Source organism: Microcoleus sp. S13_B4 (assembly GCF_036700885.1).
Lineage (GTDB): Bacteria > Cyanobacteriota > Cyanobacteriia > Cyanobacteriales > Microcoleaceae > Microcoleus.
The window spans coordinates 1-115,343 of sequence record NZ_JAUBPU010000003.1 but is presented as its reverse complement, the minus strand read 5'-3'; the positions used below and the strand labels follow the sequence as shown (position 1 = coordinate 115,343).

The window sequence follows — 115,343 nt, the reverse complement described above, 5'->3', positions numbered from 1 at the left end:
CCATCCTCTCCTCTAAAGACTTTAAACTGGCAGAGGAAGGACTTGTATTTCAACAGAGGGCTAACGTCCAGATCGGTGAACAAGAAATAGCTATTTATAACATTCATACAACATATCCTTGGTTTCTTCCTCAGAAAATTTTCCTTTCCCTTACTCTACCTATTTATAACTATTCTATTCGTTCCAGAGAAATTCAGACTTTAGTTAAGTTACTACAGGATGAAAATCTTCCAGTTATTGCTGCTGGAGATTTTAATATGACAGACCAAGCTCAAGATTACAGTTATTTAACCCAAATACTCATAGACTCTTTCCAGGAATCTGGATGGGGGTTTGGTTTTACTTGGCCTGCTCACAAAAACCCAAGTGGAGAAATAAATTTAGACCAGCCAATAGTTAGAGTTGATTACATTATGCACTCTGATGATTGGACATCGCAAGCTACGCAGGTTTTGTCTAAAACCGGATCGGATCACTTCCCCATTACTACAAAATTATTTTTTAGTAGAACTGTGACGCAAGCTGCGTTGATTAAAAACAGTTCCTGAAATAATTACCGCCGATCGACTCTTGCGGATTTCTGTACCGACTGAGGGGGCGAAATTCACGAGCCAGATGCTTCCCAGTCGGTAATCGCTGCTTGCTGCCATGCTTCCTCCTCATCGGCTAATTCATCGCTCAGTTCATCGAGCAATAAACAGGCTTCTACCATTGCCTGCTGTTCTTGTTGTTTACGCCATGCTTGCAATAAAAGCTCAATTAGCCGACTGGGATTTTCTACACGATCGTCAATGTAACGCACTAGCTCATCTGGCAAAGAGATAGATACTTTCCTATTATTTATGCCACTTTTAATACTACCATTGGTCGCACATCCATCCAGCAGATAGCAAGCTGATGAAGTAGAGCAGCAGCAGCGCCGATTTTGTCTGATTCCGATAGGCCCAGAATCCTACACAAAATTAGCCGGATCTTGATCTCGCCGATGCTTCAGCAGAATCGGAGAACCTTGGCCATCACCCACCAAAGCCGCCGTTTCCTCCAACGCTTCCCTCAATCGCTTGGCGGCGTAGATGGACATATCGCGGGGCACATTCACCCGATCGCGCAAATACCGCAAAGCCGCATCAGAACCAGCCGGCGGCGTACACACTTCGCCAGTCATCATCGAAGTTAAAGCACAACGCAAAGCCTCATCGAATAACTTGTCATCAGCAGGATTGACTCGAACGATGTTGCCCTGGTGCTTAATGACGCGGTGAAGTGCTTCAGCGCGGGAGGTTTCCGGTTCTGGATACATTACATCCGGCAGTCCAGCCCAAGGCCCATTATCCACGCGGGCTTTATTGAGTAGCATCTGAGGTTCGCCGTTTTCATAACACCCGCCCATCTGAGGCGGTAAATCGTGGACGTGGGTGTGAAAGTCGCTCTGAGTGCCGCGATAGGTAGGCCGGCTTTCCATCGCTGCAAACCAGTCAGCAAAGCGCGGGTTTTCTTCCCGCATCGAGTAGCCTTTGTAGTAGTAAAGACTGGCATTCATGCGTTCGACGTAGGGCGTAAAGATGACATCCGCCGTGCCAAATTCATCGAGGAAATAAGGCCCCGGAGTGCTAGCCAAGGCTGCTTCTACCTGGGTGACGACGCTGATAAATTGGTTGCGGTTGTGTTGTTCTACTTTGGCTGAACTTGCTGGGTAGCACAGCCAAGAGCACCAGGCTCTAAATAGCAGCCGCTCTAGCCGCCGCAGGGGAAGCACTGCGGGGTTTTCCATGCCCAAACCCAAGGGGCCATAGACTCGTTCGAGGGCGATTAAGATGTCATCGCTTTCGGTGATGATGCGGCCGTCTAGTTCGATCGCCGGTAGCATTCCCGATGGCACTTTGCGCTTGTACCAACTTTCCTTTTCCCCATAGCAGAACATAGTAACTTTGTCAATACGGTAGGGGATTTCTTTTTCTTCCAGCCACAGCCAGATTTTTTGACAGTAGGGACACCAAGCATGGTTATCGCGGTACAGGGTGACTCGCACATCCGATTCGGTTTTACCGAAGAGGCGCAAGCGGGATTGAGCGTTGGTGGGGCCGTTGACGCGATCGACTTCAAAGTCTGTGAGGGCTTCTAATTCTGTCCAGCTTAGGGGGGTCATGCGATTTTAGATTTTAGATTTTAGATTGGAGAATTGAAGACAGCAACTGCTTTCTGGCAATAATAGAACTTACGCACCAACTCTATCTGTAGGGTGCGCTGTGCGCGCACCTTACCCCTACCCATAACGTATTCAACTATTTTTTGGTCTTAAGCTGTTGCGGCATTTAAATTGTATGTCAAAAAACAATCAAAGTCTTGTGGGGAGTAGGGTTGGGCGTCCCGCCCGCCTCGAATATGCAATTTAAATGCGCGACAGCTTAGTCCTGAATAAGATAGTTGGTTATCAGTTAAAAAAGGCTTTGAGGACTGAAGTCCTCACTACAAACTTAACTACAATTAAGGCGACATTTGGGGAGGGGATGGCGCGTCTTGAATTTTAGCCAGTGCTGCTTTCATTTCGGGAGTGGCTAGCAACTTTTGGGTATCTGCAATTAAACGATCGCCCCAGAGATTTTCTTTGAGATATTCTACGGTAGCATAGCGTTTGTCAAGTTTCAGAGCTGCTTCTCCCATCGCGAAGCCTTTTTGTTTGTCACCTTTGGTGTAAAATGCTACTGCTAGAGCTAGCATTGATTCTGCTGCTTTGTTGTCGATCACGATCGCTTCTTGCCAGCGTTTGATGGCGCTATCAACATCTCCCATTTCGTACTTGGCTAATCCGATATTGTTAATAGCCGGCCACAGGTTTTTTTCTAAAGCAAAGGCTTTTTCGTATTGGGCGATCGCCTGATCAAACCGCTTCAGCTTATAAAAAGCATTGCCTAAATCAAATAATGCACCTGGAGTGTCTGGTTTTAACTTTAACCCTGCTTGCAAATATTCGATTGCTTTCTCGTAGTTCGCTTTCCGGAAGTGAGCTTCTCCCAAGACAAATTTAATTGAGGGATTTTCTGGCGACAGAGATTGAGCTTGCCCCAAAGCTTCAATGCCTTTGTCAAACTGCTCGACTTGCAGGTACAAGCTACCTAACAAAGTCCAAGTTTGAGCATTCTTGGGGGCTAACTGTGTGGCGAGTTCGGCTCTAGGTACGGCGAGTTGGTACTGCTGCAGTCTGGCTAGCTGGACGGCTTCTTCTGCAAGGCTCAAGGCCGTTTGTTCGAGTTGGGCAGAGTTGATTTGCAGGGTGTAAGGCAGGAGTGCCTGACAGGCAGCAGGCTTGGGCATTGCCCCCAAACCGAGTGCGAGTAGCAGAGATATTAAAGGAATGCGATTAGGCACTGTACAGCCCCAGAAAAAAATATAAGGGTTTCTCGATCGCCTATAATAACTCATATTTTTGAGTTTTGATATTGCTTCTTGACTCGGCACACTTCGGGGTTTTCATTTAAATACTTCTCAAATTATGTTTACACTCAGGATAACCGTTTTTCTTCACTGTTTTATAGACAACTGATCACCTCATTACAAATAGGCAAAATTATGAGTTATTATAAACTGGAATGAGTTAATAAATAACCCTTGGCGGTTGACAGTTAAAGAGTTGCCAAATTCTGTTTTACCTCATAAACAATTGTTTTTTTACGGCTTGAGAAACGAGTTAATTCCTCACTAAAAACCGGGTAAATTATTTATTTCAGGAACTTGAGTGAGTTAATAAAGTCTGTTGAATTTTGTCTAATAATTGTGCTGCCGATAAGGAAGAAGGCAAAATTTTGGCAGATACTTCGTGCAGTAGAAAGTCGATCGCCTCGGATTCCGAATTTACAGCCGACCGATAATCCCAGACTAAAATTGGCAGTTTTACTGCCATTTGCCGCAAGTTCGATAGCGCCTGCAACATAGCAGGGGATTCTGAGGGGGCATCTCGCAAGCACAGCAAAACTAAGTCAACGCTTTGATATTGCAACTGCTGCAAAACTTCTGTCCAGGAAGGAGCGATCGACCCTCGAAATCCTGCTGTGTGGATGTACTGAATCAAAGCTTGAAAGTTGGGAGTAGAAAACTTGGAATTGGGAATCTCGGCATTTGTCGATCGATCGCGATTTTCCAATTCTCCCGTCGGGTTCCCCCCAGCAGCGCGGTGCAAATCGGGTAAAGTCGAAATGTCGGCAAATAAAATGCTGGGCTTCCAACTCATGCCTGCAGCGACTTGAATCACTTGCCACAACGCACTGCCCACCAACCCGGTACCTGAAGTTTCACTGTCGTCGGGACTGCGGGTAGCCAAACAGGGAAATACCGACAATCCTTTGACTTGATTTGCCAGTTGGGTAGTTGCGGGGTCTAAAGTCACCAAGGGGAGAGAACCCAAATTTCGAGATCGACTTAACTGTTCGATAAAAGCTAAGGGGTTTTGCAGTTGACTTGTACCGTCCAAGACGATCGCGTCGGGCCGCCAAATTCTGGCCACGAGTTCTGCTTGGCCGAGGTCGTCTGCTTCTAAAACCCGGCAGTAGTTGGGGTTGAGCAGTAAAGCGGAACCTTGAGACGAACTGTTTTGCGGGCTGAGCCACAACACGGTTAAAGAACTCCTTACTTTGGCGCTACTAGCATTACTTTTGCCAATCAAGTCTGTCAGCAGCCGCCGCAAAGCGGGTTCTTCCACCGGCAAGCTCAAAAAGCCTTCGGCTCGGTTGACACTGGCCCGTTCTTTTTCCCCTCTGGTGGCCGTGACGATCGCCGGAATCGATCGGGTATCCGGGTCACTCTTGAGCAGCGTCAGCACGTCCCAACCGGACAGCAGCGGCAGCAGCGGGTTGAGGAAAATCGCTTCGGGACTGAACCTGCGAGCTTTTTCCAGCGCTTCGGTGCCGGAACGGGCGACTATTACTTGGTAGCCCAAACCTGAGATGACGTTGGTTAAATCTTCGATATATTTGGGAACTGCTTCGACTATTAATACTAAACGAGAGCGAGAATTGGCGGTCAGAGTCGGATATTGGGGTTTTAATAATTCTTCCTCAGTCACTCCCGGTGTCGGGACTTCTTCACTGTTGTTTCCCGGAGGAGTTGGTGGCAGCAGCAGGGTAAATTGAGAGCCTTGGTTTTCTGAGGAAATAAACGAAACGTCCCCGCCGTGGAGCCGAGCTAGGCGTTGAGTCAGTACCAGTCCCAGTCCGGTTCCTTGAAAACGCCTGGTGAGAGGACTTTCTAGCTGTTGGAATTTCTGAAAGATTAGGTGCTGTTTGTCGGCGGGGATGCCGATGCCAGTGTCCCACACTGTGAATGCGATCCAGCCTTCCCAAACATTTACTTTCAATCCGATTTTGCCGCCAATTTCGGTGAATTTTAGGGCGTTGGAAAGGAGGTTAACCAGCATTTGCCGCAGCCGCAGTTCGTCGGCAATTAATTGGCTCAGTCCCGGTTCTATTTCGAGTGTAAATTCTATTTTGGCGGAGGGTTCAGCGTTTGCTGTGCCGTCAGTTTTGCTCGGGGTGGGAGGGTTTTTTTCTTCTTGCTGTTGCAGTTGTTTTGCTTGTTCAAAGGCTCTTTGGCAGGTTGATGCTATTTCGACTGCTTCGGGAATTAGTTCTAGCTGCCCGGTTTCCATCCGAGTCAAGTCTAATATATCGTTAACAATTGTCATCAAATGCCGCCCGCTTTTATGGATTAGTTTGGCGTAGCGTGTTTGGCGGTCGTTGAGTTCTCCGATCAATTTATCTTTGAGGAGGCTGGACAAACCGAGCACGGCGGTGAGCGGGGTTTTTAGTTCGTGGCTGATGCAGGATAAAAATTCGTCTTTTAGTCGGTTGAGGTGGATTAAATCTGCGTTTTTCGCTGCTAGTTCTTTGGCGACTAAATGTTCTTCGGTGACATCTTGTCCCATTACTAAAATTAGCTGGTCTGAGAGCGGTTGTTTGACAAATTGCCAGATCCGTTCTTGGCCTTTTTGTACGGGGCAGTCGCAAATATAGGTATCTGGTTTGCCGGCGGTGGGGCACCAAGCTGGAGCGGTTAATGTTGAGGGGGACGCGGCGGCGTACAAGGGCAGGGGGCAACTGGTGGCTGCTGTTGAATCACGCGCGGCGAAGCTATCCCGCAGGGAATCGCCCGATCTACTTGCTCCTACTAAGCTCCTGCATTCTTTGGTGATGGCCTCTAACTGCACGCTCTGGTATTCGCTTGTTAAATGGCTTGGTTTGCGGGGCGAGTGTTTACCCAAATTTGCTGCTGGTTCTGGAACTGGTTCTGGGCCTGCTCCCAGCAAAATCCGCCACGCTGCGTTTTGGCTGACTATTTGTGCGGTAGGGGTTTGCAATCTCAGGGGCAGGGGCAGTTTTTCCAGTAGTTGGACTAGGGAGTTCAGGTTTTCTGAGGGTTTCAATCCTGCTTCTAGAAAGCGTAGTTGAGCGTCTAGGGCCGTAGCGATGGCTTCGGAAACCGGCCTTAATTCGATTTCTTTGACGGCTGTTGCCTGCTCTGTGAGGCTGCAGAGCGAGCTGCTGTTGAGTGCGGCGAATTGCAGCAGGCTCAGACTGTCTAGCATTCCTAAAAATTGACCGCTGGCATCTGTCAGGGCGATCGGGTTGTTTGATGAAATGCCCGCAGTTTGGCGGTGTGGCACGGCTGGGATGTTCTGTTCCTCTGTTTGCAGGTATTGCCAGAATTCATTGACGCTCATAGCGGCGGGTAATACCCTGACTGGTTCGATCGCGATCGGGCTTTCTGACAAAGGTTGCTGCCCGTCGTTTGTGCGATCGGCTCCATAAGCCCACAGGCTGCGGAGATACACTAATCCCAGCGGCTGTAGTTGTTCGTTGACTACTGCGACTCGATCGCAGTTGCAGGAGCTGAAAATTGACTGCAGCGATTCTAGCGCTGCCGTTTGGGGGCACAGCGGCACTGGCTCGATAAAATTTTTGATACTGGGGCTGGTGAGTGGCATAACAAACCTGAGAGTCTGCTCGCGAGAGCAGTAATATTTTTGATGCTCAATGTAGCTGCGAATTTCTGTATCTTATTTGTTTTATATCAGTTCGCTATCAGGCTCGGTATCTGCACCGAGACCGGGGAGTTCGATGCCTACGCCTGATTTGAGGCGACTAGCAATTATTTTAAGGCTTAAGCTTAATTGCAGAAATCACGCTCAGGGTGCTTGACACAAAAACAAAAAAGTACATTTTCATTCTTCAGGTGCTAGAAGCTCATCACTTATTTTGCGGTTAAGATTGTTTAAAATAAATATTGAGATGATTGTTAAAATGTTAAGTTTTTTATAAAGGAGATATCAACTCTGAGCGATCCAGCACTTTCGGGCAACTTAGGTGGTGCACCTACAGCTTTGCTTTCCCAACTGTCTATCGGTATTTTTGTCCGCTCCGAGGAAATCGTAGCCTCTGCGATCGAGCTTTTGAGGGGCGAACGCTATGCTTTAACGCACATTAAGTCGGCAGTGGAGTTTTTGGGGTTCCTTAAGCACAATTATCACCTTGATTGTTTAGTTTTGGAGGTGGATGGGGATCTGCGATCGCTTCTGGCCAAGCTGCAAGAACGATCGCTCTTTTTGCCTGCTGTGATTTTTTCGCCCCAGCCCGGGGTAGATGGAAAGCCCGAAGCACCATATTCAGATGGTTTTGAGGCTGCCACCAGTACCGCCAACACGAGTTTAGACGAAAGTTGTGCTTTTTTTTATCACCCTGCTGAGGTGCAACTGGCAATCGCTCGATCGAGCGAAATAGTTGCCGGTATCGATCAGGCGATCGCACAATTTCTGAAACTTTCAACTCCGGTTCCTGTCAATTACCAATCCGCAAGGAGCGATGCGACAGCTCAATTGACTGCTCAAAGTTTGCTCAGCCGACAGCAGCGGCGGCTGGCGGAAAAATTACGGGAGCGATTAGGATACTTAGGTGTGTATTATAAAAGAAATTCCCAGATTTTTTTGAAAAATCTGTCGGGACCTGAGAAGCAAAAGTTTTTGGAGCAACTCAAGTCGAGTTATCGCGACATCGTTTTGAATTATTTTTCTCAAGATACTGCGGTCAACAATCAAATAGATGAATTTGTAAACTTAGCTTTTTTTGCGGATGTTCCCGTGACTCAAATTGTAGAAATTCACATGGAATTGATGGACGAGTTTGCTAAACAGCTAAAAATAGAAGGGCGCAGCGAGGAAATATTGCTTGATTACCGTTTGACCCTGATTGACGCAATAGCTCATATGTGCGAGATGTACCGGCGCTCAATTCCGAAAGAGGCATCTCAGGTTATAAGGTAGAAGGCAAGGGGCAAAATTCAAGTAAGAAGAACGTAGAAGATAGAATTTAACAAAGAAGAAAGGACAAGACAAACGGCCGCGCGATCATCGAAAGGCTGAAATTATTATAAAATAACAAAGAACAGGGGATTTAAGACAAATAAGAACTACAACTAACATCTGACAACTAATACTCACCATTTTAAAAAGTTCATGAGTCCTCTGAAGAAAACCTATGTTCTCAAGCTGTACGTTGCGGGGAATACTCCCAACTCAGTGCGAGCTTTGAAAACCCTAAAGGACATCCTCGAACAAGAATTTCAAGGAGTCTACGCACTGAAAGTCATAGATGTTCTCAAAAACCCTCAGCTAGCAGAAGAGGACAAAATATTGGCAACCCCGACGCTGGCCAAAATCCTGCCGCCGCCGGTGCGAAAAATTATTGGCGATTTGTCCGATCGTGAGAAAGTTCTGATAGGATTAGATTTGCTCTATGAAGAACTTCGCGAAGAAGACCTGAATTCATAAGATAATCAGGTGAGAGTCAGTCAATTTTAGATTTGAGACTTGGGTTTGGCGTGAAACGTTCGGCGATCGCTCAGTCGAACGATTTTAGATTTGAGATTTACTCCACAGATGAATCTGGGAGGTTGAACAAAAGTCTAAAATTTTTATCTTTCCACGACAGGAGTACGTGGCACGGTATCGGTTTTTGGGCGGGGTCATTAGTCAGCAGTCATTAGTTATTGAACAAGAGCCAATACTAAAAGCTGGGTACAAAGACTCATGACCGGCGGTTAATGAGTGACAACTAAAGAATACTGAGAGTTGACAAAAATCGACATGAATGAAATTAGTCAAACGGTTAAACGAGAAGGATTGGTAACGGCAGGAGTTGAAAAAATTCGCACGATGATTGAGGGTTTCGATGACATCAGTCACGGCGGAATGCCACTCGGCCGAACCACCCTAGTCAGCGGCACGTCAGGAACTGGAAAAACTTTATTTGCCGTACAATTTCTATATAATGGAATTACCCATTTTGACGAACCTGGAGTTTTCGTAACTTTTGAAGAATCTCCGACAGATATTATTAAAAATGCTTGCAGTTTCGGTTGGAATCTGGCACAGTTAATCGAGGAAGGCAAGCTATTTATTTTGGACGCTTCCCCCGACCCGGAAGGTCAAGATATCGTAGGAAATTTTGATTTATCAGCCTTAATCGAGCGAATTCAGTACGCCATTCGCAAATACAAAGCCAAGCGGGTTTCTATAGATTCAGTGACTGCCGTATTTCAGCAGTACGACGCTGCATCGGTGGTGCGCCGAGAAATTTTTCGCTTAGTTGCCCGCCTCAAACAAGTAGGAGCAACTACAGTTATGACTACGGAACGAGTGGAAGAATACGGCCCGGTGGCGCGGTTTGGGGTAGAAGAGTTTGTGTCGGATAATGTAGTGATTGTTCGCAACGTTTTGGAAGGGGAACGGCGCCGCCGCACAATGGAAATTTTGAAGTTGCGCGGTACAACTCACATGAAGGGCGAATATCCTTTTACTATGACTAATGACGGAATTAATATTTTCCCATTGGGGGCGATGCGATTAACTCAAAAGTCTTCAAACGTGCGGGTTTCTTCGGGCGATAAAACTCTCGACGAAATGTGCGGTGGCGGCTTCTTTAAAGACTCAATTATTTTGGCTACGGGTGCAACGGGAACCGGTAAAACCCTGTTGGTGAGCAAGTTCTTGCAGAATGCTTGTATGAACGGCAATCGGGCGCTGCTTTTTGCCTATGAAGAGTCGCGGGCTCAGTTGTTCCGCAATGCTTATTCTTGGGGCATTGATTTTGAGGAAATGGAACAGAAAGGAATGCTGAAGCTGCTGTGCACTTACCCGGAATCTGCCGGTTTGGAAGACCACTTGCAGACTATTAAATCAGAAATTGCGGAGTTCAAACCTTCTCGAATTGCTATAGACTCGCTGTCGGCCTTAGCTAGGGGTGTCAGCAATAATGCTTTCAGGCAATTTGTGATCGGAGTGACAGGTTTTGCGAAGCAGGAAGAAATAACCGGCTTTTTTACGAATACAAGCGACCAGTTCATGGGTTCTAATTCGATTACGGACTCCCATATTTCTACGATTACTGACACGATTATTATGCTGCAGTATGTAGAGATTCGAGGAGAAATGTCGCGGGCAATTAATGTGTTTAAGATGCGCGGTTCCTGGCACGACAAAGGAATTCGGGAATACACAATTACTGAAAGAGGCCCACAAATTAAAGATTCGTTCCGTGGTTACGAACGGATTATCAGCGGTTCTCCGACTCGGATTACGATTAATGAGAAGAGTGAGCTATCGCGGATTCTCCAGGGTGTGCAAGGTCAAGACGATGAGGATATTTGAGACTTAGCAGTGATTTGTCGTTAAAAGTAGGTTGGGTTGAGCTAGGAAACCCAACTTTTTTAATTTGAGGAATTTGTGAATATTTATAGCAACCGCGACAAGGTTTGGGATGTTCTTAATTGCGGAAATATGAGTTTTTATTGCCTTCTGCATCAGCGCATTCTGCTATAGCAATCCCACAAAATAGGTTTTGGTAAAAATCTCTGGGTAAGCTGTTGTCCCTCTAAACTATATATTTCAATGACATCTCAAAAACTAGAAAATCCTCTCTATATCCGATTCTCGAACATAACAGAAAATCTTTCTAGCCTAGCAGCTTATTCCCGCGTCGTGCCTATCTCTACTACCCTAGATTAGCGGAACCATGGGGAACTTATCTACAAAAATATTAAAACTAATTTTATTATCAAAAATCATCATTTACCCCTCATCACCAGTATGGGAATCTCCCTAGATCCACAAGATGAAATGAATTTCGATAGCTGGCTCAAGAATGCAGATATTTCCCTATATTACGTTAAGGAATCGGGCCCAATACCTATAGTTTTGACACAGCCACAATACCTTGGGCCAAATCCAATACCCTGGCACCGCCAATCTCTTTAATTGTGCTTGGAAAGCCAATACTTGCTGTATGATAAACCTCAGCTCGATTCGCAAAAAGGTAGCCTTGCTGGTGTTAAAGTTATAGTAGGAGGGTATTCTCCTGAGCTAGGTTGGATTCATCGCCATCGATGTATTCCCATTGCCGAAAAAACTGGATTGATTTGGCCATGGGGCAAATTGATTTTAGAGCAAGCTTGTGGGCAATATCAGCAGTGGCTAGCAGCAGGACTAATTCTCCCTAATATCGCGGTGAATCCGTCGGTTTGTCAACTTAGCCAATTGACTTTAATCGCTAAGAGCGATCGCATTGTTGAGCGCACCGATATGAAGCCAAAATATCTAGGGCTAAAGATTACGGGAACGGCAATGAGGCTTAATGTTGACATTACATACAATCTTTTGAGCCAATGATCCGAGCATGGTATGGAGATTTATGTCGATGATTTTGCGACTGGCTATGCTGCTTTTAACAATCTGAAAAATTTTCTGGTAAAGTCGCTCAAAATTGATCCCTCACTTGTCCGCGATTTAGCCAGCGTTTCGAGCGAGCGATCGCGGAATAATTGCCCAACCCATAGTTGTAATCACACATGGCTTAAATCTCAGTACAATTGCCGAAGGAATTGAAACCCCACCGAAATAGGAATAGTTACAAGCAAGCAAGCGCCTAGGAAATTGGGCTGCATTATATGTTGAGGAAGCCGGCTATTGCTGAGTTTGCCACTCAATTAATCTGAGATCCTGAATTGTTGTCTACCACTATGTGGAATCAGCAATCCTCCCTCTTGAAAGCGCGCAAAAGTCTTATAATTAATTTAATGCTCATGTCGCTCAAATGACCAAAAAAATTTTCTTACGGAATAATATAAAATTGTTTGGACAAGGCACCCAGACGATGATGTTTGCTCATGGATTTGGTTGCGATCAAAATATGTGGCGTTTCGTAACACCGGCTTTTGAGAAGGACTACAAAATCATCCTATTTGATTATGTAGGTTCGGGACAGTCTGATATTAGTGCCTACAGTTATGAACGGTACAGCGACCTCAATGGCTATGTTCAGGATATCCTCGATATCTGTGAAGAATTAGGGTTGACGGATGTGATTTTTGTCGGTCATTCTGTCAGCAGTATGATCGGCCTTCTGTCCTCAATTCAAGCTTCTAATTACTTTAATCGCCTGATTCTCCTAGGGCCTTCACCTTGCTACATCAATGATTTACCAAATTATTACGGAGGGTTTGAGCGAAAAGATATTGAGGATCTGCTCGATATCATGGAGAAAAATTACATTGGTTGGGCAAGCTTTCTGGCGCCAATGGTGATGCAGAATCAGGAGCGTCCTGAGTTAAGTGAGGAACTTGAGACAAGTTTTTGCTCCACTGATCCGGTGATTGCAAGTCGCTTTGCCGAGGTAACTTTTTACTCTGACAATCGCAGTGATTTACCCAAGGTACCAGTACCTTCACTGATATTGCAATGCGCTGATGACGTGATTGCTCCCACCGAAGTAGGGCATTACCTTCAGCGCCACCTACCTAAAAGTGCGCTACGGCTGATGAAAGCTACGGGACATTGCCCGCACCTGAGTCATCCACAAGAAACGATCGAGATGATTAAGGAGTATTTGAGTGCACCTCATACTACCTGATTTGTATGGCAAACATGACCTACCAGATAGACGAGCTACTCAACACGTCACCCTGTGGATTCCTCTCGTTTGCTGACGATGGTACGATCCTAATGGTCAACGCCACATTACTGGAATTACTCGGATACGAAACCGATGAACTCCGGGAACGGAAAATGGACTTCCTTCTGCCAATGGCCAGCCGGATTTTTTTTCAAACCCATTTCTTCCCCCTGTTGAAGCTCGACGGTAAAGTAGAGGAAATTTACTTCTCATTAAGGTCAAAGCAGGGTAATGATATACCTATGCTGATCAACGCTGTGCGTCGGAATCAGGGAGGAAGCTTCGTTAACGATTGCATCTTGCTCTGTATCCGCCAGCGTATCCTGTACGAAGGTGAAATTATTAAAGCAAAAAAAGCAGCAGAGGCAGCTATTTTCGCCCAAAAGCAAGCGGAAATCGCTCTGCGGAAACAGTACGACAAGGCGATATTACTTCAAGAAATTACTCAACACATCCGTCAATCTCTTGAGTTGTCTACAATTTTTGAGATTGCTTCGCAGGAGATCCGCCTGTTTCTTGATGCCGAGCGCGTCGGCATATTTAAGTTCTATCCTGACAGTAATTTTGGATATGGCGAGTTTGTTTCAGAATCGGTAGGCGAAGGATGTAAATTGGTAAGCAGAAATCAATTTAACGACCAGTGTGGTGGTGAACAAGATGCTGATTCATATCAAGAAGGGAGAATTCAGGTAGTAGAAGAGATCAATAAGATTGACCTTCAACACTGTTACCGCGCTCTTTGGAAACAATTTCCGGTTCGGGCTAATTTAGTTGCCCCGTTGCTCAATGGACAAGATTTGTGGGGGTTGTTATGTATTCATCAATGTTCGGCTCCTCGGCAATGGGAAGAATTTGAAGTTGACCTTGTTAAACAGATTGCTAATCAGTTAGCGATCGCCATTAAACAAGCCGATATTTTTCAGAAGTTGCAGAAGGAATTGGCAGAAAGGCAGCAAGCCCAAACGCGCATGAGAGAAATTAATCAACAACTGGCACTCTCTAATGAAGAGCTAGCCCGCGCAACTCACCTATTAGAACAAGTGGTAAATATTGATGGCTTGACTCAAATTGCTAATCGCCGCTGTTTTAATGACCGCTTAGAGCATGAATGGCAGCGGCTATACCGGGAACAAAAACCTATTTCTCTTTTGTTGTTTGATGTGGATTATTTCAAACGTTATAATGATTGCTACGGTCATCAAATGGGGGATGATTGTCTGTTCAAACTTGCTCAGACTGTTCAAGAGGTGGTGTACCGTCCGGCGGATTTGGTGGCGCGTTACGGCGGAGAAGAATTTGCTATCATTTTGCCTAATACTGATCTTGAAGGAGCGAGTTCGGTGGCCCAACGGATTCACGCTGCTATTAAAGCTTTACATATTCCTCACAAAACCTCTGATGTGAGCGATGTAGTTACTATTAGTATGGGTATCGGTAACTTGATTCCGATTTCGGAACTATCATCGGCTGACTTGATTGCGATCGCCGATCGTTCACTCTACCGTGCCAAGGAACAGGGGCGCAATAAATCCGCGATCTGCGACTACAGTGGCGATTCGATGTGTGACACTGGTGCTTAAATCGCAATAATTGAGACCGAGGATAAAAATTTGTCCCCGGTCTCTCAAAACCAGTCATTTTATAAATTTAAATGAGCACGGAGGGATTTGAACCCCCGACCCTCAGGACCGGAACCTGATGCTCTATCCACTGAGCTACGTGCCCTCGACTTTTTTGAGTATAACACGTCTTGCGGAAAATGGCGAGTGCCGATCGCAAATTTCCTGACCAGTCTCCAAACCGTATGGGTCAAGCGGGTTAAACTCGCCCGCGCGATCAAATATCAGGCTGTTCTCGAAGCCAGAGACTGCAACTTTTACCTAAATGGTAACAATAATACGACAATGGGTAAAATAATAGACTTTAATCGAACAAAGATTAGGTTCATTTTCGATCGGGTCGAGAATCTACCACACCTAAAATAGCCCGCATCAATTCTCCCTACCTAAGCGGCAGTAAATAAATGGTGCTGCTATTAAGACCGATGGTACAAATACGGTTCTAGACTAAGTTCACCAAACCTCTCAATCTTATGGTTTATAAAATTTTAGACAAATTACCGCTGCGAACTGTTCTCATAGTTCCATTTGTAGTGCAAATCGTGGGAACCGTGGGACTCGTAGGATATCTGTCTTTTAGAAACGGACAAAAAGCAGTTAATAACCTTGCCAGTCAGTTAATGAGCGAGGTTAGTTTGCGTGTCGAGCAAAACTTGCAAGTTTACCTGACAACTCCCCACCAAATCAATCAAACCAAGCTAGATGCTGTCAACCTCGGGTTGTTAAAGATGAAAAACTTATCAGCTTGGGACAAATATCTTTGGCGCCAAGTACAATTATATCCATATATCAATTTTACCTCGGTTGGCAACGATAAGGGAGATTATAGAGCCGGTGAACAACTGTCTAACGGCTCCCGAATGATTAATGTGATAGAAACCTCTACTGGGTTAAATTTTTATTCTTACAATACAAACGAGCGAGGCGATCGCACTAAAGTTACCACCATTGCCAAAAACTATGATAATCGGCAACATCCTGCGTACAAAAAAGCCGTAAAAGTCGGCAAACCTACTTGGAGTTCGGTTTTTGTTTCCTTACTAGAACCGACATTACTTATCAGCGCTATCCAACCCGTATACAGCGACAAAAATCAGCTAGAAGGAGTATTATTTGCTGCTTTGCGTCTCGACCATCTTGGGAGATTTCTCAACAGTCTCAAAGTTGGCAAATCCGGTCAAACATTTATTATCGATCGCCAGGGTACTTTGTTAGCAACTTCTACCACCGAAAAACCTTTCCGCACCAAAGATAATAAAAAACAATTGTTTAAAGTGGAAGAAAGCAGCAACCATTTCACCCGCTCTACAGCTAAATATTTAACTGCACAGTATCACAAATTCGACCTAATTAAAAAATCGGAGTTATTGAGCTTTGAAATAAATCACAAGCGACAATTTTTAAAAGTCTTGCCGTTCCAAGACGGCAAAGGTTTAGACTGGCTGATTGTCGTAGTTGTTCCCGAAGCAGATTTCACCGCCGAAATCGATGCCAATACCCGCACAGCGGTTTTGCTTTGTTTGGCAGCTTTAGGAGTAGCTGTGGCGATCGGCATTCTGACTTCTCAGTGGGTGACAAATCCTATTTTACGCTTGAATACAGCAGCCAAAAATATTGCTAAAGGTGAATGGGATAAAACAGTAGAAAGCGAACGCTCCGACGAATTGGGGGAATTAGCCAAGTCATTTAACAGCATGGCTCAACAACTGCAACAATCTTTTGAAACTTTAGAAAACAGAGTACAAGAGCGGACGGCAGAATTGGCTATAGCTAAAGACAAAGCGGAAGTAGCAAATCAAGCTAAAAGCACCTTTCTGGCTAACATGAGCCACGAATTGCGATCGCCTCTCAATGCAATTCTGGGCTTTTCCCAACTGATGACTCGCAGCCAAACTCTATCCCCAGAACATCAAGAAAACATTAGCATAATTAGCAGCAGCGGAGAGCACCTGCTCACCCTGATTAATAACGTCCTCGATTTATCTAAAATTGAATCCGGGCGCACCACCCTCAATCCCAAAAAATTTGACCTCTATCGCCTGCTAAACGACTTGGAAGATATGTTTCAACTCAAAGCAGATGACAAGCACTTGCAGTTAGTTTTTTACCGCAGTCACGACGTGCCACAATATGTAGAAGCCGACGAGTTAAAGTTGCGACAAATTTTAATTAATCTGCTCAATAACTCTCTTAAATTTACCCAGGAGGGGGGTGTAACCGTCAGAGTTAGCCAGCAGTCATTAGTTAGAAATCAGCAGGGAGGAGAAGGAACAAGCGAGCGCTCGGAAATATCAATAAATACCCAAAAATCAGCAAGTAATGGTGTTAAAATATCTCTAATCAGTCAGTCTAAAAAACCGTTTTTTGCAACTCCAAATGACGATTTAGCTTATACCTCTTCCTTTTTACTCCATTTTGAAGTCGAGGATACTGGACCAGGTATTGCTACCAATGAATTAGAGGATCTTTTTGAACCTTTCGTGCAAACCAAGACAGGCAAAGATTCGCAAGAAGGTACGGGCTTGGGATTGCCAATCAGTCGCAAATTTGTGGAATTAATGGGCGGCGAAATGAGCGTCTGTTCGGCTCTTGGTAAGGGAACTAATTTTAAGTTTTACATTCAAGTTATTGCGGTGGATGCGGCTGATATTGAAAGCCCAGAACCGAGCCGGAATGTTATTGCCCTGGTTCCCAACCAACACACCTATCGAATTTTGATAGTAGACGATAAACCGCTCAATCGCCAACTGTTAATTAAAATCCTGTCTCCTCTGGGTTTTGAACTAAAAGAAGCTACTAACGGTCAAGAAGCTATTGAGATTTGGGAGAGTTGGGAACCGCATCTAATTTGGATGGATATGAGAATGCCTGTGATGGACGGTTACGAAGCTACACAATACATTAAAGGTACTATTAAAGGTCAAGCTACTGCCATTATTGCGCTGACTGCCAGCGTTTTGGAGGAAGAACGGGCAGTTATTTTGTCGGCGGGTTGCGATGCTTTTATGCGGAAACCTTTCCGAGAAGCCGATATTTTTGATGCTATGCACAAACATATCGGAGTGCGCTATATTTATGAAGATCCGGGTCAAACTAATTTATCGGCAATCAAAGAGGGCGATCGGGCAATGACTGCGACTGATTTCGTAAAATTGCCTGATTCACTGGTAGCTGATTTAAAGCTGGCGATAATGAATGCAGATATGGATTTAATTGATACCTTGATAGAGCAAATTCGATTAAAGGATGCAATAACGGCAGGTGCGATCGCAACTTGTATAGAAAATTTTGAGTACGACAAAGTTTTAAAGTTAATATCTCAAGCAATATCACATGAATAACGACATTCTTAGCACCCATCGCGGTAATATTTTAGTAGTGGACGACACCCCAGCTAATTTGCGGCTGCTAGCCGGAATTTTGAACAGCAAGGGCTATAAAGTGCGCCCGGTACCTAGCGGCGTGTTAGCGCTTTCGGCGGCAAAAGGTATGCCTCCCGATTTGATTTTGCTGGATATTATGATGCCCGAAATGAATGGATATGAAGTGTGCGAAAAAATCAAAGCTGATGAACGAACTTGCGACATCCCGGTGATTTTTATTAGCGCGATTAATGACGTACTTGATAAGGTCAAAGCCTTTGCTGTGGGCGGGGTAGATTATATTACCAAGCCCTTTCAGGTGGAAGAGGTTCTAGTGAGGGTAGAAACCCATTTAGCAATATGCCAGTTGCGAAAAAAACTCCAACAGAAAAACAATGAACTTACAGTTACTTTAGACCAACTGCAATCTACTCAGAATCAATTAGTGCAATCGGAAAAAATGGCGGCATTAGGGCAACTGATTGCGGGCATTGCTCACGAAATTAATACGCCGTTGGGGGCGATTCGGTCGTCTATTGGAAATATTACCAGCTTTTTGGATAACAATCTCGAAAGTTTGCCAGTTTTTTTTAAAGAACTGTCAGCCGAACGCCAGCACGATTTCTTGCGTTTGATGTACAGTTCTAGTCAACAAAATTACTCTTTATCTACTCGAGAAAAAAGGGTATTGAAAAAAGGCGTGAAGCAGGAACTAGAGTCGGAAGGCATTGAGAATTCTGACAGCCTTGCTAGCATTTTAGTCAATATCGGATTGCAAGGAAATCTGCAAGAATTCTTGTCGTTGCTCAAAGATCCTGACAGCGAAAATATTATAAAAACAGCCTACGACTTTGCTAGCATTCACAGAAGCGCCCGAACCATCGCTACCGCTACTGAACGCGCTGCAAAAGTCGTCTTTGCTTTGAAAAATTATGCGCGTTACGATGTAAATGGGGTAAAAATACAGGTAAATATTACGGATGGAATTGAAACGGTATTAACCCTTTATCAAAACCAAATCAAGCAGGGTGTGGAAATTGTCAGAAACTATCAATATCAATTGCCGGCGGTACTGTGTTATCCCGACGAACTCAATCAAGTTTGGACAAATTTAATTCACAATTCCTTACAAGCGATGGACAATCAAGGAACTTTAACAATTGACGCGATCCAACAAGATACCAACGTTTTGGTAAAAATTATTGACAGCGGTAAGGGGATTCAATCAGAGATTATTGGGAAAATTTTTGAGCCTTTTTTTACTACCAAGCCTGCGGGAGAAGGCAGCGGGTTGGGACTGGATATTGTCAAAAAAATAATTGAAAAACATCAGGGTAAAATTGATGTGGAGTCGATGCCCGGTAAAACAGCATTTACCGTGTCTTTGCCGATTAATTTAACTGAGTAGGTAAAGCGCCGGAGACTAAAGTCTGGGGCTAAAATTTGCAGTCTACCCGCGCGGAATGTAGAATTTGGAAAACGGTGTGCTTACCCATCCGGCTTCACCCTGCCAAACTAAAGAAGGAAACTAGCGATGTCTAAATCAGCAATTTTGTGTGTGGACGATGAAGTAGGGGTGTTGGAAAGTCTGGAAATTGAACTGCAACAGGCTTTTAACGGTAAATATCTTTGGGAATTTGCTGAAAGTGCTGCCGAAGCCCTAGAGATTATTGAAGAGCTATGTGAAGCTGAGGTTAAGATTCTAGTGATTGTCTCGGATTGGTTGATGCCCGGAATGAAAGGAGATGAATTGTTGATTAAAATTCATCAAAAATATCCGCAAATTGTGACCGTGATGCTGACGGGACAAGCAGACAAAGAAGCCATAGAACGAACAAAAGTTAAAGCAAATCTTCATGCTTTCATAGAAAAACCTTGGCAAAATCAAGAACTAATTGAAGCGATTAAGTCTGGTCTAGCAAGTTTATGAAAAAACCAGTCATTATTTGTGTCGATGATGAGCAGACTATACTCGATAGTCTGGAAATAGACCTGCTAAAAGCCTGTGAAGATAAATATTTAATTGAAACGGCCCAAAGTGGCGAAGAAGCTTTAGAGTTGCTGTCAGAACTTTTAGCAGAACAGTATGAAGTTCCTGTGGTTATTTCCGATCATATCATGCCTAATATGAAAGGAGATGAGCTATTAAGGAACGTTCATGCTATCTCGCCGAACACTCTCAAGATTATGCTGACGGGGCAGGCCGATTTGGAGGCGGTAGCCAATGCTATTAACTATGCTAAATTGTACCGATATATACCTAAACCTTGGCAATGTGATGACTTAAAATTAACGGTCACTGAGGCAATTTATAGATATTTTCAAGATAAAGAGTTAGCGAAAAAACAAATAGAACTTCAGGAAATGAATCAGGAGTTGGTCAAATTAAACCGCAAGCAGGCTATGCTGATTGCCAAACTCCATGAAAACGAAAGTCGCTTGACGCAATATCTAGAAGCTATGCCATTGGGCGTGTGTGTAATTGATGCAAACGGGCAATCTTTCTACGCCAACCAGAAAGCGCGGGATGTATTTGGCAAAGGCACTGTGCCGCATATTAATTCAGAGCAAAAACCAGCAATTTATCAATTCTATAAAGCCGGGACTAATCAGAGATGCCCCGTGGAAGAATTGCCAATTATGCGAGCGCTTCGGGGCGAAAATGTGCGGACTGAGGGTGTAGAAATTCGTACAGCTAATAAGATTATTCCTGTAGAAAGTTGGGCCACTCCAATTTATGATTCTACAGGCGACATTTCCTATGCAATTATTGCTTTTAGTGACATAACTGAACGCAAGGAAGCTGAAGCGGCGCTAATTCAAGCTGAAGAGAAGTATCGCGGGATATTTGAAAATGCTCTAGAAGGTATTTTTCAGACGACGCCGGACGGACATTTTATCAGTGCGAATCCTGCTCTGGCGGAAATTTACGGCTACGATTCCGCGTCAGAATTGATAGAAAGTATTAATAATATTCAGCAGCAATTGTACGTGGAACCGAACCGCCGTCAAGAGTTTCTGGCGCTGATGAAACAGCACGGTACTCTGTGTGAGTTTGAGTCTCAGGTTTACTGTCGAGATGGCAGCTTTATCTGGATTTCTGAGTATGCGCGCACAGTTTATGATGCTAACGGTGAAGTGCTTTACTATCAGGGCTTTGCTAAGGATATTAGTTTGCAAAGACAGGTAGAAGTGGAACGAATCAGGTTTACTAATGATTTAGAAAAAGCTTTAGCAGCCGAAGAAAAGTTAAATGAGGCACTGTCAGAAAACGAAAGCCGATTGACTCAATTCCTAGAAGCGATGCCAGTGGGAATATTTGTTGTCGATGGTAAGGGTAAACCTTTTTACATGAATTCTTGGGGCGAAAGGATACTAGCCCAAGGTTTAATTTTTGATGGGGGTACTGACCAATTTCCTGAAGCTTATCATTTTTACGACGCTGGAACTAATCAATTGTATCCGAGGGATAGCCAACCGATTGTGCGGGCGTTGCGCGGAGAATTTGTGCGTATGGACGATCTAGAAGTTCATGGGTCGGATCGGATTGTGCCGCTCGAGGTTTGGGCGACTCCCATCTACGACGAACGGAAAAACATAGTTTACGCGATCGCCGCTTTCCAAGACATCACAGAACGTCAAGAGGTAGAAACCGAGCGCCGCCAATTCACAGACGAGTTACAAAAAGCTTTAGCAGCGGAAGAAAAATTAACAGATGCTTACGGGCGATTTGTGCCGCACGAATTTCTCCACTTTCTGGGATATGAAAGTATTCTGGAAGTTAAATTAGGCGATCAGGTACAGAAAGAAATGTCGGTGCTGTTTTCAGATATCCGTGATTTCACTTCTCTTTCGGAAAAGATGAATCCCGAAGAGAATTTTCAATTTCTTAATGGTTATTTGTCGCGGATGGAACCGGCAATTACTGACAATTTGGGTTTTATTGATAAATACATTGGCGATGCGATTATGGCGCTGTTTGATGGCAGTGCGGACGATGCTGTGAAAGCTGGAATTGCAATGCTAGAAGAGCTTAACGAGTATAATATTAGTCGTAATCCGGTCGATTGCCCGCCGCTGCAAATTGGCATTGGCATCAATACGGGTTCTTTGATGTTAGGCACGGTGGGTGGTCAAAGTCGGATGGACAGCACGGTGATTAGCGATGCGGTAAACTTAGCCTCTCGTGTGGAAAATTTGACAAAAGAGTATGGAGTCTCGATGTTAATTACTCACCATACTTTTATACAGTTGAACGATATTTATGATTTTAGGTTGATCGATCGCGTAGCAGTTAAAGGCAAATCGCGAATGGTAACAGTTTATGAAGTATTTGCGGCCGATCCGCCAGAGTTACGACAGAAAAAGTTAGAGACAAAGACAATGTTTGAGCAAGCTTTGGTACTCTACAATAGTGACAAGTGTGGCGAAGCTATAAGATTGTTTTCGGCTTGCTTGGAAATCAACCCTAATGATAAGGTAGCTCAAATTTATATGCAGCGGTGTCTGAAAGGAGTGATCGCTCCTGCATAATACCATTTGAGAGTTTAGATTTGACAAGTGGGAATGACTTATGCCATAAGGGTTGGGAGTTTGCTTACAGTGGTATTCTTTTTTGAAACTGGTATAATCATTGTTTAGACAGGCAGGGAAACGCAAACTATGGTTTCTTTCTGCGGGAAACTTTCTATTTTAAATTCTCCTCCGTGCAATTCTACAAGGCGTTGAACGATGGCTAGGCCCAATCCCAAACCTGCTTGTTGGTAAAGTTTGCGATCGAACTGCCTGTAAGCTTCTAGCTGTGCAATCTGATCGGTAGTCATGCCGCGACCTTGGTCTTTGATAGACAGAATAAAAGTCTGATTTTCGACGAAAGTGCTTAATAAAACTGGGGTTCCTTCTAAAGAAAATTTGAAGGCATTGTCCAATAGTTCTTCAACAATTTTTGCGAGTCTGACAGAATCAATAGCTACCGAAGAATCTTGCAAGTTTAATTGTAAATCGTCGGTTCTATTCGCGTGTTTTGCTTGCTGCCGCGCTTTTTGACTCAGCAAAGATTTTACACAGCTAAATTCGCTGTTACGCATCTCCTTTAGCAGTTCGGGATTTGTGGCTGCTATCTCCAGTTCTGCATAGAGCAAAAAGTTCTGAATCAGTCGATACAAGCGATGACCGGAAGTTTGAATTTGACCGATCATCTCTAAGATATCTGATTCCTCTAAGACCTGATATTCTGACAAAATCAGTTCAGAAAAACCCATAATTGCATTCAAAGGAGTCCGCAATTCGTGAGGCAGCGACATACTAATATTAGTGCGTAAGTCGTCTAGCGTCTTTTGAGAGTGCCGACTAATTGTTTTTTGTTTTTCAAGTCTAATAGCAATGGCTTTTAGCAGTTCTTGGGGCGTACACGGCTTAGTAATGTAATCGTCCGCTCCCAGTTCCATGCCCGTGCGAACGTCAACTTTATCGGCTTTAGCAGTGAGGAAAATAAACGGAATTGTGGCAGTCAAGGGTTCGGATCGCAAAGCTTTGAGGACGCCGTGACCGTCTACTTCCGGCATCATCATGTCGCACAAAATTAAATCAGGGATTTGTTCGATAGCCAATTTGATGCCGACTTGGCCATTAATCGCTCCTATCCCTTCAAAATTCTCGGCTTCCAGCAACTCTAAAATATTCTCTCTAATCGCTTCTTCGTCTTCTATTACCAAAATCTTAGCCACGGTGATAGCTCCTTTTAGTTAGTAGTTTGTTGGAAAATTCTGGGCGCAGACCCTTGATAAGTTTGTTTGTTAGGCGCTTAATTAATCGTTAAGTAGCGGATATGTATAGTTGATAATTCAGTTGTTATTGACTGGGAGGGGAAATGAGAGGCAAGGTAATAGTGAAAGTTGTGCCTTTTCCTTCTTGACTGTCGATCGCGAGTTGCCCGCCGTGAAGTTCCACAGCCCTTTTCACAATTGCTAAACCAAGACCGGTTCCCGAAATAGTGCCGACATTTGTAGCTCGGTAAAAAGTTTCTAATATCCGCTCTCGATCGGCTTGGGGAATGCCGATGCCCCGGTCTTGAACTTGGAAAACAGCGTCTTTGTTTTGACAGTTGAGCCGCAAGGAAACTGTAGTGCCGGCGGGGGAATATTTGATGGCATTTGAGAGGACGTTTCCTAAGATTTGCCGCAGCAGTTTTTCATCCATTTGAGCGTCGCAGTTACCGCCTTCATATTGAAAGGCGATCGGGTGTTGGTTGCTGTCGTTGACCTGCTGCTCTTCTACTAGGTGACGGCAAAATTTTTCGAGGTTTAAGGAAACCGGTTGAAACTGCAAGGTATTTGCTTCGATTTTGCCAATTACCAGGATATCTTCTAATAACTCTGTCATGCGTTTAATGGCTAATTGAATCCGCATAAAATGAGTAGATTTTTTATCTTGGGGCCACTGAGAACTATAATCTTGCAGCAATCCAGCCGAAAATTGGATGGTTGTCAAAGGTGTGCGGAACTCGTGGGAAACCATTGTGACAAATTTAGCTCGGAGTTCTGAAAGTTCCTTTTCTCGTGCGAGGGCTTTGAGAATTTCCGCTTCTGCTCGTTTACGATCGCTAATGTCACGGGCTTCGGCAATCAGCAGCAAAACTTGTCCTGTTTCATTTTTAACAGGTTTCAGTGAGAAATCAACTGTCACAATTTGGCCGCTTTTGCCTAACAAATCGATTTCGCTGCGGAAAAACTCGCCACGACTTGCTTTCCCGATCGCGGATTGTAATTGTTCGGAAACCTGTAGCGACTGGGCCCAAATCGCCATTTCCCAAATCGGGCGGCCCACAATATCCTCCGATCGCAATCCGGCAAAATCGAGGGCTGTCTCGTTGACTTCCAGCACAATTCCTTGGGGAGTCAGCAGCTTGGTTAGCTGAAACGATGAGTCAAAAATCGCCCGAAAGCGGCGCTCGCTTTCCCGCAGCATTTGAAATGTTTGAGATCGTTCGATCGCGTAGCGGATCGTCCGCACTAATAATTGAGTAGTAATTTGACCTTTAACAATGTAATCTTGAGCTCCCAAGCGAACTGATTCAAGTGCGATCCCCTCATCATCCAAGCCCGTCATTACCACCATTGCCGTATCCGGGGCAACTTCTCGCAGGCGAGTTAGGGTTTCCAAACCGCGGCTGTCGGGCAAAGAAAGGTCGAGCAAAACTACATCAAAGGGTTGTTTACACAATTGTGCGATCGCCTCATGCAAGAACTCAACAGACACCAGTTCCCACTGGACTCCCACAGATACTTCTAACAGTTCTGCAAGCAAATCAGCATCAGCCGGATTGTCTTCTACTAACAGAATTTTAATCCACATAGCTTAGACGTTTTTGACTGTAAAAATTTTACTCTACCAATCTTAGGTTAAACTTTTTTGCTTTCCCTTGCCATTTTCAACTTGAAAATTATTATTTGGGAACTGTTACCACCACCAGCCACCAATCCTCAATCCATTTCACCAGCTTAGCGACTTGACTAAAATCGATAAGCCTAGTGATGTAGCACCCGGCTGACAGGGCATAAAACTTGATCATCTCTTCATTGGCTGCTGAGGTTCTCATAATTACCACCCGAATCATTTTTAACTAGAGTGCGGATTTAATTTATATCAAAATTTTTCAACCCTTGTTTTAGACCAAATTAAGCACAGTTAAATCGAAACAAAAAAAACAGAAACAAGCCTTTTTTCTCGAATCAATTTGCTGATACCCTCTCTTCTACTTTTGTACAAATTGTTTAAAATTGACTTGTCGCCAGCTTTTCTAAATCCCAGTTCGCATCCCTGAGCAAATCATCCACAGCAGAATTTCCATAGGTTAAAAAATTTTAGAGCACTCATAAGCAAAGCATCTGTTCGTTTAATTTAGAGGAAGTTTGACGACTGCCAGCCAGAATTCCTCAATTAACCTGACTACCTTAGTAAATTCTACGAAGTCTACTGGTTTTGTTATGTAACAGTTGGCGTGGAGCGAGTATGACTTAAAAATATCTTCGGGAGCTGCTGAAGTGCTGAGAATCACTACAGGAATTAATTTTAACTTTGGGTCATTTTTAATTTCTTCTAGCACTTCAATACCGCTTTTTTTCGGCAGATGCAAATCGAGCAAAATCAAATCGGGACGAGGTACCCTCAAATAGGGTTCTTTTCGGCGCAAAAACTTGATTGCTTCGACTCCATCCTCCACAAAATGCAAGTTATTCAATATTTTACCCTGATTGAGGACTTCTATTGCCAAATCGGCATCGCTGGGAGAATCCTCAATCAGCAGAATCTCTATAGGTCTAACAGTGCTTCGATCGCTCATAATCGGCGTATCCTTTAAAGTATAAAAACAAAATTGAACTTTGAGGCTTCAGATACTAATTATAGGAATATACCAATCATAAGGGATTTTCTAGCTCGGTAAAATCTGAAAGTCTTTCTATACAAGAAGTCTAGGAAGACAAGAGGGCGTTGTGTTGTGAGATTCAGATCGGATTGCTATAGTGAAGTAAAAAGTCGCTCCTTTTTCCTCTTGAGATTCCACCCAAATGCGCCCGCCGTGGCGTTCCACAATGCGCTTGCACATCGCTAAACCTATACCAGTACCGGAATATTGGCGGCGGGAGTGCAGGCGCGAAAAAATGATAAAAATGCGATCGGCATACTGCGGATCGATGCCAATGCCGTTATCGCGGACACTGAACACCCATTCGCTCTCTTGCCTGCGGGCAGCGATATGAATCACCGGGATATCTTGGCGACAAAATTTGATGCTGTTGGCGAGCAAATTTTGGAATAATTGCACCAGTTGAAATTCATCCGCCATCACGGTTGGCATCGCGTCGCAGGTGATTACAGCTTTTGTTTCGGCGATCGCAATTTGCAAATTGCACAAACTTTGTTGTACAGCAGCGTTGCAGTCCGCCGGCTCAAACTCGTGACCCCTCGTTCCCAGGCGCGAATACGCCAACAAATCGTTAATTAACTGTTGCATTCTGGTGGCGCCATCGACAATATAATTAATATACTTATCTGCGCGATCGTCCAAATTTCCTTGATAGCGCTGAGCGAGCAATTGAGTGTAACTGGTAACGGCTCGAAGCGGTTCTTGCAAATCGTGGGAAGCCACATAAGCAAATTGTTCTAATTCCTCGTTGGAACGCTTCAAATCTTCTGTAAGTTGCAGCATTTGCTGCTCTGCTTCTTTGCGACTTGTAATGTTGTAAACCAAGGCGCAACAAGACAGCAGATTACCCTGCGAGTCCATGACTGGACTGGTAGACATATCCGTCCAAATCTCTTTGCCATCCTTGCTTTTAAATTTAAATTCGTGTTGTTCAGGAATACCTTGCTTGCGCCGCTCGACATTATCAAGAGCTTGTTGTTTTTCCCGTTCGTCCATGAAATCAAAAAGCGATCGCCCGAACATTTCTAATTCATTATAGCCCAGCATTCGCGCCATTGCGTGGTTCACGTAAGTGGTGAGACCATTACTATCAATTACCCAAATACCTTCTTCTGCTAATTCAACTATTTGTCTGTACTTAAATTCACTTTCCTGCAAAGCTGTTTCAGTTAGTTTGCGCTCGGTGATATCTTTCATAAAACAGTGGTTGCCGTTAAATATTCCTTGTTCATCACAAGCTTTTACCATTGTTACTTGCTTGTAAAAAAACGAGCCATTTTTGCGAACTCCTCTAGCTTCTACTTCTACTTTGCCAGAAATGACCATTTCCTGATAAGCTGAGATCATCATATCAATATCGCCCGGATGTACGGTGCTCTGCCATTCCATGCCAAGCATTTGTTCCGGTTCGTAACCGCATTTATGAGCGTAAGCTCGGTTAACATTCACGTAGCGCCCCTCAATATCCAGCCGCGAAATGCCTTCCACCGCATTTTGCATGGCACTGGTGAGGTCGCGCAGCTCTTTTTCAGCTTGTTTGCGATCGCTAATATCCTGGCCGATACCCAGAAAACCGTTAATATTTCCGTTACAATCAAATAAGGCAGTCACCGACAGCAGTACCGGAAACCGCGAACCATCTTTGCGAATGTAAGTCCATTCATTTTCGTCAGCGATTTCCCGGCACGGCAAGGCAAAAAATACTTCAATTCCAGCCTCTATTTTCACTCCCAATTCATGAGAAAGAACTTCAGCTCTTTTAGCTATCTCCAGACGATCGTGAATTATTGCTAGGGTGACTTGCCCCACCACTTCTTCTCGCGAATAACCTAAAAGTTTCTCTGCCGCACGATTAAATGTTTTAATTGTACCGTCGGGTTGTGTAGAAATAATTGTGTAGTTAGCGCTATTAAGAATGGCATTTTGCAATTGCGTCAATTCCAATAAAGTGATCGCAATTTTTTCGCGGTAGGCTATTTCTTTTTGCAATTTGTGGTTAGAAATTTCTATTTGAGCAGTGCGCTCAGCAACTCGATGCTCCAGAGTTTCATTGAGCCGCCGATTCTCATTTTCTACCTGCTTGCGTTCTGTAATATCAGTAATAGTACACACATAACTTTCAACCTCCCCATTTTTTCCGATTTGACCGACAGATTGACCGAATACCCAACTGATTTGAGTGGGATTAATGCCTTGAAAGCGGTACTCAGATTTAAACGGTAATTTCTGCTGCACGGCGCTATACCATTCACTAAAAACACGCTCGCGGTCGTCTGGATGAATGCCTTGCAACCACCCTTTGCCCATAGCTTCATGGCAGGTAATTCCCGAAATTTGACACCAGCGCTCGTTGACATACAAGCAGTGTCCTACAGCATCTGCATAAAATATTCCCACCGGTGAAGCTTCAGTTAAAGTTTGATAGCGAGCTTCCGTTTCTCGGCGTTCAAGGATTTCTTTTTGCAGTATTAGATCTATCATCCCTAATTGAGTTGGGCTGAGGAGAGTTAATGCTTGAGGAAGTAAAGGAATTAATGCAAAAGCGGTGTAAGCAGAAATCGCAGCGGTCATAATTTTCAGACTGCCAGAAACCCAATAAACAGGATGCCAAAGCGTCCAAACTTCCATTATATGAGTAGTTCCGCAGGAGATAATAAAGGCTGCAAATAGCCAAAAGATATTGCGAAATGGCAAGTCTTTCCGCTGACAGATAAAATAAATTAGCGAGAGGGGTATTGAATAGTAAGCCAGGGCAATGATAGAGTCTGACACTATGTGGAGTGCTACTAGCTCTCGCTGCCAAAGGTAACAGTAGCCCTGAGGAAGATAATGCCCGGTGAATAACAGCTTATTTAAAAAGTTCCAAATCATAAACGGAATGGGAAATGGGGAAGGAGTAATTTAACGCCATAACTTATAACTTATCTTAACTCTCTGAAATATACTGTTCTGGAGGCACGGGGGGCTAAAAACCCGGTTTCATCATAAATTCCTCATTGCCAAACCGAATATTGTTGTAGAAACTGGTTTTTCTTCCGTAAGTCTTAATATAGCAATTCTCAATGATTCGAGCTATAGCGAACTCTAGGTTGGGTAGAACTCACATCTTGCACCATTGTCAGCAACAGGCTTTCAGGCCTGTTCCACAAAAGATAAATTTTCTTGTGGAACAGGTCGGAAAGCCTGTTCATAAAAGGCTAATTGAGAATGGTGCAAGATCTCACGTAGAACGAAGTGAAACCCAATATTCCGATTTTAGATTTTAGATTTTAGATTTTAGCTTTTCCTTCCTTCTTCCTTCTTCCTTCTTCCTTCTTCCTTCTTCCTTCTTCCTTCTTCCTTCTGCTATAAAAAATGGGGCGAGCCAAAAGCCCGCCCCACCAAAAATTATGCTGCTGCTATTAGCCCAACAGCGCCTGAGCCTTAGCTACCACATTATCAACAGTGTAGCCAAACTTTTCTAAAGCAACGGGGCCCGGTGCAGAAGCGCCGAATCTGTCAATACTGAGGCTATCGCCTTCAGAACCCAAATAACGTCCCCAGCCGAAGCTAGAACCTGCTTCAACGGCCAACCGTTTAGTAACAGCTTTCGGCAGTACAGATTCGCGGTAAGCGGCATCTTGTAAGTCGAACAATTCCCAGCAAGGCATCGAAACTACGCGCACTTTATTGCCTGCGGCGCGCAATTTTTCAGCGGCATCAACGCAGAGGTATGTTTCGCCACCGGTGCCGATTAAAATGATGTCGGGAGTGCCGCCGTCGTCGGACAAAATGTAAGCGCCTTTGGCGGTTCCTTCGATCGAACTTCCAGCCAAGTTAGGCAAGTTTTGGCGCGACAAAGCCATTAAAGTGGGGCGGGTGCGGCTTTCAACTGCCACTTTGTAAGCGCCGGATGTTTCGTTGCCGTCTGCTGGGCGCATTACCAACAAATCGGGAATTACCCGCAGAGAAGCGATGGTTTCTACCGGTTGGTGAGTCGGGCCATCTTCGCCCAAAGCTACGGAGTCGTGAGTCATTACATAAATCACGCCAGCTTCCGAGAGTGCAGAGAGGCGAATTGCTCCCCGCATATAGTCAGCAAATACCAAGAAAGTAGCGCAGTAAGGAATCAAACCGCCGTGCAGAAGCATACCGTTGGCGATCGCACCCATGCCGTGTTCCCGCACACCAAACCGCAGGTTACGACCTTCGTATTGACCTTTTTGGAAGTCTTTTTCACCCTTGAGCAAAGTCATGTTAGAAGATGCTAAGTCAGCGGAACCGCCGATCAGTTCAGGTAACACACTTGCCAAAGCATTCAAACATTTTCCAGAATGATTCCGAGTCGAATCTGCCTTATCTTCTGCCTTGTATGTCGGCAAAACTTTATCCCAACCTTCGGGAAGTTTGCCGGCCACCGTGCGCTCGTATTCTGCAGCTTCTGCAGGATATGCTGCTTTATAAGCATCAAAAGCTTTCTGCCATTCTTGCTCAGATTGAGCGCCTCGTTCGACTGCTTTGCGGAAGTGTGACAAAGCATCATCAGGAATCTCAAACGGTGCGTGTTCCCACTTCAAGAAATCACGAGTTGCTTGCACTTCATCGCTACCCAAAGCAGCGCCGTGAGCACTGTAGGAATTGCGCTTGTTTGGAGAACCGTAACCAATGATGGTACGGACTTTAATCATGGACGGTTTGTCCGTGACTTTTTTGGCTTCTTCAATAGCTTTGTGAACTGCTTCTAGGTTCGTATCGTCGTCTAGAGCGGTATTGTCTACTGTAATAACGTGCCAATTGTAAGCTTCAAAACGCTTGCCGACATCTTCAGTAAAGGCCAAGCTTGTGTCGCCTTCAATAGAAATGTGATTGTCATCGTACAAGGCAATTAATTTGCCGAGTCCCAGGTGTCCGGCCAAAGAACAAGCTTCGCCAGAAACGCCTTCCATGTGGCAGCCGTCACCCATGATGACATAGGTGTAGTGGTCAACAATTTTGTGGTCGGGCTTGTTAAACTTAGCAGCGAGGTGAGCTTCTGCCATTGCCAAACCGACGGCATTAGCAATTCCTTGTCCGAGGGGGCCGGTGGTAACTTCTACGCCTTCGGTGACGAAGTTTTCAGGGTGTCCGGGGGTTTTGGATTCCCACTGACGAAATTGCTTGATGTCGTCGAGGGTGACGCTATCGTAGCCAGTCAAATACATGAGGGCGTACTGTAGCATACAGCCGTGTCCGGCGGAGAGGACGAAGCGATCGCGATTAAACCACTTGGGGTTTTTGGGGTTGAACCGCATGAACCGATCCCACAGCACGAAGGCCATAGGGGCAGCGCCCATCGGCAGTCCTGGATGGCCTGATTTTGCTTTTTCTACCGCATCGATGGCCAAAAAGCGGATAGAGTTGATGCAGAGTTCTTCGAGTGATTGGGTTGCAACAGCCATAATTCTGGTTTTTATATGTACTAAGAGAGAGTGTGTGTGGTCGATTCTGACAGAGGTGCGATGAGCCGAGTTCGATCGACGACTATCGTCTCTACTGTTCAGTTTCGATGGAACTGCCGTGAGGCTGCACTATATATCATCTCACCAATTTGCGATCGACAGACAACTTAATTTTTTAATGTTTCGACCGCTTTGTGCAGTCGATAACAATTGTTGTATGCTGACTGTTGACTGTTGACTGTTGGGGAGAGGGAGTAGGAGGGATGGAGAGGATAGAAGACTTCCGTCAGGATTAAAACCTTACTGACCTTCCGCATCTGTCGATCGCCAGTGTGTCTGGATTATCTGACAAATTGGTCTATGTTGACCAGTTATGATAGAGTTTGGTGTTTCTGACATTTTGCAGCTTTGTCACGAACAGGCAAGATGCCTGTTCCACAAAGAGTGAATTTTCTTGTGGGGCGTTGCTCAAAGCAACGCCCGATCGCACGCTCGCCAGAATAGTGCAAGATGTCAGATATTTGTAATTTTAATCAGGCAATAACTAATGACTCTGAGTGAAGCCGAAGTCCGCAGTCAAAAAGTAGACGAACTGCGATCGCAAGGCATAGAACCATATCCCAGTGAATCCTACGCGCGATCGCACACAGCCCAACAAGTTCGCGAAATATTTAGTCAGCCGGGAAAAGAACTCGCAAACGGAGAAAGTGACCCCGAAGAAACTCCCCTGCGATTAGCCGGCCGCATCACTTCCAAGCGAGACAGCGGCAAAATTGGTTTCATCGATTTAAAAGACGCCACAGACAAGATTCAACTCAAAATCGAGAAAGCAATCGTCACCGGCGAAGTCGGTTTGAGCTTTGAACAAATTAAAAAATTGCTCGATGTCGGCGATTTTGTCGGCGTCGAAGGTATCGGCTGCCGCACCCCCAGGGGAGAACTTTCTATTTTAGTGAGGGAATTAAAGCTTTTATCAAAAGCTACCATTCAATTTCCCGATGCTTATTACGGAATAAACGACCCCGAAGTTTGCCGCCGTCACCGCGAAATGGATTTGGCAAGCAACCAAGATGCGCTCAACCGTTTTATGCTTCGCAGCCGCATCGTTCAAAGCATCCGTTCTTATCTCTGGCAAGCCAATTTTTACGAAATAGAAACGCCAACACTGCAAGCTATTTACGGCGGTGCTGCTGCTAAGCCCTTCATCACTCACCACAATGCTTTAGAGGTAGATTTGTATTTGCGAGTGGCTCCAGAACTGTTCTTAAAAAGAGCAATTTGCGGCGGTTTCGAGCGAGTATTTGAACTAGGGAAAGCATTTAGAAATGAGGGAATTGACAGCACCCACAATCCAGAGTTTACCTCTTTAGAAGTTTACCAAGCTTATGCTGATGTTTTCGACATTTTAGGAGTTGTCGAAGACGTGATGTGTTTCGCAGCGGCGGCGGTATTTGGGGATGTCAAAGAAATTGAAAATCAGGGGGAAACGATTAGTTTAGAACGCAAGTTCGACTACAGCGAAAAGTATCCCGGTTTCAACGGCAAACACTGGCAAGTGAAAACGATGGTAGAAGCTGTCAGAGACGAGTTTGGGCTGGATTTTGACAGTTTGGACTTAGAAAGTGCGATCGCCTCTGCAACCAAGTTAGAATTGCACCTGTCTAAGTTAGAACAACAGAGTTTAGGCTACGTGCTGTATGCGGTTTTTGACAAATTAGTTGTTCCCAAACTAATTCAACCTACATTCATCATCGACTATCCTGTCGAAGTCAGTCCATTAGCAAAAGGACATCGTAGCAAGCCGGGATTTGTAGAACGTTTCGAGCTGTTTATCAACGGTACAGAATACTCAAACGGATTCTCAGAATTGAACGATCCGAAAGAGCAAAGAAAGCGGTTTGAGGAACAGTTAGCGCAGAAAAATGCGGGCGATGACGAAGCGCATCCAATGGATGAAGACTTTATTCAAGCACTATCTTTGGGAATGCCTAATTGTGCGGGAATGGGTATCGGCGTTGACAGATTGGTGATGCTTTTAACTAATACTCAAAGCATCCGAGATGCGGTGATGTTCCCGACAATGCGGCCTGTTAAAGATTGATTGCAATACGGTTCAGTTAAGCTCGATCCCCCCTAGCCCCCCTTAAAAAGGGGGGGACAAGAACTTACTTAAAGTCCCCCTTCTTAAGGGGGATTTAGGGGGATCTCCGAGGAATAAATAGCCTTAACTGAACCGTATTGAGATTGATTGGAGTAGCTTTTTTTCAGATGTCTAATAAGTAAATGGGGATTTTTTAACCGCAGATATCAGCGGATTAACGCAGATAAACGCAGATGAAATTCCATCTGCGTTTATCTGCGTTTATCTCCGGTTAAAAAACATTTTTGATATCACCGCATAAACGAACCGACAACACCGTTCATATCTTCAGCCAAAGGATTTCCCAAAGCCTTAAACTTCCACTCGCCGCCTTCTCGATAAACTTCTCCCATCAACATATTTAATTTTCCTTCATAAGAAGGGTCATTTGACAAGCGATAGCGAGCTATTTCTTTCCCAGTCGCATCTACAGCCCTCACAAAAGCATTTTCTACCAAACCAAAATGCTGTTTTCTCTCTTTCCCATTGTAAATATTAACTCCCAAAATTATTTTTTGATATTGTGCTGGCAAAGAGCTCAGTTTTACCAATATTTGTTCGTCGTCTCCGTCTCCAGCCCCCGTGAGATTGTCGCCTGAGTGAACAACTGTTTTGTCCTTTGACTCCAAATGAGAGTAATAAATTACATCCTCTTTGTAGTTCTGTATTTTGCCATTTTCTCCCAGCAGCAGAGCGTAGGAATCTAAGTCAAAATTGGCACCGCTGCTTCGGCCGAAAAGACCTTTTTTAGTTTGTGCAACATCCCAGCCCAAAGCCATTGTCAATCTGGATAAGTCGAATTCGCTTTTGCTGAGAACGATCGATTGTCCTTTTGTTAAGTTGATAGCCATAGTTTTGTGATTTTGTATGGTTTATAGTGGAGATGTTTTAGAAAGATTAAATCTTTCGCCCTTCTTTAATTGAATTCCCATCTGGTTTATTACCTCATGAGTCTGATTGCTTAAAATCGAGGGAAACATTCCTGCTTCCGAATTTCCCCTCGATTTAATTAGCTGCGAGCGATCGACCTTTTATCAGGCATACTTATCTACAAAGCTCTGCAAGCCGGAATTGTAGCCTTGTCCTACGGCTTGGAACCTCCACTCACCGTCTTTCTTGTAAAGTCGGCCAAATTCGATCGCAGTTTCCCGAGAAAAATCCTCATCCAAATCGTACTTCATGACTTCGGTGTTAGTAGTCGTATCGTAAATCCTGATAAAAGCATTCCGCACTTGACCGAAGTTTTGCCTTCTCGATTCTGCTTGGTCGATTGTTACCACAAACACAATTTCTTGCACCGCTGCAGCGACTTTTGTTAAATCGACTGTAACGGTTTCATCATCGCCAACTCCTTCTCCGGTTCTGCTATCTCCCAGATGTATTACAGAACCGTCCGGCGACTCTTTATTGTTGTAAAAAACAAAGTATTCTTCGCTGGGAATTTTCGCATTTGCCCCCAACATAAACACGGAAGCATCTAAGTCAAACGCTGCACCTGTGTCTGTAATATTGGTATCCCATCCCAAACCAATCCCGGCATTTTTTAGCCCCGGTGCTTCTTTAGAGAGATTGATTCTCCCGCCTTTTTCCAAATTGATAGACATTCGCCCTCCTATTCACAACATCATTGGCGTTACTACTAGCAATTATATCAAGTGTTATAGTAAGTTGACAATTTGCTTTTGGTACTCGTCCTCTGTGATTAGTTCGTGGGTATTTTCCACTCTGTCTAAAAACACGATTCCATCTAAATGGTCGTGTTCGTGTTGAAAAATTCTGGCCACAAAGTCTGTTAATTCTTGTCGGTGGAATTTGCCGTCTCTACTGGTGTATTCTATCTCGATCGCCCTACTTCTGGGCACCAATCCCCGAATCCCCGGAATGCTCAAACAGCCTTCCCAGTCTTTGACTGTCTCTGTTGATGCAGCCACAATCCGGGGATTAATCATCGCTGTGGGCTCCATGTGGGGTGCTTGGGGATACCGCAAATTGGGACGGGATGCGACGATGAACAGGCGATCTGACTGAGCCGCTTGAGGGGCGGCAATCCCTACTCCGTTTGCCTGCTGTACTGTAAATATTAAGCTGTCAATCAACTGTTGAATGCGATCGTCCTTAATATTCTCGACAACTTGCGACTGGCGGCGCAGTACGGGATTTCCTAATTGAGAAATTTGCAATATTTCTGCCATATTAATTAGTCATTGGTAATTGGTAACAACCGTCAACCGTCAACCGTCAACCGTCAACCGTCAACAGATTATCCAACTTTTTGAACCGGCAAACTCCCCGGTTTAACAGTCAAATTAACTATTTGCCCGTTGCGGTTAATTTCCATTTGCAACAACCCGCCAACCTTAGCATTTTGCACGAACTCCTGAACAGCTTCCGACTGAATAATCGGCTGATTGTTAATTTTTTGAATCACATCTCCAGCGCGCAAACCTGCCGCCGCAGCGGGAGAATTAGGAACAACGCTAACAATAGCCACACCCCGATCGACTGCAACTCGCAGACTGCTGTTAGCGTTGCTGTTAATTTGCTGCTTAACCTCTGGAGTCAGCGTCGCCATTTCAATGCCCAAATAAGCGTGTTCGACTTTCCCCGTCGAAATCAGTTCCTTCGCCACCTGTTGGGCCGCCTGAATGGGAATCGCAAAGCCCAATCCTTGAGCACCTTGAATAATCGCCGTATTCATGCCAATAACTTGACCCGAAGCATTCAGCAGCGGGCCGCCGGAATTCCCCGGATTAATTGCAGCGTCTGTTTGAATAAAACCGATCCGCTTGTCGGGTACGCCCACATCAGAGCTCGATCGCCCCGTAGCGCTAATAATTCCCGCAGTTACGGAATTGTCCAAACCCAAAGGATTACCGATCGCGATCGCCCATTCCCCAGACAACAGCTTATCCGAATTGCCGATCGGCACCACAGGCAGATTATTCGCCTCAATCTTCACCACAGCCACATCCGTCACCTTATCCGCCCCCAACACCCGCCCCTGAAAGCTGCGGCCGTCCTTGAGAGTTACATTTACCGTATCGGCTCCCTCTACAACGTGAGCGTTAGTGAGAATTACGCCGTCGGCACCGATGACAAAACCCGAACCAGTGCCCCGTTCGATTCCACCCTGACCCGAATTCGGTTCTATGCCAAAAAAATCTTCCGGCGACAGCCCTCTATTTTGCGGTTTCACCCGGCGCGAAGCATCGATCCGAACCACTGCCGGGCCCACTTTTGCCACCGCAGCCACAATAAAATTCACATTAGTCCCGTCGCCCGACAAGGAAGCCGGCGGCAAGACTTTGCTAACTCGATCCTTTGTACTACGAGGCAGTTGCAATGTCGGTTCCAGCGCCCTTTGTCCCGAGTCGCCAGAATTTGCACGAAATTGAGAAACCGTCAGACGATCGCCCAACATGGCGGCCCCGGCTCCCGTTACCAGCAGCAATATGTAAATTGCCGGTTGCTTCCAAAATTTGCCAGTAGAACTCTTCATGGCGACGTTTTAAGGCTTTCCTGCCAAATCTAAATGTTTGCTCAACAGCTCCCCGATACCTGGTTTGGACTGCAGAGCCGCAAAATTTTTGGGCGATGGCGTCCCGCCCCGCAAGCTACGGCAGACTCCCTTAAACTTTAGCATCTGAGGACTAAACTCTCTAGACTGTAGAATTAATATCTTGAATGCCGATCGGCAGAGGTGAGCGATGGACATTCCCCTCGAAAGTCTGTGGAATCAGATACTTGAACGTCTCCAGGTACAACTGAGCAGACCTAGCTTTGAGACGTGGATCAAAACTGCCCGGGCCGAACAACTCGAAAATAACTGTTTGATCGTCAGCGCCCCCAACCCCTTTGCTCGCAATTGGTTGCAAAAATATTACGTCAAAACCATTGCCGATGCAGTCTACGAAATTCTCGGCTATCCCGTAGACATTTACTTGACCATTGCCGGAGGAAACGAAACAGGTGGCAGCAGTGACTCCGCCATAATTTGGCCCTCCCCCATCGCCGATATGGAAAACCACTCGCTTCACCCCCCCAAACCCGCCAATTTAAACCCGAAATACGTATTTTCCCGCTTTGTCGTCGGTTCTAATAACCGCATGGCTCACGCGGCCTCCCTCGCGGTAGCCGAGTCTCCGGGCAGAGAATTCAATCCCCTATTTTTGTGCGGTGGCGTCGGTTTGGGCAAAACTCATTTGATGCAGGCGATCGGTCATTATCGCTTGGAAATTGACCCCAACGCCAAGATTTTTTACGTTTCTACTGAGAAATTTACTAACGATTTAATCGCCGCAATTAGGAAAGATAGTATGCAAACTTTCCGCGATCATTATCGAGCCGCCGATGTTTTATTAATAGATGATATCCAATTTATTGAAGGAAAAGAATACACTCAAGAAGAATTTTTTCACACTTTTAATACTTTGCACGAAGCCGGGAATCAAGTAGTTTTAGCTTCCGATCGCCCGCCGCAGCAAATCCCCCGTTTGCAAGAGCGTTTGTGTTCCCGATTTTCCATGGGATTAATTGCCGACATTCAATTGCCAGACTTAGAAACTAGGATGGCAATTTTGCAGAAAAAAGCCGAGTATGAAAATATGCGTCTGCCGCGAGATGTCATTGAATACATTGCTTCTAGTTACACTTCCAACGTTCGGGAATTGGAAGGAGCTTTGATTCGGGCGGTAGCATATCTTTCAATTACTGGTTTGCCGATGACCGTGGAAAATATCGCCCCGGTTTTGAATCCGCAAACTGAAAGCGTAGAGGCAACGCCAGATGCAGTAATTGCAGTTGTGGCTGAGGAGTTTGATGTTTCTGTTGAAGATTTGAAAGGCATTTCCCGCAGGCGAGAAATTAGTCTGGCACGTCAAATAGGGATGTATTTAATTCGGCAGCATACTGGTTTGAGTTTGCCGAAAGTTGGCGAAGTATTCGGTGGCAAAGATCACACAACTGTGCTTTACAGTTGTGACAAAATTGCTCAGTTGCGGAACACTGACCCGAATTTGGCTCAAACTTTGCGTCAGTTGAGCGATCGAATTAACGTTGTCAGCCGCAAAACTTGAGAAGAAGTCAGTTGTCAGTTGTCACACCCATGACTCTATGTAGCGATTTCAATATCCGCATCATCGAAGAGGTAACTCTCCGATAACAGACAATCTCTATGCGTAGCAGCTTGCCTGTGGAAAAACCTGTGGAAAAGTTGCCCTCAGTTTGTGGAAAACTTTACTCGATCGCCCGAAACAGTTTTTGTACCAAAATGGGCGGGCGATCGACCGCACCAGCTTTTCCACAAGTTTTCCACAGGTATTTATTACCTATAAGTGACGCCCAGCAAGCAGTTAACTTTTTTTTTCACAGTTTCCACAGGGCGATCGATACAAAAATAATTCAATAAATTAAAAAAAAACAGGTGCTCCCTACATACCCTACACACATAGTTCGCGACCCGCGCTGACCTCAGAAACGCGGTTTATACGAAGATTTATCGTTTTTACAGGCAAAATTTTGCCTAGAAACCCGGTTTCTAGCCCCATGCTTAAGCCCTACACACAGAAAAACTGACCCGCCGGCTTTCTGTGATACGATTTGTTTCTGTTTCAAATCCGGTTAATTAACCTTCCTACCATGAAATTGGTTTGCACCCAAAGTGACCTCAACGCCAACCTCTCGTTGGTAAGTCGGGCCGTTCCCTCCCGCCCGACACATCCGGTACTAGCCAACGTGCTCTTAGTAGCGGATGAGGAAAATCAGCGGGTTAGCTTGACAGCTTTCGATCTCAGTTTAGGCATTCGTACCAGCTTCGCAGCAGAAGTGACTGGCGGCGGCAGTTTTACCATACCCGCTAAATTGCTTAACGATATTGTTTCGAGACTCCCAGATGGAGAGATTACTTTAGAAGACGAAGCGGGGGACACCGTAGCATATCTCACTTGCAGTTCTGGCAGCTACCAAGTTAGAGGCATGGGCCCGGAAGAATTCCCAGAATTGCCCGCAATCGAAGCCGGAACAATCCTAAAATTGCCGCCGGAATCCTTGATAGAAGGACTCAAAGGAACTTTATTTGCTACTAGCCCCGACGAGGCAAAACAGGTACTTGCAGGCGTGCATTTAAAGGTATTGCAAGATTGCTTGGAATTTGCAGCTACAGACGGCCACAGATTGGCAGTAGTTCAGACTGCCAATGAAAAAGCTGAAGGCGAAGAAACCCAAGAAGAATTTGAGGTGACAGTCCCCGCTAAAGCATTGCGGGAAGTAGAAAGAATGTTGGTGATGCGGCAGTGGACTGAACCTGTCACCCTGCATTTCGAGCACGGTCAAGTAGTGTTTGAATGGGCCGACCAGCGGCTGACCACTCGTACATTGGAAGGGCAATATCCCGCATACCGGCAGTTAATTCCGCCCTCCTTTGAGCGGCAAATTACCTTAGAAAGGCGATCGTTCTTAGCAGCAGTAGAAAGAATTGCAGTGTTTGCAGACCAAAAAAATAATATTCTCAAATGCAGCATCGACGAGGAGAATCAGGAAATTACTTTGTCTGTAGATGCTAAAGATGTCGGCTGTGGCAAAGAGTCAATGCCCGCACAGATTTCGGGAGATAGCATAGATATTGCTTTCAACGTGAAATACTTAATTGACATTTTGAAAACTGCTCAGTCTCCCGAAATTCAACTGCAATTAAACGGTGCTTTAGCCCCCGTAATTTTCCAGCCTTTGGGCGGAGTCAATGCTACATTCTTGGTAATGCCAGTTCAGCTAAGAGCTTAAAAAGAGTCAGTAGTCCTTAGTCCTTACTCTGTAGTCATCAATCAACAGTCAACAGTCAACAATCACCAATGCTGTAACCGGAATAGATCTAATTCCTCGGCGTTAATCTGTGTTTATCTGCCCTCATCTGCGGTCAAAAAAAGAGAATTTCTCTGACCGCAGATGACAAGGGATTGACGCTGATTCACGCAGAGGTTGAGAAGAGAGATAGGATTAATTCCGATGCTAACAGATTTGATATGACTTATTACTTCAAATCAAGGGCAACAAAATCTCAAATTCCGTACCCGTACCGGGGGTAGAATGCAAATTTAACTTGCCTTTATGCTTTTCCGTAACAATTTGATGGGTAATTGCCAATCCCAAACCAGTACCTTTCCCAGCCGGTTTGGTGGTGAAAAATGTCTCAAAAATCCGGCGCTGAATTTCTGGCGGAATTCCCGGCCCGTTATCGGCAATTCGGATGGCTATCCAAGCATTATTCTGATTTTTTTCCGCTGCTTCTGGGCAGAAGTCGCCGTTTTGGCTGCCGGATGATAGCTGTTTTGCATTTTGTCGATCGCCCCTAACATAATTTTGAATCAATTCCGAATTCACCCAGTCTCCGTCAGAACTGTCTATTACCTCGGTTTCAATAGTAATCGCAGGCACAAAACCTTTTTCTTCTTTTACCTCTTCCAAAACGTCGATCGCATTGCTGATGATATTCATAAATACCTGGCTCAACTGACCAGAGTAACACTTGACCAAAGGCAAATCCCCATAGTTTTTAACTACTTCAATCCCGTACTTCAGACGGTTTTTCATAATTAGCAGCGTACTGTCAATACATTCGTGGATGTTAGCTTGTTTCAAGCGGGCTTCGTCCATGTGAGAAAAAGTGTGCAAGCTGGTGACGAGTTCGGTCAGCCTCTCGGATGAAACTTTCATACTTTTGAGAATTTCCACCCAATCTTCTTGCAAAAAATCAAATTCTATGTTTTTTTTAAGTTTGTGAATGTGTTCGCTGTCACCAACAATGTCTTCGTAAGCAGACAGCAAATCCATGATGTCTTTCGAGTAGTTGGACAAAAAGCCGATATTTCCCCTGATGCAGGTGACGGGATTTCTAATTTCGTGGGCGACTCCAGCTACCATCTGCCCCAAACTGGCTAGTTTTTCGGTTTGAATTAGTTGAGATTGAGTTTGCTGCCTCAGCAATTTGGTCGCTAGTTCGTGAATGTTGGATTGGGCTACTAACAGTTCGTGTACGTCTAGCAAAGTATAAGTTTGAGGCGACATTTGAACTACAATCGGTTCGTAAAGCAGTTCTTTCGAGCGCAACAGCGACTTCCTGGCTGCATCCACAATTAAAGTATTGCTGGGAAAAATTAAACTCTCAGTTTCGGCAAAGCGGTACAAAGCCTTCACAGGTCGCTTTAAAAATAATTCTCGCCCAAAAGGACGGCTGATAAATTCTAAAAATCTCCGCCGGGAAATCATACCCGCAAATTCACCTTGATGGGTCACAATGACTCCCGGTAACAGCGGATTAGCTTCTAACATCTGGGAAATTTGCATTCCCCAATCCGTAGCTTCTACCTGAAAATCGTAAAGCGACAATTTTTGGAGAGTAGAATCTAAACAAAGTTCTCCTAGGTCAGCCTCGGAGAGGGGTTGGACAGGTCTTTCTAGGCAGGAGGTATTTAACATAAATTCATCAACACGCTTTTTAGGGGTTCTATTTGCCACCAGACATTGAGCTACCAAAGGTCAGCAGGTGAGTTGCTGAGTGCTTTGACCGGCATCCACTTGGCAAGCTGCATTTTAAATTACACAAAAGACTGACGCTCGTAAAGGTGGTTTTACCACTTAAAGTATTAGACAAGATTGAGTATCACCGAGATAAATGCGCCCTGGCAATTATACCTGACTTTATTTTATACTAACTTGAGAGGTATTAACGCTGGGTTTGACTATTCAATACTCCGGACAGTTTTTGGAACGAGACTACAAGCTTTACAGCGCAAGGATCATCAATAAAGTCCAATTAAATGCAACGAGCGGGGTGGAGCTGAGATTGATTTAATTATCCACAGTGGCTCAAAGTCCTACAGAATAAGCCATTGGGCCATCTAAAAACTGTCCGGACTATTGACTATTTAACTATTAATTAAGATTGAGTTCTCGTCTTAACCTTTTGTTAATTAAAAAATCTGATTTCGGTAAAAGATAATAGAGTGACCATAGAGGAAAATCGGAATTGCCCGATCGCCAACACGATGCAGCCCGTCACCAGACAAGTTAAAAGCAGAAATTCGCGGGGTCGCGTCCCGGAGTTTTAGCTTGCAATCGCGATGGCGGGACGCCTTGCAAGCTAGGTATTTGAGGCGATTTCATCCCATCTCCCCGCTCCGGTACTCGCAACCCCCCGTAACGCTCCGCCAGCGACACACCTGCCAGTGCGTTCCCTATAGGTTTGTAGTAAAAACTAAAGTCATCGCTACAAACCAATTTTATAACAATCGTTATATAAAACAGTTAGCCTCGCCCGCACTCTGCAAAATCTGCCTTGGCATTGGTTCTCCAATCAATTATTTTTAACCCAAAGATTCATCAAATCTGCTACGGTTGGCAGAGTCAATTATTGATTGGCTGTACGAGGCGGATATGAATAAAATATTAGTCAAATTCAAACCAGTTTAACCCGTTCAAATTATTCAAGGCATCTGCATTGATTAAACTAGAAGGTCTACAAAATTCAGCAAAAAAAAAGCTAAAAAAAATTAACTGGATCTTAACTTAGTGCCATGCTTTGGTATGATCTACAAGGGGTTCTGCCAAAGACGTGTAACTAAATAGCAATTTACCAGTAGGTGATCGATGCAACCCGCCCTCACAAATCAGTTAAACAATGCTTTCACCCTGTTTCTCAGCTTGTTAGTAGAAGCAATACCTTTTCTGCTGCTAGGAGTCTTATTCTCAGGTTTGCTGCTGGGGTTTGTAGATGAACGCAAGCTCGTATCCCGTATCCCGCGAAACCCGTTACTGGGGGCTTTGATGGGCAGTTCGATCGGCTTTTTGTTTCCCGTGTGCGAGTGCGGTAACGTTCCCGTAGCCCGCAGGTTACTGATGCAGGGAGTGCCCGCACCAGCCGCGATCGGCTTTTTGCTCGCAGCCCCCACCATCAACCCCGTGGTAATTTGGGCGACTTGGACGGCATTTCGCGATCAGCCAGAAATTGTAGTTTTGCGGGTGGTATTTTCCCTAATCACAGCCACAATTATCGGCTGGGTGTTCAGCACCCAAAAAGACTTGCGGCCTCTGCTGCACCCCTCTGTAGCCCGCGCGATTCCCCTCCCAAAACCAGAGTTTTCCGAAAAAGATATCGTCCAAGCCAACACTCCGCTGCTGTTGCAGTCGGGAACATTTATGCTCGGTCAGCCGGGGGGGGCGGTGCCCATCGAATCTTTGCTACAAGACGACTGGAAGCCATTACAAACAGGCCAAACAGAAAAAACCTCGAAACGTTCCTCGATGTTCCACCGCGTTTCTAAAGAGCGTCTGCGCCTGCTTTTAGATACTATGGTGCAGGAGTTGCGCGAATTGGGAGGAGTGTTGGTAATCGGAAGTGCGATCGCAGCCATCATTCAAGTTGGCGTACCCCGCGAACTAATTCTCAACCTCGGCCAAGGCCCCGTTTCCTCGATTCTCGCCATGCTGCTATTAGCCGCAGTCGTATCGATTTGTTCTACAGTAGATGCCTTTTTTGCCCTGTCTTTTGCTTCCACATTTACCAGCGGTTCGCTATTAGCATTTCTCGTGTTCGGTCCGATGATTGACCTCAAAGGCATTGGTTTAATGCTGTCAATTTTTAAAGGTCGAGCCGTAGTTTACTTAATTGTCTTGGCAGCTCAGTTAACTTTTTTAATGACCCTCGCTGTCAACTTGTATCTAGGTTAATAAATTAGCCGGGACTGACAACTAACGATAGATTCCCAATTCCCAATTCCCAATTCCCCATTCCCCATTCTCAATGACTCTTAAAAAATGAATCTTAAAAAAATTAGCCCCTGGCTGGACGCCCTAGCTATCTTAGCCTGGGGAATACTGCTTCTTAAATATTGGATCACCGGCAAATTAAGTATTCTCATTCACCCCAATTACTTTGGCTTGACTCTAGCAGGAGGAATCGGCTTAATGGTTATTGGCGGGTTAAAAACTTGGGAACTCTTAAAGCTCGATCGCACCACAAAGCAATCGCGGACATCACCCGCAAATAACTCTCTCCGAATCACCGAAGTTGAACACGTTACCTTGTTTCCCCCCAGCATCGGCAGCACCTTAATGTTGAGCGTCGCATTAATAGGTTTAGCAACAACACCGCGCACATTTACCAGCCAGACAGCATTAGAACGAGGCCTCACCGAATCTCTGCCAATCACCAGACTGCAACCCCAAGAATTTCGCAATACTACAAAACCCGAACTGCGATCGCTCGTCGAATGGGTGCGACTGTTAAATTTTAATCCCGAACCCGATACATACAAAGGTCAAAAAGTCAAAGTTCAAGGATTTGTAATTCACCCCCCCAACATATCAGAACAATATATGTGGATCGGGCGTTTTATCATTACCTGCTGCGCGGCAGACGCCTATCCAATCGGGCTGCCCGTAAAATTACTCATCGGTCAAAGCCGCGCCGCCTTTACCCCAGACAGTTGGCTAGAAATAGAAGGAGAAACGATCGTAGAAGAACTCCAAGGCAAGCGCAAATTAATCATTCAAGCATCCTCCCTCAAACCAATTTCCGAACCAAAAAACCCTTATGATTATTAGATGGGGAGTAAGTTGGAGATTAAATGTTATCTTTCTGATTTCGGGATGGGCATTCCGGGCCCGTCCGACCTATGCAAATTAAAATAATGTACAGTCAGCTATATAAAGTTGCAACAGCATCCTGTAGGAGTTGCCAAAAGTAAATTCAGCAACTAAACTCGTCATTAGTAAATAAATTCTCAGTATATGTCATCAGAAAAAAAATTAGCTATCAAAGGTGCTGCCTGGACGATCGCCAGCTATGGAAGCAGTCAAATTATCCGATTTGGCAGCAACTTAATCCTGACGCGTCTGCTTTTGCCCGAACTATTTGGTCTGGTGGGTCTAGCCTACGTTTTCATCACAGGTGTCCACCTATTCACAGACATAGGGTTGGGCCCGAGTATTATTCAAAACAAGCGCGGAGACGATCCTAAATTTTTAAACACCGCTTGGACAATGCAACTTCTTCGCAGCCTGTTTGTTTGGTTGTGTTTAATGTTAATCACCTGGCCAGTTGCTAAATTCTATGAAGAACCCCGTCTCCTGTGGTTGCTGCCCTGCATAAGTATAAATACCCTAATAGGAGGGTTCAAATCCACTTCCGTATCCACCCTCGAACGCAAAATGAGCGTTAAGCAAGTAGTGCTTTTTGAGTTAGGAATACAGATATTTTCTACTACAGTGATGATTGTATGGGCATTTTTCAATCCCAGCATCTGGGCGATTATTGTTGGCGGTTTTGCGAGTTCTTTCGTGGAGGTAGTATGGAGCCATTTTTTGATTCCCGGCAAGTCAAACCGCTTTGCTTGGGATAAAGAAGCAGCTAAAGAAATATTTTCTTATGGAAAATGGATATTTGTGTCTACGGCTTTGTTTTTCTTGTGTTCTCAAGCCGATCGACTCATCCTCGGTAAAATATTTACTTTAACAATGTTGGGCATTTACGGCATCGCTTTTACTCTCGGCGATATGCCACGCCAAGTCATCATCGCCATTAGCGGCAGGGTGATTTTTCCCTCGATTTCTCTGCTGGCCGAGTTGCCGCGGGAGGAGTTGCGCGCCAAGATACTCAATAACCGCAAGCTAATTCTAATACCATTAGCAGTAGGTTTAGCAATTTTTGTGAGCTTTGGAGATCAGTTAATTTTAACACTGTATCGGAAAGAGTATACGGCGGCATCTTGGATGATGCCAATCTTGGCATTAGGTATCTGGCACACCACCCTCCACAATATGATGGGTTCTTGTCTGTTAGCCGTAGGAAAGTCTCAGTACCCAGCTATGGGCAATTTACTGACTTTTGTGAATCTATGTATAACTATACCGCTGGGATACCACTTAAAAGGTAATTTAGGTGCCGTAATTGCTGTAGCTCTCGGCGACCTTCCTACATATGCAGTAACTAACTACGGTTTGTGGCGAGAAGGACTAACTTGTTTTTGGCAGGATATTCAATTAACAGGGCTGTTTGTAGGGGTGCTGGTCACTCTAATTTGGTGTAGAGTGGCTTTTGGTTTGGGTCTGCCGATTGATAAAATATCACCGATGGATTTAATACCTATCAATCAACTGTTTCAGTAAACAAACCTGTTGAAAGTGCTGCGTGTCCCACCTACTTAATATCTTAAGTTTTATTCAGTCCTGGAGGCACCACAAGTTTCAAAAACTAGGTGGGTTACGGAAAATAACTCGTTGCAGCCATTTAGTGTGGTAAAAAAATGGCTTTGTGAGTGTTAGGAGTGGGTCCAAAAATGTAAAATATCATAGGGTAAATAGGGCAGTAAATTGTAAGCAGAAGTAGGAGAGAAAAATTTGTGAGTGTTTTTAACAAAAAAATTAATCCTTCACCCTTCGCTATTGGGCAATTCAAACAGCCGATCGACCGCACGGCCATCTTCCTCATGCTAGTGCTGAGCGTTTTTATCGGACTGCTGCTGCTGAGTGGCGATCACACAGCACCCAGAGTGCGAGAATTTACCTGGGAAAACAAACAAATCGGCGCCGAAGATACCGGCTTTATCCTCACCTTCTTTCGGCCGATGAACCACTCCACCGTCGAGGAAAACTTCAAGCTAGAACCCCCCCTCCCCGGTAAATTTAGTTGGGCTGGAAGACGCATGGCTTACACCCTCAAAGATCCAGCACCCTACGGCGTTACCTACACATTAAAACTCGCCGGAGCAACCGATAAGTATTTCGGAGAAAAAAACCAAAATAAAGGAACGCCAATGCAACCGTTTAGCAGTTCCTTTCGCAGCCGCGATCGAGCTTTTGCTTACATCGGCGTCCAAGGCGAAACAGAAAGCAGATTAATGCTAGTCAATCTCACCAGCAGCGACTCAAAACCGATACCCCTAACTCCCAAAGATTTAGTCGTTACCGATTTTAAACCGTATCCCGACAGCGATCGCATTTTATTCTCAGCCACCGATCGATCGATCGCCCGTACTCGTGGCACCCTAAATCAAGAACTATTCACAGTCACCACCGGCCTCAACTCCCAATCGGGCTCAGGAACTCAACAAAAATACCCAGCCGGTAGAATCGACAAAATCTTAGACTCCAAAGATTACCAAAACCTCAAATTCGACCTCTCAGCCGACGGAAAAATCATAGTTGTCCAGCGCGTCAACCGCAGCAATCCCGGCGATTTCACTCCTTGGATTTTGGAAGAAAAACAGCTACCCCGACCATTGGAAAAGGAACAAGGCGGAGATTTTATGATTCGCCCCGACAGTAAATCGATGGTAATATCTCAAAAACAAGGATTAGCGATCGTCCCCCTCAAACCGGAAGCAGACCCAGTAGAATTTTTGCCAAAATACGAACAAGTATTGGGGATGGCCCGCGACAACTCTGCCGCCGCCTATGTTAAATACAACAGCGACTTTACTCGATCGCTTTTCATCTTAGATAACCAAGGTGTGGAACAAGAAATATTGCGTATTCCCGGCAGCATTATGGCCGTTTATTTCGACCCCCGCAAAAACCAAGACAACCAAGTTCAGCGTCTATACTGTTTGTTAGCCCAACGTCTCAAAACCGAAAGCTACAAAGAACAGCCTTTCATCGCCACCATCGACCTCAAAAAAGAGGGCAGTCGTTTAGTCGGAACCATCAAACCGCTGCTGGTTTTGCCCAACCAATTAGATACCCAAATCAGTTTATCTCCCGATGGGCTGGCATTAATTTTCGACCAATCAGTCACAGCAGCAAATCCCTCAGCAGCAGATAGTCCCCGCAATGATAGCGGACAGTCGATCGCCACCAGCCGCCTCTGGCTACTACCCTTAGTAGAAATACCCGCAGATGGTTCTCCCGCAAAACTACAGCCAGAAGAACTTCCCTTTGCCGGCTATCACCCCCGCTGGCTTCCCTAAATCGATTTGAGATTTGAGATTTTAGATTTTAGATTGACCGATATTGGTAAATATTAGGGTAAGGTGCGCCCATAAACACCAAGCGTTGAAATGTGCGCGGTGCACACCCTACTTTTACTAAATTGATTTGAGATTTGAGATTGGAAATTTGAAATTGAGTTGATACTAAGCCATACTGGTAAATATTACAAACTTTTGAAACCAACTCACCAGCCTGCAATTTCACATCTAAAACCTCAAACCTAAAATCTAAAATTCGCATGACTCCCGAAGAAATTAGCAATACCCTTAAAGACTTATTTGGTGACAGTGTTGAGATGCCGGCTGCTACTTCTTGGCAAGTAGAAACCCCCAATTTTCGCCTGTTAGTCCTCCTGTCAGAAGATGGGACTTGGCTGCGGATTTTGCTGCCGATCGCCGATGCCCAGGAAGCTCAACCATTTTTTGATAAACTCCTAGAAGCTAACTTTGACACTACCCTGGAAACTCGCTACGCCTTACATCAAAACGTTTTGTGGGGAGTATTTCAGCACAGTTGTGCCACACTCGCGGCCGCAGATTTCTCGGCCGCCGTCGCCAGAGTGCTGGCTTTGCAAGAGCGAGGTTTGTCTGACTTTTTCGGCGGTTTGATAGAAAGCCGCATCCGTGAAATCATCAAAGCTGCGAAGATGCAGGGACAATCTGTGGAAACTACCCTTCAGACTTTAGACCGTTTCTACGCAGAGGGATTGATGGGTGAAATGGAACTAGGGCGAGAGTCTAGCGAAAAAACTCTCGCCGCTTGGCGGTATCAGCTAGAACGCCTCTGGCCGGAGGTGGAACCCTAAGAAGATTTGAGATTTGAGATTTGAGATTTGAGATTTGAGATGGCAGATTGCAAAAAACTGACTACCATCGAGGTTGGAAGTTGCCTAAAGTTGCATTTCTTTGTAGTGGTATAGGAACCGCGGCCGACGGTTAGGATGTTCTTAATTCCACAAACCCTTGCGGAACATGGCTTCTTCCTTCTCTCATAGATAACTAAAGCCTTCCATCCGTTACATTCGGTTACACCCGAAGAAAGCGAATCCGTGGCCGAACTTCCTTCTGCTGTACAATGTGCCGATTTTGGCCTGGGCCCTAGTCTTGACAGTTGGAGCCTGCTGCTCCTTGGACGAGGGCTAATCCTGGCCCTCGAACCCTCGAAGGATGCCTGTATATTCCCTGATAACCAGCAAGCGGTTCTCCAATTCCCTTCTATCAGTGGAAAAATGGTATAACTTATCACAATAATTCGTTATAAATATTAAAAATTTTCGGAAAACACGCGAGCGCAGGTATATCATGGTAAAAAGTTTAAAGCGCGTGCTCCGTAATTTCCACAAAAGCTTCGATCGTTTAATATTGACTTAGAAACAAAATCTTTAGCAGACAATGCTACTGTGATCGGGTTTTCCCATCGGGTGCTGTTGTAATTTCACAAATTAGCAACTACCCCTACCAATTACCCGTTACGAATTAATAGCAACTTAAGTTGTTCATGAATACAATTTTTAACAGGGGTTTCATCTATGTTTGCTGTGCGTGAGACTAGCTCGGAGTTATCAGTGTTGCATATACCTGAATTTTGTTCTTGGAACATCTCTTTAGAATCAACTCTCCTAGACCTGCCACTCTTCAACTGTCAAATTGAATTAACTCAACAGGCAAAAGAAGTAGCCCAGGCTTTTGAAGAAAATTCCATGCTTCCCGGCGTCATTTTGACAAATGGGGGTAGTTTTGTCGGCATAATATCCAGGCGTCTATTTTTTGAAAAAGTTAACCGTCGCTACGGATTAGAAATGTTTTTTAAGCGACCAATAGAGGTATTATATAGGTTTTCCAAGCCAGAGCCGTTGATACTTCCAGGCAGTAAGTTAATAGTAGAAGCCGCCCAGGAATCGCTGTACAGAGCCGCCGAATTAATTTACGAACCTGTAGTAGTGGAAGTAGCACCTCAGAGCTACAAACTATTAGACGTACACCAATTAATGGTCGCTCAATCAAGAATTCACGAATTAACAAATAAGTTGCTCCACAAACAAACCCAAGCCAAACTCATCCAAACAGAAAAAATGGCGAGTTTGGGGAGGATTGTAGCAGAAGTAGCTCACGAAATCAGAAATCCGCTGAACTGTATTTGGGGAAATTTAACTTTTCTGTTGTCATATTTTGAACACTTGCTTCAGCTAATGTCGGTTTATGAAGAAGAATATTCCGAACCATGTCCCCGAATAGACGCTCTCAAAGAAGAAATTGAATTTGATTTTTTACAAGAAGATTTGCCTATCACCTTAGAAGGGATGGAGTTGGGAGCCTCGCAATTGCTAAAAATAGTTAACGGCCTGCACCACTTCTCTCACATGGACGAGACAAAGCCAGTGGAGACAGACATTCACGAATGCGTGGAGATGACGCTGTTAATTCTGAAAAACCGCTTTAAAAATAGCATAGAAGTGGTAAAAAATTACGGCGAACTGCCGCTAGTTAGCGGCTACTCCGGTCAGTTGAGTCAGGTGTTTTTGAATTTGTTAGTTAATGCTATAGACGCCCTGACAGAGTACGCAGCCGAGCGAGAAATACAGACCCAGTGCCTGGACAACTGGCAGGCCCAAATCGAAATTACCACTAAAGTCATAGAAACCGAACACGGCAAGCGGGTGGCCATTTGCATTGCCGATAACGGGCCCGGCATTCCCCCAGAAAATCATCAGCAGATATTTGACACCTTTTTTACCACTAAACCAGCAGGCAAAGGCAGCGGTATGGGGCTGGCTATCTGCCATCAAATCGTCACAGAAAAGCACGGCGGCCAAATGAAATTGCGATCGCAACCAGGTAAGAACACTGAATTTGAAATTCTCCTGCCTATAGTTGGCACAACATGATTAACTCAAGAATATTCTCGGTTGTTCGCTCCTGCGGTGAAGTGATAGGCTAGCTTAGTAGTAGGTTCGCAATTCACTTTCCCAGCGTTTCGGCAACTAAAAGTTCAAGTGGCAAATAAATTCAGTTCCAAACTCCTTGGCCCTTCACTCTCCGAAGGCAGCCATCAAGACCTTTCCCTAGAGTCTACCCTCTGGGATTTGCCCCTGTATGACTTTCAGGTTAAATCGAGCTGCTTGGCTGTGGCAGTTGCCGAAATGTTTGAACAGCATCCCCTAGTGCCGGGAGTCGTATTGATGGAAGCAGGAGAGTTTGCTGGCATGATATCCCGCAGGCAACTGCTGGAATATTTGCTCAAACCCCAAGGCCCCGAGCTATTTTTGCACTTGCCGCTGAAAGTTCTCTACAGTTACGCTCGGGTCGAAATATTATTAGTCGCAGAGAGTACAACCATTTTGGCAGCAGCTCCACAAGCTCTGCGTCGATCGCCCGAATTGCAGTCAGAACCAATCGTCGTCCAAATAGACTCCCAATCTTACCGACTCTTAGACCCTAACGCACTAAACATCGCCTACTGGCAAATTCGTGGCATAGAAACTCAAGTCCGCTACGAAAGAGCCCAAACTCAAATGATTCAAAGCGAAAAAATGGCTAGTTTAGGGCGTTTAGTCAACGGAGTAGCCCACGAAATTTTAGATCCGGTAGGCTTTATCTGGGGGAATTTAACCTACGTAAGCGACTACAGCAAAAACTTGATGGAATTGCTCTCAGTTTACGACGCATACTGTACTGAGCCCCCGCCGGAAATAGCACGGCTCAAGGAAGAGATAGACTACGACTTTTTGCAAAACGATTTCCTCCGAACTGTTGCCAGCATCAAATCTGGAGCCGAACGTTTGAGCAAGCTGGCAAGCAGTTTGCAAAACTTTTGCCACATAGACGATGTTTATCCCAAACCGACCGACTTGCACGCCAACATAGACAGCATACTTTTGCTGCTCAAAAGTCGTTTGACCAGGGAAATCCAAGTAGTGAAAAACTACGGCTACCTGCCACCAGTGCCATGCTATGCAGGACAGCTAAACCAAGTATTTATGAATATATTGACCAATGCTATTCATACATTAATTAATGAAGCAGTCGGTCAAGAATTGGCGAAAGAGTTCAAAGGTGGAGGACTCAGAGACGCCGAGCGCCAGCCTAAAATTGAAATCACAACTCAAGTCTGCTGTCCGGAACCTGCGCCGGATTTAGACAAACTTCATGTTCGCTGGGTTTCGATTTGCATAGCAGATAACGGGCCAGGAATGTCACCTAGCAAGTACAAAAAAATCATAGAATCATTTTCTACGGAAAAACGCGCCCTCAAAGAAACCAGTTTAGCTGTTAGCTATCAAATAGTGACGGGCAAACACGGCGGTGCATTCAGAATGCGATCGGAATTAGGCAGCGGCACTGAATTTGAAATTTTGTTACCCTTAGCTTAAAGAAGGAAGAAGGAAGTTCGGCAACGGATTCTGTAACGGATGTAACGGATTTCAGGAAGAAGGAAAAAGGAAGAGAGAAGAAGTTACAGTGTATTCCTGATTTATGAAGTATAGGACACGGCAATGCGGTTTCCCTACCCGTTATCTGTAGTACACTCAACGGAAAACTGCTGTAATAGTCAACAGTCAACAGTCAACAGTCAACAGTCAACAGCCAACAGTCAGCAGTCAATTATTATCTAATTGACTGCCACACATTTTACAAAATCTAGCATTAGCATCGTGTACAGACCAACCGCAACCTTGACAAACAGCTTCTCCGTGATTAGCACTTTTAACTAATTGTTTAATCAAATCCCCCAATTGCCAAGGAATCAGAGCAATTCCTGTCAAAATCATCAAAATAGTCAGAAAACGGCCGGATTCCGAAATCGGAGTAACATCCCCAAATCCCACCGTCGTCATCGTGACAACCGAGAAATAAACAGCATCCAAAAAAGTCCCAAAACTTTCGGGATTGGTCGGATGTTCGACTTGATAAATCAAACCCGAATAAACAAAAATTATTGCCAGTAAAGTAAACACAATTCGAGAGAAAATAACCCCATCTTCGCTGCTGATGCGGAAAATAGAAATTTTTAATTCCAGAAAACGGATGAGTCGGAGAATTCTAAACCAGCGGAAAATGCGGATAAAACTGACGTTGACAAATCCCAATAAAAATGGTAAGATTGCCAGCAAATCAATGATAGAAAAAAAACTAAAAATAAATTTAACTCGATTTTCGGCACACCACAACCGCAATAAATACTCAACTGCAAAAACGATTAAAAGCGCTGTATCGACAGTTTGCAAATTAATTCTAACAGTTTCCGAAATGGGGTAAGTTTCGGCGATGAAGCTGGCGGAAGATAAAAGAATGAGTCCGGTAAGAGTTAAATTGACGGTTCTGCCAATTGGGGTTTCGATGTCTTCGAGATAAAATCCAATTTGCGATCGGGTTAACATAGATGAGATAATTAATACCATTTATGAGGTAAGGGAATTATCGCATATGAGTATCGAATTAACTAAGGGTGAAAGGTTCAATCTTTCTAAAGAAACTCCTCATTTCAGTAAAATTGCGATCGCCCTGGGGTGGCAAGTCAGCCAAACAGCACAAAACTGCGACATTGACGCATCTGTTTTTATGTTAGCGGCGGACGGTCGCATTCCTGATGAAAAGTATTTTGTATTTTACAACAATCTGACCTCCCCAGACGGTGCCGTGCGGCATTCAGGAGACAGCGCGACTGGGCAAATAGACGGAGATGATGAGACGGTTTATGTGGATTTGAGTAAAATCAATTCTGCTATTCAGGAAATTGTGTTTGTTGTGACTATTCACGAGGGACAGGAAAAGAATCAAAGTTTTAGTCAAGTTACAAATGCTTTTATCAGGCTTTACAATTCAGAGACTCTGAGCGAATTGGTTCGGTACAATTTAAATCCGATATTTTACCAAGAGACGGCTTTAGAATTTGGACGGTTGTATAAGAAGAATGGCGAATGGAGGTTTCAGGCGGTAGGACAGGGATATAATGCTGGGTTGCAAAGTTTTGTAGATAAGTATTATGTTGAGAATGCGGTTGAGAAAAGCTCGAATGCTGGTGAGAAGCTTGATGATGCTGAGGTTGTGAGGCGGTTTAGCGATCGGGTGGACAAGCTATTGCGGGAAGAGGCGATCGAGGAGACACCGATTCCAGTATCTAAAGAAGCGGTAGAACAGCGGGCTGCTACTCCTGTGAATGCGGATACTGTGCAATCTCATGAAGAGGAAAAAATAGATGATTCTGCACTAGAAAATCTGGAACCAGCTATTAGTGCTGAGGATTTTTTACAACGGTATAATCAGGGAGAACGAGATTTTGTGGGAGTTAATCTAGCCGGAGTAAATCTGAGCCGACAATCCCTGAGTGAGGTTAACTTGAATAGTGCTAATTTCAGGGGTGCAGAACTCTCTGAAGCAAACTTATCAGGCGTTAACTTGAGTGAAGCAAATTTATGTCATGTCAACTTTCACAAAGCTAAAATTAGCTCAGCCAACTTAGAAAAAGCACAATTACTCAATGCAAATTTAAGTGAAGTAACTCTGCATTCTGTAAACCTAAGTGAAGCTAATTTGAGTGGGGTAAATCTCAGTATTGCTCGTTTGTTATTGGGTATTAGCTTCAACAGGGCTAACCTCATAGAAGCAAACTTAACGGGGTTGAATTTGAGAAAATCACAATTGATGAATGCTGATTTGAGTAATGCAAACCTCAGTAATACTAATCTATTTGAGGCAAACCTTGAAGGGGCAAACCTTGAAGGAACAAAACTTGAACAAGCGCTGTGCAACGCACAGACTATCTTCCCCAGAGGATTTGACCCTGTTAAAGCAGGTGCTTACTTAATTGTTGCTGATGCTTCACTTTCCAACGTAAACCTAGCTGGTGTTGACTTGAGTGGTTTCAACCTGAGTGAAGCTAATTTGAGTGGTGCAAACTTAACCAAAGCAAAGTTGGAAGTCGCAAAACTGCTTCAGGCTAATCTGAGTGCAGCAAATTTGAGTGAAGCAAATCTGAATGGTGCTGACCTAACTACAGCAAACCTAAGTGAAGCTAACTTGAGTAAAGCAAACCTTCGAGAGGCGAAACTAGCTGTGGCAAACTTGAGTGGAGCCAACCTGAAACAGGCAAATTTAGAGTACGCTAACCTAGTTGCGGCCGACCTGAGCAACGCTAATTTGAAAGATACAAAAGTAGCCCGTGCCAACTTCAGCGATGCTAATCTGACTGGCGTAAATCTGATGGGAGTAGCGCTTGACTCAGTAGATTTGAGTAGGGCAAACTTGACTGAGATTAATCTCTGTGGCTCAAGTTTAGTGTACGCAAATTTGAATGGAGCAACACTTAGCTCAGCCGATTTGCGCGGGGCAAATTTGAATTTTACAAACTTAGAAAAAGCCAACCTAAAGGGGGCTAACTTAAGTGGGGTGGCAAATCTGGAAACGGCAAAACTTGCAGGCGCAATTATGCCAGATGGCACAATTCACGAATGAATTAATGTTTGTAGTAACGAATTGAGTCCTTAGAAATGGAAGGAGTAGGGCGTGTTTTCTTGACCCGGAGATCCCCCCTAGCCCCCCTTAAAAAGGGGGGAACCGGAAGCACTCAAAATCCCCCTTCTTAAGGGGGATTTAGGGGGATCGAGACTTTGATAGAAGTGACATTTATTATGGGTTTCAGTTTTAAATGGATACCAATAGTGGGTGTGCATCGCCCTAGAAATAGATTATGATTAGTATTAAAGATCAAATACATAGATTGTCGATGAATGAATCTGACACGGAAATTATAGAATCTACCCTCAGATGGATGACCGAGTTTGTCGAGTTACCGCATCCAGTTTTCAGCGATTTACCGATTTGTCCCTTCACTAAAAAAGCACGCTTGGCAAATCAAATTTTATTCAAAATCGAGCGGTTTTCAGCGGTGACTGAGTTCGATCGCGATTCTGCCATAATGAAAGCGATTTATGAATTTTACAATTCGGAATTTGAAATAATGGTAGTAATTAATCCTCAAAAAACAGCAATTACTGCGCCAGAAACTAAAGAATTGATAGACAAACTGAATAATCAGATTTCAGAGTTGGGCTTGCTGGCTTTTCACGCTCATCCCGAAGAAGATTTTAATATTGACGGGCTTCATACTAGGAGGATGCCGTATCCGGGCTTCACCGTTCAAGTAAATTCTAAGCTGAAGCCAGCTTCCGATGCTTTAGAGAAAACTGAATATTACAAAAATTGGACGGCCGAACAACTAAAATATTTCGGGATTCCGAGAAATTGACGATCGCCCGCCCTCCCCGCGTATCTCTGTGCCATTACAATAAATTCAGCAAAAAATCTTTACACATAAGAACTCATGCAGCTCAAGTCAACAACCCGCCATATTCGCATATACACCGCCATCCTCGAAGATAACGAACTCGTACCCAGCAATGACCTTTTGACCCTCGACATTGACCCAGATAACGAACTTAACTGGAATGACGAGTCCATCAAACAGGTATATGCCAAATTCGACCAACTCGTAGACGCTTACGAGGGCGAAGATTTGACCGAGTACAACCTCCGCCGTATCGGTTCGGAGTTGGAACACTTGGTACGATCGCTCTTACAAAAAGGCCAAATCAGCTACAATCTCAACAGCCGCGCTGTCAACTACAGCATGGGATTACCTCAAGTTGATGCCAAAATTAACCTGTAAGGGCGATCGGGCGATCGGCATTTATGTCAACTTAAGATTGAAACCCATAATAAATGTCGCTTGTAGCTGAGTTTGGGTCCCTCCTACTGCTCTTAATCAGGGGAGTACGGAGGGAAAAGAGGGTTCTGTTTCGTCTCTCGCTTTGAGGATTGAAGGGGATTTAGACTTGGATACCGACGAAAGGTGGAGATAGGGAGAATTGGGAAAATCTGCTTTTATTCTTCTTCCTGCTTCTTCCTGCTTCTTTCTGACTCCTGACTCCTGGCTTCTTCCTTCTTCCGACTGCCCTCGGACTTTTCCCGCGCATCCCCAGCATCAACCCGAGAATTTGGAACGCGATCGCGTTCCAAAAACTGTTTAACTGCCCGTTGGCGGTTGGTCATAAACTGACCCCAAGCGCCGGGAAAGATCCCATCCAAGGTTTCCACCAGCGCCCAAACCTCAAGATTCATCACTTTGTAATAAAAACTGTGAGAATGTTGAATGCTAGTGAGTATTTCGTCTATTTCCACTGCCGGCAGTAGCTTCGGATCGGGCAAATTTTTGGAAAAGGCGCTGGGATCATGTGAGGGCATGGTTAAATACTCAACAGCTTGCAGAGGCCGGTCAGTCGATTTTAGATTTGAGACTTGAGATTGATTCCACAGATGAATCTGGGGGCTTGAACTAATATCTAATTTTTTGTGCTCTCCACCACTCCGTCGGGGGCTGGCATCGGTTAGTCGATTTGAGATTTGAGATTTGAGATTTGAGATTGACTCCACAGATGAATCTGCAGGCTTGTATCCGTCTTTGGGTAGGGTTAAATTTAACTTCTCTTGCGAAACTAGGGCGCGAGGTACAGATGACCCTTCGCGAGAAAACCGAGAATTGATATTTATTTATACCTATCGGCTCAGGTGATTTCTACGTACCAGCATCCTACCATTATAGTTAGTCTAAAATCTCAATTCACTTGACGATCGCGATTTTTTCGGAAATTGCCACTATCAGGAATATGCTGAAAACAGCGTGCTTTCAAGCCGAGCAATTGGACCTCGCGCGATCGTCTAACCCTGAAAGCTCATAGCAAGATTCATCCGGTCGTCAACAAAATGGTAAACTGTTCGTGTCAGTACAAGGCGTTAAAACCTACCCCTATACTGGGGGAAAATCACGCCTAAAATATTGTCAGGAGTTGGACTAAATAGCCAAAAAGTTTACTAAAGTTAGTCATACTTAACTTGACTGGTTAACCTTTGTGGGTGGTAGAATTAGAGCGATGCCAAAAACCAAGGCTTAATTATCTGGGAGAGTAACCGAGCGTGCAAGTCAAAACTGACCAGCCTGTAAAAAGGTCGAACGGGAGTCCGCGTTTCGTTAAATTGGTTGAAAATATTGGATGACTCATGGCTAAAATCTTCAACTAAAATTAATTCGATTAGGGTGGGCTACACCCGAATTAACGCCTGTGGACAAGAAGGAGCCGACTCCCTTGGGTGAAGCAGGAAGCAGACCCTTCAGGAGCAATCCCGATTGAATGGTGAGACTTAAATAAGTTTAGCCAAGTTTTGTGTAGCAGATATCACTACGCACACAACAGTGGAAACGTGGTGATCCCGGGAACCTGAAAAATCAGGATATTAGGGCTGCGAAGTCTTAAGAATCCCCGTCTGTTGAGAAAGCGGGGGTGTCAAATAATCGCCACGTATCAACCCGTCGAGGTTCAATCGCTAAAATAGTTCAGATCAGCACGCTTGCCCAAAGGCGTCAGGAACCCTTATGCAAAACTCTGTGGCAAAACACTACTTATGGGCTTTAGGTGAAGGGATCAAAGGGTGTAAGCCAGGCGATCTGATCGCTGGTCGCTACTTGGTCAAGCGCGATCGACTTCTTGTCGATACCCAACCCGAACACTTGCCGGAACTGCCCGAAGAGATTCCGAGTGTTGTCACTCCTTATCTGAGACTGTTTACCTATCAGTTGCACGTACCTCAAGTATACGGCTTCGTATCGTCCAAGATGAGCAAGCTATCGGGAGATATCTGGTTACTGGAAAACGGGCCTATTTTGAAGGTGACGGAATCTTTAATGCCGGAATTGGCGGATTCGTGGAAAGGAGCCGCAGCGATGCGCCAGCTCAATTGGCTGTGGCAAATTGCCCAGTTGTGGCAGCCGTGTATCGCTCAGGGCGTGGCTTCCACACTGCTAACTCCGGAACTGCTACGTGTGGAAGGGCAATTGGTGCGGTTTCTGGAATTGCAGCCCGATCGCAAACCGCCTCATTTGTCGCAGTTGGGCAAATTGTGGCAGCAGTGGCTCGAAGATGCTCACCCAAATATTGCTAATTTTTTGAGGCAACTTTGTCAGCAAATGGTTGCCGGTCAAGTGCGCCACGGCGAACAACTGATGGGCCAGTTGGATAAAGCTTTGGCAAAGTGCGGCCGATATTACGATCGTCACGTTGAAATTGCCACGGGCACGGATGTAGGCAGATCCCGGGCTCACAACGAAGATGCTTGCTATCCGCCCAGCGGTACGGTGTTCGCAGGAAACCCGGGATCGGAAGCTTGCGCGATCGTCTGCGACGGTATCGGCGGACAAGACGGCGGCGAAGTCGCTTCGGAAGAAGCGATTGGTGTGCTGCGCGACAAGTTGCAGCAAATGCCCCTGCATCAGGCTAATTGGGACCCGTTGAGCCTGACTTCCAAGCTGGAACGGGCGGCTTGTGCTGCTAACGACAAGATAGCCAGTCGCAACGACAGCGAACACCGCCAAGGCCGCCAGCGCATGGGAACTACGCTAGTTATGGCTTTAGCCCACATTCACGAGCTCTATGTCGCCCACGTCGGAGACAGTCGGGCTTACTGGATTACCCGCACCGGCTGCTATCAAGTTACTCTCGATGATAATGTGGCTTGCCGTGAGGTGCGTTTGGGCTACTCTCTCTACCGGGATGCTTTGGAACAAGTGGCCGCGGGAGCTCTGATTCAAGCTTTGGGCATTACGTCCTCCAACACTCTCCACCCGACTGTGCAGCGTTTTCCGGTGGATGAAGACTGCGTTTTACTGCTGTGTTCCGACGGTTTGAGTGATAAAGACCGGGTTGAGGAATGTTGGGAAGCGGAGATTTTGCCAATTCTCGACGGTAGCATTAATTTGAGTCAGGCGCGCGATCGACTAATTGAGATTGCTAATACTAGAAACGGTCACGATAACGTCACTGTTGCTTTAATTCACTGTCAAGCACATTTGAGAGAAGACGGCAATACTTATCCAGAACTGTCTGTCGCACCCCTAGATACGCCGATCGAACTAATTTCCGACAGCGAGGATATGCCAACGGATTTGAATGGGCCCACAAGCCTTGGCGATGGGAATTCTGAAGGAAAAACGCAGTTGTTACAGCCGGAGAAAAGCAAAAGCCTATTTTCGCTGCTGCTGAAAATTTTATTTTTATTAGGGTTGGGGGGTGTATTTGCTTATTTTTTCATCCCTCCGGTGGGTCGCGCGATCGATACTGCCGGGGAGTCGATTTTCGGGAAACGCGGTTTAATTAAAGCCGCAAGCACGCCGGAGAAAACTGTTGAATCTGTAGCTTCTCCGGTTCAATCTTTAGAAACAGGCTCCTTTATAGAGATTAAAAGTTCTGCGGCTCGGGAAATGGGAAAAGAGGGCGATCGCTTGGATTTGCGAGTCGCGATCGGTGAGTTGACTGTAAAAGGATCAGTCCCCGCCGGCAGCGTTTTGCAGGTGACAAACAAACAGCTTACGCCTCAAGGCAATTGGCTGGAATTGAAAGTTTGTTCGATTCCTGAAAAAGTGCGATCGAACTCTCCCAAACCCAAGTCAAATAAAGATTTTTCTACAGTTTCAAAACCTGCACTCAATCCATCTCCCGCTGTGGCAACACCCTCGCCTTCCCCGGCGGCACTTAAGCCAACAGTTGAAGTAGAAAGCACCAAGAAGCTGCAAGCGGGGGAAATTGGATGGATTCAAGAACAAGCTGCTGTTTCTAAAGTAGTCTCTAACCTACCATTAAACCAAACTCAAAAGGGGAAATGCGTTGAGGCTGACTCAAATCCCAATGCTAATTAAACTGTTAATGCTTAATTATGTTGAGCGAAATTTATAGAGTTTAGTAAAAAGGAAAAGGCAGATTCCTAAACAAAACTAATATTAACGGGTACAATTGCAGGTCAAGGAGCTGAAAAATTTTTAGATTTTAGATGAGGAAGTTAACAATTACCAATCTAAAATCTAAAATTGTTTTAAAATTTCTAACCTAATTTGTTAGATACTTCTGCCAGTTTAGTCACCATTTGGGATACGGCTTTGTCAACGGCCGCGCTCAAAAGTGAGTCTTCATTGCTATTGCTGGAATTGCCGCCAATACCTCTGACAGAAATATTAGAATCGCTTTGATCTGCCTCTCCTACTGCTTTGGCGGTGGCAAGAATATCTCCTGAAGCTGTACCGATTAACCGCACGTCTATTTGAACGGTAGCTTTGGTTTTTTGCGAACCTGCGCCGATTCCCATGAAACTGCCGCCGCCGGATTGTTTGTCGATATTAAACTTGGTAATGGTGCCGATGAGCACGGCGTCAACTCCTAATTGTTTGCCAATTTCGGCTGCTGTGCCGGCATCCATCGCGCCGCTGCGATTTTGCTGTTTGAGCACTTGTTCGAGTTTGCTACGATCGACTACTGTATAAGTGCCATTGTTGACGAGTTCGTTGATTAGCAGTTCGCTGATGCCTTTGGCGGCGCCGACTCCTCTGTAGGAAGTGTAATAGCTGTTGGTGGTGCCGTAGTCGAAGTCCATGACGACGAGGCGCTTTTTGGCAGTTGCTTGGGCGAGTTGGGTTGCGGGTTCGGTGGTGGCTGGTGTGGCGATCGCATTTACTGAAACGTCGGCTAGCATTAGGGTAGCGAGGGAAATGCTGGTTAAGCGAGATAGGGTGGTTGTTTTCATAAAGCTTACCTCACAGTTGTTTTGTGCCGACTCTAGGATACTTTACGGAACAGCCCGATGTCAGGGTTGGGGGCGAGGGAGTTGGAATTGGCGGGTTTTAGTGTTTTTTGACTTTCAACAGGCTTAATTTTTGTTAATTAACCGCAGAGGACGCAGAAAACTCAGAGAAACAGAGGAAGAGTCTAATCAAGCTTTCAATCCTTTATAGGGATTTAGGGGTCTTCCTGCCAAAAAATCTAATATCTCTGTACTCTAAGGTGGGCAAGAACCGCACAGCCATCCAAAATTCCTCTTACGCCCCAGATTCGATAAAACCCATCAACCAATTAGCCATCGTCGCCCTGCGAGTCTGTCTCGGCCCGAATTCCCCAATTTTATAGCCCTTAAACCCCAATTTTTCCTTCAGCAATTGCTTATTTTCTGGAGGAGTCGATCGAGTCAATTTCACCGTCGCCGGCCTAGAATCGATAAAATCCGGCGGTTCCGGGTAATCTTGACGCCACTCGGGTGCAACACCTGCACTGTTCCACTTGCCAGTCTCGGCATCCCAGCGGTAGCCCAGATACTGCCAAACTAATCGGTTGACAGCAGCATCGTCTATCTCTTCGTTGAGGATAGCCCAAATAGTTTCGTTATTCAGCGGTGGTAATTCAGACATATAAAGGAACGGAGGGGGCGTTGGGCATTGGGCGTTGGGCATTGGGAAAGAAGGAATAGGAAACCAATTGTTTCAGCAATTAAAAATGCTTTAACTACCGAGAAGGTTGCTATATCATGGTCAGAAACGGGCAAGATGCCCGTTTCACAAAAAATCATAGGAATTTGTTTGTGGGGTGGACACGCGAGCCCGCCCCAAATGCCACCCCAAAAAAATTAATTATTCAAAATTCCGTCTTTCTCGGCCATCGACAGCATTAAGTCTATCACGCGGCTAGAATAACCCCACTCGTTGTCGTACCAGGAAACAACTTTGAAAAACTTAGAATTCAGTTCAATTCCCGCACCTGCATCGAAAATGCTCGATCGCGCGTCGCCCTGAAAATCTGTCGAAACTACCGCATCCTCAGTATATCCAAGAATGTCTTTGAGTTCACCCTCAGAGGCTTTTTTCATTGCCTCGCAAATTTCTTTATAGCTAGTTTCCTTCGCCGTTTTGAAAGTAAGGTCAACTACAGACACGTCGGGAGTTGGCACGCGCAAAGCCATCCCAGTCAATTTTCCTTTCAATTCCGGCAACACCAAAGTAACAGCTTTCGCTGCACCGGTGGAAGATGGAATAATATTTTGAGCCGCACCGCGTCCTCCCCGCCAATCTTTTTGGCTGGGGCCGTCTACAGTTGGTTGAGTAGCTGTCATTGCGTGAACTGTCGTCATTAAACCTTCTTCCAAACCGAAGTTATCGTTGATAACTTTGGCAATTGGTGCTAAACAATTCGTCGTACAGCTAGCATTAGAAACAACAGTATCTGTGGCCGGGTCAAATTTGTGGTGGTTGACCCCTACTAGATAGGTTGGTACTTTTTCCGGATCTTTTGTCGGTGCTGAAAGTATTACTCGTTTTGCTCCCGCCGTCAAGTGTTTTGATGCGCCTTCAAAATCTGTAAACAATCCGGTAGATTCTACAACATAATCTGCGCCGGATTTACCCCAAGGCAATTCTGCCGGATTTCTAATCGCTGTGCAGGGAATAAAATGTCCATCAATGACAATCCCGTCTGGTTTGCTTTCAACTTCGCCGTCGTAAATGCCGTGGGTGGAGTCGTATTTGAAAAGATAAGCCAGGTTGTCTGGCGAAACTAAGTCGTTAATGCCGACAAATTCGATGTTGGGGTTTTTGATGCCGGCACGCATGACTAGCCGTCCGATGCGACCAAATCCGTTGATGCCGACTTTTAATGCAGCCATGTTTAAACTCCTATTGAAAATATCGTTAGTCGATCGGGCGATGATCGCCTGTGGTGGCTTAGAATTTAGCACGCTAACGGATTTTTGCAACTGATTCTTTTCTATCTCTTAATAATTCTGAATTCTGCCGCGAGGAAGCGCAATTAATCCTGAAATGACCGCTGGCTAATGGCTGATGCCTGATGATTATAAACTGGTAAAAGTGCTATAATAGACAGAAATTATTTTCAAAATCGCCTTTTTTAAATCACGCTAAAGTAATTAGAAAAAACTTAGGCTAAAGCAAAAACGGAGTGGCATTCTCACCAGTGGCTGTCCGGGCCCGAAGCCGAGGATTAAAGTCGCAGATACGCGCAAAGACACGGCATTGCCGTGTCCTTACACCCATGGCGTACAATCTATATGCAGCTCTACTTTTTGGAATTGGTATAATCACCAATCACTAAGGACTAATGACTACCCGACGCACCTAGTAATTAGCAATTCCACGGCATCTGAAATAAAACACGACCCACCAAATTTATTTAGCACTGGTCTAATGTTTTCTGCAACTGCTGAAACTTGAGCTGGTGAACAAAAAGCAAGCACATAAATGTTATCCAGTGCCGTCATTGATGAACCACGAGAAACGTGATCCCTGGTGCTTTTTCCAGCGACATCACGAATCACCGAATAACCGGGTACGCCAGCTTTGTCTAAACCGTCTAAAATCTTGCCGAGTTCGACTGAGTGGGCTATGATTTCTACTCTTTTGACTGACTCCATCATCTCACCTCCAAAACATATTTATTCCGTATAGATACAGGGGAATGCCTACAATGATATTAAATGGAAATGTCACTGCTAAGGCAGTTGAAATGTAAAGACTTGGATTCGCTTCGGGAACAGTTAGGCGCATGGCTGCTGGTACTGCTATATAAGAAGCACTCGCGCACAAGACGGCAAACAGCAAAGTGTCTCCCTCCGGCATTCCGATTAATTTGGCTATTACCAAAGCAATTACTGCGTTGACTATGGGAATTAGGATTGCAAAGCCTATCAGAAAAATTCCTGCTTCTTGCAAATCTTTAATTCTGCTAGCAGCAACCAGCCCCATGTCTAGCAAGAAAAAAGTTAGAACTCCGTAAAACAAGTCTTGAGTAAACGGACTCATAACTTCCCAACCATGTTCTCCTGTCAGTATTCCCATAATTAGGCTGCCAATCAGCAGGAAAACTGAACTGTTTAGGAATGCTTCTTGTAGCACTTCTGGCCAAACTATTTCGCGTTTTCCTTCTTCCCCGCCAAATACACTCACTAGAATGAGACCGACTATAATTGCTGGCGATTCCATTAATGCTAGCGCGGCTACCATGTAACCGTCAAAGTCGATCCCCTGTGCTGTGAGGAAGGAGGTTGCGGTGATAAATGTGACGGCGCTGATGGAACCATAGGTAGCTGCGATCGCGGCGGCATTGTAGGAGTCGAGTTTGATTCTCAGTATGAAAAAAGTATAAATTGGTACTAGCATTGACATCAGCATCGCTGCCAAAATTGTCAGGGCGACTTGCTGGTCAATTCCGCTTCTGGAGAGTTCCACGCCCCCTTTAAATCCGATCGCAAACAGCAGGTACAGCGAAAACAGTTTGGGGATGGGCGCTGGAATTTCTAAATCAGATTTGAGAAAAATTGCCAGCATTCCCATGAAAAAAGCTAATATTGGGGGATTTAAGATATTTGACGATACTAAACTCAAATCCACGATCGGTCACTCCCATTTCTTGCGTTTTTAATATTACTTCCCCAGTAATTGTTGCACGAGAATGGATCAATAGACCGATCGAACTTTTGACTCCGAAGCTCGATCGAGCTAAATACCCCCAAATACCGCAAAGGCGCACAGTACGCACCCTACAACGAAGGTGTGCACAGGGCACCTGCAGGCTAAGTATTTTGGTTTAACTAAGCAACTGCCAAATAAGACTCTAGGGCTTCGGAACCACCGATCAACTTGCCGTCGATAAATACTTGCGGCACAGTTGTAGCCCCAGTCATAGCCCGGAGCGATCGGGTTGTGATATCCCGGCCCAAGACGATTTCTTCATAATCCAAGCCCTTTTGACTCAGCATTCCCTTAGCCTTAGCGCAGAAGGGACAGCCCATTTTTGTAAACAGCGAAACTAACTTCGGCTTGGTTGCTGCGGAGTTGATGTAGTTGAGCATCGTCTCGGCATCGGACACTTTGAAAGGGTCTCCGGGTTCATCCGGCTCAATAAACATTTTTTCAACCAAGCCATCTTTTACCAGCATCGAATAACGCCAAGACCGCTTGCCAAAGCCTAAATCTGTTTTGTCTACCAGCATTCCCATGCCTTGAGTAAATTCGCCGTTACCGTCGGGAATTAACGTCACATTGTCTGATTCTTGGTCTTTTGCCCACTCGTTCATCACAAAGGTGTCATTGACCGAAATGCAAACGATTTCATCTACGCCGTTTTCTTTGAAAACTTTGGCCAATTCATTGTAACCAGGGAGGTGCGTTGACGAACAAGTGGGAGTAAAAGCTCCCGGCAGCGAGAAGACTACTACGGTTTTACCTGCAAATATATCATCGGTGGTGACATCCACCCACTCGTTGTCTTTGCGAGTGCGAAAGGTGACTTTGGGTACTCTTTGACCTTCTTGGTTCGTCAGCATGATTTTAAATTTTTGGGTACTTGGGTTCAATTCCTTTGCTTATTATAGCGTACTCATAACGAGTATGAGTTGTCAAGGGGAGGCGAGTTTTTTTCTCGAACTTGGGCGCGCGCGCGAGCGAGATCAGTTCATTGTCTTTGCGACAGCTAGCAGATTTAAAACTTGCTGTTTAAGTAGGTCGGCAATTCTGTCTCCATTCCTTTGCTGCTGCTAACGGGTGAGGATTTTTTACACATTCTGTCAACATATCGATATCAATGCCCGGTAGCAATTCGCTTTGTGTGATTAATTCATAACCGCAGTTGGACACGAATTCAACCGGAATTTCTTCTCGCAAATGGTAGATAGAAAATCGGTCATTTCGCCAAAACCAAACCTCTCGCACATTCAACCTTCTATACAGTTCTAGTTTATTGATGCTGCCACTGGTAACAATCACTTCAATTACCAAATCTGGAAATTCTTTATCTGTGCCAATACAGTAAGCTTCATCTGGTTCCGTACCGCCACTTTTTTCCTCTTGTCGCAGAGTTGTAGACCCAAAAGGAAAATATTCGATTTCAGCTTCTACAAAGTAAATTTCTAGCAGATTTCCAATGCCAGTTTTGCGACTTTCATGGCGGCGAGAAGGCGACATAATTTCCAAAACTCCATCTAAATAAGTAACTCGATATCCCGCTGTATCTCCAATCCGATTCAGCAGTGTCTCGTATTGTTCCCAGTTGGCGCTATCGGTAATGTAGCGATCTTCAGGATCTTGGCGTTGGAGTGCTTGTTCCTTAAGTAGCGTATCTAGCTCGCTCGTCAGCATCGGTATTAGCTCCTTACAAGTTGTTCTAATCTTAGCTCAACTTTATTCCCAATCAAACTGCCTCCCCAAATATTCCTCTAATTCCTGATTGTAAGGTCGGAAATAATCGCTCAACCAATCGCGAATTGATTGATTGACAGGCTGGTAAAAACCAGGATTAGCATTTTGGTATTCAGACAATTGATATTCCGGCAAATCTAAGAATTCTAAAACTTGCGTGACAGTTGTCGCTGCACCTGCATAAAAATCTTCGCTTTTCAAAATTAACAACTGTTCTCGTGGAAAGAAAGCCCGCCAATTTTTTATAAATTCTATGTACCTACCGCGAGCTAAATAATTCCCCGGTTCCTCGCCAATGATGTATTCTGGATTTTGATTCAACCGTTCAATTTCATCGCTAATTACTCGATCGAGCGATCGCGCTTCCCAATTTAAGCCAGTCAAGCGGTAAAATTGAGAAATCGCCCGATCGACCGGATTTCGCAAAAGTACAATCAGTTTCGCCTGTGGAAACAGGCTGTAGAGACGTTCCGGTGCTTCCCGAGAGTCAAAATAGCTTGGACTTGCTTCGCCCGTCAAAAAGTGCTCTCCCGGAGGCATGGGCGGAAAATGAGCCAAATACCAATCAATCCCTCTGTCAAAGTGCCACGAGAAAAAATCCATCTCCTTTTTAATCGGAGTCAAAATTTGCGGGTGTTGGGCTAAATAAGTATAAAGAGAAGTTGTGCCGCACCGCTGAGAACCAATAATTATAAAGTTAGGAAATTGGACTGGTTTTAAGTTCCAATTTTGTAGAACAGGCATCTTGCCTGTATCTGCTTGTAGAACAGGCATCTTGCCTGTCCTATTACTTAGAATAGATGCAAAACTTTGTTTAAAACTGACAGTTCGATAAAAATTAATCGCCTCGGCAATTTTCCCTTGCCTCGTCAAAGCTTCTCCCAAATTCAGATAAGGCCAAAAAGCCTCCGGTTTAGCTGCAACAACTTCGCGGAACAAGTTCTCAACTTCATCCAGCTTGTTTTGCCTAACCAAAACTTCCCACAAATTGTAATAAAACCACCAAGGAATATCGGGATTTATTTCTATTGCTTGGAAAAATGCCGCCGCCGCTTCCTCCCAATATTTTTGGTGGCTCAAAACAGCACCTAAATTGTAATAAGACCAGCAATCATCCGGTTTTTGGGCGACAGTTGCGCGAGATGATGCTAATGCGCCATCGCACTTTTCTTGCTGCTGCAACAACTCCTCTAATTGCGCTGACAGCTCTGCACTAATCGGTATATTTGTCAATAGCAGTTGGTAAAAAATAATTGCGCTTTTTGGGCGATCGTACTTGGCTAAATTCTTTCCTAACTGCAAATAAAACTCCCAATTTTCCGGTGTAATTTGCAATTGAGATTGTTCTAACACTAACTTTAAATCCGACTCTGTTTGTCCGAGAGCGTATCCCAACTTCTCGTAAATTCCCGGCAAATCTGGGTCAATTTCAATAGCTTTTAAATACGTAGCGATAGCATCATCCCACTGTTTTAGTTTAGTTAAAGCGTCGCCTAAATTGCAAAAAGACCAAGTAAAATCTGAGTTAAGTGCAATCTCGAAGTGGTAAGCAGCAGCAGCCTCTTCCCATTGCCGAAGTTTCAGCAAAGCATCGCCCAAATTGTGATAAGACCATGAAAAATCTGGATTTAACTCAACAGCTTTTTTGTAAGCAGCGACAGCTTCCTCCCATTTTTCAAGTTTCAGCAAAACATCGCCCAAACTGTGATAAGACCAAGAAAAATTAGGATTTAACTCAATAGCTTTTTTGTACGCAGCAATAGCCTCATCAAACAGACCGCTTTCTTGTAGAAAATTCCCCAAATTGTAGTATTCATTATCCATGCAATACTCCTGCCAAATTCATTAAGTTCTCCAGCGACTTCAAATCCAACCGCATATTTTTATGTAAGGGTTTTGTCGGAGTGCCATCTTCAACCAAATCGCCAATTAAATAGTAATGTTCCAAACCGCACAAATTGCTAATCATCCAATAACAATGCGGCACGTAAAGAGGAGAAAAAATTTCAATTACCTTAGTTCCGGGACGGCAAAAAACTAGATTAGTCAACCCCCCGCCGTGAGGTGCGACAACTACTTTAGCAGCAGCCAAACACGCTGCTTGTTCCGCTACGGACATCGTTTCCAACTTGACACTGCGAAACCCAAATTTTTCTAAGTATTTAATTACCTCTTCATCGTTGACGATTCGTCGATAGGATGCTTGTTGGCGGCTGATATAAATTCGCTCTGAATAGTCTGTGTTTCGCGGCTGTTGTTCATTTAAAAATATGTGTTTGAGAAATTCACACTTCCATTTTGAAACCGCTCCCGATCCGTCATAAGATATTGACGGGACTATTAATTTATCCGCTGTAACGTGTAAATTGCAGCGACTTTCTAAAAGTTTGTCTTGAGGAACTCCTAAACTCTTTAAAGTTTCTGCTTGATAGGAAGAATCCCTGGCATTGACAACAAACTTATCTATAGTTTCTATCAATCCGCTTCGCTGCAAAAGGTCAAATCGCGTAATCACATCAAACATCCAATGAAAATAAGCTGCTCCACCCCAGCGAGCAGATAAAAAAGCTACATTTCCATCGACGTGTTCAGCGGGAGGCAATTTGTCGGAAGTGATTACCAATTCAGCACAACCCATTGAAATATCACGAACAAGTTTATTGTCTGAAGTAATTACGGCGGTAGTCACCACATCTGCCCAAGCTCGTCCGTTTGGCAATACGGCAACAAAAGCTTTTCTTGAATGACTTTGATCTTCCGAAAATCTACGGCTGCTGTCGATTGTTTTGGAATCAGATAAATGGATTTGACTCGCAGGATGGATGTCAATGCAGGTGAGGTGCGAATTGGATTCTGCTGCAACAATCAAATCTTCTGTAAACCCACAGTATTTTTTGAGAATACTTAAGGGTAAGATTTGATTGCTGTATTCTCCCCGATCGCTTTCATCGACTTCTCCTTGTTGTTCCAGAGCATAACCTATATTATCGTAAGCTTCAAACAAGTCGGGTTGAATTTGCAGTGCTTGAACTAAATTAGTGATTGCAGGTTCCCACTGCTGTTTGGCAATTAAGCTCAAACCCAATCCTTCGTAACACCAACAGGATTTTGGATCGAGATTGATGCCTTTTTCATAAATGGCGATCGCCCTTTCCACTTCTCCTTGCTTCCGCAGTGCATCACCCAACTTTTTGTATAGCCAACTATGCTCAGATTCTAGCTCAATAGCACGACCAAAAGCCACTGCTGCTTCTGGCCAATTTTCTTGTGATTCCAGAACTTCCCCCAAACTATTGTACAACCAACAATCATCGGGATTTAATTCAATAGCTTTGCGACAAGCCGCCGCTGCTTCTTCCCAGTTTTCCAATGCAATCAAAGCCTTACCTAATCTATCGTAAGACCAACAAAAATCAGGATTTAGTTCAACTAACTTGCGGTAAGCAACAGCAGCTTCCTCCCACTCAGAAAGCTCCATCAGCACATCACCTAAATTGTTGTAAGTCCAACAAAAATCGGGATTTAACTCAAAAGCTTTGCGGTAAGCAGCAGCGGCGTCGTCGTATTCCTCCATCGCCTGCAAAGTTTCCCCCAAAAAGTGGTAAGACCAACTAAAATTAGGGTTTAGTGCGATCGCCTGTTGGTAAGCTGCCCTAGCTTCATCAAATAGTTCTTTCTTGTGCAGAGTTTTACCTAACTTGTGGTAAGTTAAGTAGTTGCCCGACTTAATTTTAATAGCTGTTTGATAGCGTTGGATAGCCTCATCCGAATAACCGGAATTAGCCGCAATATTCCCCAATTTTTCCCAACCCAGAGACAACAGAGTTTGCTCTTCCCCCAAACTTTCATTGGCGATTTTTTTGACGATGAGCTGATAGCCTTTGTGTACTACTTCTAACTGACTTCCAAACATCTCCAAAAAAACATCTATGCCAATTTTAGTATCTTGCTCCGGGCTGTCGGGAAACGTAAACTCGTAATCGTCAAAAATCATCAATCCGCCAACTTTTACCAACCTCCAAGATAAAATCGCATCTTGCAGAGCACTGGTTGGTTTGTGGCAGCCGTCAATGTAAGCAACATCGTAATATTCCGAAGCCAAATTAATTAACAAATCTTGAGAGTAACCTTCTAATTCAATTACCCGATCGCCTGCTCCAGTTTTAACAATATTGCCCTTAAAATGTTCTTGAAAGTACAAATCTATACAAGTAATCTTTGCCGTCGGATGAGTTAAAATATTATCCAGCAGCCAGCAAGCAGACATTCCCTGAAAACTGCCGATTTCCACAACTTGAAAATCCGCAATTCCGGTAAATTCCTGTAAATGCCGTTTCCAAATAGGAATATTGTGGGTAAACCAATCTTGCGTAAATTGATAATCTTTCGCCGCACACTCATGCCAACCCCTCAATTCGCTCGCTTTTTGGTGGCAAATAATTGCTTCTTCTAATTCCCCTAATTGCGGTAAAATATTTCCTAAATCGTTGTAAGGCTTAGAATTGCTCGGATCGAGATCAATTTGGTGGCGGTAAGTGGCAATTTGTGCGTATAACTCCTGTTGTTTCGCCCGAACATCATTTAGTTGGGCGACAACTTCCGCAGCATTGGGTTCAATTTGCAGTGCCATGCTATAAAATACGATCGCACCTTCCAACTGCTTCTGTTTTGCTAAACTATTGCCTAAATTTATATAAAACTCCGCTCCATCTAACTCAATTCCCAGCAATTTGTGGTAAATTTTCCCGCTTGCAGCAAGTACCTCAATACCTTGACAATAAGTTTCGATTGTGCTGTCTAAACCAGATTCGCTGCGCTTCCGCAAAACATATCCCAACCTCTGATTAATTCCAGTCAAATTTGGCTCAATCTGAACCGCGTGCAGGTAAGCAGCCACAGCTTCATCCCAGGATTTTTCGCAGGTGAAGGCAATTCCCAAATTGACATAAAACCAAGGAATATTTGGATTGATTTCAATAGCTTTACGGTAGCAACTAATAGCTTCAGCCCACAGTTTTTTGTGAGCAAAAGCGTCCCCTAAGCAATTGTAGGCCCAGTAGGAATTATCATTAATTTCTAGAGTCTGACGGTAACATTTAATGGCTGCATCAAAGTCGCGTTTTTGTGCGAAAACATTACCTAAACCCACGTAAGCACGAGCGTAGTTGGGATTGATTTCGAGGCTTTTGTTGTAACAGGCGATCGCCCGATCGCATTCTCCTCGCTCCGCCCAAGTTTTACCCAAACTGTGGTAAGATTCAAAAGAATCTGGATTCAGGGCAATGGCTTGTCGGTAATTGGCGATCGCCTCATCCCACCGTTTCTCCCGAACCAGCATTTCCCCCAAATTGTGATAAGCTGTTGCCAGCTTGGGGTTTAACTTAATTGCCCGCGAATAACATTCAATAGCGCGATCGAACTTTTCCAATTCCACCAAACTATTTCCCAGAGTGACGTGCTCGTCAGCAGTTGCCCAATTTGGCTCGATATTAAAAGCTTGATACCAACAGTCTGCCGCCTCTTCTCGCTTCTCTAACTGCGTCCAAATTCTCGCCAACTGCCGATAAGCAGCAGCAAAATTAGGCGCTAGCGAAATCGCTTTTTCACAATTGGCGATCGCCTTTTCCCACTGTTTCCCCTGAGAATACAAAATGCCGAGATTAGCATAAACTTCCGGCAAATTTGGATTGCGATCGATCGCCGATTCATACCACTGCTTAGCTTGCTCGATTTCACCTCGAACCTGCATCACCTTTCCCAGCGTCTGGCAAGCTGCAGCCAAATTCGGTTCAATTTTCAACGCTGACTCGCAAGCAGCAACTGCCTCATTCAACTTTCCTTCGGCTAAATAAACTTCTGCTTGCCGACTCAAATCAACCGCTGCCTTTTCCATCTTCTCAATCGAGGGCATAATTAAACTTTCTCCAGACACCAACTAACCCAAACCAACCACCTCAACCATCCTTTTCAGCGAACTCAAGTTCACCAAAATATCCTCTGTCAGGGAATTCTGATACATCAACTGTCTAATAGGATAGCATTCAAAAGCCTCCCCCGCTAAAAAGTAATGTTCCAACTGCAAATATTGACTAATTCCCCAGTAATAATGGCTGATATAGTGAGGCGACACCAACTCAATTACTTTAGTTCCCTGGTGACAAAAAATCGTATTTGTCAAGCCACTGCCGTGGGCAGCAACTATCACCTCAGCGTGGTAAAAATGAGCTATTTGCTCTGCCAAAGACATCGACTCAGGCAAAATAGAAACAAAGCCAAATTTCTCCAGAACCTCAACCACATCTTCTTCGTTCAAAACTCGTCGATATCTTGCTTTGCTGCGGCTGATGTAAATGCGTTTTGGATAGCGCGAACTCGGTATAATTCCCTTGAGAAACTCCCGCCTCAAAAAATCCATCGCCCACCCAGAAGGCCAGCCCAAATATCCAGCAAAAGACGGCACAATTAACTCTGTTGCTTGAATGTGAGGCAAGCGATCGCTCTCCAAGACTTTCTCTTGAGGAATGCCCAGAATTCTCAGACTTTCCCGCTGAAATTGGTGCTGACAACTATTCACCAAAAACCAATCTATTTCCGCCAAATCCCTACCGCTGTGCCGTAGCAATTCTATCCTGGGCAAAACATCAACCATCCAGTGAAAATAGACATTTCCCGACAAACCAGAAAGCACCGCCACCCTGCCGTCAATTTGCTTTAAACCGGGAAATGATTCTAACTGAAAAACACTGTGTTTTCTAACATCATGCTTTTCGCATCCAGGTAAAAACCCCGGATAATCTCTCGACACATCAGCCAACAAATAATTGTCAGGAGTAATTACAGCGATCGCCTTGCAAATCAGCCAATAATTTTCCTGCGGCACAATCCAAACTCGCCCGTTGGGAATCTGTGCCACAAAAGTCTTTGGCTGCGCCACAGGTATGGGTTGCGAGTTTGACAAACGGCACACTCCCCAACCCAAATGCACCGGATCGAACCACTTAGAAAGTCGCTGCAAACACAGCCCGCAAGTTAACCCGGCACACTCGGAACTGGCCAATTTGGAATTTGATCTTGCAAATTGGGAATTGGGAATATTTTCGGCACTTGCTTCGGGTGCCGATTTCCAAAAAATTTCCACATAATTGTCAGCACCCAACTTAGCATTAACCAGCCAATCCCAGCTCGATAAATAAATACCGTGAGGAGGTTTTATAGAAGTGCTATCTGGCAATATAAAGCTCTTTTTTTTCCACTCTTTCTGATTCCCATAACCGTGCAATTGCAGCTCTAAAACTTTTTGATAATAATCAATCGCCCGTTCCCAGCGCCCCTGTTTTTCCAGCAGTTTTGCCAACTCAAAATAAACCTGCGCTAAAGCAGGTTGAATCGTCAAAGCCATGCGGTAAACTGCAATTGCTGCGCTGAACCGCTGTTGCTGGGCTAAGGAATTTCCCACGCGCCAGTAAAGCTCTGCATTTTTGGGCTGAATTTGCAAAGCTTTTTGATAATAAACGGCGGCCGATTCGTGTCCGCCGTACTCTGTTAGAGCATTTCCCAAATGCAAGTAAATTTCGGCTAAATTATCGCAAATTTCAGCAATTGGTAATGGGGCATTGGGCATTGGGCATTGGGCATTGGGCATTGGGCATTGGGCATTGGGAATAGTTTCTTTTTCTTCCTTCTTCCTTCTTCCTTCTTCCTTCTTCCTTCCAGTTAGTGCTGTGAGAAATCGATCGCACGCAGCGATCGCCCTTGACAATTCATCATCTTCTACAGCAACAACTGTGTGCCTGTCTCCCAAGCGGCAGTAAGCGTCAACAAAATCAGGCTTCAGAGCTATTGCTCGCTCAAAATAAGGCATGGCTTCAGCAATTTTGCCCAAAACCATCAAAGAAAACCCGGCGTCTGTATAGCCCGAAATATAGTCGGAATTGAGTTCGATGGCGCGATCGAAACAAGCAAGCGCCGCCGAATGTTCCCCCTGTAATTGCCACGCTTTCCCCAAATTGTAGTGAGCCAAAACCATGTCCGGCTCCAACTCAATAGCTGTGAGGTAAGATGCGATCGCCCTTTCCGGACTTTTGTCCAGCAAGGCTTGACCCAAATTATTGTGCAGCGTTGCCCAATCCGGCTTAATCTCCATCGCCCGCTGGTAAAGCTCGATCGCCTCCGCGGCCCGATCCTCCTTTAGCAAAATCACACCCAGATTGCTGTAAGCTTCCACGTAATCCGGCTTCAGAGCAATCACCTGTCGGTAGGTATCCATTGCCGCTTCGAGCTGACTATTTTCATCTAAAACCACAGCCAGATTGTAGAAAGCATCGAGATAATTGGGTTTGTTGGCGATCGCATTTCGGTAACAGCCGATCGCCCCCAACAAATTACCCTGCTTGTGAAAAATATTTCCCAAGTTATAATGAAGTTCCGCCCAGTCTGGTTTCAAATCCAGAGCTTGCCGGTAGTGAAAAACCGCTTCATCCAGCCACGAATAGTCGCTGTAAAGTTGACCCAAATAAGCATGAGCCAGAAAAAACTGCGGCGAAATCTCCAAAGCTTGCACAAAAGCGTCTCTTGCCCCCGTCGGATCGCCTTGAGCTTCGAGGATTTCGCCTAAAGTCGTGTAAGCCGAGGGCGAAAACGGTTGAAGTTCGATCGCCTTTTTGCAAAACTCGATCGCCTCCGTTAACTTCCCCCGGTTCAAATAAATTTGGGCTTGCCGGATATATTCTTCAGTGCTCATTGCTAGCCAGCAGTTGCGGTTTTTTTACCGCTTCAGTAAAACCTAGAACTTCTAATTTTAAAACTTTGTATTTATATTTTGCCCGATCGGGCGATCGATTAATTTTATCAATAACTGTCGATCGATTTTTTTGTACTGCCCCTGCTTCAGTTCCTGCATTGAATATTTCAACCTCACCCCGCTTGTGGCAGAGTGAGGTTGAAATCCTTTAAAACTACCGGCTTTGTGAGAACAGCCCCGAATCTTATCCGGTGCTGCCCCACAACAGCCAGTTGTTTTAGAACAACTCGAAGTTGTTCGAGGTAATCGTCAGACCAGGCTGCAACTGAGCCACAGTTAGCACTCCGCTGTTGCCGTTGAAGAACAAGGTACCGCTTGTTGGGTCGTAGACCAACTTGTTCGTTGTGGCAGATCCTGGGGTGGCTGCGTTGAAATTAGAAACGACGACAAACTCGCTTGCCTCGAAGCTGCTGCCTAAACCAGAGAACACACCACCCGATTTCAAGCGGATCTTATCTTCGCCTGGGGTAAAGTCAGTGATCGTGTCTACGCCGTAATCGCCACCGCTGGAGAAGAAGTAGAACGTATCGCTGCCAGCACCACCGGTCAGGACATCGCTGCCTCTGTCGCCGGAGATAAAGTCATTGCCATCACCGCCATTGACAGTATCGTTGTCTTTACCGCCGAACAGGCTGTCGTTGCCAGCGCCGCCGCCGACAATATCGTTGCCCATGCCGCCAAAGACTGTATCGTTGCCAGCGCCACCGAGTACGGTGTCGTTGCCTTTGTCGCCAGAAATCAAGTCATTGCCATCACCGCCGTCAACGAGGTCATCCCCTTTACCAGCAAAGATGACGTCATCGCCGCTGCCGCCAGCGACCACATCGGCGCCACTTCCTGAAAAGACAGTATCGTTGCCGTCACCGCCGCCGATACTGTCATTGCCGCCTCCGGTAATAATCAGCTCGTTGCCACCGCCACCAGCGACGACATCATTGCCCCCAAAAGTCAGGATGATATCGTTGCCGGGGCCGCCGTTCAACCTGTTATCGGTGGTTGTGCCAATAACGGTTGAGCCACCATTACCACCTGGTAGTGAACTTGCTGGGGTTGTTGGATTAGTTACCTGGGTCATTTACACTCCTCCTAAAAGATCAATCATTTTTCTACAATACACTTTTCCCTCCAAAGGGATTCAATAAATGAAACCGGACATCGGTTGAGACCCTAATTGACCCGGCTGCTATAAGCTGTCATGTAATTTAAATTGTCAGCAGCGGGCCTGCGAGCGCGAGTTGAATCCTGTATTCGTTGAGCAGCAAATCTCGGTTGTTTCCTGCTTTTGACTCTCGACTCCACCACTGCCTCCTCTAACACGAAAATATTCCACTTAAACGTTTGCGAGTTTACCATAATGACCGTCGGTGTGGCTAGTCATTATTAAAACAATAGCCGGAAGATACACAGAGACCATTTTTTAATTGGAGTATGCTCTCAAGATTGAGAAGTTGCACCGGGCCCTTGGCACTGTCGATCGCCGGAGAGTTCGATCGCCCGCAATGGGGCTGGAACTGACCTGCGATTGCTTTTAAGTACAATGTAGTTGACCTGACTTTTGATTTTCGCCAATAGTTCCCCAGAAATCAAAATTTATTAGCTGGCTTTGAAAGCAAGCCCGTGCACGCTGGAGGCCGGATTCAATCAAAAGTGCGTCCCAACACAGTCCCGGACGGACTTTTGATTGAATCACCTTGATGTTTTCAGCCAAATCCCTCACGCTCAACGCAGGATTTTGGCTAAAAAACCCAGTTTTTCAACCCCCAATCCGTCATTTCCACCGTGCTCCACATCCATCCGGACAATCAGACAAAGCAGCGCTCGTCATTTGGTGAAGTTGGGATGAACCGTGGGTCGGTAGATTTGTGACGGTACTGTGACTAGATTTTAGATTTTATATTTTAGATTTACTCCAGAGATGAATCTGGGAACTGGAACTAGGATATAAAATTTTTTACTGCTGGCGAATCCTGCCCCAGTTATGGGTTGGCCCAATTGTAGTTATCAATAATTTCTTTGTTTATAATGCTGAAGCCATCATTTTTGTGATGGCATCTATCGGAGCCAAGGTAAAATTCTTACCTGCCTACTCGCCGGGTTTATCTCCGATAGAGTTTTAGTGGGTCAAAATTCAAGCGATTTTCCGTTCTCAAGGATATCCACCTTCAAATGTTCTTGATGAAGCGATTACTACAGCTATTAATGCTTTTACTGATGAAAATGCTTGGCCATCCTTTCAGCACTCGGGTCTATTTTGAAAAAAAATTAAATAGTTAACTTTTGTGGTACATTCGATGGCTAATACCTGTGAGTTAAAATATTAATATTTTACCCAATATTTGTTTCCTAATTGTTGTTAACTTCGAGCTGATCATTAACGATTAGCAAATTCCCCGAAATTTAGTTCGGCATTCCTTCAGAGAAAATCTCTACTATTTATTCCGAGCGGTGTGCTTCTAGGTGCGCTGGTGACTGGTGGGAATTGCTCTGGCTGTCGTAGCTGTAGATTTGAGCGTCACTCTCGACAATATAATTGATGGAAGTAGCTCCATAGTAGGCCAGCGCTAGCAGCGACAATAGATGAAGAACTCTATAAATTGGTTTCTCAGATACTTGGTTCATTTTGACTCCTACTTTTTATGCAAATAGCGAATGTGGATACCGTGACGGCACTTTTTTTTAGAAGTTCCCAAACATCTCGCACCCCTAAAAATTTTGCTGGCTCCCGTTATACACTCCTGATGAGCGATCACCCAAAATAAGTCGTACTTGCGATTTGAAACAGTTTTTGTTGCCTATTTCATATTGCAGTCTCTGCCTTGAATTGTCTATCTAACTGCGGTAAGAGTTAGGCTATTGGGGCGCAGACGAACTCTACATTTTCCTGTTTAGAGCTGCTACACTTTGAAAAAAGCGAGCTAGAAAAGCTTACAGAGTAAAGATCCTAGCTGTCTTTCAACTCCTCGCCCGGATTTTCCCACCTTCGATTAATGGTAGGTAGCAGCCGGAAGTATAAAAATTCTTAAGTTGGTCAACGGCAGGCGAAAATATGTCTGAAGTTATATTTTTTCAAGCAACAGGCCATGTTAAATTACATATTAATTTTGAGCTTTGTTGAGGTGGCAGATAATTTTTGGCTAAAAAATTTTGTGGTCGCTGTCCGATAATTTGAGTCTGACAATTTTGCCTGAACAATTTTTACTGAGCCGCACCATTAAATCACGATCTGACAAAAAAAAGTACGCATCAGTCGATTGGAGACTTCGGTGTGATACGTTCAGCGACCGCTGAGTCAATCTCGCTTAGTTGAACGATTTGAGATTTGAGATTTATTCCACAGAGGAATCTAAGAGTTTGAACAAAAGCCTAAAATTTTGGGCGGTTGGCGACTCCTCTCGGAAACTTGTATCCGTTTTGGGGCGGATTCAAAAAGCAGAAGGCAGAATTAGATAGCGGTAAAAAAATACTGTTTTAGGATTCAGAATTTTTATTGGGTTCTACCTTCTCGCTACATTTTTTCACACTGAAACAAAATAAATTACTCGCTGCCCGGAGTGATGCACGCCGAATAATTTAGGCTCACATAAGCGACTGTGTTGAAGCCAGTTACTTCCATAATTTATTATAATTCTTGCTCGCAGTGAGCTGTTTTTACAACAGACTTTTTGCTGGTAATTTGCAAAAGGGATAGAGGCAGAACAACAGGCCAAAAGAGAGGCCCGATGATTAAGGCTGTCCAAGAGATCAAGTCTTTTTTAGATGTCGCAGTATCATTCCAAAAACTTTTGAACCAAACAATAAAAACAATTAAGGCAATCGAAAAGTAGCTAATCATTATCATTTTTTTACCTGCCTGCCTATAAATTGGATAGAAGTATTTATAATTATTGTATCTCAGGCCGTGGCTCGTCGATCGCAACTTTATGCCCTGAGCTGCAAGCTGCAAGTATCTAAAACCCAAAGTTACACAGCTATTGAAGTCCAGAGCCTGCGATGTTGAGCGGACTTACTCTCGCTGCGCGGCGGTCTTGGGAACTCAAAGCCTTGTGTTCAGAGCTTTTCGAGATTTTGTCAAACCTTGAGGCTACCACCCAAATCATAGCTTATGCGATCGAGGTCTTTGGTTTTCTGTGATTTAACTCACGTATACTTGCAGACTTCGGTCACAAATCGAGCCAAGAACGATCACACAGCTTAGCCGACTGCAATCACCCTACTCTTTTCTCCAATGGTCGATATTATAATCGTCGAGTTCAACGAGATTTCATGCAAGCTCTGACTTTAAAATCTGATCGCGCGATCGCTGAACTGTTCTATCAAGTCACTCATTCAGGCAATCTGACTCGCACTGAAAGCCACGGACTGCGCGAACTCTGCCAAAGCGCTCTCAGCGAAGACGCCAGAGATGCAGTCAACCGTCTGCTGCACGCTATCCGCCGCGGATGGGTCAGGATTTCTGATTAGTCCCCTCACACAAGAAGTTGAGATGAGTATTTCTACTTTCTCTCCTCTCAAGCTTTGCCAACAATAAGATTTTCGTGAGCAGGTCGCTGCATTAACCCTCTCCAAAAAAAGTTGTACTGCGATCTAAAAGCTCGACCCGGTTTCTTGAAGAAGCCGGGATTTTTGATTTGAAGCAGCCAGTCGATTTTAGATTTTAGATTTTAGATTTTAGATTGACTTCACAGATAAATGTGGGAGCTTGAACTAGAGCTTAAAATATTGCGCTGCTGGGGACTCCTATGGAAAACTTGGATCTGTCTTTGGGCGGGTCATTAAGTATATTCACGGAAAAAAGACCACACCAAGAAACTAGGTAAATGTAAGTAAAAGCGGGCTTCTAAACACGCTAAAAGTTTTACGTTGAATTAAGCTGAGCGATTTCGCTAGCAGTCATTAGTAATCTATTAATAGATAAATATTAATTTATTTGTCACCGTTTCTTAACCAAAAGTAGAGATGTGGGAGTTGCCAGAAGCGAGGAATCTGCACGGGGTTTGTGTTTCAAGTAGCAGGGCTATCGAGAAAACATCCGATCCCCAAGTCCCACTGACACAAATCACTCATCAAGAGCCAATCGATCACATTTACTCCCGTAGTTGAATCACATAAATTTTGGAAAAATTAGTCAATACTGTCAAAAGTGAGTTCAGAAAAAAACACATGATGAAAACCCAAACGCTTTTACCTCAATTTACTATTGCAGAGCTAGTCTTTCAGGTATATCACTCCGGTCTGCTGACTCCCACTCACCGACAACAGCTCAAGACAGCCCTGTTAAATGACAGTCTTACCGAAGAAGATCAAACAGCCATCAACCGCTTGCTCCACGCCGTTCGCCGGGGCTGGCTGAAGGTTGTAGATTAAATTATCGCCAATTTTTTTTGCCACTCTCTTTAAATGAACTGTCAGTCAATTTTGGATTTTAGACTTCCGCAAGCGCTCAGTCGAACCGTGGAGTCCCGCTCACTCGAACAATTTGAGATTTTAGATTTACTCCACAGATGAATATGGGAGCTTGAACAAGACTCTAAAATTTTTGCCTCTCCACAACACGAGTCCGGGGCTTCTCTCGATTTTTGGGCGCCTGAGATCAACGCAGAATTAAATCCCCTTAAAAAAATCAGGCATTAGCCTAAATGTAGGGTGCGCCACAGGCACCCTGCGGTTTTAACTTCTATTTTTTCAGCTTATTTAGTCAGAGATGTTGCCGTCAGGCATCATCGCCTCTCTCAGATTCGCTTCATTCAAATTTGTCCCGCGCAAAGAAGCTTGATGCAAGTTTGCTCCCCGGAGATTTGCTCCCTTAAGGGAAACTCCGCTCAAATCTGCTTGATGGAGATTTGCACAGCTCAAGTTAGCTCCGCTCAAATCGGCTCCCTTCAAATCCGCTTTTTCGAGATTTGCTTCCGTCAAATTTGCCCAGCTCAGATTTGCTTGAGTTAAGTTAGCACGGCTAAGGTCAGCTTGTGTTAAGTTCGCGTCGGTTAAATTTGCTTTACTGAGGTTGATTCCGCAAAGTTTTACTTCTGTCAAGTTTGCACCTTGCAAGTTAGCGTTAACTGCATAAACTTGAATCAAAATTGCCCCCTGAAGGTTTGCATCTCTCATGTCTGCACCCCTGAGACTCGCCCCCGTTAAATCGGCCCCGCTGAACACGACACTCCGCAAGATGGCTCCGCTCAAGTTCGCTCCCACTGCGTCGCATTCGCCAAAATTAGCGGACATGAGGTTTGCTTGGGAGAGGTTGGCTTGGCTGATATCTGCTTGATACAGATTAGCTCTGTAGAGGGTGAGACCGATCGAATTTGCACCTTTTAAATTAGCGTGACTCAGGTCAATATCGCGCAAATTTGTCCTTGACATATGGACACCGCTCAGGTCTACTTTGTGAAAAACCCGTTCTCCGGCTGCATACCGTCTGAGAAGTTCCTCTGCATCCATGTCATTTTCCCCAAAATAATTAATAATACCTTTGATATTTCAATAATATTAGGAATGAGTGACCTTTACGTTTCTTGGCCTGAGTACCATCGGAAAATTGAGGATTTGGCTGTAAAAATTGAGGAATCTCAGTGGAAATTTGATCGCATTGTCTGTCTGGCGAGGGGAGGGCTGCGGGTTGGGGATACTCTGTCGCGGATTTTCGACAAGCCTCTGGCAATTTTAGCTGCCTCGTCCTATGGTGGGGCCGAGGGGAAAGTTCGGGGTGCGATCGAGTTTGCCCGCGATTTGACAATGGTGGGCGATAATTTGGGGAGCCGCATTCTCCTGATTGACGATTTGGTGGATTCGGGAATTAGTTTAGAGCAAGGTATCGCTTGGCTGAAGAATCGCTACGGCGAGGATATTCAGGAAATTCGGACTGCTGTACTCTGGTACAAGGCTTGTTCTGTTGCAAAGCCGGATTATTATGTAGATTATTTGGCTGACAATCCTTGGATTCACCAACCTTTTGAAATGTACGAAAAGATGAGTGCGGCTGATTTGGTGGCGAAAGTTGGGAGTTAGTGAATAAAAGCTAAAATCTGGTCAACCTTTAATAGGGTTTTGCCGATATCTTGCACTTTTTGGCATAGTCCGTCAGGGGTGGAAACCAGTGTCTCATAGCTAAAGTCCTCTCAAAGAAAACTGAATATTTATTAAAGTTGGGCAGTCGGTTTGAACCGACTTTAGCTATGAGACGGGGAATTAATTCACTCCTAGGGCTTGTGGGTAAGTGCAAGTCTGCTGATACAATTAGCGAACCGAAAGAATACGATCGCCCAATTCCATACTATCTGCCAAAACTTCCTGCCGCGCCCACCTATCCGCAGCCAAAATATCGTCTAAAGCAGGGCTTTCACAGTTATCGACTTGATGTTTGTCGCACGCCTTCTCAATCAACTTCGGAATATCCAAAAACTGAATCTTCTCCTCCAAAAATAGCGCTACCGCCTGTTCATTTGCCGCATTCAGCACCGCAGGCATCGAACCGCCCGCACGTCCCGCCGCATAAGCCAACTGCATACAAGGATACTTTTCATGGTCGGGTTCTCGGAAAGTCAAATCCCCAGATTTCACCAAATCCAGCGGTTTCCAATCCGTATGAATTCGCTCCGGCCAAGACAAAGCGTAAAGCAGCGGCAATCGCATATCCGGCCAGCCCAATTGCGCCAAAACCGAAGTATCTTGCAGCTCAATTAACGAGTGAATTATGCTTTGGGGATGGATGACAATATCAATGTCATCATAATCCATTCCGAATAAGTAATGAGCCTCGATGACTTCTAATCCTTTATTCATTAAAGTAGCAGAATCGATCGTGATTTTCTGCCCCATCGACCAATTCGGATGTTTCAAAGCATCGGCTACTGTTACTCCTGCTAATTTGTCGATCGGCAAATCTCGAAAAGAACCCCCCGAAGCAGTGAGAATAATTCGTCGCAACCCGCCAACCATAACACCTTGGAGGCACTGAAAAATTGCTGAATGTTCCGAGTCAGCCGGTAATATTTTAACGCCGTATTTTTCGATTAAGGGGTTGACAACGGGGCCCCCTGCGATTAATGTTTCTTTATTGGCTAAGGCGATATCTTTACCTGCTTTGATAGCCGCAATTGTTGGCAGCAAACCGGCACAGCCAACTATGCCCGTGACGACGGCTTGAGCGTCGCCGTATTGGGCAACTTCGACAACGCCTGACTCGCCAGCAAGTAAAATAGGTTGAGGGTCGATATCTGCGATCGCCTCCTTCAATTCCAGTAATTTATCTTCGTCGCAAACCGCGACAATCTCCGGTCGAAAGTGGCGAATTTGCTGGGCCAGCAACGTTACATTTCGTCCGGCGGTTAACCCGACAATCCGAAATTGATCGGGGTATTGAGCTACTATATCCAGAGTCTGAGTGCCGATGGAGCCTGTGGAGCCGAGAAGAGTTATTGCTTTCACAATTTTTTAATGTTTTGTGGATTATTCTAATATTACGATTGCGGGGATAAAAATTAGTGGTTAACTATTGCGTGGAAAGCACATTCGATGGAATCATATTTTGAGTGACCACCTAGTGCCAGATTTCATGCAGAATAGGGAAAATTTTGCTGATGACCGTGAGGACATCAGTGTCTCGATCGCCGAAAATAGAGAGGAAGGTCGATCGCAGCTACCGTCGAGTTTGGTTTGGGCGATCGCCACTGCTGCGGCAATTTTCTTTTTGTGTAGCAGTTTACGGCACGCTTTATTCCAATCAACTGCTTTCGATTTGGGAATTTTTGACCAAGCAATTTACTTAATCGGCCAAAACCAAACGCCTTTTTCTTCTTTAATGGGGATTCATATTTTGGGCGATCACGCAGCGGTAATCTATTATCCGCTAGCTTGGCTGTACAAAATTTACCCGGATGTGCATTGGCTGCTTTTGGTACAAGCAGTTGCTTTATCCCTGGGGGCTTGGCCTACCTGGAGTTTAGCGCGTTTGGCAGGTTTAAATCAAGAACAATCCCGTGCGATCGCATTGATTTATTTGCTCTATCCGGTGGTATTTAACATCAATTTATTTGATTTTCACCCGGAAGTAATCGCTTTACCCGCACTTTTGGCAGCAATTTTGGCGGCGCGTTTAAATAAAATTGTGTGGTTTTGTACCGCTATTCTGTTAGTTTTGAGTTGCAAAGCGGTTTTGTCCCTAACCGTTGCTGCTATGGGTTTGTGGCTGTTTTTTTGCGAAAAAAAGCAACGGTTAGGGGCGATCGCACTTTTGCTCGGTGCAGCTTGGTTTTTGATAGCTTCCCAGAAAATCATCCCCTTCTTTAGCGGCAGCGAAGTCGCTGGAGTCGGGCGCTACAGCTATTTAGGCAAATCCGTACTAGAAATTATCATCAATCTCATATTAAAACCACAGTTAGTATTAGGAAAAATTCTTTCCTTCGATACATTCAAATATTTATTTCTCCTCACCTTACCTGTGATTTGGCTGCTATTGCCATTTTCCGGCAAACTACGCCTACAATATCTAACAGCGCTAATTCCTGCCATCCCTACCCTGCTGATCAATATCCTTTCTGACTTGTCATTTCAACGCAGCTTAGCCTATCAGTATTCAGTGCCTGTAATTCCCTTTTTATTTTTAGCAGTAATCGCGAAGGAAGAAACCAGGAACAGGGAAGAAATAAAAGACAACAAGGAAGAGGATAAAGCAAATAAACAACATTTTTTAACATGGGTCAATCTGCGACAATTTAAAAAGTTCCGAATTTCTCAACTTTGCCGGGGAATTCAATTGCCGAGAATCATGATAATTTGGTCATTACTAATTTTCCTATGTGTGGGCGAATATAAAGATTTTTATCTGTACCTAAATAGACTAGATACCTGGCAAGCTACACGCGAAGCAGTCGCACAAGTTCAACCGCAAAGCAGTATTTTAACCGATAATAGACTGGCCCCTCACTTTGCCCACCGCCCAATAGTAAAATTGCTGTCACAAATTTCGCCCCAAACAAAATTACCTGAATTTCAATACATATTATTAAACCTGCGCTATCCCTGGCCTGATACTGAAAAAATTGGTGATACCTTAGCAAATCAACTTAAAAAATCTCCGGATTTTAAATTAACTTATCAAAAAAACGAAGTCCTGCTATTTAAACGAATCGCTGATTAAACTTATAAAATGGTAACTTTAAAATCTCTAAAATCTCATCCAGTATTTTTAATGATTGTCGTGACAACGATAGTCTTATTTACCGCCAGCAGCGCGCGGCACGCTTTGTTTCAGTCAACTGCATTCGACTTAGCAATTTTTGACCAAGCAATTTATTTAATCTCCCAAAATCAAACGCCATTTTCCTCTTTAATGGCAATAAATATTTTGGGCGATCACGCTGCTTTTATATTCTATCCACTAGCTTTACTTTACAAAATATATCCAGATGTTCACTGGCTTTTTTTAGTGCAAGCTGTTTCCCTAGCTTTAGGGGCTTGGCCGAGTTGGAGTTTAGCACGTCAAGCCGGATTAAACGAACGAAAAGCAATTGCAATTTCAGTCGTATATCTGCTTTATCCCGCAGTATTTAATGTCAATCTCTTCGACTTTCACCCAGAAGTAATTGCTTTACCAGCAATGCTAGCAGCAATCTTAGCAGCGAGGCTGAATAAAACCTTGTGGTTTTCTGCTGCAATTGTATTAGTTTTGAGCTGCAAAGCCGTACTATCTTTAATTGTGGCTGCGATGGGTTTGTGGCTGTTGTGTTTTGACAAAAAACGCAATTGTGGACTCATAGCTCTCTTTCTAGGGGCGGGTTGGTTCCTGGTAGCTACTCAGGGGGTTATACCGTATTTTAATCAGGGAAGAGAACACGCGGGAATCGGGCGATATCAATATTTGGGAAACTCGGTTTTTGAAATTGCTATTAATTTAATAGTGAAACCCAATCTCGTTTTAGGGCGTTTGTTTTCTTTAGATACTTTTGAATATTTAGCCTTATTGCTATTACCTGTAATTTGGTGGTTGTCCCCACGTCATCTGTCATCTTTAATTAGTGCTGTGCCGATGTTGGCGATGAATATTCTTTCCGATATCCCCGCTCAGCGGGATTTAATTCATCAATATTCTGTGCCGATATTGCCTTTTTTGTTGGTTGCCGTAATTTCCAGTTTAGCAGCTAGCAATCAGCAAAAGGGAAAAACAATATTTGATAGATTGCCAATTCCTAATTATCCATTGCCTAGACTCATTGTAATTTGGTCGTTGATTGCTTTCTTAGCTTTAGCGAAATACGGCTATTTTTGGACTATTTATTTAAATGGGTTCGACACTTTGCCAGCTACCAAAGAGGCAATTTCTCTTGTTGAAACCAAAGGCAGTGTTTTAACAACTGCTCAGATTGCTCCGCACTTAGCGCACCGCCCTGTAGTAAAATTAACTCTGGCTAACGCGCCGCCTGCAAATCTCGCAGAATTTGATTATGTATTGCTGAATTTGCGCTATCCTGGCTGGATGAGCGATCGAGCTTTTGTGGAAAACCTCATAACTAAACTAAAAAACAACCCTCAATTTCAACTAAAATATCAGCGAGACGACATATACCTATTTACTAAGAGTCATTAGTTAGCAGTCAACAGTCAACAGTCAACAGTCAACTAATTCGCGCGAATCCTCCACTTTCAAAGCCTTTCTTGCCAACTTCACGTAAGTTTTCACAGTTTCATAATGCCTTTCCAAATCAGCAGCAATATCAAATAAAGATTCCCCCAATTCCCGGCGCGCCAAAATCGTCGCCCAAGTTTCAGCAATCTCAGCAGCGCGACTTCCACCTGTACGCTTTCTGTGCGCCATAAACTTGTGTGTCAATTCATCTATTCGCGCCGCCAATACGCTTTGTATCGACACTTCAGGTAGGGCTTCAGTCAACCATTGTGATCGCGTTTGTCCCAATCCAAAAGTGGTTTTGTGCCCCGTGCCGCAATAAGGCGCTAACCGCCCAAAAGCATAAAATAATTCTACGAAATCAGGGTGATTGTGAGCCGATCGCCCTAGCCCAAATTCCACAGCCCCAGTGAACCCCGTTACCATGCCTGTTTTGCCTGCCGCTACCTTTTGCGACTCCAATTTGTGGCTGCTAATAATTGCATTTTCATCAATCCAATTCAAAAATTCTGCTTGGTCAAAATTTACCCCATAAAAATTATTCCAGCGGCGCAAATAGCTGTGAAAAACATTCGGCAAAATCAGCCCAGACGGAAGAGATTTTCGATCGCCTGTGTCGGTGGGGTTCGGGGAAGTTGCCATCAGATGCCACTAACAGGGACAGGGCTGTGCTATCTTATCGGCTTTTTATCCCCTTTGGGGGATGATTGTTGAGGGCGGTCGATCGCCCAAATCTTTTGGCTGCTTCAAAAACCGGGACTGCCGCCAGTTTCCCGCACCCTCCGGGATAGACAAAAACCACTAAAAAACCAACAACCTAAAACTCAATCTTTGTCAAGGTTTTCCTCCTTGTAAGTCAACAGAAATATACAAGTGTTTAAAATCACCTTCTGCGCTACAATTGTTAAAAGCTCGTAGCATCCTCAACTCCGATCCTAAACTATGAACACAACAGAAAAATCTAAACTTTCCAACGAAAAAACTTTGGAGGCGATGAAGAATTTCTCCGAAACCTATGCCAAGCGAACGGGAACATACTTTTGTTCCGAGCCTTCGGTCACTGCGGTCGTGATAGAAGGACTAGCAAAACACAAGGATGAACTAGGCGCTCCCTTATGTCCTTGTCGCCATTACGAAGATAAAGAAGCTGAAGTAAAAGCCGCCTACTGGAACTGTCCCTGCATTCCCATGCGCGAGCGCAAAGAGTGTCACTGTATGTTATTTCTGACGCCAGATAACGATTTCGCTGGAACTAATCAGGAAATAGGAATGGATCAGATTCAAGCTGTCAGAGAGACTATGTAATCGGTTAAGTAGGCGGTCGTGAAATGCCAGTAGTTTTGAAAACAGGTCGTTATTTTTCCTATTTTTAAGACTTAGTTATTTAAAAGAAATCGATCGCCGCCTACTCAAACGCACATCCCCCATAGAAAATCCCCAATCTTCAATCGCATGACAGAGGAAGTTCCGCTCGAATTTTGGCAAGGGATAGAACAGTTTAACAGCCAAGAATTTTACGCTTGTCACGATACTTTAGAGGCTTTGTGGATGGAAGCGGGCGAGCCGGAAAAAAGGTTTTATCAGGGAATATTGCAAATGGCGGTCGCGCTTTATCACTTAGGAAATCAAAACTGGCGCGGTGCGGTAATCTTGCTGGGAGAAGGAATAAATCGGCTCAGTTATTATCAGCCCACTTATGCTGGAATTGTTGTTGAAGACTTGCTTGGACAAAGTGCTAAACTTTTGAGCGCTTTGCAACAAGCTGGCCCGGAAGAAGTAGCTAAATTTCAACAGTTGTTCGCAGGTACAGAAGTTGGAGGCTTGCAATTGCCACGAATTATCAAAGTAGAAGGTGAAACCCGATTGAGAAAAGGAGATTCCAACGGTAGGTAAGAAGGGTGGGAAAATCGCGGTATTTTCAGGTTATACCATATGTTGTACGGCAGATGCGATACAATTATAAGTTGTGCTGCTTAGGTTGTTGATTTCAGTAGTTTTGAGGTTGCCTTTAAGCGGTTTCCATCAAGTTTAAAAAGTATGGATATAGTTGAATTTCGAGGCATTTCGTTTGTTGTAGCGACTCCACCGCTACAGCCCATCTCTATTCAAGATTTATCTGCGATTGAGGACTGTCTAGGCTTTCTATTTCCGGAGGATTACCGTGCCTTCGTGAATACATTAGGACTGGGCGAAACCGACCTGAGCATAAGAACACTTCCTCCACAGGAAATTTTGGATAGCTATCTTAGTGAGGTTCGTGGTAGATTGTCTGGGGACTGGTTCTGGGCTAAAAATCCCGATGTACTTACACAAGCTCAAGCTATTGAGTGTGTCCCATTCTTTGATAGCCCTAGCGGTGACGATATTCTGTTCCATCCATCTGACCTAAATCGTTGGTTCATTTTGCCTCATGAAGGAGAGGAAGCCATGGTTGTTCACTCTTTTCAGGAACTCTGTGATTTCTATTTGCGAAGATCTAATGATTTGCAACCTCCCTATAAGTTCTACGGTTATGATGATATCTGAAAAAAGGTGGGAACGATCGCCACACAATAACGCTCATGCACACCAACCCCCGAAAGTTGATCGGTTGTGATGCAAAGTCTATCTGCGGTGTGCGATGGACAACGTTGCATTTTTCACCGACAGGTGAAATGCGATCGCGCTAGGGATGCGGAGCATTATCGCCCGCAACTTCGGACGATCGATCGCCAGCTTTCCCTATCCTAGAAAAATACAGCCCCCGCCAATGCTCAAATGAGATGGAAACTATTTTAAAGAAAGAACCTAATAAATCAAAATTTGATTTATTTTGCCGAACTCACTGCGGACAGCTAATGCCTTAGTACCTAGAGAGGTTATCCGTAACTTCCCGATGCGAGCAACCGTCAAAAAACTTGCAAATCCAGCAAATCAGCCAAACACGTCGTGAAAATGCCTATTGTCTTGCTACGATAATTGGTTGACGCTCTCGGGCAGGTTGATCGACCTTACGGGAATTTTTCACGGCCGTTAAGATAAAATACCTAAACCGATCGGGTGTGGTGGCTCAAATCTCCATAGAGAAAAATCAGGGGTGAGATAATGCCCTTCAGCAATTTCACAAATTTTGAGGCTCCAAGCTTATGATGCCCTCCGCTAAACTACTCAATTCCCGAATATTCAAAGGATTATCGCTGCTGTTGCCCCTCACTCTGGCAGGCGCGATTGCCTCTCCCACTTACCCGCAAGCCGGGCCGCCCCGCACTCTCAGTGTGCGATCGGACATTCAAGAAGCCGACTCCAAAACCGGCATCGTGACAGCCCGCGGCAACGTCCAAATCAACTATCCAGCCCGCCAAATACAAGCAACTGCGGCTCAAGCTCAATATTTCAGCCGCGAGCGCCGGATCATTCTCAGCGGAGATGTTTACGTATTGCAGCAGGGCAACAGCCTGCGCGGCGAAACCATAACATACCTCATCGACGAAGGGCGGTTTATTGCCCTGCCAGACAACCCAGGACAGGTAGAATCGGTCTATCTGGTTGCCCCGGAACAAGATGCGGCAGCCCAAAATGCAGTGGGCTCCCCGCGTCCAACTACAGCCCCCCGGTAACAGCGGCTCGCAGCAGCGAAATTTCGCCTCAGTCAAAACATACTACTTGGGATAGATGCGAAATTTCGTCTTTATAAAAGTGACAAACTTGAAAAGGTAAAATTTAAATTAGAGACTTGATCGCACAAAGCCGCAGTCTGAAATTTAGCTTGTAGAGGTTGCCGGGAGCGAAAATGAAAATTGTACTCGAAAATATTCACAAGTCCTACGGAAAACGCAATGTAGTTAGTCGCGTCAACCTTTCGGTAGCCCAAGGAGAAATCGTAGGACTGCTCGGCCCCAACGGTGCCGGCAAAACCACAACATTTTACATAGCAACCGGATTAGAAAAACCAAATCAAGGCACCGTTTGGCTCAACGATTTAGACATCACGAAATTGGCGATGCACCAGCGAGCGCATTTGGGAATTGGCTATCTGGCTCAAGAAGCAAGCATTTTCCGCAACATGAGCGTGCGCGACAACATTTTGTTAGTCCTAGAACAAACTCAAGTGCCGCGCTGGGAATGGCGTGAGCGAGTCGATTTCCTATTGCAAGAATTTCGCTTAGAAAAAATAGCATCTAGTTTGGGAATTCAAATATCGGGGGGAGAAAGGCGGCGGACTGAACTAGCCAGAGCATTAGCCGCAGGGCGAGACGGGCCCATGTTCCTATTTTTAGACGAACCGTTTGCAGGCGTCGATCCGATCGCCGTAGACGAAATTCAAACCATTATTGCTAAACTGCGCGATCGTAAAATCGGCATCCTCATCACCGATCACAACGTCCGAGAAACCCTCGAAATTACCGATCGAGCTTACATCATGCGAGACGGCCAAATTTTAGCCTCCGGGGCTGAAGAAGAACTCTACAGCAATCCTTTAGTGCGTCAGTATTACTTGGGCGACAGCTTCGTGCGATAGTCTTTTGAAGGCATTCAGCAAACGGCAGAATTTTAGATTTTAGATTTTAGATTGAGGAGCAATCTGCGAGAACGCGCCACTATGAAAATAGCAATATCCAATTCTTTGAATCCCATCAACTGGCTGCCGAGAATTTCAGTAATGGACTGGTACATTACCAAAGAACTAATCGGGCCATTTCTCTTCGGCGTCGGACTCTTTACATCCGTCGCCGTCACAGTTGGAGCCTTATTTGAATTAGTCCGCAGAGTAACAGAATCCGGCCTTCCCTACAGCGCCGCCATAGAAATTTTTCTCCTGCAAATTCCCTACTTCGTAGTATTGGCTTTCCCCATGTCAATGCTGCTAGCAACCTTAATGGCCTACAGCCGAATGTCCAGCGACAGCGAACTCATCGCCCTCCGCAGTTGCGGAGTCAGCGTTTACCGATTGATACTGCCTGCTGTGATAATGAGTTTAATTGTTGCAGGCTTCACTTTTGGTTTGCAAGAGTTAGTTGTACCCGCCGCCAGCTACAGAGCTACTCTGACTTTAGACAGAGCCCTGAAGCGAGAAAAACCGATATTTCAAGATAGAAATATTATCTACACAGAATTTCGCAAACCAGAAAAAGGCGGCGACGAAATCCTCGCCCGCTTTTTTTATGCAGAACAATTTGACGGCCAGCAAATGAAAGGTTTAACAATTATCGATCGCTCCACCCCAGGCCTCAATCAAATCGTTTCTTCTGAATCGGCTACTTGGAATCCCTCAGAAAATACCTGGGATTTTTTCAACGGAACTGCTTATATAGTTGCTCCTGACGGCTCTTACCGCAATATAGTTAGGTTTCAACACCAGCAGTTGCAACTCCCCCGCACGCCCTTAGATTTAGCGGCTAGAGTGCGGGATTTCAAGGAAATGAACATTGCCCAAGCTTTAGAGCGTTTGGATATCATTAAAAACAGTGGCGACGAACCGCAAATTCGCAAATTAAAGGTGCGAATTCAAGAAAAATATGCTTTTCCTTTCGTGTGCATGGTATTTGGTTTAGTGGGAGCAGCTTTGGGAACTCAACCGCGCCGCTCCGGTCGAGGAACGAGTTTTGGTATTAGCGTAGTTGTGATTTTTACTTACTACGTATTTTCTTTCATCACCAGTTCTATGGGCGTGAAAGCTGTTTTGACTCCGATTCTTTCGGCTTGGCTGCCGATCGTGTTTGGCTTGGGAATCGGGGGATTGTTGTTGGTGCGGGCTGCGGCTAGGTAAGTTTTACCAATAACATTGGGCATGGGTAATTCGGAACTTGTAATGCCCTTCCACTGCCTTCGGCTCTTTCCCTTCGACTACGCCGAGGAGAACCGAAGTCGAAGGGCATGAACCGCCTAGCCTAAGTCGTGGGAATTGATAATATCGTTTTCGTGGCCGAACTTCCTTCATTTAAGGATTAGAAAAAGTATTGATTTCGCCGCCGCCAATGTAGCGTCCCGGAGCCAGGGAGCCGGGTGTAGCAAAAGTTTGAGGTTGAATGGGCTGCACGCCCTGATTTGTGTTTGGGGGAACAACTCCAAAGTTAGGCTGCTCCGGCAAATTAAGCTGACTCGGTGGAGGTGTTTGAAATTGAGAATTCGCTGCATTGGGAGAGAATTGAGGGCTAATTATCTTGCTTCCCCCAATCCCACTTGGAAAGGGAGATGGAGCGACATTTGGAAGTAGAGGTGCTGGCGAAGGTATGGCTACTGGAAGTGCCACAGGTGGAACTTCAGGTGCGAAGCCTGAGCCAGATAAATTAGTTTGGTAGGGATTTTTCGGCAAAGCCACCGTTGCAGCCCCTGCATTAATTTCGGGGAGGGTCGGTACTCGGGATGTTAACCCAGCCAAGGGTTCAGGGACTGTAGCTGTCGGTTTTAAGAATTCTTGAGATTCCTTGCTCACAGTATTTGTCGGAGCCACAAGTGGGGGAAGTGCTGTGGGAACATTCACAGGATTTGCTCCACTTTGAGCTTTAGCGGTCGTTGGGAGCAAATTTGTCGCATTTGCTGATGCCGGATCGGAAGCCGGTCGATCGAGCAATTTAGCCGAGTCAGCAGTTTTCTGAGCCGCAGCCGCCGTTGCCGAAGCGGTAGCAACGACGTATTTTTTCATAGCTGCTTGCAGCGGACTCAAAGGCAGAGAATTGTCGTTTTGTTTGCCTGAATTAGCATCACTCGACGCCTGCGATAAAGTTGCTGTCGCTGTACCCCCAGACTCAGGCTTGATCGTTTGTATGCCGGAATTCAGTCTCCCACTCCCAGATAAACTCAACGCTGATGTGGCGTTTGAACTTGGCAAGCTGGAATTTTGAGGGTTATTATTTTCCGCCTCGACAGCAGGATTGGCTAAATTTGGCAAGGGGAAAAATCCGCTGCTTCCTACCCCCTTGGGGGCTGAAGATAGCTGAGGAGTTTCTAAGCCCCGATATCGAAGTTCCTCGAATAAACCTTTGCTTTTTACTACTGATGAATTTAACAAGTTCACTTCAGAAGAAGTAGAGCCATTAAACTGATTTACTAGCACTGGTGAACTGTCGATTTCAGCCGCAATGGCGGTATCTTCAGCAGATAGTCCCGATAGCGAAGCTGGATTGTTTGTGGTTACTTCTTCTGCGCCATCTATGCTCAACTTTTCTGGATTTACAGAGACCTCCCAGATAAATAACCCCCCCGCACACAGCACGGCTAGGGGAGCCCAAACGGCCGGTTGAGTCCAGTGGCGCAACCGCGCTATCAGATAGCGGACAGATGTAGGAAATTGCTTGAAAATTGACATAGTTTTGCTTCCATCCGAGCGTGCGGATTTAAAACTATTTTTCCTAGTCTACCACATCAATCTTGATTATTTTTGCTAGGCCGGGGTAAGTGAGATCGGGAGCATCTCGGTTTGGCTTTTACTGTCGGTGTGCGATCGTCAGGCTCGCTATATTTATAGACTTTGCTGTGCGGGACGGATCGGACTCCCAAAAAACGCTGTTTACTTTCTGCTGAGATGCTCCGAGTAAGATCAAACTTTTGATTGAAAGTTGCGAAAGCTCAATGCAACAGATGAAAATCTATAAAGCACTGGTAGAAATATGTCTTGCTTTCCTTAAATCAAGGGGCATAAGATGATAAAATATTATGGGACGCGGTGTGCGGCCTGCCGAGCCTGTCAGCAGATCGACCTCAAAACAAAATGTCAAGGTAAAATTGGCAATTGCTGAGAACAACACTCAAGGAAATTTGAGAGGAAATTAATGAAAAAAGTAGTTGAAGTATTAGCAAATCGGGAAAAACTAATAGATCGATCGCTGGAGATTGTTCTGTCGAAAATTTCAGCAGCCATAGCAGAACGCGGACTTTGTACGATCGCCTTAGCCGGCGGAAGCACACCCGAACCACTCTACAGAGCGCTCTGTGCCCAAGACCTGGCGTGGGACAAAATTCACGTTTTCTGGGGCGACGAACGCTACGTTCCCCCAGAACACCCAGACAGCAATCAAAAAATGGCGCGCCTCGCGTGGCTCGATCGAGTGAATATCCCCGCCAGCAACATCCACCCCATGCCCACAGGTGCGGCCGACCCCGAAGCCGACGCCTCAGCCCACCAAACCGAATTGCAGCAGTTCTTCAAAGTATCCGAGGGCGAGTTTCCTGCTTTTGACATCATTCTCTTGGGCATAGGAGACGACGCCCACACAGCCTCTCTATTTCCCGGCACAGCAGCCTTGCAAGTCCGCGACGCCCTAGTAACTGTCGGCAACAAAGACGGTCAACCCCGCATTACCTTTACAGTCCCCTTAATCAACCGCGCCCGCTGCGTTCTCTTCATGGTCGCAGGAGCCAGCAAACAACCTGCCCTCGCTCAAATTTTTGCCCCCGCCGCCGATGAAATGACCTATCCAGCGAGACTCGTTCAACCAGAGGGCGAACTTTGGTGGCTGCTCGATGCGGCTGCTGGCGCAGCAGTAAAATAGTTGACAGAGCCACTCAGTGCCAACACAGTCAGCATTATCACTAACTCAATCTTGCCCATCACAGCTAACGTCACGGCGTCAGCTCAGTTGCTAGTATTAGCGAAGCAATATAAGAATTGTGGCGGTTAAAGTTAAAATTTGACCATATACACGAGTATTTTTATGAGGCTGATTTGAAAATCTGGCCGATAGCAAGGAGAAATCGATGATTGTCTGTCCCAATTGCAATCACCAGAACCCCGACGGGGCCAGCCAGTGTGAGGCTTGCTACACGCCTTTACCTGTTACCGCAAGTTGCTCGAACTGCGGTGCAGCAGTTCAGACAGATGCAGCATTTTGCGGTCAGTGTGGCTTTAACTTGCGTCCGGGTTCCATAGTTCCAGAAGTTGAGGGGACAGTACCGTCCCCCCCGCCTGTAGGCCCCACAGTCGTATCCTCACCGGCGCCGGATTTAGTCCCACCCGATCCCCTGATGGCAATGGAACCTCTAGTTACCCTGAATAAGGGGCTCAACTTAGAAAAAACTCCTGCCAGCATTCCGACGATTCCAGATCCCCCGCCATCGCCCTCGGTTCCTGTTACAACTGAATCGGTGGCAACACCAGTAAATATCTCTCCTCCGGTTCCGGACCCACAGCCAGTAGGTGTAGCTAAAACTCAACTGCAACAGCAGTCTGCCCGCCTGCTACACGTTCAGACAAATACGCCGATGGAATTGCCTCACAGTCTGTCTGTGGTTCACATAGGCAAGCCAAATGACTTAGTGCCGCCGGATATTGATGTTTCGGGATTTGCTAATTCTGAGATAGTTTCTCGGGTACACGCAAATCTCCGGGTGGAGGGAGATGCTTGCTACCTAGAAGATGTAGGCAGTTCCAACGGCACTTACGTCAACAATACTCCGCTGCCCAAGGGAAATCGGCACCGATTGCGACCGGGAGACCGGATCTCTCTGGGCAAAGGAGACCTGGTTACGTTTTTATTTCAAATCTCTTAGAGCGAGTTTGGATTGGGCGATCGAAAGTCTAAAATCTAAAATCGCATCTTGAGGCGCTCTACCAAAACTCAATGCTGCCAATGTGATTAAGCTGACCTTGCTACATCCACTCCAGTCTATACCCGTCCGCAGTTGGATCTTTGAAGACGAGCAGGTCGTCCGGATCGGGCGCTCGACCGAAAACCACGTCGTTCTTTTTAGCGCTGTGGTTTCTCGTCGCCACATCGAATTGCGGCGCAGCGGCATAACTTGGGAACTGATCAATTTAGGTACCAACGGCACTTACCTCGATGGTAAGCCGATCGCTAAGGTTCCCATTGTGGACGGTCTGATCGTTCACTTGGCTCGCTCAGGTCCGAAAATTCAAATTAACGTAGGCCCGAATCAGTCCTCAGTCCAGTTAGGACAAATTAGCGTCAAGCCAAGGGAGGCTAAGGAAATTCACGCTCCCTCGGGCGGCGTGCAAATTAGCACGATTCCTGTTCCCGACCAAAAAGAGGTTGGCACTTCCAGGGAAGAGGAGGAGTTAACCGAGGCAGATAATAATCGCCATTATTCGGAAGAAGAATATTAAATCGGCTTCTTTGGACGATCGACATTTTTCAAAGGCGGCACTCAGGAGTTTATTTATGAGTACATCACCACAAATTGTTAGGCGCAGCGAACTGCTCAACCGGCGCACGATCGACCGTCGAACGGCGGAAGAGGTCGGTAGGGTAGATCGGGTTTGGCTCGATGCTCACTCCCAGCGGGCGATCGGCTTTACTTGCAAGTCGGGACTTTTGGGCAGCAAAAAAACTTGGTTCGCTTGGGCGCAAGTTGATACGGTGGGCGAAAATGTTTTTGTCACTATTAACCCGGAACTGCCGGAATTGCATCAGCCGGAACAAGCTGTTTGTCCGATCGGGCTGGAGGTGCTCACGGACGCTGGGAATAAGGCAGGTGCAGTGGTTGACTACTTATTTGATGCCCGGACGGGTTCAGTCACCCACTACCTATTTAAATCCAGCGGCTGGCGTGGCGTTTTAGACGACATTTACCTGTTACCTGTGGCAGCTATTTCGACCATCGGCAGCAAGCGGGCGATCGTCTCTGAAGCTGCTGTATCGGAGCCAGTGCAGTACGCGGAGGGACTGCACAAAAAAGTCGGTCTGGTAGCAGAGTTTTTACACGAAGATTTCGACAGAACTCTCAAAAATGTGGCAGGCGTGAAGCGGGGCGCTCAAAGTCTGGCGGAAAAATTCCAAGATAAAGCTCTCGAAGTCAGGGATGTAGCTCAAGAAAAAGTTGCAGAGTTGAAGCGGCAAAGGCAAGAATCTGTCCCGCCAGAGCCAAACCCGGAGCCGCCTGAGTCAGATTTGAGCTGAAGTTTGGCCTTCCCGCTCGCCCTGCGACTAATTGCCGATCGCATTTTGGGGCGGCGCGCGCGAGGAAGGTCGATCGGTATTTTCGCTATGAGAGATTGAGGCGTTGTCGCTCAAAATTCCAGTGCTGCTCAAAGCATTGTATTTTAAAGGTATCGCATCAATAAGGAAAATGTTAGCAACTCAAAAAGACCTATGCTGTTCGAGACCACCAACAGGTATTTTATCTAGAGACCCCAGGATTAGTAATTGGTTAACTTCTTTCTTTACAAACAGCGATTCGTCGATCGTTGACGGTCGCCGGAGCGAAAACTTGAATCAGCGGTGCAACCAGCACGGGTCTGAGTTAAATTCTCTGGTTCATCAGCGGGAAAAGGATTATTTAGCCAATCAAATTGAGTGGCTCACCCATCGGCACAATCGCGCCCTCACAGAGCAAATTAATCAAGCGGTTAAGACCGCTGTCCCTCACTGGGAAGTTCACCCGATTAATAACATCGTGTTTGGTTGTTACCCAGGAGAGCAAAAATTGGCGCCTGCGCCAAAAGCTAACCCTCAAAAGTTGGTTCAAATGCCTCAAGCAGCCAAAAGTTCGGCTATTACGGCAGAGCGAGGGAATCATGGCGCCCTGATGACGCCTTTAAAAATCAAAATTTTTGCAGTTTTCTCCCCAAAAATCTCTCTGGAAGTATCCCCGTTTCTGTCTGGCGGTGGAGTGTCAAAACATCAGTGATTACCTTAACTCTGTTACATCCTATCCAGTCTGTCCCGGTTCAAAGTTGGTGTTTTGAATCCGAATCGGTGGTTCGGATCGGTCGATCGAACGACAATGATGTAATTATTTACAGCGCTGTAGTTTCCCGCCACCACGTAGAGCTGTGGAATCACGTCAATGGCTGGGAAATTATTAATTTTGGTGCTAACGGCACTTATGTAGATGATAGACCGATCGCTCAGGTGTCAGTGGCAGACGGGATGACCATTCGCTTGGGCAATTCCGGGCCAAAAATCAGGATTCGGGTGGGCGCAACGAATCAACCGGGCAAAATAATCAAGCCACCCCAGCGCGAACTCCCCAGCCACAAAGACGAAGTTTCAAAAGATAAGTCAACTGCTTGGTCTCGGGGTGTGGGAATCATCGAAGACGATGAATATGGAGCGCTGACTCAAATCGATCTTGACTGACCACCCGCTATCTATGCCTGCAAGCGAACTTAAAAAAAGCTCAGGGTGCGCCATTTGAGTACCTAACTCATATCTCGACAATTCCGCTGATTTTTACCCAAATATGCCTATAAATTAATTAACAGCTTCTTAGACTACGAGATTACCCTTCTAGAGATAAGATTTGGGGGATATCGCTCGATATTATCTCAGGTTCGCTGCTTGCCCAGCGGCGGTAATCGGAGAGCAACTGGTGCATCAACCGCTGTTTGACGCTCATCAGTACGCTCTTGAGCAAAGCATTGCCTGTTGCTTCTAAAATGGGTTTGGGCGTCAGCCAAAACGGCGGCGGTAACTCTACTTTCACTTCCAAATCCGCTTTTCCCTTCAAGTATGCTACCCCGCTGCTTTGGTGTACACAAAGCTGGCCTTTGAGATTGAGAGCAAAGCGATCGTTGATATAACCCACGCCGCGAATTTCGCACCCCACGGACTCCAAATTGATTGTGCCGTCCGACTGCGCCCACACCCTCATGTCTACTGTGGGTTGAATGCTCAGCATCATAAATTGTAACGGTCGCATTTTTAGGCGGAAACAGTCCTCGCTTAGCTGTTCTGTGCGACTTTGATCGACAAGGGCGTTCACCAGTCGCCTCGGCTGACGCAGATAATGTTGAATGGGAACCCGTTCCTCTGGTACGGAGATCTCAACGGATTGGGAAGAATTAAAGCGGATATACATGAGAAAATATCAAAATATAGGATTCCTAAGCATATCTTAATAAACTATCACCTGTTTTAAGGTGACATAAGTCGCCCACTAAGTCGTGTACCCAGCAATGTCATCCGAGAAATCACGGATAAAAGCTGTCGGGACATCGCTAATTTTTCATCATACTTCCTAGCTGATGAGAGTAAAGCAAACATTTGTAACCTAAAATTGCCTCTTAAATGAAAATTTCGATCGCACATCTCGGCCCTGTTGGTACAAATGCAGAAACAGCGGCTCTAGCTTATGTCAATTGGTTGAGCCTGGAAACTAACTTGGAATGCACCCTGTGTCCTTATTCCACCATTTCCCAAGCGCTAGAGGCATCGGCCGTAGGGCAGGTTGACTATTCAGTTGTACCCGTCGAAAATTCGATCGAAGGCAGCGTGACTGTCACCTTAGATACACTGTGGCGACTCGATCAACTCCGCATTCAACACGCCTTAGTTTTGCCAATTTCCCACGCCCTGGTGTCTAATGCTAAACATTTTAACGAGATTCACAAAGTTTACTCTCACCCGCAAGCGCTAGCTCAGTGTCAGGTATGGTTGGGGCAGTTTCTTCCCTCAGCTCAATTAATTCCGGCGAATTCAACCACGGAAGCATTGCAATATCTGGAAGATAGAAATGTAGCAGCGATATCTTCGCCAAGAGCGGCTGAACTTTACAATTTGCCAGTTTTAGCTCACCCCATTAATGATTATCCCGATAATTACACTCGATTTTGGGTACTCAGCACGAGTGTTGGAGAAACCGGAAACCTAGAAGCAGCCGATCGCACATCCATTAAATCCATTACAAAATCTGCTAAGTTGATCCCCGGTGCTTCACCGTCTAATTGCACCCATACCTCACTAGCTTTTAGCGTACCTGCCAATATGCCGGGAGCACTGGTAAAACCTTTGCAAGTATTTGCCAGTCGCGGTATTAATTTAAGTCGGATTGAATCTAGACCGACTAAACGATCGCTCGGAGAATATATTTTCTTTATGGACGTTGAGGCTAACGCCTGCCAAGCATTTGTGCGATCGGCACTCGAAGAATTAAAAAATCACACAGAAACTTTAAAAATCTTTGGTTGCTACAATGTACTGTCAGGAGTTTAATTTTCTTTTAGGTAGTATACTTTTTAAGTAAAGCTTAGGAGGCTGGTGAGATGAATGCTGATGAACTTCTGAAGCGATACGCAGCCGGAGAAAGAAATTTTCATGAAACCAACCTGAAAGAGGCTTTTTTGCGAGAAGCTTTCCTAATTGATATTAATCTAGCTTGTGCAGAACTCAAAGAAATCAATTTTTCCCTGGCAAACTTAAGGGGGGCAAACTTAATAGCTGCCAAGCTCAAGAATGCTTGCCTGGTGATGACCAAACTAAATGGAGCTAACCTGAGCCGAGCCGATCTAACTTTCGCAAGATTAACGGGAGCTGACATGATTGAGGCAAACCTGAAAAACGCCAACTTGAGCGACACCAAAATGATCGGTGTTGATTTGAGCCGATCCTCATTGTACGCCGCCAACCTAATTGAAGCAAACCTCATAGATGCTTGCTTGGACAATACAAATCTCGAAGGAGCCAATCTAAGCGAGGCTAAACTGCGGGGAGCGAGTCTGAAAAGAGCCAACTTAAGAAACGCTTTTTTGTGTGAAAGTAACCTTGAGGGCGCAGATTTGACAGGAGCTGACTTGAGGGGTGCTAATTTGAGCGGGGCATTTTTGTGCGGCGCTAATCTCGAAGGAGCTAAGCGAGATAAGAAAACAATTTTCAGTGGGACAATACATTTTTGCGTCAGACAAGTTTGAGATCGGGCAATAATATATAACCGCAGAATCCGACAACTAAGGACTAAAAAATATACTATTGACTTGGCTGAAAGTGAAGTCTATTTGCTGCTGTACCTTAGCAAAATGAAGCTGCATCTTGAGGATTTCTTTCTTGGAATTAGCTTGAGCAATCTTACTTTCCAAAGCCAGCAAGTTGCGGTTGAGATTTTCTACTCGCACAGTTTGGTAGTCTAAGTCAATTTTTAGTTCTGCCGCCTGCTCGAATTGAATCTGCTTGCGAACCACGGCGAGGCGGACTGAATTCTCATCCTGTGTCTGAAGAGCTAGCAAAGCTCGCTGCTGCCACTGGTTGGCTTGAGATTCAGCTTGATTGTACAGCCACTGAATCCGCAGTTGGGCGGAAATCGCAGTGCCAACAGCCTGACGCATTTCTTTGAGAGGTTCCTGAATTTCTAAGATTAATAGTTCCCAAAGATTCATCAGTTCGCTGGTAAATTCTTCGCGTTCTACAGAGGCTACCAGTGCTTCTAAGAGCAACACATTTGGTTGTATCTGCTGCGTAACTGTCTCAAATATTAACTGTGCTTCGGACATTTGCCGATCGTAATTTTTTTCTGAGACTGCCCCCGATGAGTGCTCTAATATTTTTTGAGTGCTGTCTACCTCCGCTTCTGTATCTGAACTGGAAGTTACAAAGGCCTGTAATTTTTCGCGGGCGATCGAACTTAGTTTTTTTCGGAGCAAATCGCAGGCCGCCCGCTGCACTGGCCCTGTTTCGCTTTGACAAATCTTGATGACTATTTTTAAGCCGGCATCGCCGTAATTCAATGTCTCTGTCAGGGCGGCGATTCGATGTTCGCTGACAGAACTAGACAGCCGATGTTTAACTCCTGCTAGTCCGCCGAGCACTACACCGCCCACAGGAGGTGGCAGTTGACCGCCTCTAACTGCATCGTATGGTTTCGGTTGGTCGCGATTTTCTAACACAAGCAGTAAATGCTAATTTATGGGACTTAAACAAGTTTTCGTGGTTAATAGAATTGAAACCCTTGCTAGGCAATAAAAATACGTCTAAGGGGGTTAAAATGACCTCAATTCTATACCTATCACAAATTTAACTTTTCTGAATTAAATCTATATGACACAGGCTTTTAGCCCTTTGCTGGTAGTTTTTCGTCTAAGTACCGTTAAGTAAACTTTTAAGTTCTTCTATGCTATATGGGGGATTTTTTCTATGTATCATTGCATGACAGTTAGGACATACTGGACGTAAATCTTCACGGGGATTAACTTCATATTCTTTATTCATTTTAGATAAAGGTATTAAATGATGAACATGAATTAAACCTTTACCTTTTTCTCCAAAAACTTTCTCAAAATCAAATCCACAAATCCAGCAATCTGTTCCATAAAATTCAATACATTTTTTCCGAGCTTGAGGATTTCTTTCATAGCGATTGAGCCTTACTTGCCGGCTCGAACCTTCTTTAAAAGTTTGAGTTTCTTCTACTTCTGTCCCTTTAAATAAATTACTCGATGAGCCATTAGATGAGTCATCTAGTAGTTTACTCGGTAGTTCATTAGCTAAACCACTAAATAATGGTGACGCACTGGGTGGTTTACCGGGTAAATCACAGGCTGAACCTACCAGTGAACTATCTGGTGTACTACCGAGCAATTCATTACCATTACTCGATGAGCTATTAGATGAGTCCTCTAGTAGTTTACTCGGTCGTTCATCAGGTAAACTACTAGACGATGGTGACTCACTGTGTGCAAGAAAACTTGCACACTCTGGGCATCCGCTTGTCCCCTTTTCCCAGATAGCAGTGATATGATCAAGTTGCTTTGTCCAAGAGTATCCATCAAGAGGACATTTAAGCCATATAAGGATATTAGTTACAGTATAAATTTCTTCAGGCTTAAGATTTCCGTTTTTCCGATAGTCCCATAATTCTCTAACTCTCTCAGGGTAGAGGACATCTAAGCTTTTTAAATAAAGGTTCTTTTTAAACTGTTCTGCTTTCTCTTCTTCAACGATGGCTGGTTCAGCAACTTTTTTCTTGTCACGTTCTCTCACATACTTATGATATGCAGAACTCTTATCGAGAATATACATAACTTGTCGTTGGCTTATTTGATGCCGATCACCTATCTCCTTATAGGTAAGCTCTTGTTTATAAAGCTCTAAAAAATGATGAGATAATCCCGAATTACTATCTAAAATTTGCCTAACACTTTCTGTCAAATCTTTCCTATACTGATTAAATGCAGGATTACTATTTAAAATCTTCCTAACTTGCTGTTTGCTTATTTGATACTGCTCAGCTATATCCTCATAGGTATGCCCTTGTTTATAAAGGTCTAAAAAATGATGAGATTCAGAATTGCAATCTAAAGCCTGCATAACACTTTCTTTCAAATCTTTCAAATACTCATTAAATGCAGGATTACTATTTAAAATCTTCCTAACTTGTTGTTCGCTGGTTCGAGACCGATGGGCTATATCCTGATAAGTATGCCCTTGTTTATAAAGGTCTAAAAACTTGCCAAATGCAGAGTTATTATATAAAATTTTCCTAACTCGTTCTTCGCTTATTTGATGCCAATCAGCTATATCCTGATAGGTATGCCCTTGTTCATAAAGGTCTACTACATTTTCTATCAAATACAAATTAAAGGCAGGATTATTCACTAAAATCTGTCTAACTTGTTGTTGGCTTAGTTGATACTGCTCGGCTATATCATGATAGTTAAACCCTTGTTTATACAGATCTAAAAACTGACTAAATGCAGGATGATAAACTAAAGTGTGCTTAACTTGTGGTTCCCTTATTTGAAGCCTCTTAGCTATATCCTGATAAGTAAGTCCTTGTTTATAAAGGTCTAACATCCTTTCTATCAAATTAATTTGAGATATTTTTTTTGTGTCTTCACTTGTTGAAGATATTTCTGTCTCATCTAACATTAAAACTCCCTCCATACAGATATCTCAGTCTGCAAACTAGATGTTAACCAGCCACTTCGAGATTAATACTTGACATAACCCCAAAATAAGTAGTTCTGCAGAATTAATTACACAAAATCTCGCGTGAAAGCCATGTAAGCGTCAAGACTTTTTATGTAATTAATTTTGCCCCCTTACTTATAAGGAACCTATCCGAACCTGTTTGAAGTTGTGGATTAAACAGATTTATGTCTAATTCTGGCTTCAATGCAGGTCAAACCGATCGTGCTTTTTCCTAAGTAAATTGGCTACTTGAGGGTATCTTTAAGTACAGTCCTCGCTGCCAAGTGATTGCGAGTAGAAGTCAAAATTTCGGTTTCGCGTTCCAATCTCGCAGCAGTATCTTGCAATTCTAAAAGAGTTTGCTGTTCTGTCGCGGCGCCGTAAAGGTAGCTGGCTACCCAGTAGGACAATTCTGTAGGCAAACTGGGAATGTCTTCGGGCAGGTCGATCGGCTGATCCATCAATTTGCTGGAGAGCCGAACTACATCTCTCAGCAGTTGTTCGACATCTTTTCCCAAGGGTCTGAGGTCTTTTTGCGGCGGTTCGTCTTCAATCCATTCTACTAGACCGACTAAATAAGGTTTTTCCCGAACTGCGTCGAGAACTCGGAACCGCTGCTGTCCGAGAGTCATAATTTTCATGCGATCGTCGGGGAGGCGCTGGCAGTGAATTACTTCGGCGCAGCAGCCGACGCCAGAGACTTTGTTTTGGTTGGGGTCCCACATGAGTACACCGAAACGGCGATCGCCCTCCAGAATCGTATTCATCATGATTCGATAGCGAAACTCGAAGATTTGCAGCGGTAGCGGTCTACCTGGAAATAGAACCACTTCCGGCAAGGGAAATAAGGGGAGTTCGCGAACTGCTACAGAGGAAGAGGATGCCATTGTCGCTCAAAAGTGACGGTACTTGCGCTTCTTTTTCTTACTTTAACTGATTAAAGGCAATTCCGGGGCAGGAGCGATCGGGCTTTTTCGGTGGCAACGGGAGCGACGGCGAGCTATCTCCGGTTTGGCAGCTTGACAAAGGCGTTATTTCGTCAAAATGTTAAATATACCTTTTTGCTAAACTCAGTGCTGCCGAAGGCGAGGATAGCGACTGCTAAAGGAGCGTTTTTGTAGTGATCGCGCCTTAATTAAGAATAATTATTTAAGTTTGTGTCGGAGCAGAAATTCTTGCTGATTATTAACTAATAACTAATACCTAATAAGTAAGGAGTAGGGAAATTTCTACAAAAAGAAGGAACAATGTATTTTTCCATTGTTCCTTCTTTCCGAGTTTTCGATGTGTCAATCTACAGCTTGACTTCGATATCTACGCCGGCTGGCAAATCCAGTTTCATCAAAGCGTCAATTGTTTTGGCCGATGGTTGGTGAATGTCGATAATCCGGCGGTGCGTGCGGGTTTCAAAGTGTTCGCGAGAATCTTTGTCTACGTGGGGCGATCGCAGCAAGCAGTAAATCCGCCGTTTTGTCGGTAGGGGAATCGGGCCGATCGCTGTGGCTGCTGTCCGATTAGCTGTATCTACAATCTTTTCGCAGGATGCGTCTAGAATTCGGCGATCGAAAGCTTTGAGGCGAATGCGAATTTTTTGCTGTTGAATTGTTGCCATTTTTGTTTCTTGAATTTTCGAGGTTCAGTTTGTTGTTTGTTGTCTGTTGTCTGTCCTCTATTTGCAGTTGTTTTTGGGCTAACTGCTAACTTCGGACTCATGAGTAATGACTAATCACTAAATAGCAGAAAAGCCTGATTACATTTGGTGGCTTTTCTGCTATTTAAGCTGTTATCGGAGTCCTACTTGAGGATTTTGGAAACAACGCCGGCGCCGACGGTGCGGCCGCCTTCGCGGATAGCGAAGCGCATTCCTTGTTCGATCGCGATCGGGTGAATCAGTTCAACAGTCATCTTGATGCGGTCACCGGGCATCACCATTTCAGCTTCAGAGCCGTCGTCAGCAGTGAACTGCTTGATCGTACCAGTTACATCCGTTGTGCGAACGTAGAATTGAGGGCGGTAGCCCGAGAAAAAGGGCGTGTGACGGCCGCCTTCTTCCTTCTTGAGGATATACACTTCAGATTCAAACTGAGTGTGAGGCAAGATGCTCTTCGGCTTGGCAATTACCATGCCTCTTTCAATATCCGCCTTTAAAATCCCCCGAAGCAGGAGACCCACGTTGTCGCCAGCGATGCCTTCCTCCAACGACTTGGTGAACATTTCCACACCAGTCACCGTAGTGCTACGAGTGTCCTTAAGCCCAATCACTTCGACTGTTTCGCCGACTTTGACTGTGCCGCGCTCAATCCGACCAGTAGCAACAGTACCCCGACCAGTAATCGAGAATACGTCTTCTACAGCCATCAAGAAAGGCTTGTCAACTTCGCGTTCTGGGGTGGGGATGTAAGCATCTACTTCTTCCATCAGCTTGTAAATTTTGTCAACCCACTCATTTTCGCCCTTGACAGTCTTGGGATTAGCAAGCATCGCTTCGAGAGCTTTCAATCCCGAACCTGTCACGATGGGGATGTCATCGCCCGGAAAATCGTAAGAGCTCAAAAGTTCCCGAACTTCCAGTTCTACCAATTCCAACAGTTCAGCATCATCCACCATGTCTTCTTTGTTCAAGAAGACAACCAGGCTGGGAACGCCAACTTGCTTAGCTAGGAGGATGTGTTCGCGAGTTTGAGGCATGGGGCCGTCTGCCGCTGAAACTACCAGGATGCCGCCGTCCATTTGAGCCGCACCGGTGATCATGTTTTTCACATAGTCAGCGTGTCCGGGGCAATCTACGTGGGCATAGTGCCGACTTGTGGTTTCGTATTCGACGTGAGCAGTATTAATCGTAATACCCCGTGCTTTTTCTTCTGGCGCAGCGTCGATGTCGGCGTAGTTCTTAGCCTTTGCTTGACCTAGTGCAGAGAGAGTCATCGTAATCGCGGCGGTCAAAGTTGTTTTGCCGTGGTCAACGTGACCGATCGTACCGATGTTTACGTGGGGTTTATTCCGTTCAAATTTTGCGCGTGCCATTCTCGATCTGTTCCTTGTTTTTTTTAGCGATTTTAGACTTGAGATTTTAGATTTTAGATTTTGGATTCAATCCAAAATCCAAAATCTAAAATCCAAAATCATTAGTTCCCTTTGTTCTTAGCGATAATGGCTTCAGCCACATTTCGCGGCACTTCTTCGTAATGGCTGAATTCCATTGTGAAGATGCCTCGACCTTGGGTTTTCGAGCGGATGTCGGTGGCGTAACCAAACATTTCTGCTAGTGGAACTTTTACAGAAACTTTGGCTATCCCCTGATCTGTCTCTTGACCTTCGATCTGACCCCGACGCGAGTTGAGGTCTCCGATGACGTTCCCGATGTAATCTTCGGGAACTTCAACCTCTACTTTCATCATAGGCTCTAGCAGCACTGGCGACGCCTTCATCACGGCTTCTTTGATCGCCATTGAACCGGCGATCTTAAATGCCATTTCTGAAGAGTCTACGTCGTGGAAAGACCCGTCTACCATAGTAGCTTTGAGGTCAATCACGGGATATCCTGCTACAATACCTGATTCGCACGCTTCTTTCATCCCTTGTTCTGCTGGGCCGATGTACTCTTTGGGTACAGTGCCACCAACAATTTTGGAGACAAATTCAAAGCCACTTCCGACTTCGGTGGGTTCTAGTTCGATCACGACGTGACCGTACTGACCTTTACCGCCGCTTTGGCGGATAAATTTACCTTCGGCGCGGACGGATTTGCGAATGGTTTCGCGGTAGGCTACTTGTGGCTGACCCACGTTCGCTTCTACTTTGAATTCCCGCAGCATCCTGTCTACCAGGATTTCCAGGTGCAGTTCGCCCATACCGGCGATGACTGTCTGGTTGGTTTCAGGGTCAACGTTGACTCGGAAGGTGGGGTCTTCTTCCGAGAGTGACTGGAGGGCTTTGGAGAGCTTCTCCATGTCTTGTTTGGTTTTGGGTTCGACAGCCACCGAGATGACTGGCTCTGGAATAAACAGAGATTCCAGAATCACTGGCGCTCCTTCTTCGCAGAGGGTGTCGCCGGTGAAGGTGTCTTTCAAACCCAAGGCTGCTCCCAAGTCTCCGGCTCGGAGTTCCTCAACTTCTATCCGATCGTCCGCTTTGAGTACAATTAGGCGAGAAACCCGCTCTTTTTTGTCTTTGGTGGAGTTCAGGACGTAGGTTCCTTTTTTGAGGATACCGGAGTAGACGCGAACAAAGGTCAGGCGGCCGTAGGGGTCAGCCATGATTTTGAATGCCAGAGCTGAGAGCGGGGCGTTGTCGTCAGCAAATCGTTCTGCTGTGTCGCCGTTGGGCAGGAGTCCTTGTATTGGAGGAACTTCCAAGGGCGAGGGCAGATAGTCGATGACTGCATCCAACAACAACTGAACGCCTTTGTTTTTGAATGCCGAACCGCACAACATGGGGACGATCGTACCTTCGACAGTGCCGTGACGCAGGGCCAAGCGGATTTCGTCTTCCGTTAACTCTTCGCCTTCGAGGTATTTCTCCGTGAGGGCGTCGCTGGTTTCTGCTACGGACTCGATCAGCTTGGTGCGGTATTCTACGGCTAGATCCTTTACTTCATCGGGGATTTCTACTTCCTCGATGTCGGTTCCCGTGTCGTTGTTGTAGATATAGGCTTTCATTTGCACTAAGTCTACAATTCCCCGGAAGTTTTCTTCACTGCCGATCGGGATTTGGATCGGTACGGCGTTCGCTCTCATGCGATCGCGAATTTGGCCGTAGACTTTGTAGAAGTTTGCCCCCATCCGATCCATTTTGTTGACGAACACAATCCGGGGTACGTGGTACCGATCTGCCTGTCGCCAAACTGTTTCGGATTGCGGCTGCACTCCCCCTACCGAGCAGAACACTGCGATCACTCCGTCGAGCACTCGCATCGAGCGTTCGACTTCGATCGTGAAGTCTACGTGTCCGGGAGTGTCGATGATGTTGATTTTGTAATCTTTCCAACTGGTGGTGATAGCAGCGGCAGTAATCGTAATTCCCCGCTCCCGCTCTTGCTCCATCCAGTCAGTGACTGCTGTTCCCTCGTGCACTTCACCCATTTTGTGAACCATGCCTGAATAGAACAGAATTCTTTCAGTTGTTGTTGTTTTGCCCGCGTCTATGTGGGCTGCGATGCCGATGTTGCGAGTTTTTTCTAGCGGGACGGTACGTGCCACAGCTACCTCCTTAATCTTGTGTTGCTGTTATAATACTATTATACTACACAGTAACCCTATTTTGCACTCCCCAGCGACTTACCAAAGTCTCTGGAGCTTACTGTTACATTTTAATATTTTTTGCAAAATTTGTTTACAAAAATATTAAGGATGCGACATGGAGGATTCAGAGAGTGCGTGAATTTTGATTTTGGGAGTCTTGAGTTTGCTTCACGAATCGCAGTTGCGCCAAGAGAAGCAATCTCAACACTCAAAACTTACACTTTCCAATTTCTCACCCGATGCTTTTATACCGCACGATCGCGCTCTTCTCCATGCCCGATGTTGCAGTTAGTAGCGGTAGTGAGCAAAAGCCTTGTTAGCTTCAGCCATGCGGTGAGTTTCTTCGCGCTTGCGAATAGCACTGCCTGTTTCGTTAGCTGCATCCATCAGTTCGTTGGCTAGCTTGGCTGCCATCGAGCGGCCGGTGCGGGCGCGGGCAAATCTGATCAGCCAGCGGAGGGCGAGGGTGGTACCGCGATCGGAACGCACTTCCATCGGCACTTGGTAGGTGGCGCCACCTACCCGGCGGGCTTTGACTTCTACCAGGGGTGTAGCGTTTTTGACTGCTTTTTCAAACAAGTCTAACGGTTCAGCCCCTGTGCGTTCTTGGATGGTTTTGAGGGCGTCGTAGACGATGCTGGAGGCAACGGATTTTTTGCCGTGCTGCATGATCCGTCTCACCATCATGCTTACCAACCGGCTGTTGTAGGTTGGATCTGGTGGAACTGGACGTTTTTGAATAACTGTGCGGCGAGACATAGTTCTATTTGGGATTTTGGATTTTGAATGATTGAGTTTGGGGTTGTGGACTCAGATGTCGATCTATAACGATCGAGCGTGCAATTGATCGGCGCGATGGGATTTATTTTTGCTTCCCAACCCCGACGATCGGACGAGTTCCGTGTTATTTTTTCTCTTTAGGACGCTTGGCCCCGTATTTGGAACGACCCTGCTTGCGGTCTTTCACCCCAGCGGTGTCTAATGTACCCCGAATGATGTGGTATCTAACTCCGGGCAAATCTTTTACCCGACCGCCCCGGATCATTACTACCGAGTGTTCTTGCAAGTTGTGACCGATCCCAGGGATGTAGGCGGTGACTTCAAAACCAGAGGTCAGCCGTACCCGAGCCACCTTCCGCAGCGCCGAGTTGGGTTTTTTCGGGGTGGTCGTGTACACTCTGGTGCAAACTCCGCGGCGCTGGGGGCAACTCTTGAGAGCTGGCGATTTGGTTTTTTTCTGCGTTTGTTCCCGTGCTGAACGGATGAGTTGCTGAATAGTGGGCATGAGTTACGGCATTTCTAGCTTTTTGCTGAATATAGTGATTTGGCTGTATCCGCACTGAAAGTCCCTTCCCCTCTGGGGGGACGGGATGAATGAAAATAATTATGGGTAAGTGAGGATACCAGACTCTATATTGTACACGACGCGTGTTTCTTTGGCAAGAAATTTGCGCGACCCGCGCTCAAACTTCCTTCCTTGCTGCAAGTTGGGAGGGGGCGAGCGCAACGGGAGAATGGTATGTGACATCCTATAATTTAGGCGCAACTATGATGATTTTCACAGCCGTCAGCAAAATTTATGACGATCGCAATATCACGCTTTTTCGATCAAATTACCATTGTGAGGAGAGGCGCATTAACTCCAGCCTGCGATCGCATCACAGTCTATAGCCGATCTACATCACATAAAGTTATCTAAATTTGCCAGACAATAAGAAATATACATTGAGTTGACTGCAGATGACAACCAAAGCTTATATTCCTGAATATAAAATTTCCGAACTTTACTTGAACATTTGGAAATCCGGTAAGATTGATCGGACTGTGTTCCAGCAAATTCAATACGCAATTAATTCTCACAGTTTAAAAAGTTCAGAGGATCGAAAAATTGTCAGCAGGCTGCTGTATGCAGTACGGCGGGGATGGGTGTCAGTGATGGACTGAGTTGCTTGGGAGTTTTGACTCACGGCGCGAGACTGCTTAGTGACTCCCTGGGCGTAGCTGCGTCAATGAGTTTTGAGATTGCCACCCACAGAGCACAACACACATGGGGTGCATGAGTTGTGAACTCAAATCTCATCCATAAAATTAGAGGACTCCCAAATAGATGCACCGCTCTTGAAAGGCAATATTAAGGTAAAAGGATAGGGTATGTTTAATTCTACAGAACTGCTGATCGAGGCTTTCATCGAACAACTTCAGAACGGGTACAGCCGCACTTACGGAGGCTACAAATCAGACTATGCTGACATTATTGCCTGGGTGGGGGCAATGGCGTTAGAAAACATCGCTAACAGCGACGCTCTTTATCACAATGTAGAACACGCCATTTGCATTAGCTTAGTCGGTCAAGAAATCTTGCGGGGAAAACACATTCGCAAGGGCGGAGTTTCCTGCGAAGATTGGCTGCACTTCATCATTTCTTTGCTGTGCCAAGACATCGGATATGTCAAAGGAGTTTGCCGGCAAGACCAAGAATCAGAAGGATTGTATGCTACGGGAAAAGATGGCATGAGAATTGCACTTGCTCCCGGTGCAACAGCGGCCAGCCTAGCTCCTTACCGAGTTGACCGAGCTAAATTGTTTATTGACGAGCGCTTCGGCAACCACAAGCTAATTAATGCTGAGATAATTAAGCAGAACATAGAACAGACTCGTTTCTCGGTGCTTGACGGTAACACTGACGAGGATGCAGTTAATTACTCTAGTTTAGTGCGCGGTGCTGACTTGATAGGTCAGCTCAGCAACCCGCAATATTTGCAGAAAATTGGCGCGCTGTTTTACGAGTTGGAAGAAAGCGGTGCGACTAAACTTTTGGGCTATCGACATCCGGGCGACTTGCTGAAAAGCTACTCTAAGTTTTACTGGAGTGGCATTTATCCTCACATCAGTGAATCTCTAGGTTACTTGCAGTTGACGCAGGAAGGTAAACAGATTGTTGCTAGTTTGTACGCTAACATATTTCGGATGGAACACCAACGTTGCGATTCTGAGGTTGCTTGACGGAAGGGGAAGGGAAAGGCGACAATTTTTGAATGCGTGACATTGATTTTCTAATAATTGCTTCGCTAACATTCCTAAAAATTCCTTCCCATGCTATTAAGCAGAAGGAGTTTTGAATGCGTGAGATTGCTTTCCTAAAGTTAATCCGGTTGCGTTCTAATCGCTGTTTATACTCTGCCCCACCAGCTTATTCTGGGCGAGGGCCCCCCGTCCTCACGGGGAAAAATTTCAGCTCAACGACCCCCAGACTTGGTGGGCTGCTGAGGAGAAGGTAGAATTAGATGACCCAAAGCTAGTAAAGCTGGGCGCAAATATACAGACTATTAAACAGCCAAGACTGTACCCTTATATGTCCACTTAAAAGGTTTAGCCATTATTTGATTAAAGTAGTTAATAAAATTGAGGATGTGATTTTTCAGCTCGTACTGACTGGTGAAACTTGCTATGCTTGAGTAATTTCCGCACCAAAATGCTGAACCAAATCTCTATTTGATTAAGCCACGAAGAATGTTTGGGTGTGTAATGGAAAACAATTTGATGTGTTGGGTCACTTAAAAAAATAGCTCGGGATTTCATGGATTTAAGGATGCCACTTTTCCCCTTAATACCGAGGTCGATATCTAAGCCTTCTTTTTCTGCGACCAAACGCAACCAGTGATTCAGATTGGTGAGTATTCAGACAATCCATAATCCGATGCCATTTTTGGGCATGGGGGTCAGTTTCAATGATGTGACGAATATTCAGTAAAAAATCGGATTCTGTTCTCGAATCTCCACAAGTTGGTTTAATAATCTTACCATTTGCCATGTTGAAATTTGCTATCAAGGTCTGCGTACCATGACGAATATATTCAAACTCTCTTCTGACAACTTTACCGGGTCTCATTGGCAATTCTTTTTCCAGACGTTCAATAGCTTGAATACCTGTCATTTCATCAATCGATATTGTGTGTTCTCCTTGTTGAGCACGTTCAATCGCAGTCAGATATAAGTAGATAATATCTTTGACTTTTGCATCAAATTCTTCATCCACAGGGGGGTTAATACCATTTTTTTAAAGATGTGATAGAGATAAAGAATGTAAAATCCAAGACCATCCGGTGAGAAAACCAATGACACG

At 45.1% G+C, this 115,343-nt stretch carries 93 protein-coding genes, 1 tRNA gene and 1 pseudogene (1 of these 95 running past the window's edge); 48 read left to right on the top strand and 47 right to left on the bottom strand.

Annotated elements, in window-relative coordinates; all coding sequences use genetic code 11:
* Positions 1-548, top strand: partial view of an endonuclease/exonuclease/phosphatase family protein gene (locus QT994_RS03235; protein ID WP_333171742.1) — the 3' portion only. It extends 535 nt beyond the left edge of the window; only the last 548 of its 1,083 coding nucleotides appear in the window; its start codon lies beyond the left edge, outside the window; the stop codon is at positions 546-548.
* Here the strand turns inward: QT994_RS03235 and QT994_RS03230 are convergent.
* The 5 genes from QT994_RS03230 to QT994_RS03210 form a co-directional block, all read right to left on the bottom strand.
* Positions 495-650, bottom strand: coding sequence for a type II toxin-antitoxin system PemK/MazF family toxin (locus QT994_RS03230; RefSeq protein ID WP_333171740.1), 156 nt, complete (start codon positions 648-650; stop codon positions 495-497). The two genes, QT994_RS03235 and QT994_RS03230, sit on opposite strands and share 54 nt — an antisense overlap.
* Positions 605-817, bottom strand: a complete 213-nt coding sequence (locus QT994_RS03225; protein ID WP_333171738.1) for a hypothetical protein — start codon at positions 815-817, stop codon at positions 605-607. The genes QT994_RS03230 and QT994_RS03225 overlap by 46 nt, the downstream gene beginning before the upstream one ends.
* A 135-nt stretch (positions 818-952) precedes the next feature.
* Positions 953-2,146 (bottom strand): glutathione S-transferase family protein, encoded by a 1,194-nt coding sequence (locus tag QT994_RS03220; RefSeq protein WP_333171737.1) that lies wholly within the window; start codon positions 2,144-2,146, stop codon positions 953-955.
* 338 nt (positions 2,147-2,484) lie between these two features.
* Positions 2,485-3,366, bottom strand: coding sequence for a tetratricopeptide repeat protein (locus QT994_RS03215; protein ID WP_445243865.1), 882 nt, complete (start codon positions 3,364-3,366; stop codon positions 2,485-2,487).
* Between the two features lie 355 nt (positions 3,367-3,721).
* Positions 3,722-6,973 (bottom strand): ATP-binding protein, encoded by a 3,252-nt coding sequence (locus QT994_RS03210; RefSeq protein ID WP_333171735.1) that lies wholly within the window; start codon positions 6,971-6,973, stop codon positions 3,722-3,724.
* Between the two features lie 396 nt (positions 6,974-7,369).
* On the opposite strand from QT994_RS03210, the gene QT994_RS03205 reads away from it, so the two are divergent.
* From QT994_RS03205 to QT994_RS03180, 6 genes and pseudogenes are all read left to right on the top strand, one after another.
* The gene (locus QT994_RS03205; RefSeq protein ID WP_333171734.1) at positions 7,370-8,305 is read left to right on the top strand and encodes a circadian clock protein KaiA; all 936 of its coding nucleotides are present in this window, start codon (positions 7,370-7,372) and stop codon (positions 8,303-8,305) included.
* A gap of 192 nt (positions 8,306-8,497) precedes the next feature.
* The gene (kaiB, locus tag QT994_RS03200) at positions 8,498-8,812 is read left to right on the top strand and encodes a circadian clock protein KaiB (RefSeq protein WP_006632119.1); all 315 of its coding nucleotides are present in this window, start codon (positions 8,498-8,500) and stop codon (positions 8,810-8,812) included.
* 315 nt (positions 8,813-9,127) lie between these two features.
* Entirely contained in the window at positions 9,128-10,690 is a 1,563-nt protein-coding gene (gene kaiC / locus QT994_RS03195; RefSeq protein ID WP_333047875.1) for a circadian clock protein KaiC, read from the top strand.
* A 606-nt stretch (positions 10,691-11,296) separates the two neighbouring features.
* Positions 11,297-11,923, top strand: a pseudogene (locus QT994_RS03190) (EAL domain-containing protein).
* Positions 11,924-12,131: 208 nt separating this feature from the next.
* Positions 12,132-12,947, top strand: a complete 816-nt coding sequence (locus tag QT994_RS03185) for an alpha/beta hydrolase (RefSeq protein WP_333171732.1) — start codon at positions 12,132-12,134, stop codon at positions 12,945-12,947.
* Between the two features lie 5 nt (positions 12,948-12,952).
* Positions 12,953-14,569 carry a diguanylate cyclase domain-containing protein gene (locus tag QT994_RS03180; RefSeq protein ID WP_333171730.1) on the top strand — a complete coding sequence of 539 codons (1,617 nt, stop codon included), beginning with the start codon at positions 12,953-12,955 and terminating at the stop codon, positions 14,567-14,569.
* A 72-nt stretch (positions 14,570-14,641) separates the two neighbouring features.
* Here QT994_RS03180 and QT994_RS03175 read toward each other — a convergent pair.
* Positions 14,642-14,714, bottom strand: a tRNA-Arg gene (locus tag QT994_RS03175).
* Between the two features lie 367 nt (positions 14,715-15,081).
* On the opposite strand from QT994_RS03175, the gene QT994_RS03170 reads away from it, so the two are divergent.
* The 4 genes from QT994_RS03170 to QT994_RS03155 all read left to right on the top strand — a co-directional run bounded on the left by QT994_RS03170 (position 15,082) and on the right by QT994_RS03155 (position 22,503).
* A complete protein-coding gene (locus QT994_RS03170) occupies positions 15,082-17,949 on the top strand; it encodes an ATP-binding protein (protein ID WP_333171728.1) in 2,868 nt (955 codons plus the stop codon).
* On the top strand, positions 17,942-19,378 hold the full coding sequence (locus QT994_RS03165) for a response regulator (RefSeq protein WP_333171726.1): 1,437 nt from the start codon (positions 17,942-17,944) through the stop codon (positions 19,376-19,378). The genes QT994_RS03170 and QT994_RS03165 overlap by 8 nt, the downstream gene beginning before the upstream one ends.
* Before the next feature lie 126 nt (positions 19,379-19,504).
* Positions 19,505-19,900 carry a response regulator gene (locus QT994_RS03160; protein WP_333171724.1) on the top strand — a complete coding sequence of 132 codons (396 nt, stop codon included), beginning with the start codon at positions 19,505-19,507 and terminating at the stop codon, positions 19,898-19,900.
* The gene (locus QT994_RS03155; RefSeq protein WP_333171722.1) at positions 19,897-22,503 is read left to right on the top strand and encodes a PAS domain S-box protein; all 2,607 of its coding nucleotides are present in this window, start codon (positions 19,897-19,899) and stop codon (positions 22,501-22,503) included. Before QT994_RS03160 ends, QT994_RS03155 begins: the two co-directional genes overlap by 4 nt.
* A 104-nt stretch (positions 22,504-22,607) precedes the next feature.
* Here the strand turns inward: QT994_RS03155 and QT994_RS03150 are convergent, their stop codons facing one another.
* From QT994_RS03150 to tkt, 6 genes are all read right to left on the bottom strand, one after another.
* The gene (locus QT994_RS03150) at positions 22,608-23,696 is read right to left on the bottom strand and encodes a response regulator (protein ID WP_333171719.1); all 1,089 of its coding nucleotides are present in this window, start codon (positions 23,694-23,696) and stop codon (positions 22,608-22,610) included.
* A gap of 124 nt (positions 23,697-23,820) precedes the next feature.
* Complete coding sequence (locus QT994_RS03145) at positions 23,821-25,323, bottom strand: ATP-binding protein (RefSeq protein WP_333171717.1); 1,503 nt, start codon at positions 25,321-25,323, stop codon at positions 23,821-23,823.
* 91 nt (positions 25,324-25,414) lie between these two features.
* The gene (locus QT994_RS03140; RefSeq protein ID WP_333047864.1) at positions 25,415-25,567 is read right to left on the bottom strand and encodes a hypothetical protein; all 153 of its coding nucleotides are present in this window, start codon (positions 25,565-25,567) and stop codon (positions 25,415-25,417) included.
* 297 nt (positions 25,568-25,864) lie between these two features.
* A complete protein-coding gene (locus tag QT994_RS03135; protein WP_333047863.1) occupies positions 25,865-26,311 on the bottom strand; it encodes a response regulator in 447 nt (148 codons plus the stop codon).
* 117 nt (positions 26,312-26,428) lie between these two features.
* Positions 26,429-29,266, bottom strand: a complete 2,838-nt coding sequence (locus QT994_RS03130) for a PAS domain-containing sensor histidine kinase (RefSeq protein ID WP_445243862.1) — start codon at positions 29,264-29,266, stop codon at positions 26,429-26,431.
* A gap of 530 nt (positions 29,267-29,796) precedes the next feature.
* Positions 29,797-31,812, bottom strand: coding sequence for a transketolase (gene tkt / locus QT994_RS03125; RefSeq protein WP_333171712.1), 2,016 nt, complete (start codon positions 31,810-31,812; stop codon positions 29,797-29,799).
* 547 nt (positions 31,813-32,359) lie between these two features.
* On the opposite strand from tkt, the gene lysS reads away from it, so the two are divergent.
* Complete coding sequence (gene lysS / locus QT994_RS03120; RefSeq protein ID WP_333171710.1) at positions 32,360-33,913, top strand: lysine--tRNA ligase; 1,554 nt, start codon at positions 32,360-32,362, stop codon at positions 33,911-33,913.
* A gap of 290 nt (positions 33,914-34,203) precedes the next feature.
* On the opposite strand, the gene QT994_RS03115 is transcribed toward lysS, so the two are convergent.
* From QT994_RS03115 to QT994_RS03100, 4 genes are all read right to left on the bottom strand, one after another.
* A complete protein-coding gene (locus QT994_RS03115) occupies positions 34,204-34,803 on the bottom strand; it encodes a TerD family protein (RefSeq protein ID WP_333050582.1) in 600 nt (199 codons plus the stop codon).
* Positions 34,804-34,986: 183 nt separating this feature from the next.
* Positions 34,987-35,556, bottom strand: coding sequence for a TerD family protein (locus QT994_RS03110; RefSeq protein ID WP_333171708.1), 570 nt, complete (start codon positions 35,554-35,556; stop codon positions 34,987-34,989).
* Positions 35,557-35,610: 54 nt separating this feature from the next.
* Complete coding sequence (gene def, locus QT994_RS03105; RefSeq protein ID WP_333171706.1) at positions 35,611-36,144, bottom strand: peptide deformylase; 534 nt, start codon at positions 36,142-36,144, stop codon at positions 35,611-35,613.
* Between the two features lie 68 nt (positions 36,145-36,212).
* Complete coding sequence (locus QT994_RS03100) at positions 36,213-37,451, bottom strand: HhoA/HhoB/HtrA family serine endopeptidase (RefSeq protein ID WP_333171704.1); 1,239 nt, start codon at positions 37,449-37,451, stop codon at positions 36,213-36,215.
* A gap of 208 nt (positions 37,452-37,659) precedes the next feature.
* Between QT994_RS03100 and dnaA the strand changes: the two genes are divergently transcribed.
* The 3 genes from dnaA (at position 37,660) to dnaN (ending at position 40,729) form a co-directional block, all read left to right on the top strand.
* The gene (gene dnaA / locus QT994_RS03095) at positions 37,660-39,027 is read left to right on the top strand and encodes a chromosomal replication initiator protein DnaA (protein WP_333050576.1); all 1,368 of its coding nucleotides are present in this window, start codon (positions 37,660-37,662) and stop codon (positions 39,025-39,027) included.
* A 98-nt stretch (positions 39,028-39,125) separates the two neighbouring features.
* Entirely contained in the window at positions 39,126-39,359 is a 234-nt protein-coding gene (locus QT994_RS03090; protein ID WP_333171702.1) for a hypothetical protein, read from the top strand.
* Between the two features lie 230 nt (positions 39,360-39,589).
* A complete protein-coding gene (gene dnaN, locus QT994_RS03085; protein ID WP_333050572.1) occupies positions 39,590-40,729 on the top strand; it encodes a DNA polymerase III subunit beta in 1,140 nt (379 codons plus the stop codon).
* Positions 40,730-40,981: 252 nt separating this feature from the next.
* Here dnaN and QT994_RS03080 read toward each other — a convergent pair whose 3' ends face one another.
* Entirely contained in the window at positions 40,982-42,421 is a 1,440-nt protein-coding gene (locus QT994_RS03080; RefSeq protein ID WP_333171700.1) for an ATP-binding protein, read from the bottom strand.
* 1,170 nt (positions 42,422-43,591) lie between these two features.
* On the opposite strand from QT994_RS03080, the gene QT994_RS03075 reads away from it, so the two are divergent.
* The 7 genes from QT994_RS03075 to QT994_RS03045 all read left to right on the top strand — a co-directional run bounded on the left by QT994_RS03075 (position 43,592) and on the right by QT994_RS03045 (position 53,300).
* Complete coding sequence (locus tag QT994_RS03075; RefSeq protein ID WP_333171698.1) at positions 43,592-44,671, top strand: permease; 1,080 nt, start codon at positions 43,592-43,594, stop codon at positions 44,669-44,671.
* Positions 44,672-44,758: 87 nt separating this feature from the next.
* On the top strand, positions 44,759-45,547 hold the full coding sequence (locus QT994_RS03070) for a TIGR03943 family putative permease subunit (RefSeq protein ID WP_333171697.1): 789 nt from the start codon (positions 44,759-44,761) through the stop codon (positions 45,545-45,547).
* A gap of 186 nt (positions 45,548-45,733) precedes the next feature.
* On the top strand, positions 45,734-47,110 hold the full coding sequence (locus tag QT994_RS03065) for an oligosaccharide flippase family protein (RefSeq protein WP_333171695.1): 1,377 nt from the start codon (positions 45,734-45,736) through the stop codon (positions 47,108-47,110).
* A 233-nt stretch (positions 47,111-47,343) separates the two neighbouring features.
* Positions 47,344-48,909, top strand: coding sequence for a hypothetical protein (locus QT994_RS03060; protein WP_333171692.1), 1,566 nt, complete (start codon positions 47,344-47,346; stop codon positions 48,907-48,909).
* 260 nt (positions 48,910-49,169) lie between these two features.
* Complete coding sequence (locus QT994_RS03055) at positions 49,170-49,736, top strand: hypothetical protein (protein ID WP_333171690.1); 567 nt, start codon at positions 49,170-49,172, stop codon at positions 49,734-49,736.
* Between the two features lie 723 nt (positions 49,737-50,459).
* Positions 50,460-51,815, top strand: a complete 1,356-nt coding sequence (locus QT994_RS03050) for a sensor histidine kinase (protein WP_445243861.1) — start codon at positions 50,460-50,462, stop codon at positions 51,813-51,815.
* 108 nt (positions 51,816-51,923) lie between these two features.
* The gene (locus tag QT994_RS03045; protein ID WP_333171686.1) at positions 51,924-53,300 is read left to right on the top strand and encodes an ATP-binding protein; all 1,377 of its coding nucleotides are present in this window, start codon (positions 51,924-51,926) and stop codon (positions 53,298-53,300) included.
* 228 nt (positions 53,301-53,528) lie between these two features.
* On the opposite strand, the gene QT994_RS03040 is transcribed toward QT994_RS03045, so the two are convergent.
* Positions 53,529-54,308, bottom strand: a complete 780-nt coding sequence (locus QT994_RS03040; RefSeq protein ID WP_333171684.1) for an ion transporter — start codon at positions 54,306-54,308, stop codon at positions 53,529-53,531.
* A gap of 46 nt (positions 54,309-54,354) precedes the next feature.
* Here QT994_RS03040 and QT994_RS03035 point away from each other — a divergent pair, with 46 nt between their 5' ends.
* The 3 genes from QT994_RS03035 (at position 54,355) to QT994_RS03025 (ending at position 57,595) form a co-directional block, all read left to right on the top strand.
* Positions 54,355-56,382: a pentapeptide repeat-containing protein gene (locus tag QT994_RS03035; protein ID WP_333171682.1), complete on the top strand. Its 2,028-nt coding sequence runs from the start codon at positions 54,355-54,357 to the stop codon at positions 56,380-56,382.
* A gap of 271 nt (positions 56,383-56,653) precedes the next feature.
* Entirely contained in the window at positions 56,654-57,175 is a 522-nt protein-coding gene (locus QT994_RS03030; RefSeq protein WP_333171680.1) for a hypothetical protein, read from the top strand.
* Positions 57,176-57,250: 75 nt separating this feature from the next.
* On the top strand, positions 57,251-57,595 hold the full coding sequence (locus QT994_RS03025) for an NAD(P)H-quinone oxidoreductase subunit M (protein ID WP_333044622.1): 345 nt from the start codon (positions 57,251-57,253) through the stop codon (positions 57,593-57,595).
* 215 nt (positions 57,596-57,810) lie between these two features.
* Here QT994_RS03025 and QT994_RS03020 read toward each other — a convergent pair whose 3' ends face one another.
* Positions 57,811-58,170 (bottom strand): hypothetical protein, encoded by a 360-nt coding sequence (locus tag QT994_RS03020; protein ID WP_333171678.1) that lies wholly within the window; start codon positions 58,168-58,170, stop codon positions 57,811-57,813.
* 1,186 nt (positions 58,171-59,356) lie between these two features.
* Between QT994_RS03020 and QT994_RS03015 the strand changes: the two genes are divergently transcribed.
* Complete coding sequence (locus QT994_RS03015; RefSeq protein ID WP_333171676.1) at positions 59,357-61,672, top strand: protein phosphatase 2C domain-containing protein; 2,316 nt, start codon at positions 59,357-59,359, stop codon at positions 61,670-61,672.
* Positions 61,673-61,854: 182 nt separating this feature from the next.
* On the opposite strand, the gene QT994_RS03010 is transcribed toward QT994_RS03015, so the two are convergent.
* The 13 genes from QT994_RS03010 to QT994_RS02950 form a co-directional block, all read right to left on the bottom strand.
* The gene (locus tag QT994_RS03010) at positions 61,855-62,550 is read right to left on the bottom strand and encodes a CsgG/HfaB family protein (protein ID WP_333044618.1); all 696 of its coding nucleotides are present in this window, start codon (positions 62,548-62,550) and stop codon (positions 61,855-61,857) included.
* A 292-nt stretch (positions 62,551-62,842) separates the two neighbouring features.
* Positions 62,843-63,208 (bottom strand): DUF1823 family protein, encoded by a 366-nt coding sequence (locus QT994_RS03005; protein ID WP_333171674.1) that lies wholly within the window; start codon positions 63,206-63,208, stop codon positions 62,843-62,845.
* Between the two features lie 215 nt (positions 63,209-63,423).
* Entirely contained in the window at positions 63,424-64,455 is a 1,032-nt protein-coding gene (gap, locus tag QT994_RS03000) for a type I glyceraldehyde-3-phosphate dehydrogenase (RefSeq protein WP_333171930.1), read from the bottom strand.
* 456 nt (positions 64,456-64,911) lie between these two features.
* Entirely contained in the window at positions 64,912-65,223 is a 312-nt protein-coding gene (locus QT994_RS02995) for a P-II family nitrogen regulator (RefSeq protein WP_242728729.1), read from the bottom strand.
* A gap of 1 nt (position 65,224) precedes the next feature.
* Positions 65,225-66,196 carry a sodium-dependent bicarbonate transport family permease gene (locus QT994_RS02990; protein ID WP_333044614.1) on the bottom strand — a complete coding sequence of 324 codons (972 nt, stop codon included), beginning with the start codon at positions 66,194-66,196 and terminating at the stop codon, positions 65,225-65,227.
* A gap of 200 nt (positions 66,197-66,396) precedes the next feature.
* Positions 66,397-67,131 (bottom strand): glutathione peroxidase, encoded by a 735-nt coding sequence (locus tag QT994_RS02985; RefSeq protein ID WP_333044613.1) that lies wholly within the window; start codon positions 67,129-67,131, stop codon positions 66,397-66,399.
* A 169-nt stretch (positions 67,132-67,300) separates the two neighbouring features.
* Positions 67,301-67,942: a Uma2 family endonuclease gene (locus QT994_RS02980; RefSeq protein WP_333171672.1), complete on the bottom strand. Its 642-nt coding sequence runs from the start codon at positions 67,940-67,942 to the stop codon at positions 67,301-67,303.
* A gap of 42 nt (positions 67,943-67,984) precedes the next feature.
* Entirely contained in the window at positions 67,985-69,826 is a 1,842-nt protein-coding gene (locus QT994_RS02975) for a tetratricopeptide repeat protein (RefSeq protein WP_333171670.1), read from the bottom strand.
* Entirely contained in the window at positions 69,819-73,913 is a 4,095-nt protein-coding gene (locus tag QT994_RS02970) for a tetratricopeptide repeat protein (RefSeq protein ID WP_333171669.1), read from the bottom strand. The genes QT994_RS02975 and QT994_RS02970 overlap by 8 nt, the downstream gene beginning before the upstream one ends.
* A gap of 24 nt (positions 73,914-73,937) precedes the next feature.
* On the bottom strand, positions 73,938-76,742 hold the full coding sequence (locus QT994_RS02965) for a tetratricopeptide repeat protein (RefSeq protein WP_333171667.1): 2,805 nt from the start codon (positions 76,740-76,742) through the stop codon (positions 73,938-73,940).
* Positions 76,743-77,019: 277 nt separating this feature from the next.
* A complete protein-coding gene (locus QT994_RS02960) occupies positions 77,020-77,877 on the bottom strand; it encodes a calcium-binding protein (protein ID WP_333171665.1) in 858 nt (285 codons plus the stop codon).
* 359 nt (positions 77,878-78,236) lie between these two features.
* Positions 78,237-78,371, bottom strand: a complete 135-nt coding sequence (locus tag QT994_RS02955) for a hypothetical protein (protein WP_333044604.1) — start codon at positions 78,369-78,371, stop codon at positions 78,237-78,239.
* A gap of 864 nt (positions 78,372-79,235) precedes the next feature.
* The gene (locus QT994_RS02950; RefSeq protein WP_333044603.1) at positions 79,236-79,421 is read right to left on the bottom strand and encodes a hypothetical protein; all 186 of its coding nucleotides are present in this window, start codon (positions 79,419-79,421) and stop codon (positions 79,236-79,238) included.
* Positions 79,422-81,065: 1,644 nt separating this feature from the next.
* Here QT994_RS02950 and QT994_RS02945 point away from each other — a divergent pair.
* Positions 81,066-81,263, top strand: coding sequence for a hypothetical protein (locus QT994_RS02945; RefSeq protein ID WP_006632170.1), 198 nt, complete (start codon positions 81,066-81,068; stop codon positions 81,261-81,263).
* Between the two features lie 702 nt (positions 81,264-81,965).
* A complete protein-coding gene (locus tag QT994_RS02940) occupies positions 81,966-82,166 on the top strand; it encodes a hypothetical protein (protein ID WP_333044643.1) in 201 nt (66 codons plus the stop codon).
* A 327-nt stretch (positions 82,167-82,493) separates the two neighbouring features.
* Here QT994_RS02940 and QT994_RS02935 read toward each other — a convergent pair whose 3' ends face one another.
* Complete coding sequence (locus tag QT994_RS02935; RefSeq protein ID WP_333044602.1) at positions 82,494-83,243, bottom strand: pentapeptide repeat-containing protein; 750 nt, start codon at positions 83,241-83,243, stop codon at positions 82,494-82,496.
* 54 nt (positions 83,244-83,297) lie between these two features.
* Here QT994_RS02935 and QT994_RS02930 point away from each other — a divergent pair, with 54 nt between their 5' ends.
* The gene (locus QT994_RS02930; protein WP_333171663.1) at positions 83,298-83,810 is read left to right on the top strand and encodes a phosphoribosyltransferase family protein; all 513 of its coding nucleotides are present in this window, start codon (positions 83,298-83,300) and stop codon (positions 83,808-83,810) included.
* Positions 83,811-84,038: 228 nt separating this feature from the next.
* On the opposite strand, the gene dxr is transcribed toward QT994_RS02930, so the two are convergent.
* On the bottom strand, positions 84,039-85,229 hold the full coding sequence (dxr, locus tag QT994_RS02925) for a 1-deoxy-D-xylulose-5-phosphate reductoisomerase (protein WP_333171661.1): 1,191 nt from the start codon (positions 85,227-85,229) through the stop codon (positions 84,039-84,041).
* 127 nt (positions 85,230-85,356) lie between these two features.
* Here dxr and QT994_RS02920 point away from each other — a divergent pair, with 127 nt between their 5' ends.
* Positions 85,357-86,940 carry a DUF2079 domain-containing protein gene (locus QT994_RS02920; protein ID WP_333171659.1) on the top strand — a complete coding sequence of 528 codons (1,584 nt, stop codon included), beginning with the start codon at positions 85,357-85,359 and terminating at the stop codon, positions 86,938-86,940.
* A gap of 9 nt (positions 86,941-86,949) precedes the next feature.
* Positions 86,950-88,386: a DUF2079 domain-containing protein gene (locus QT994_RS02915; RefSeq protein ID WP_333171657.1), complete on the top strand. Its 1,437-nt coding sequence runs from the start codon at positions 86,950-86,952 to the stop codon at positions 88,384-88,386.
* 21 nt (positions 88,387-88,407) lie between these two features.
* Here QT994_RS02915 and cas6 read toward each other — a convergent pair whose 3' ends face one another.
* Positions 88,408-89,067, bottom strand: coding sequence for a CRISPR system precrRNA processing endoribonuclease RAMP protein Cas6 (gene cas6 / locus QT994_RS02910; RefSeq protein WP_333171655.1), 660 nt, complete (start codon positions 89,065-89,067; stop codon positions 88,408-88,410).
* 300 nt (positions 89,068-89,367) lie between these two features.
* Here cas6 and QT994_RS02905 point away from each other — a divergent pair, with 300 nt between their 5' ends.
* From QT994_RS02905 to QT994_RS02875, 7 genes are all read left to right on the top strand, one after another.
* Positions 89,368-89,730 (top strand): ferredoxin-thioredoxin reductase catalytic domain-containing protein, encoded by a 363-nt coding sequence (locus QT994_RS02905; RefSeq protein ID WP_194012549.1) that lies wholly within the window; start codon positions 89,368-89,370, stop codon positions 89,728-89,730.
* 147 nt (positions 89,731-89,877) lie between these two features.
* Complete coding sequence (locus QT994_RS02900) at positions 89,878-90,318, top strand: DUF309 domain-containing protein (RefSeq protein WP_333171653.1); 441 nt, start codon at positions 89,878-89,880, stop codon at positions 90,316-90,318.
* Between the two features lie 144 nt (positions 90,319-90,462).
* Complete coding sequence (locus tag QT994_RS02895) at positions 90,463-90,951, top strand: SMI1/KNR4 family protein (protein ID WP_333171651.1); 489 nt, start codon at positions 90,463-90,465, stop codon at positions 90,949-90,951.
* Positions 90,952-91,020: 69 nt separating this feature from the next.
* Positions 91,021-91,155, top strand: coding sequence for a hypothetical protein (locus QT994_RS02890; RefSeq protein ID WP_333146007.1), 135 nt, complete (start codon positions 91,021-91,023; stop codon positions 91,153-91,155).
* Between the two features lie 395 nt (positions 91,156-91,550).
* Positions 91,551-92,021 carry an LptA/OstA family protein gene (locus tag QT994_RS02885; protein WP_172186331.1) on the top strand — a complete coding sequence of 157 codons (471 nt, stop codon included), beginning with the start codon at positions 91,551-91,553 and terminating at the stop codon, positions 92,019-92,021.
* 173 nt (positions 92,022-92,194) lie between these two features.
* Positions 92,195-92,923, top strand: a complete 729-nt coding sequence (gene lptB, locus QT994_RS02880) for an LPS export ABC transporter ATP-binding protein (protein WP_333129396.1) — start codon at positions 92,195-92,197, stop codon at positions 92,921-92,923.
* 81 nt (positions 92,924-93,004) lie between these two features.
* Positions 93,005-94,171: an LptF/LptG family permease gene (locus QT994_RS02875; RefSeq protein WP_333171648.1), complete on the top strand. Its 1,167-nt coding sequence runs from the start codon at positions 93,005-93,007 to the stop codon at positions 94,169-94,171.
* 171 nt (positions 94,172-94,342) lie between these two features.
* Here the strand turns inward: QT994_RS02875 and QT994_RS02870 are convergent, their stop codons facing one another.
* Positions 94,343-95,710 (bottom strand): hypothetical protein, encoded by a 1,368-nt coding sequence (locus QT994_RS02870; protein ID WP_333171646.1) that lies wholly within the window; start codon positions 95,708-95,710, stop codon positions 94,343-94,345.
* Between the two features lie 463 nt (positions 95,711-96,173).
* On the opposite strand from QT994_RS02870, the gene pgl reads away from it, so the two are divergent.
* The 6 genes from pgl to QT994_RS02840 all read left to right on the top strand — a co-directional run bounded on the left by pgl (position 96,174) and on the right by QT994_RS02840 (position 100,439).
* Positions 96,174-96,893: a 6-phosphogluconolactonase gene (gene pgl / locus QT994_RS02865; RefSeq protein WP_333171644.1), complete on the top strand. Its 720-nt coding sequence runs from the start codon at positions 96,174-96,176 to the stop codon at positions 96,891-96,893.
* 205 nt (positions 96,894-97,098) lie between these two features.
* Entirely contained in the window at positions 97,099-97,890 is a 792-nt protein-coding gene (locus tag QT994_RS02860) for an FHA domain-containing protein (protein WP_333044578.1), read from the top strand.
* A gap of 97 nt (positions 97,891-97,987) precedes the next feature.
* Positions 97,988-98,464 (top strand): FHA domain-containing protein, encoded by a 477-nt coding sequence (locus QT994_RS02855; protein WP_445240127.1) that lies wholly within the window; start codon positions 97,988-97,990, stop codon positions 98,462-98,464.
* Positions 98,465-98,519: 55 nt separating this feature from the next.
* Positions 98,520-99,257: a PRC-barrel domain-containing protein gene (locus tag QT994_RS02850; protein ID WP_333044574.1), complete on the top strand. Its 738-nt coding sequence runs from the start codon at positions 98,520-98,522 to the stop codon at positions 99,255-99,257.
* A gap of 169 nt (positions 99,258-99,426) precedes the next feature.
* Positions 99,427-99,987 (top strand): hypothetical protein, encoded by a 561-nt coding sequence (locus tag QT994_RS02845; RefSeq protein WP_333171642.1) that lies wholly within the window; start codon positions 99,427-99,429, stop codon positions 99,985-99,987.
* On the top strand, positions 99,984-100,439 hold the full coding sequence (locus QT994_RS02840) for an FHA domain-containing protein (RefSeq protein ID WP_333044570.1): 456 nt from the start codon (positions 99,984-99,986) through the stop codon (positions 100,437-100,439). The genes QT994_RS02845 and QT994_RS02840 overlap by 4 nt, the downstream gene beginning before the upstream one ends.
* Positions 100,440-100,581: 142 nt before the next feature.
* Here QT994_RS02840 and QT994_RS02835 read toward each other — a convergent pair whose 3' ends face one another.
* Positions 100,582-101,160 carry a DUF1997 domain-containing protein gene (locus tag QT994_RS02835; RefSeq protein ID WP_333171640.1) on the bottom strand — a complete coding sequence of 193 codons (579 nt, stop codon included), beginning with the start codon at positions 101,158-101,160 and terminating at the stop codon, positions 100,582-100,584.
* A 209-nt stretch (positions 101,161-101,369) separates the two neighbouring features.
* On the opposite strand from QT994_RS02835, the gene pheA reads away from it, so the two are divergent.
* Both pheA and QT994_RS02825 read left to right on the top strand, forming a co-directional pair.
* Positions 101,370-102,293 carry a prephenate dehydratase gene (pheA, locus tag QT994_RS02830; protein WP_333171638.1) on the top strand — a complete coding sequence of 308 codons (924 nt, stop codon included), beginning with the start codon at positions 101,370-101,372 and terminating at the stop codon, positions 102,291-102,293.
* A gap of 50 nt (positions 102,294-102,343) precedes the next feature.
* Positions 102,344-102,988, top strand: coding sequence for a pentapeptide repeat-containing protein (locus tag QT994_RS02825; protein WP_333171636.1), 645 nt, complete (start codon positions 102,344-102,346; stop codon positions 102,986-102,988).
* Between the two features lie 36 nt (positions 102,989-103,024).
* Here QT994_RS02825 and QT994_RS02820 read toward each other — a convergent pair whose 3' ends face one another.
* From QT994_RS02820 to rpsL, 8 genes are all read right to left on the bottom strand, one after another.
* Entirely contained in the window at positions 103,025-103,957 is a 933-nt protein-coding gene (locus QT994_RS02820; protein ID WP_333171634.1) for a PspA/IM30 family protein, read from the bottom strand.
* Between the two features lie 190 nt (positions 103,958-104,147).
* Positions 104,148-105,953, bottom strand: a complete 1,806-nt coding sequence (locus QT994_RS02815) for a helix-turn-helix domain-containing protein (protein WP_333171632.1) — start codon at positions 105,951-105,953, stop codon at positions 104,148-104,150.
* 272 nt (positions 105,954-106,225) lie between these two features.
* Positions 106,226-106,867, bottom strand: coding sequence for an LON peptidase substrate-binding domain-containing protein (locus tag QT994_RS02810; RefSeq protein WP_333171630.1), 642 nt, complete (start codon positions 106,865-106,867; stop codon positions 106,226-106,228).
* 407 nt (positions 106,868-107,274) lie between these two features.
* Positions 107,275-107,592, bottom strand: coding sequence for a 30S ribosomal protein S10 (rpsJ, locus tag QT994_RS02805; protein ID WP_006632193.1), 318 nt, complete (start codon positions 107,590-107,592; stop codon positions 107,275-107,277).
* Positions 107,593-107,774: 182 nt separating this feature from the next.
* Positions 107,775-109,004, bottom strand: coding sequence for an elongation factor Tu (gene tuf, locus QT994_RS02800; protein ID WP_333171628.1), 1,230 nt, complete (start codon positions 109,002-109,004; stop codon positions 107,775-107,777).
* Positions 109,005-109,105: 101 nt separating this feature from the next.
* Positions 109,106-111,178: an elongation factor G gene (gene fusA / locus QT994_RS02795; protein WP_333044560.1), complete on the bottom strand. Its 2,073-nt coding sequence runs from the start codon at positions 111,176-111,178 to the stop codon at positions 109,106-109,108.
* Between the two features lie 330 nt (positions 111,179-111,508).
* Positions 111,509-111,979, bottom strand: coding sequence for a 30S ribosomal protein S7 (gene rpsG / locus QT994_RS02790; RefSeq protein WP_006632196.1), 471 nt, complete (start codon positions 111,977-111,979; stop codon positions 111,509-111,511).
* Between the two features lie 145 nt (positions 111,980-112,124).
* Entirely contained in the window at positions 112,125-112,505 is a 381-nt protein-coding gene (gene rpsL, locus QT994_RS02785; RefSeq protein ID WP_006632197.1) for a 30S ribosomal protein S12, read from the bottom strand.
* Between the two features lie 455 nt (positions 112,506-112,960).
* Between rpsL and QT994_RS02780 the strand changes: the two genes are divergently transcribed.
* Positions 112,961-113,164, top strand: coding sequence for a hypothetical protein (locus QT994_RS02780; protein ID WP_333034800.1), 204 nt, complete (start codon positions 112,961-112,963; stop codon positions 113,162-113,164).
* Between the two features lie 207 nt (positions 113,165-113,371).
* Positions 113,372-114,223: an Npun_R2479 family HD domain-containing metalloprotein gene (locus tag QT994_RS02775; protein WP_333171626.1), complete on the top strand. Its 852-nt coding sequence runs from the start codon at positions 113,372-113,374 to the stop codon at positions 114,221-114,223.
* Positions 114,224-114,613: 390 nt separating this feature from the next.
* On the opposite strand, the gene QT994_RS27735 is transcribed toward QT994_RS02775, so the two are convergent.
* Together QT994_RS27735 and QT994_RS02770 are read right to left on the bottom strand one after the other, a co-directional pair.
* A complete protein-coding gene (locus QT994_RS27735; RefSeq protein ID WP_445243860.1) occupies positions 114,614-114,799 on the bottom strand; it encodes a transposase in 186 nt (61 codons plus the stop codon).
* Between the two features lie 25 nt (positions 114,800-114,824).
* A complete protein-coding gene (locus QT994_RS02770) occupies positions 114,825-115,256 on the bottom strand; it encodes a transposase (RefSeq protein WP_333171624.1) in 432 nt (143 codons plus the stop codon).
* Positions 115,257-115,343 lie beyond the last annotated feature (87 nt).

Coding starts and splice junctions, on each gene's coding strand:
- QT994_RS03230 (WP_333171740.1), bottom strand. CDS start 650: ATGGCAGCAAGCAGCGATTACCGACTGGGAAGCATCTGGCTCGTGAAT.
- QT994_RS03220 (WP_333171737.1), bottom strand. CDS start 2,146: ATGACCCCCCTAAGCTGGACAGAATTAGAAGCCCTCACAGACTTTGAA.
- QT994_RS03210 (WP_333171735.1), bottom strand. CDS start 6,973: ATGCCACTCACCAGCCCCAGTATCAAAAATTTTATCGAGCCAGTGCCG.
- kaiB (WP_006632119.1), top strand. CDS start 8,498: ATGAGTCCTCTGAAGAAAACCTATGTTCTCAAGCTGTACGTTGCGGGG.
- kaiC (WP_333047875.1), top strand. CDS start 9,128: ATGAATGAAATTAGTCAAACGGTTAAACGAGAAGGATTGGTAACGGCA.
- QT994_RS03185 (WP_333171732.1), top strand. CDS start 12,132: ATGACCAAAAAAATTTTCTTACGGAATAATATAAAATTGTTTGGACAA.
- QT994_RS03180 (WP_333171730.1), top strand. CDS start 12,953: ATGGCAAACATGACCTACCAGATAGACGAGCTACTCAACACGTCACCC.
- QT994_RS03170 (WP_333171728.1), top strand. CDS start 15,082: ATGGTTTATAAAATTTTAGACAAATTACCGCTGCGAACTGTTCTCATA.
- QT994_RS03165 (WP_333171726.1), top strand. CDS start 17,942: ATGAATAACGACATTCTTAGCACCCATCGCGGTAATATTTTAGTAGTG.
- QT994_RS03160 (WP_333171724.1), top strand. CDS start 19,505: ATGTCTAAATCAGCAATTTTGTGTGTGGACGATGAAGTAGGGGTGTTG.
- QT994_RS03155 (WP_333171722.1), top strand. CDS start 19,897: ATGAAAAAACCAGTCATTATTTGTGTCGATGATGAGCAGACTATACTC.
- QT994_RS03145 (WP_333171717.1), bottom strand. CDS start 25,323: ATGTGGATTAAAATTCTGTTAGTAGAAGACAATCCGGCTGATGCTGAT.
- QT994_RS03140 (WP_333047864.1), bottom strand. CDS start 25,567: ATGAGAACCTCAGCAGCCAATGAAGAGATGATCAAGTTTTATGCCCTG.
- QT994_RS03135 (WP_333047863.1), bottom strand. CDS start 26,311: ATGAGCGATCGAAGCACTGTTAGACCTATAGAGATTCTGCTGATTGAG.
- QT994_RS03130 (WP_445243862.1), bottom strand. CDS start 29,266: ATGATTTGGAACTTTTTAAATAAGCTGTTATTCACCGGGCATTATCTT.
- tkt (WP_333171712.1), bottom strand. CDS start 31,812: ATGGCTGTTGCAACCCAATCACTCGAAGAACTCTGCATCAACTCTATC.
- lysS (WP_333171710.1), top strand. CDS start 32,360: ATGACTCTGAGTGAAGCCGAAGTCCGCAGTCAAAAAGTAGACGAACTG.
- QT994_RS03115 (WP_333050582.1), bottom strand. CDS start 34,803: ATGGCTATCAACTTAACAAAAGGACAATCGATCGTTCTCAGCAAAAGC.
- QT994_RS03110 (WP_333171708.1), bottom strand. CDS start 35,556: ATGTCTATCAATTTGGAAAAAGGCGGGAGAATCAATCTCTCTAAAGAA.
- def (WP_333171706.1), bottom strand. CDS start 36,144: ATGGCAGAAATATTGCAAATTTCTCAATTAGGAAATCCCGTACTGCGC.
- QT994_RS03100 (WP_333171704.1), bottom strand. CDS start 37,451: ATGAAGAGTTCTACTGGCAAATTTTGGAAGCAACCGGCAATTTACATA.
- dnaA (WP_333050576.1), top strand. CDS start 37,660: ATGGACATTCCCCTCGAAAGTCTGTGGAATCAGATACTTGAACGTCTC.
- QT994_RS03090 (WP_333171702.1), top strand. CDS start 39,126: ATGCGTAGCAGCTTGCCTGTGGAAAAACCTGTGGAAAAGTTGCCCTCA.
- dnaN (WP_333050572.1), top strand. CDS start 39,590: ATGAAATTGGTTTGCACCCAAAGTGACCTCAACGCCAACCTCTCGTTG.
- QT994_RS03080 (WP_333171700.1), bottom strand. CDS start 42,421: ATGTTAAATACCTCCTGCCTAGAAAGACCTGTCCAACCCCTCTCCGAG.
- QT994_RS03075 (WP_333171698.1), top strand. CDS start 43,592: ATGCAACCCGCCCTCACAAATCAGTTAAACAATGCTTTCACCCTGTTT.
- QT994_RS03070 (WP_333171697.1), top strand. CDS start 44,759: ATGAATCTTAAAAAAATTAGCCCCTGGCTGGACGCCCTAGCTATCTTA.
- QT994_RS03065 (WP_333171695.1), top strand. CDS start 45,734: ATGTCATCAGAAAAAAAATTAGCTATCAAAGGTGCTGCCTGGACGATC.
- QT994_RS03055 (WP_333171690.1), top strand. CDS start 49,170: ATGACTCCCGAAGAAATTAGCAATACCCTTAAAGACTTATTTGGTGAC.
- QT994_RS03050 (WP_445243861.1), top strand. CDS start 50,460: ATGTTTGCTGTGCGTGAGACTAGCTCGGAGTTATCAGTGTTGCATATA.
- QT994_RS03040 (WP_333171684.1), bottom strand. CDS start 54,308: ATGTTAACCCGATCGCAAATTGGATTTTATCTCGAAGACATCGAAACC.
- QT994_RS03035 (WP_333171682.1), top strand. CDS start 54,355: ATGAGTATCGAATTAACTAAGGGTGAAAGGTTCAATCTTTCTAAAGAA.
- QT994_RS03030 (WP_333171680.1), top strand. CDS start 56,654: ATGAATGAATCTGACACGGAAATTATAGAATCTACCCTCAGATGGATG.
- QT994_RS03025 (WP_333044622.1), top strand. CDS start 57,251: ATGCAGCTCAAGTCAACAACCCGCCATATTCGCATATACACCGCCATC.
- QT994_RS03020 (WP_333171678.1), bottom strand. CDS start 58,170: ATGCCCTCACATGATCCCAGCGCCTTTTCCAAAAATTTGCCCGATCCG.
- QT994_RS03015 (WP_333171676.1), top strand. CDS start 59,357: ATGCAAAACTCTGTGGCAAAACACTACTTATGGGCTTTAGGTGAAGGG.
- QT994_RS03010 (WP_333044618.1), bottom strand. CDS start 62,550: ATGAAAACAACCACCCTATCTCGCTTAACCAGCATTTCCCTCGCTACC.
- QT994_RS03005 (WP_333171674.1), bottom strand. CDS start 63,208: ATGTCTGAATTACCACCGCTGAATAACGAAACTATTTGGGCTATCCTC.
- gap (WP_333171930.1), bottom strand. CDS start 64,455: ATGGCTGCATTAAAAGTCGGCATCAACGGATTTGGTCGCATCGGACGG.
- QT994_RS02995 (WP_242728729.1), bottom strand. CDS start 65,223: ATGATGGAGTCAGTCAAAAGAGTAGAAATCATAGCCCACTCAGTCGAA.
- QT994_RS02985 (WP_333044613.1), bottom strand. CDS start 67,131: ATGCTGACGAACCAAGAAGGTCAAAGAGTACCCAAAGTCACCTTTCGC.
- QT994_RS02980 (WP_333171672.1), bottom strand. CDS start 67,942: ATGCTGACGAGCGAGCTAGATACGCTACTTAAGGAACAAGCACTCCAA.
- QT994_RS02975 (WP_333171670.1), bottom strand. CDS start 69,826: ATGGATAATGAATACTACAATTTGGGGAATTTTCTACAAGAAAGCGGT.
- QT994_RS02970 (WP_333171669.1), bottom strand. CDS start 73,913: ATGCCCTCGATTGAGAAGATGGAAAAGGCAGCGGTTGATTTGAGTCGG.
- QT994_RS02965 (WP_333171667.1), bottom strand. CDS start 76,742: ATGAGCACTGAAGAATATATCCGGCAAGCCCAAATTTATTTGAACCGG.
- QT994_RS02960 (WP_333171665.1), bottom strand. CDS start 77,877: ATGACCCAGGTAACTAATCCAACAACCCCAGCAAGTTCACTACCAGGT.
- QT994_RS02950 (WP_333044603.1), bottom strand. CDS start 79,421: ATGAACCAAGTATCTGAGAAACCAATTTATAGAGTTCTTCATCTATTG.
- QT994_RS02945 (WP_006632170.1), top strand. CDS start 81,066: ATGCAAGCTCTGACTTTAAAATCTGATCGCGCGATCGCTGAACTGTTC.
- QT994_RS02940 (WP_333044643.1), top strand. CDS start 81,966: ATGAAAACCCAAACGCTTTTACCTCAATTTACTATTGCAGAGCTAGTC.
- QT994_RS02935 (WP_333044602.1), bottom strand. CDS start 83,243: ATGGATGCAGAGGAACTTCTCAGACGGTATGCAGCCGGAGAACGGGTT.
- QT994_RS02930 (WP_333171663.1), top strand. CDS start 83,298: ATGAGTGACCTTTACGTTTCTTGGCCTGAGTACCATCGGAAAATTGAG.
- QT994_RS02920 (WP_333171659.1), top strand. CDS start 85,357: ATGCAGAATAGGGAAAATTTTGCTGATGACCGTGAGGACATCAGTGTC.
- QT994_RS02915 (WP_333171657.1), top strand. CDS start 86,950: ATGGTAACTTTAAAATCTCTAAAATCTCATCCAGTATTTTTAATGATT.
- cas6 (WP_333171655.1), bottom strand. CDS start 89,067: ATGGCAACTTCCCCGAACCCCACCGACACAGGCGATCGAAAATCTCTT.
- QT994_RS02905 (WP_194012549.1), top strand. CDS start 89,368: ATGAACACAACAGAAAAATCTAAACTTTCCAACGAAAAAACTTTGGAG.
- QT994_RS02900 (WP_333171653.1), top strand. CDS start 89,878: ATGACAGAGGAAGTTCCGCTCGAATTTTGGCAAGGGATAGAACAGTTT.
- QT994_RS02895 (WP_333171651.1), top strand. CDS start 90,463: ATGGATATAGTTGAATTTCGAGGCATTTCGTTTGTTGTAGCGACTCCA.
- QT994_RS02890 (WP_333146007.1), top strand. CDS start 91,021: ATGCAAAGTCTATCTGCGGTGTGCGATGGACAACGTTGCATTTTTCAC.
- QT994_RS02885 (WP_172186331.1), top strand. CDS start 91,551: ATGATGCCCTCCGCTAAACTACTCAATTCCCGAATATTCAAAGGATTA.
- lptB (WP_333129396.1), top strand. CDS start 92,195: ATGAAAATTGTACTCGAAAATATTCACAAGTCCTACGGAAAACGCAAT.
- QT994_RS02875 (WP_333171648.1), top strand. CDS start 93,005: ATGAAAATAGCAATATCCAATTCTTTGAATCCCATCAACTGGCTGCCG.
- QT994_RS02870 (WP_333171646.1), bottom strand. CDS start 95,710: ATGTCAATTTTCAAGCAATTTCCTACATCTGTCCGCTATCTGATAGCG.
- pgl (WP_333171644.1), top strand. CDS start 96,174: ATGAAAAAAGTAGTTGAAGTATTAGCAAATCGGGAAAAACTAATAGAT.
- QT994_RS02860 (WP_333044578.1), top strand. CDS start 97,099: ATGATTGTCTGTCCCAATTGCAATCACCAGAACCCCGACGGGGCCAGC.
- QT994_RS02850 (WP_333044574.1), top strand. CDS start 98,520: ATGAGTACATCACCACAAATTGTTAGGCGCAGCGAACTGCTCAACCGG.
- QT994_RS02845 (WP_333171642.1), top strand. CDS start 99,427: ATGTTAGCAACTCAAAAAGACCTATGCTGTTCGAGACCACCAACAGGT.
- QT994_RS02835 (WP_333171640.1), bottom strand. CDS start 101,160: ATGTATATCCGCTTTAATTCTTCCCAATCCGTTGAGATCTCCGTACCA.
- pheA (WP_333171638.1), top strand. CDS start 101,370: ATGAAAATTTCGATCGCACATCTCGGCCCTGTTGGTACAAATGCAGAA.
- QT994_RS02825 (WP_333171636.1), top strand. CDS start 102,344: ATGAATGCTGATGAACTTCTGAAGCGATACGCAGCCGGAGAAAGAAAT.
- QT994_RS02815 (WP_333171632.1), bottom strand. CDS start 105,953: ATGGAGGGAGTTTTAATGTTAGATGAGACAGAAATATCTTCAACAAGT.
- QT994_RS02810 (WP_333171630.1), bottom strand. CDS start 106,867: ATGGCATCCTCTTCCTCTGTAGCAGTTCGCGAACTCCCCTTATTTCCC.
- rpsJ (WP_006632193.1), bottom strand. CDS start 107,592: ATGGCAACAATTCAACAGCAAAAAATTCGCATTCGCCTCAAAGCTTTC.
- tuf (WP_333171628.1), bottom strand. CDS start 109,004: ATGGCACGCGCAAAATTTGAACGGAATAAACCCCACGTAAACATCGGT.
- rpsG (WP_006632196.1), bottom strand. CDS start 111,979: ATGTCTCGCCGCACAGTTATTCAAAAACGTCCAGTTCCACCAGATCCA.
- rpsL (WP_006632197.1), bottom strand. CDS start 112,505: ATGCCCACTATTCAGCAACTCATCCGTTCAGCACGGGAACAAACGCAG.
- QT994_RS02780 (WP_333034800.1), top strand. CDS start 112,961: ATGACAACCAAAGCTTATATTCCTGAATATAAAATTTCCGAACTTTAC.
- QT994_RS02775 (WP_333171626.1), top strand. CDS start 113,372: ATGTTTAATTCTACAGAACTGCTGATCGAGGCTTTCATCGAACAACTT.
- QT994_RS27735 (WP_445243860.1), bottom strand. CDS start 114,799: ATGAAATCCCGAGCTATTTTTTTAAGTGACCCAACACATCAAATTGTT.